The organism is Streptomyces sp. NPDC004539, assembly GCF_040610055.1.
Classification (GTDB): Bacteria; Actinomycetota; Actinomycetes; order Streptomycetales; family Streptomycetaceae; genus Streptomyces.
Window position 1 is genome coordinate 399,496 of record NZ_JBEXLS010000004.1, and the last position, 115,343, is coordinate 514,838.

Genomic DNA, 115,343 nt, shown 5'->3' on the forward strand with positions numbered 1-115,343 from the left:
CGGGGGCGGAGGCGGTGCGGAGGGGGTGGCTGTGAGGGGCGGCGGGGCCGGTGGCGCGTGGCGCCGAGGCCGGTGGTGCGTGGCGGAGAGGCCGGTTGTGAGTGAAGGATCAACTTCCTGGCCGCTCCCTGCCATGACCGGGGGCTGACACCTTGGCGCCGCCGATATATGCACAGCCCGTGCCTAAGGTCGGCCCGTGTACGCAGTCAAGGTCGTTCTCCTCCCCTCGGCGCCCGTCGCGATGCCCAGCGACCGGCGGCTGGACGCTGTCGCCGAACGGACGAGGGCGGACCCCCGGCCGGGCATCGCGCACGTCTCGATGGCGCGCTGGGGCAGACGGCTGGTCGGCATGACGTTCGTGGAGGCGGGCAGCCTGGACGAGGCCCTGGACCGGGCACGGGACGGCTGGGCGGACTGGCTGAGCGTGCCGGGGCTGCTGCCGGACTGGGAGCTGGGCGACTGCCGTCCGGACCGTTATCTGTACGGGGAACCGCGGGGCGGCCGGGTCGCGTGATCACGCATGACGTGTTTGGCATGTGACTGCCATGGCCTGCTGAGGCCAGTGAACGCACATGACAGGGGCACGGTCGTCCCACGATGATCGTGTCAGGCACACGCTCGCCGCCCGGGGGCGCCGGCACTCGCCGCCCCACCCGGAACGAAGAATTGCAGAGGCAGAGAATGAGACGAATCACCGGCCGAGCCGTCCGCACCGCCCTGGCCGCCCTGGCCGTCACCGCGACCCTCGCGCTCCCGCTGGCCGTCGCCCAGCAGAGCGCGCCCGAGCAGAGCCGGCAGGCCGTCGCGGCCGACCCCCTCGACGCTCTCCGCAAGCCGACGGACCCCAACGGCGACGACAAGGGCAGCTGGGTCTGGGACGACCAGGAGTAGGCGGTACCGACGAGACGAGGGCGGGCACCTGGGGAAGGGTGCCCGCCCTTTCGCGTGCGTCAGTCCGGGCAGGTGAGGGCGCGGGAGTCCGCCAACGCGCGGGTGAGGGCGGGGCGTTGGGCGGTGATGTCGGGGGTGCCCACGAACAGGTCGTCCGGGGAGGCGGTGTCCGGGCGCAGGGCGACGAGGACGGGGGTGCCCCGGACGATCGTGACCTTGAGGCCGAAGGTGAAGGTGACGTCCGCCGGTCCGGGCGTCGGCTTGTAGGCGTGCGTCACCTTCAGGGTCACCGCCGTCTCCCCGCTCGCCAGGGGGCGTACGGCGCTGACGGTGCCCTCGACGACCGTCGCGGCGCAGGCCAGGTACTCGGGGTCGGTGAGGGGGCTTTGCGGGGCCGGGGTCATCGTGCCGTCCTCCGCCGCCGAGGAGACCGCCTTGTCCGAGGCGCTGCTCGCGTCGCCGGCGGTGTTCGGGAGGAGCGCCAGCCCGCCGCCGAGCAGCCCGAGGACACCGGCCGCCGCGACGCCGACGAGGACGAGCCGGCCGTTCAACGGGCGTCGGCGCAGTGGGACGACGACCGGTGGGTCGTCCAACTCATCGGCGATGAGCGCGAGTTGGGCGCGCAGTACGGCGATGTCGTCGCGTGCCGCGCGGAGTTCGGGGGTGTCGTCGGGCGCCGGCTCCCCGGTGATCGCGTACATGAGCGCGTCGTCGTCCGTCATCTCACACCACCTCGTCCTCGTGCAGCCGGGTGCGCAGCGCCCTGACCGCCGTGTGCAGCCGGCTCTTCACCGTGCCCTCGGGAACGCCGAGTTCGTCCGCGATGGACGCGACGGGGAGGTCGGCGTAGAAGCGGAGGATCACCACCTGGCGCTGGGCGTCGGGGAGTTGGTCGAGCCCTTGGGCGACGGCCAGGGACAGCACGCTCGTCTCCTCGCCGGACGGCTGGGCGGACTGGCGGAGGGCGGCGAGGCGTTCACCGAGGCGTTCCTGGCGGCGCTTCGCCCGGTGCCAGTCCATCGCGAGGTTGGAGGCGACGACCGCCGCCCACGCGGAGACGTCACGCGGTGCGTCGTACCCCTTCGCCGCGCGTTCCAGGAGCCGTAGGCGGACCTGCTGCACCCCGTCCGGCAGGTCCGCCTGCGGTACTCCGCCGAGCGCGAGGACCGCTCTGACCCGGCGTTCTTGAGCCGCGTCCAGCGGGTCGTCCTGACCCCGCTGCGCGCGGCGCGTCGATCTGCGCAGCACAGACACCCCTCCCCTTGCCGCGTTTCCTCTACGACGCGGGAGGGCGCGGAAACGTTCGGAATCGCCGGGTGGGGCGTACGTCACATCCGCGGGCGGGACGCGACGGCTTGCGGCATGAAGGGGCCGTGGGGGCAATATCTCCAGCTCAGTGGGGGTACGGCCGGAGTTCTGGAGCCGTGTCCGCGGGCGTCGGGTGATGTCGGGTGATGTCGGGGGCAAAGAATTGGACAGGCGGACCGGGGTGGGCCGCATGATGGAAACGCCGCAGACACATCAGTACAGCTACAGGGAGTCGCCGTGAGGGTCGGAATCGTCGGAGCAACCGGGCAGGTCGGGACGGTCATGCGCAGGATTCTCAAGGAGCGCGCGTTCCCCGTGACCGAGCTGCGGCTGTTCGCGTCGGCGCGGTCGGCGGGGTCCGAGCTGGACGGGGTGACCGTGGAGGACGCGGCGACCGCCGACTACTCCGGGTTGGACATCGTGCTGTTCTCCGCCGGGGGCGCGACGTCCAAGGCGCTGGCCGAGAAGGTCGCCTCGCAGGGGGCCGTCGTCATCGACAACTCGTCCGCGTGGCGGATGGACCCGGACGTCCCGCTCGTGGTCTCCGAGGTGAACCCGCACGCGATCGCCTCGCGGCCGAAGGGGATCATCGCGAACCCGAACTGCACGACCATGGCCGCGATGCCGGTGCTGAAGGTGCTGCACGCCGAGGCGGGCCTGGAAGCCCTCGTCGCCACGACCTACCAGGCGGTCTCCGGGTCCGGGCTCTCCGGGGTCGCGGAGCTGGCCGGGCAGGTGCGGAAGGTCGTCGACGACGCCGAGAAGCTGACGCACGCCGGTGACGCCGTGGACTTCCCCGAGCCCGGGGTCTACAAGCGGCCCATCGCCTTCAACGTCCTGCCCCTCGCCGGGAACCTCGTCGACGACGGGCTCGGTGAGACGGACGAGGAGAAGAAGCTGCGCAACGAGTCGCGGAAGATCCTGGAGATCCCCGACCTGAAGGTCTCCGGCACCTGCGTCCGCGTCCCCGTCTTCACCGGCCACTCCCTCCAGCTCAACGCCCGCTTCGCGCGTCCGCTGAGCCCCGAGCGGGCGGTCGAGCTGCTGTCGACGGCGCCGGGGGTGGTTGTGACGGACATCCCCACGCCTCTCCAGGCGGCTGGGCAGGACCCGTCGTTCGTGGGCCGGGTGCGGCGGGACGAGACCGTCGACAACGGGCTCGCGCTGTTCGTCTCCAACGACAACCTCCGTAAGGGGGCGGCGTTGAACGCGGTGCAGATCGCGGAGCTGGTGGCGGAGGAGCTGAAGGGCTAAGCCCTTTCCACCGCGTACAGAAAGCAGCCGTACACCACCGACCGGACGTGGACCTGTGCCACGTCCGGGTCGGTGAAGGCTCGTCGCAGGGCCCCGTCGAAGTCCTCCCCCACCAGTTCGCCGCCGATGATGTGTCCGGCCGCCGAATAGCGGCGCAGGACACGGTGGTTGCCGGTGAAGGCGGGGGACGGGTCGGCGGGGCCCTCGCATGTCGTCGCGTGGATGAAGACGGGGCCCTGTTCGTCGTACGCGCCGGGGTCGCGGGCCCAGCGGCGCAGGGGCGCGTAGGTGATCAGGGCGATCCGCTCGCCCTTCCCGCTGTCGCGGAGGCAGCAGCGGAGGGGGGCGTCGCCCTCGGGGTCGGGGTAGGGGTGTACGGGGCGGCCGGCGTCGTCCGTGGTGCGGAGAGACTCCAGGACGGCCGGAGGGATCGGACTGACGGTGTACGGGGTGTACGGGGTCTCTGCGGGGTTCATGGCTTCAGGTTCGTGCCCGGTGTCGGGGGATGCTGGCGGGTTCGCGACATGGGGTTTTCCCGATGGTCTTGCGGGGAGGCCCTGTGGTCTGGACGAACGTCGCCCACGGCACCTTCCCCGTGGAAAGATGACCACAACCCACGCATAACGAGGAGATGACCGCGTGCCTGGCACAAACCTGACTCGCGAAGAGGCGCAGCAGCGGGCGAAGCTGCTCACCGTTGACTCGTACGAGATCGATCTGGACCTCTCCGGAGCGCAGGAGGGCGGCACCTACAGGTCCGTGACCACGGTGCGCTTCGATGTCACCGAGGGCGGCGCCGAGTCGTTCATCGACCTGGTCGCCCCGGCCGTCTCGGAGGTGACGCTGAACGGGGACGCCCTGGACCCCGCCGAGGTGTTCGCGGACTCCCGGATCGCGCTGCCGGGACTGCTCGCGGGCCCGAACGTCCTGCGGGTCGTCGCGGACTGCGCCTACACCAACACCGGCGAGGGCCTGCACCGCTTCGTCGACCCGGTCGACCAGCAGGCGTACCTGTACACGCAGTTCGAGGTCCCGGACGCCCGCCGCGTCTTCGCCTCCTTCGAGCAGCCGGACCTGAAGGCGACGTTCAGGTTCACGGTGAAGGCGCCGACCGGCTGGACGGTGATCTCCAACTCCCCGACGCCCGAACCCAAGGACGACGTCTGGGAGTTCGCGCCGACCCCGCGCATCTCGACGTACATCACGGCGTTGATCGTCGGCCCGTACCACTCCGTGCACAGCGTGTACGAGAAGGACGGCCAGTCGGTGCCGCTCGGCATCTACTGCCGCCCCTCGCTCGCCGAGTTCCTCGACTCCGACGCCATCTTCGAGGTCACCCGGCAGGGCTTCGACTGGTTCCAGGAGAAGTTCGACTACGCGTACCCGTTCGAGAAGTACGACCAGCTCTTCGTCCCCGAGTTCAACGCGGGCGCGATGGAGAACGCGGGCGCGGTGACGATCCGCGACCAGTACGTGTTCCGCTCGAAGGTGACGGACGCCGCGTACGAGACGCGCGCGGAGACGATCCTCCACGAACTGGCGCACATGTGGTTCGGCGACCTCGTCACCATGGAGTGGTGGAACGACCTCTGGCTGAACGAGTCGTTCGCGACGTACACGTCGATCGCCTGCCAGGCGTACGCGCCGAACTCCCGCTGGCCGCACTCCTGGACGACGTTCGCCAACTCGATGAAGACGTGGGCCTACCGCCAGGACCAGCTCCCGTCGACGCACCCGATCATGGCGGAGATCAACGACCTCGACGACGTCCTCGTCAACTTCGACGGGATCACGTACGCGAAGGGCGCGTCCGTCCTCAAGCAGCTCGTCGCGTACGTCGGCATGGACGCGTTCTTCCAGGGCGTCCAGGCGTATTTCAAGGCGCACGCGTTCGGCAACACGCGCCTGTCGGACCTGCTCGGCGCGCTGGAGGAGACCTCCGGGCGTGACCTCAAGTCCTGGTCGAAGGCGTGGCTGGAGACGGCCGGGATCAACATCCTGCGGCCGGAGATCTCCGTCGACTCGGACGGGGTCGTCACGTCGTTCGCGGTCCGCCAGGAGGCGCCCGCCCTGCCGGCCGGCGCGAAGGGTTCACCGACCCTGCGTCCGCACCGCATCGCCGTCGGCCTGTACGAACTCGACGACGAGACCGGCAAGTTGGTGCGTGACGAGCGCATCGAGCTGGACATCGACGGCGAGTCGACGGCCGTCCCGGCGCTCGTCGGCAAGCGCCGCCCCTCGGTGATCCTGCTGAACGACGACGACCTCTCGTACGCGAAGGTCCGGCTCGACGCGGAGTCCCTGGCGTTCGTCACCGAGCACCTCGGCGACTTCGAGTCCTCCCTGCCGCGCGCCCTGTGCTGGGCCTCCGCCTGGGACATGACCCGTGACGCCGAACTCGCCACGAGCGACTACCTCTCGCTGGTCCTCTCCGGGATCGGCAAGGAGTCGGACATCGGCGTCGTCCAGTCCCTCCAGCGGCAGGTGAAGCTGGCGCTGGAGCTGTACGCGGCACCGGCCAAGCGGCCCTCCCTGCTGACGCGTTGGACCGAGGCGACGCTAGAGCACCTGCGTGCGGCTGCCCCCGGCAGCGACCACCAGCTCGCGTGGGCACGGGCGTTCGCGGCGACGGCCCGGACGGAGTCGGAACTGGCCCTGCTTGAGGGCCTGTTGGACGGTTCGGCCACCGTGGACGGGCTCGCCGTCGACACCGAGCTGCGCTGGGCGTTCGTCCAACGGCTCGCCGCTGTCGGGCGGTTCGACGAGGCGGAGATCGACGCGGAGTACGCGCGCGACAAGACGGCGGCGGGAGAGCGGCACGCCCTCACGGCGCGCGCCTCCCGGCCCACTCCCGCGGCCAAGGCCGCCGCCTGGTCCTCGGTCATCGAGTCCTCGGACCTGCCCAACGCGCTCCAGGAAGCGGTGATCGGCGGGTTCGTCCAGACCGACCAGCGTGAGCTGCTGGCGCCCTACTCGGAGAAGTACTTCTCCGTGGTCAAGGGCATCTGGGAGTCCCGCTCCCACGAGATCGCCCAGCAGGTCGCGGTCGGCCTCTACCCGTCCATCCAGGTCTCCCAGGCCACCCTGGACGCCACGGACACCTGGCTCTCCACCGCCGACCCGAACGCCGCGCTGCGGCGGTTGGTCTCGGAGTCCCGGTCGGGGGTGGAGCGGGCGCTCCGGGCACAGGCGGCTGACGCGTAGCACGTGCGGTGCGAGGCGCCCGGCGATCTCTTCGATCTCTTCGCCGGGCGCCTTTCGCTGTCAGCGGGGGTTGCGGGCTGTCGGGCAGGTGTTCCACAACTCCAGTCCGGCGGAGAGGAGTTGACGTACGGCGTCGTGTTCTTCGGGGGTCCAGGGGGTTCGGGGGGTGGCGTCGAAGAGTTTGTCGTAGGCGCTGTTGTGCAAGGGGCCTTGCCGGGGCAGGAGTTGGGGCTGATGGCGGGGCTCGTGCGGGGGCTCGCGCAGGGGGCCGCGCCGGGGCTCATGCGGGGGCTCGTGCCGGGGCTCATGCGGGGCGTGGCCTTGGGGCTTGCCGAGTCCTCGGGACAGGTCCTCGAAGAAGTTCCACGCGTCCAGTACCACTCCCTCGGGGACGCGCCGCCTCACCGGTTCGTCCAACCAGCGCCGCAGACGGTCCAGTTCGAGCGTGGCGGTCTCGGACGCCGCCAGTCTCCACCCCCGCCGGCCCGCGAACACCCGCGCCCGCCGCACCGTCCCGAACACCGGCACCACATCAGCCGCCGCCACGACCCGATCGGGCCCGTCGTCCCGGCCACCGGCCCACAACACCACACCACTTCGGCCGACCCCGCGTATGCGGTACGTGTACATCTCCACGCGCCCACCCTGGCACGGCCCCTGGGAGGGCGTCGCGGGATTTCCCGCCGTGGGGTTCACGCCGTGCGGCGGACCGTCTCGATCATCGTCCGCACGTGCAGTCCCGTCTGGGCGGCTAACGGGAGCCACCTCACCTCGAAGGACTTCTCCAGTTCCTGGAGCCAGTCGTGGAGGAGGGCGTCGAGGACGTCCGCGGTCTCCGTGTCCGCGAGGGCCCTGCGGAGCATCGCCGCCGCGCGGATCGGGACCCGGCGGGCCGAGATACCGAGGGCGACGGAGTGGCCCCGGTGGCCGGGGGGTTCCTCGGTGGCCCAGGTCTCGACGATGGACGGGGCGACGTCGAGGAGTTCGAGGGCGGCCGTACGGAGGGGGATCAGGGCGTCGGAGACCTTGGCGAGGGCCGCTTCGGGTACGGCGGCGGCGAGTTGACGCGTGCGGTCCAGGAGGAGTTCGTTGACGCGGGCCGTCTCGCCGTACGGGTCGAGGGCGGGGGCGGGGTCGTCCACACCGGTCACCGCCCGCGCGGGCGACTCGATGACGGTCGTCAGCGTGCCGTACCTGCGCGGGTGCAACCAGGTGCTCTCCGCGACATAACCGCTCTGGTCACGCTCGTCCACACCCGCACCGTCGGGAAGGACGAGGACACCGGGCGGCTGCGGGCGCCAGTCGATGCCATCGAGGGGGTGGTGGGTGAGGGGGACGCCCAGCCGGGCGGCGATCCGGCGGAAGGCGGCGGCGACACCGGGGGTCTCGCGTGTCAGCATGACGAACGCGCCGCCGAACTCGATGCCGTGCAGGGAGAATTGGACGTCGGGACGGAGTTCGTCGAGCAGTCTCACGAGCGCGGCGGACTCGGGAAGCAGTCCACCACCCACCGGCATCGACTCCGGCTGCCACCCGAACTGCGGCCGATAGAACCACCGGTAGGCGTCCGCCAGCGAGGGTTCGGCCCCCTCCGGCCGCCACCCCTCGGCGAGCGCCGCCCCGTCCGGGTCCAGGCAGAGCAGGAAGTGCCAGGTGCAGTCGAGGACTTCGAACCGCTTCGGCCGGCGCGCCAGCACCCTCGCGAGCCTCAGCACCGACGCTCCGCCCACCGGTTCATCCGCGTGCGCCCCGGCGACAGCGAGGATCTGCCGGGTCCCGTGCCCGGCGGAGAGCAGCCACAGCGGTCGTCCGGCGCGGCTCTCGCCGACCTCCCTCAGGCGGAGTTCGCGCGGCGCCGAGGCGACCAGCGCGCGGGCCCGTCGCTCAAGATCGCCGACGCTCGGGCAGGGCGACGAAAGGGACGGTGTCCGCACGCCGATCCCCCGGCTCAGGAGCCCTGGGAGTTACTGGGCGCCGTGGTTTCCTTCTTCTCCAGCGGGCGGATCACGATCTTCGTCGCCATGCCAACTCCCGTTCTCTGTAAGGATGTTCAGGTGTTCCATGGGATCTCCGCGGGTACTTGCTGTCAAGTGCGCCCCCACGGGGCCACGTGATGTCCCAGCGACGGAGGCATGGTGGACGTGGTCGAGATGCTCGCCCTTCCGCGCGTCAAACCCGAGCACCGCCCGTACCGAACCGTGGACGGCAACATCCGGACTTGACTCCCGAAGACGTCTCCCAAGCCCTGGCGGATCTCTACGGCGCCGGTTTCGTCGAGGACATCGGCGCACCCAACCCCCTTCCACCCCATGAGCGCGAACGCCACAGCCGAGGCGTCCCGCTCCTGCGCTGGATGGACCGCGGTCCCCGCCTCACCCCCTGGGATGCCCAACTGCGCCTGCGCGAGGCCCGAGTTCTCCTGGTGGGTCTCGGGGGCACGGGAGGTCACGCCGCGCAGAATCTGGTGGCCTCCGGTGTCGGTCACCTGCACTGCGTGGAGCCGGACACCGTCGAGCTGTCCAACCTCAACCGCCAGCCCCTGTACCGGGAATCAGACATCGGCCGCCCCAAACTGGATGCCGCGCTGGCCACCCTGCGCGCCCTCAACTCCGATGTGGAGATCAGCGGCGAACGCCGCGAGATCCAAGGCCCCGAAGATCTCGCCGACCTGATCGGCAGGGGCTCGTACGACCTTCTCGTCGTCGCCGCCGACCGCCCCGTCGACATCTGGCGCTGGGCCAACCGCGTCTGCATAGCCGCCGGACTCCCGTGGGTGGACGCCGGCTACCGCGGCCCTCTGGCGACGGCGGGCGTCTACGTCCCCGGCACCGGCGCCTGCTGGGAGTGCCTGCGCGAGGGCGAGTTCGCGCGCCGGGACCTGCGGATCGCCGATGGGCAGGACGAGGAGATCGCCTCACCGAGAATGGCGTGGAACCCGGCGACCTCGGTGACCGCCGCTCTGTCGGGGGCACTTCTGGCGCACGCGGCGACAGCCCTCCTCACCGGTGTCCCCGTGCTGGCTCCCGGTTTCCGGTTCGGCGTGAACCTCATGGTGCCGGGTGACCCGGTCCTGGAACGGTTCCCCAGGCTCGACGACTGTCCGGCCTGCGGCCATCTCACCCCGCGATGACCCGAATTCGTCTGCATTCCGACGTCCGCTCACGTCCTGACGGTGAGGAGTGGATCGTCGGCCGCCTCTCCACGGGCCGGACGGTCGCACTCCCGGAGACGGGGAAACGGGCTCTGGACCTCCTCGCCGAGGGCCTCACCGCGTCGCAGGTGGCGGCTCGGCTGCGGGCCGAGACCGGCGAGGACATCGACGTACCGGACTTCGTGGAAGCGCTGGTCGCTCTGGGTTTCGTGGCGGAGCTGAACGGCGAGAAGGCCGCTGAACCGCGCCGCCGGCCACCTCCGTTGGCCAAGATCCGTCCTCGGCACGTCCGTTGGCTGCTGAACCCGGTACTTCCGTTCCTCGTGGCGGCGTTGGCGGCGGCAGCCGTCCTGAGTCGTCCACCGGTCCCCTTGACCCATCGCACCCTCCTCTGGAGCGACCACGGCAGCGCCGTCCTCGCGTCCGGCGCCTGCTTCGGCTGGGCCCTGATCATGCTGCACGAGTACGCGCACCTCCTGACAGCGCGGGCGACCGGCGTGAACGGCCGTATCCGACTGGGCACCCGTCTCCAGTTCCTGGTCGTGCAGACCGATATCAGCGGCATCGAACTGGCCCCCCGCCGCCACCGCCTCACCGCCTACCTCTCCGGTATCGCGGTCAACCTCACCGCCGCTTCCGTACTCGCTCTGGCCACACACGCGGTCGACGGCACCCCCCGCCGCGTCCTCGCCGCTCTTGCCCTGCTCTCCCTGCTCCCGGTCCCGTTCCAGCTGATGGTCTTCACCCGTACCGACCTCTACTTCGTCCTCCAGGACCTGCTGCGCTGCCGGGACTTGTACGGCGACGGCCTGGCGTACGCCCGCCATCTCCCCCGCCGCCTGCTGGCCCGCGCCACCCCCGAGGACGACCCCAGCCGTGCGCTGCCGGCTCGCGAGCGCCGCTCGGTACGGCTCTACAGCGCCGTACTCGTCATCGGTACGGCGCTGTGTCTGAGCGCTCTCGCCTTCGTCACTCTCCCCGCCGACGCGGCCCTCTTCGCCGGCGCGCTCACGGATCTGACGTCCGGCTCCTCCGTGGGTGAGCGGCTGGACGCGGTGGCCGTCGTCGTCACACTCGGTGGAGTTCACGCTCTCTGGGCACGGACGTGGTGGCGCGAGCGGCGGGCCTCAGCTGACCGATGACGGTGGCTCCCAACGCCACCCCCATCCCGACGAGTTGGAGCGCGGTGAGGGACTGCCCCAGCGCCGCCCAGCCGACGATCGCCGCGGTGAGGGGCGAGAGGGAGCCGAGGAGGGAGACCTGGGTGACGGAGAGGCGGGTGATGCCGCGGAACCAGAGCCAGTAGGCGAGGGCGGTGTTGGCGAGGGCGAGGTAGAGGTAGCCGGCGACGGCGTGGGTGTCGAGGGCGGGGGGTGCGCCCTCGGCCAGGAGGGCGATCGGGGCTATCAGCAGGCCGCCGGCGGTGAGCTGCCAGCCCGCGAGGGCGAGGGGGCCGGCGCCTTCGGGGCGGCCCCACCGCTTCGTGAGGACGGTCCCGGCGGACATGGAGGCCGTGGAGGCGACCGCGGCCGTCATACCCAGGAGGTCCAGGGCGCCTGCGGCCTTGAGTACTACGAGGGTGACGCCGAGGGCCGCCGCGATGGCGGTGAGGAGGGAGCGGAGCGTCGCCCGTTCGCGGAGCAGCAGCGCTGAGAGGCCCAGGACGAAGAGGGGGCCCGCCGAGGAGACGGCCGCCGCGAGACCGCCGGGGAGGCGGTAGGCGGCGAGGAAGAGGAGGGGGAAGAAGACGCCGATGTTGAGCGCGCCCAGGACACCCGCCTTCCACCACCAGGCACCGCGCGGGAGCGTGCGCGTGAGGGCGAGGAGGAGCAGTCCGGCGGGGAGTGCGCGCATCAGGCCGGTGAAGAGGGGGCGGTCCGGCGGGAGGAACTCCGAGGTCACGGCGTAGGTGGTGCCCCAGGAGACGGGGGCGAGGGCGGTGAGGAGGACGGTCGTGGACTTCATGGCACACCCCGGCTAGACAGCTTGATAGTGATTAGCTTAGCGCTAAGCAAATTAGAGTCAAGCTACTTAGCTGCGAGTAAGCGGCTGACCGGGGATACTCACCCCATGAGCACGCCCCCCAAGGACCCCGTGGACGCGATCGTCGACCAGTGGGCCGCCGCCCGCCCCGACCTCGACACCGCCGCGATGGAGGTGTTCGGCCGTATCTCCCGCATCGCCCGCGCGATGGGCGACCGCGCCGAGCGCGCCTACGCCCCCTTCGGCATCTCACGCGGCGAGTTCGACGTCCTCGCGACCCTCCGCCGCTCCGGCGACCCCTACTCCCTCTCGCCCCGCGAACTCTCCTCGACCCTGATGCTGACCACCGGAGGTATGACAGGGCGCCTCGACAAACTCGAACGCGCCGGCCTGCTGCGCCGCTCCCCCGACCCCACCGACCGCCGGGCCCTGAAAGTCACCCTTACGGAGGACGGCCTCCGGGTCGTCGACCAGGCGGTGACCGCCGGACTCGCCGTCCAGCAGGGCGTCGTCTCCGCCCTGGACAAGGAAAAGGTCGGCCAGTTGGCCGACCTCTTGCGGGAGCTGATGCCGGGGGCGACCCAGGAGTAGCCCCGGACCTGAGAGGTACCTCTCAGGGGGTAGCCCGCCGGAAAACACGACGGACGCCGCCTTCACCACCGTACGAATGACTCTCCGTACGACGGTGAAGGCGGCGTCCGTGCGATTCGGGCGGACGTCAGGCTTTGGACGGCTTGGGCTCGCGGTCCTTGGACTTGTCGAGGACCCAGACGAGGCCCGCGATCGCCAGGAAGATGGCGAGGGGGGCGACGACGAACAGACCCAGCGTGTCGACGACACTCAGGCCCGGACCCGGGTCGTCACCGTCGTCGCGCGTGAGCGCGAGCGCGGGGGACGACATCAGCAGCAGCATCAGCGTCGTACCGGCCGCCAGGGTGCCGGCGCGCAAGGCGTTCTTCTTGTCCACGGTGCAAAAGTAGCGAACGCCGGGGACGACCGCTCGTCCGGGGTCCCTTATCAGGGCCCTACCCGACCCCTAGGGGATCGGGACTCCCTCCCCGGATCGCGCCGGGACTGGCCGATCACCGCGCGAGCCGAACGCGACCAGCCACCCGCCTGCGCTCCGCCCCCTCGCCCCTCCCCACCCCTCCCCACCCCGCCCTCAGCGAACGGACCGCAGCACCTCCACCAACGCGTGCAGCCGAGGCGAAGCCGCCAGTTCCTCCAGGCTCACCGCCCTCCCCTCCCCGTCCGCGATCGGCAGCCGCCAGTTCGGATACTGGTCCCACGTCCCCGGCAGATTCTGTGGCCGCCGGTCACCGATCGCGTCCGGCAGCCAGAGCCCCACCAGCGAAGCCGGCGTCCGAGTCAAGTACCGGTAGACGGCCTGCACTTGAGCCTCCTCGTCCCCGCCCCCCGCGCCGAGCACCCCCAGCCACTCACGCACATCGGCAGCGGCGGCGGCCCGCTCCCGATCCAACGGTTCCGTCAACAACCCCAAGCGCTCGCGGAGTTCGACGTGCTCACCGCTCAACCGGGCCGCGGTGGACGGCAGATCGTGCGTGGTCGCCGTGGCGAGGCAGTCCGCCCGCCACCGCTCCGCCGCGACCGGCCGCCCGTCCCCCTCCCAGTCCCGCTCGAACCACAGGACGGACGTCCCGAGCACCCCCCGCTCCCGCAACGCCTCCCGCACCCCGGGCTCGACGGTCCCGAGGTCCTCCCCGATCACCACGGCCCCCGCCCGGGCCGCCTCCAGCACGAGCACCGCGAGCATCGCCTCCGCGTCGTACCGCACGTACGCCCCGTCGACGGGCGCCTCCCCCTCAGGGACCCACCACAGCCGGAACAGCCCCATGACGTGGTCGATGCGCAGCGCGCCCGCGTACCGGAACAGCCCCCGCAGCAGCTCCCGGAACGGCGCGTACCCCGCCGCCGCGAGCCGGTCCGGCCGCCAGGGCGGCAACCCCCAGTCCTGGCCGAGGGAGTTGAAGGCGTCGGGCGGCGCCCCCACGGACATCCCCGAGGCGAAGAAGTCCTGTTGGGCCCAGGCGTCGGCCCCACCGGGATGCACGCCCACGGCCAGATCGTGGACGACCCCGAGGCTCATCCCCGACTCCCGCTGCACGGCACGGAGTTGGGCGTCGGTGTACCAGGCGAGCCGGCAGTGGAAGTCGACCCGGTCCAGCAACTCCCGCCGTGCACGCGCGGTTTCCTCCGACCGGGGATCTCGCAGCCCCTCCGGCCACCGCGTCCACTCCGTCCCGTGTACCTCCGCCAGCGCGCACCACGTCGCGTGGTCCTCCAACGCCTCCCCCTGCTCCGCGAGGAAGTCGCAGTACGCGGCCCGCCGCCCCGGCCCCAGCGGAACGGCGACGACCGCCTCCAACGCGGCCCGCTTGGCGGCCCACACGGCGTCCCGGTCGATCAACTCCCCTTTTTCCAGCACGTCTTGCCGCAACCGCGCACCCGACTCGCGATAGCCCGAAGCCCCTTCGGCATAGGCGAACTCGGGAATCTCCTCGATCCGGAGATACACCGGATCGGGAAACCTCCTGGAGGACGGCCGGTACGGCGAAGGGTCGACCGGCGGCCCCGGCACCCCCGCGTGCAACGGATTCACCTGCACGAACCCCGCCCCGAGCCCCCGCCCCGCCCACTCCGCCAACTCCCGCAGATCCCCGAGGTCCCCCATCCCCCAGGACCGCCGGGACAGCAGCGAGTAGAGCTGCACGAGAATCCCGTACGACCGAGAGGCAGGCGTGGGCAACCGGTCCGGCGCGACGACGAGATGACCGCCCCCGGTCCGCCCGTCGGCCAGAGTGACACTCAACTCATGCACCCCGAGGGGAAGTCCCTCGACCCCCTGCCGCACCTCCCCCTCCTCGGTGACCACCCGCACCACACTCCCCACGGGAAACACCGGCGCCGCCCCGCCCTCCCACTGCACGAGCGTCGGCGCCACCACCCGCTCCCCCAACACCCTCCGCCGCTCCCCCAGCGCCTCCCGCACCGCCTCCGGACTCCCCGCCGCCACCCCCAACGCCGCGAGCACCCGCACCAGCGCGGTCTCCGACGCCTCCACCGTCCGCCCCGCCCCTGGACTGAACGCCGGCACGACCCCGTACGACTCGGCGAGCTCCACCAACTCCTCATCGGCCACGGCAACCTCCTCGGAAGGGCGGGACGGGGGTCACCCCAGCAGTACCCCAGCGCTACCTCAGCACTACCCCATGCGTACTTCACAGACGCCCCCACAACTCCACACATCGCCCACTACAGTCTCTAGTTGTGCCGTACGTCACACCTGGGGGGTTACATGCGGGAGATGACCAAGGGCTCGAACGTGGCGCTGGCGGCGTTGAGCGAGAACGCCGGTTCGGTGATCGTGAGCCTGAGTTGGGTGAGTCCGACGGGCGAGGGGGACGCGGATGTGTCGGTACTGCTGCTCGACGGGAACGGAAAGGTGCGCGGTGACGGGGACTTCTACTTCTACAACAACCCCGTCGCGGCCGACGGCAGCGTGCAGATGCTCGGGAAGACTCCGACCGAGAGCGGCGACGAGGACCGGATCAGCTTCGATCTGACCGTGGTCCCCGAGAGGATCGACCGCATCGTCGTGGCCGCGAGCCGCTACGGGGGCGCCGGGTTCGGGGAGTTGGAGGATCTGAAGGTGACGCTGGCCGACGGGAGCGGGGAGGCTCTCGTCGGGTTCGCCATCGAGGACGCGGGCGCGGTCAGCGCGATCATCTTCGGGGAGCTGTACCGCCGGGGCGAGGAGTGGAAGTTCCGGGCGGTCGGCCAGGGGTACGACACCGGACTCGCCGGACTGGCAACGGACTTCGGCGTGGACATCGAGGACGACGCGGCAACCGACGACGCCGGGACGGACGACGCGGACGCGAACGGCACGAACGCCGACGACACCGTCGTACCCGTGGAGCGTCCCGTACCGGGGCTGGTCCCCACCCCCCGGCCACCCGCCGACGAAGCGACGCCCGTCGGCGAAACGGTGCCTGTCGGCGAGACGGTGCCGAAGAAACCCCTGCGCCCCCGGACCGCGAAGAAGAAGGTCACCGTCCCCAAGGCGCCGAAGAAATCCCTCGCGGAGAACGACAGTTGGCGGCAGGCGAGGCTCTTCCCCGCATCGGCCCTGAAGAGCGACCGGGACCGGGAGACGCGCGCGACCTCGGTCCTGCTGTCGGTGATGGCACAGGTCCCGGAGTTCGGCCGCAGGCTCACCGCCGCGTTCGGCGCCCCGGCCGGCCGGATGGAGACGTTCACCGAGGTGTCGTTGCCGCAGGGCGACACCCCGAGGCGCCCGGACGGAGTCATCCGCGTCGAACGGGCGGGCAAGCTGTGGACCGCGCTGGTCGAGACGAAGACCAACGGCAACGCCCTCAAGTCCGAACAGGTGCAGGCGTACATGGACATCGCCGCGCGACGCGGGTACGAGGCTGTCATCACCCTGTCGAACGACGTGGCCCTCGACGGCAGCCCCCTGGTGGACGTCAAGGTCGACGGACGCCGTAAGCACAAGGTCGCCCTCTGGCACCTCTCCTGGGCCGAAGTCGCCCACCAGGCACAGATGTTGATCCGTCACGAGGGCGTCGGCGACAAGGCGCACGCCTGGCTGCTCCTGGAGCTCCTGCACTACCTCCGGCACGACAACTCCGGCTGCCACGGCTTCCAGAACATGGGCGCGGCCTGGGTCCCCGTGCGCAACGGCATCGACGACGAGACCCTGTGCGCGGGCGATCCAAGGGCGTTGGACGTCGTGGAGAGCTGGGAGCGGCTGGTCCGGCAGATCTGCCTGAGCCTCGGCGGCGAACTGGGCCAGAAGGTCCTGCCCGTCCAGCGCGCGAAGCGCGGCGCCGACCCCAAGGAGCGCCGCAGCCGCCTCGCCGACCAACTCTGCCTGGACGGGCGCCTGTCGGCGGAACTCCGGATCGAGGGGGCGCCCGGTGTCCTGGCGGTGAACGCGGATCTCCGCACGGCGAAGCTGCGGACGTCGATCGACATCCCGGCGCCCGCGCAGGGCTACCCCCTCACCTGGGCCAAACGCCTGGTCCGCCGCCTCGCGGACGCCCCCGCCGACCTCCACGTCGAAACGCTCGTCGAGGGGGAGCCCGGCGGCCCGCGTGGCACCCTCGAACGTCTCCGCCCCGAACCGGCGGACCTCCTCCCGAAGAACCCCGACACCCGCATCACCGGCTTCCGCCTCTCCCTGTTCAAGGGGATGGGCAGCAGCCGGGGAAACGCGGAGTCGGGGTTCATCCGCAGCGTGGACGACGCGGTCAACCGCTTCCACGAGGGCGTCGTCGTCCGCCTGGAGACAAGCCTGGAGACAAGCAGGGCCTAGAAGTCGTCGGCCCCGTTGCGCAGTTCGTACGTCCAGTACCCGGTGAGCGCCTTCGCCGGGTCGACGGCGATGCCGTCCGTGCCGGGGGCGGAGACGGTGATGACGGTGGAGTCGCCCTCCAGGACGACCTGGAACGCCGAGACGGGTTCGTTGTCCTCGTCGACGCCGCCGTCCGAGAGCTTCACGAGGGCGTAGGCGGGGGCGCCGGCGGCCAGGACGACCGGGGTGGCGGGCTTGCTCTTGGCGACGGCCGGGACGTCCTGCTTGTGGCTCTCCAGGAACTGGATACGCGGGAAGCCGGTCAGCCGGCAGGAGTGCCGGGTGGTGTTCTTCACGGTGAGGACGAGGTGGGTGTAGGGCGGGCCGTCCTGGAGGGCGGCGGTGATACGTACGTCGCCGGCGGCGCAGACCGGAGTGGAGGCGGACGCCTTGGCGCCGGCCGTACCCGTAGTACCCGTAGTACCCGTAGTACCCGCAGCACCCCCCGTAGTACCCGTAGTACCGGACGTCCCCGTGCCGTCAGCCGCCGTCTTGTCGGCCGCCGACGTAGCCGCCACCGGAGCCGAAGCCACCGTCGCCTCGGGCGACGCCGCCCCCGAGGTCTGCGTACCCGTCCCGCTCTGGCAGGCGGTGAGGGACAGAGCGAGGGCGGTCCCCGCGAGGGCGAGCAGAGCGGAGCGGTGCGATGCGGTGTTCATGGTGAGGTTCCCCGTAGGTGAGAGAGCGGTAGAAGTGGTCAACGGTGGTACGGCGAGGGCTACTTGAAGCGCCCGGGCCGGTAGTCGGAGGGCAGCGTGTGGACGAACTCGCGCGGATCGGCGTGCGCGGCCTCCAGCTTCTCCGGCACGCTGTGGTAGCCGAGGGCGTACAGATTCCGGCCCGGGTCCCAGGTGTTGTACGCGTACATCGCGTTGCGCTTGAGCTTCATGTGCGCGCTGGGAATGTTCAGGACGAGGGCGGCGCCGTCCGCGCGGTCGCCCTCGGGACGGTCGTACGCGTAGACGTGGTTGAAGCGGACGTCGCTGATCGTGCCGTCGTTGAGCAGGCGGTAGGCGACGTCGCTGCCCGCCTTGTGCGCCTCCGTGCGCTCCAGCCAGCCCGCGGTGAACTTGTGGGAGGCGCCGGGGTATTGCTCGGCGAGGGCCCTGACCTTCGCCTCGATCCGGTCGACCATCTTGTTGTAGGCGGAGTCGCTGCTGCCGTCGTCCGGCACCTTGAAGTTGATGACCTTGTCCACGCCGAGGGCCTTCGCGGAGGCCATGAACTCGGCGGTCCGGGCGGCAACGACCTTGCTGACGCCGTCAGTTGGCCAGTCGAGACCGTGCCGGCCGCCCGCCGCGCACGGATGCGGGGTGGGCCACTGCGTGATGGCGCAGGGGTCCATGTTCATGCGGACGGCCAGATCGGGGTTACGGCCGTCGGTCACGAGGACGAGGTAGACGGGCCGGCCCGCCGCCTTGTGCTCCAGGATCGACCCGGCGAGGCCGAGCGCGTCGTCGTCCTGGTGCGGGGCGTAGAAGATGGCCGGCTTGGCGGCGGCCGACGCCGCGTGCGCCGGGAAGGCGACGGCGGCGGCGGTCAGCACACCGGCCGTGAGGACGCCGCGCCGGGAGAGCCCGGGGGCGTTGCTGTCGTCGTTCATGTGGGGGGCCTCGTTCGCACGGGGTGGAAACGGCAGGGGACGGCGGTGCTTGCGCGTCCGCCTTCAGTCGACCACCCGGCACCCCCTCCGACCAGGCAGTTCTCCCGGCAGAAGTACGTCCGTCATACTTCTGCCGGTGGCTCTCGTCCGGACGAGCCGGATGATCGGAGACATCGACGGTGCGGGTCGGCACCCCTTCCGCGGGGGATTTCGGGCAGCGGTTGCGGGGGCTCAGGGCCCAAGCCGGCCTGAGCCAGGAGGCGTTGGCGCACGCGGCCGGGGTGAGCGTGCGGGCGCTGGCCGACATGGAGCGCGGCCGGACACGCGGCCCGCAGCGGCTGACCGTGCGGGCGCTGGCCGAGGCGCTGAATCTGGACGACGCCGGCGAGGCGAGCCTGGAGGAGGCAGCCGCCGCCGGTCGCCCACGCCCCAGAGCGACGGCCCCGACGGGCACCCTGTCGCTCCCCCGGGACATCCAGGACTTCACCGCGCGCGGTCCCGCCCTGACCCAACTCCTGGACGCCCGCCCCTCGGTGACCGTCGTCTCGGGCCAACCCGGCCTCGGCAAAACGGCGTTCGCGGTGCACGCCGCCCATCTCCTCGCCCCGCACTTCGCGGACGGTCAACTCGCCCTGGATCTGCACGGGATGGACCCCGAGCCGACGACCCCGAGGGACGCGCTGGCCCGGCTGCTGGGCGCGGTGGGTGTCGCGGACGCGGCGATCCCGGCCGCCACCGAGGACCGTGCGGGCCTGTGGCGGTCCATCTCCGGCGAGCGGCGCCTGCTCCTGCTGCTGGACAACGCCGCCGACGACGCACAGGTCGTCCCGCTGCTGCCGGGCACCGGCCCGTCGATGACGATCGTCACCAGCCGCCACAGTCTGGCGGGCCTGGAGGCGGTGCACCGTACGGACTTGGCCCTCCTGCGCCGCGAGGAGGCGGTGGAGCTGCTGACCCGCATCATCGGCCCGGACCGGGTACGCGCCGAGGCCCAGGCCGCCCGCGACCTCGCGGACCTGTGCGGGTGTCTGCCGCTGGCGGTGCGGATCGCGGGGCAGCGGCTGCTGAGCCGGCCGGGCGAACGCCTCGCCAAGCTCGTCGCCCGACTCGCCGCCGAGGGACGCCGGTTGGACGGGCTCCAGGCCGGAAGCCTGCGCGTACGGGCCGCGTTCGCGCTCTCGTACCGCCAACTCCCGTCCGACTCAAGGACGTTGCTGCGGCGTGCGGCGCTGGCCGCCGGTGGGGACTTCAGCCCCGAGACCGGCGCGCTGCTGGCGGGGCTGCCGTACGACGATGTCGTCGACCGCGCGGAGGAGTTGACCGACGCCGGGCTCCTCCAGAGCGACCCCGTCGCCGAGCGGTACCGCTTCCACGACCTTCTCCGTTTGTACGCCGCCGAGTTGACCGAGGCCGAGGACGAACCCGGGGTCCGGGCCGAGGCGTTGGACCGGACGGCGGACTGGATGCTGCGCCGGGCGACCGCAGCCGCGCTGCACTTCGACGTCGACCACGAGCCGACCTCGCGGGACGACCCCGATCCGGACGGCGCCCCCAACGGCCGTGAGGAGGCGCGGGCCTGGCTGGAGGCGGAGCGGGCGCAGTGGCTCGCGGCGCTGCACCGGGCGCATGCGGCGGGCCGGTACCGGCAGGTTCTGGACACGGCGCGGGCCATGCACTGGTTCTCCGACGTGAACCAGCACTGGGAGCAGTGGGTGGACGTCTTCCGGCTCTCCGCCGACTCCGCCCGGCTGCTGGGCAGCAGACAGGAAGAGGCCGTCCACCTCAACTACCTCGCCTGGGCCTACAACTTGTGCGTGCACGACCCGCGCGCGGCCCTCACCACCGCCGACGCCGCACGGACGGCGGCCCGCGAGTGCGGGGACGGGCTCCAGGAGGGCTGGTCCCTCGGGTACGCGGCGGGCGCGCTGCAACGGCTGGGCCGGGGCGGCGAGGCGGAGGAGCGCCTGCGGGAGGCTACCCGCCGCCTCGCCGCGCTGGACTCCCCGCAGGCCCGGCTGGCCGAGCTGACCGTCCTCAACACCCTCGGCACACTCCTGCGCCAGACCGGCCGCGCGGCCGAAGCACTCGGCATCCACCGCCGCTGCGAGCGGATCTGTCTCGCCGGTGTGCCCGGTCGTACGGCCGATCTCATGGCGATGTACCACGCCGTCGCCCGCCAGCACATCGGCAACGACCTCGCGGCGCTGGGCCGTTGGTCCGAGGCGGAGGCTCCGCTACGGCAGGCGCTGGCCCTGTTCGACACGGCCCAGATGCCGTCCTGGTCCGAACCGGCCCGCCTCGACCTGGGCCGGGTCCTGGGCGCGACGGGGCATCCCGAGGCACGGGAGGCCCTGTTGACGGCGCATGACGCGTTGGCGGCGATGCGGAGCCCTAGGCAGGCGGAGGCGGCGGAGGCGTTGGCTGCGCTGGACGGGGGGTAGGGGTCAGCGGAGGGAGGTGGTGAAGGTGTGCCAGGTGGTGGGAGTGAGGAGGAGTACCGGGCCGCTGGAGATCTTGGAGTCGCGAACGGCAACGGTGCGGGGGACGTTCCGGGCGACCTCGACGCAGTTGGCACCGGGGTTGCTGTAACTGGACTTCGCGAACTGGAACTGAGGAGGCACGGGGCTAACTTTCCTTGCGGAGGCTGTCGATGAGCGCGATCGAGTCTCGTGGAGCGAGACTAAGCCGAACGACCCGATCGAACACCTCGTTAAAGTAGCCGCTCTCCTCCGCGTCCTCCATCCATGTCATGCCGGTGTGGGTATCGCTCTGGACGACGTCGAGCGCCCCGTCCTCCGCGAAGGAGAGGATGCTGAACGAGGCGGTGTTCGCGGGATGCGCCCCGGTCCAGAACGGGAGCACCTGGAGTCGGACGTTGGTCAGCGCCGAGAGGTCGAGCAGCCGCTCCAACTGCCCCCGCATGACACCGGGTCCGCCGATCTGCTGCCGCAGCGCCGCTTCCCAGATCACGGCGTAGTAGTGGACGGGGTTGTCCCCCAGGAGGCGCCCCTGGCGCTTCTGCTTGACCTCGACTTCGGCCTCGATCTCGTCGGGGTCCTCCCACGCGGGATGGGCCACGCACAGCGCACGCGTGTACCCGGCGGTCTGGAGCAGACCCGGAATGAGCGCCAGTTCCCAGCTGCGGATGCGGCTGGCGACGTCCTCCATGGAGATGAACTCGGCCATCGCCCCGTCCCCCACAGAACCGCGCCACCACCCCCTCGCCTTGCGCCGCTCACGGTCCAGCTTCGCCAGGTCGAGCAGCCGGGCCAGCACCTCGTGATCCTCAAGTCCGTACGCCTCGCAGAGAATCCGGATGTCCGGGTCCCGCATCGGCACCCAGCCCTGCTCCATCTTCACGATCTTCGAGTTGGTGGCGTTGATCGCCTCGGCGGCCTGGCGCTGGGTCTTGCCGGCGGCGTCACGCAGGCGCAGCAGCTCCCCACCCAGCTTGCGCGCCAGGACAGTTGAGGTCCGGTTGCCCAGTGGTGTCGTACGAGTCACCGACCCAGTGTGTCTCATGAACCACACTCCGTCACCCGTTGGAGACAATAATCTCCGATCCGCTTGCGCCCAAGAATCGAACCCCCCTACCGTCGGGCCAACCCACCGCACAAGGGAGGCCGGAACAATGCCCACCCACCACGAAGACGAACGCACCTACACCCCCACCGCCCACAACGTCACCCGCGCCCGAACCCGCGCCGCCGAACTCACCACCACCTGGGGCCACCCCACCCTCGCGGGCGACGTCGCTCTCGTCACCAGCGAACTCACCACCAACGCGATCCTCCACGGCAGCCTCCGCGACCGCCTCATCCACATCCGCCTCGCCACCACCGACACCACGCTCCGCCTGGAAGTCAGCGACCCCCGAGCCGAACGCGTCCCCCACCCCCGCGAAGCGACCCCCACCGAACAGTTCGGCCGCGGCCTCACCCTCGTCAGCGCGCTGTGCCACGACTGGGGCTACGGCCCGCGCGACGGCATCGGCAAGACCGTGTGGGCGGAGTGGAAACTTCCCGGCTGAAAGAGCCGTACCTAGACCGGGAGCCGCCAGTTCGGCCCGTCAGGGGAACCGATCCATACGACTTGCTCCCACGGCGTCGCCGTCATCCCGAACCCCGCGAGATCCGGACCCCCTTCACGCTGCCAGGCGTGCAACCCCTCCTCCACCTGGTCCCACAGACGAAGCGGCCCGTGCTGGTGGACGACCCGGCCCTCGGTCCATGCCTGAGAACCGGTGGCCACGTCCCGAAGGACGACACCGGTACCTGTCTCCATCAACTCGGCGGAGGGAGCGGAGAGTTGCGCGACGAACCGGCCCGCCCAGCTCTCCAGAAGACCGGGGTCCAGGTGAAACGGCCGAGTGTCGCCGTCCTGACGGAAGTAGACCGCCGACGGGGGACGTTCGTGAGGGCGGGCCAGCATGTAGCTGATGGCGTCGGCGGTGAAACGGCCCTGGGCGACGCCCTCGTCGTCGAGAGTGAGGCGGATCAGCCCGGCTGCGAGCGCCCATCCGCTGATCGTCGTGGTGATCGTCCCGCCCTCGTTCAACTGCCAGAACCAGGAGGGCGGCACCGTCCGCACGGAGCACGTGGCGACGATCGCGTCGTAATCGGCGTGTTCCTTGCACCCGTTGAGCCCGTCCCCGACGGCGAGGGAGGGTTCGTACCCCGCGTCACGCAGATGCCCGGCGGCGCGGGCGGCGATCTGTGCGTCGTACTCGATGCTGACGACGTTCTCCGCGCCCAGACGATGGCAGAGCAGGGCCGTGGAGTAGCCGGTCCCCGTACCGATCTCCAGGACCTTCTGCCCCGGCCGCAGCCCGGCGACCTGTGCGGTGCGCACGACGAGGGAGGGGAGGGTGGCCGAGGAGGTGGGGCTCCCGGTGATCGGACCGCGCGCATCGCCGGCCTCGACGCCGTCGACCTGGGTGACCCAGGTCCGGTCGGCGTGGACCATCCGCAGCCACTCGTCCTCGGCGGTCTCCACCCGCCGCACCGGCACCCACCCGCCGCCCGTGGCGCTGAAGACGGCGTCTCCGAGGAACCGCTCCCGCGGCACAGCCGCGACCGCCGCCCTCCACTCCGGCTCGGCGGGGATGCTCGCGGCGAGTGCGGCCCTCAGGGCGGCCGGATCAGTGGTCAAGGCGACCTCCTCCGTGCTGGAGCCGGTCTGCGACGGCACGGACCATCCTGCCGGTAATCGGCTCCGGGAACCACGCGAACTGTCCGTTCGGGTTGCATTCGTACCACCACACGCGGCCGTCGCGGTCGACGCCGAAGTCGAAGGCGCCGAAGACCAGGCCGAAGGCGTCCAGATACCGGCGAACACATGTGGCCAGGTGGGCAGGGGTGTCGACGAGCGAGTAGGACAGGGCGTCGTAGTGCCGCCGCCAATCCGTTCCGGGGGACCCGCTGATCCGGACGGTGAAGATCTCCTCCCCCACGGCCGTCACCCGAAGGTCCGCCACCGACGGCACGCGCTTCTGAAAGAGGTGTGCGGTGTGTCCGACTCCGGAATCCAGACCGGCGGGGTCGACCTCCTCGACCCATACGGTCAGGGCCCGGCCGGCTGCGTCCTGGTAGTCCGTACCGCGCAGCGGCTTGTAGACCACCGGCCCGTGCTCGCTCGCGAACTCCCGTGCGGCGGACTGCTCGTTGGTGAGCAGGGTGGGCGGGACATCGAAGCCACAGCGAGCCGCGACGGCGAGTTGTGCGGGCTTGTACTCGGCGTCGCGGTTGCGCCAGGGGTGGTTGACGTAGTGCGCGCCGGGGAGTGACGCGAGGACGCCGCCGAGACCGTACCGGGCCTCCTCACGGCACCAGTGGGCGTCCTGCTCGGACATTCCCGGTGACGCCGTGTACGGACGAGGACGCCGCCAGTACACGGAGCGCACCTCGTCGAGGAACGCCGTCCGCGTCGGCGTCCGTAGACTCCCACGCAGTCCGGGGACTCCCAGGCGGGCGACGACGGAGACGTCCACGGGGAAGTCCCCCGGGTCCAGACGGACCACCGGGACCTGCCGCCGGTTCAGCTCCTCAATCACCACGTCGGCGGTCGCGTCGTCGACCCGCGAGACCACCAGAACGGGGTCGGGCGAGGTCAATCCGTATCGCCCTCTTGGTCGCTGCCCTGATCCGGCGCGCCGTCCAGACTGGTCTTCGTCTGGGTCTCCTTGCTGGTCTCCGACTTCTTGTGCTTGTTCACGAGAAGCCTGTCGACGCCATCCGGATCGATCCATCGACCGGTCTGCGTCACAGGGTCGAGGACGACCTCTGCCGCAGGGAGAACCACCGTCTCGGGGTAGGGCCTCATCCGGGTCACGCCCCAGGGCACCGCCGTCTCGCTCACTCCCACCTCCTGTACGCACATTATGTTGCGCATCGATCACCTGCGGTAGTGGACATCCGGCCCACGCCTGGACGCAATCACCTTTCCCCACACGGCACTTCTTGCGCGACTTTGCCACTCCTTTACAACCCGCCCCACCTCCCCCTCGTCTCCCCCACGAACCGCACCCCGCGGCCCACGCGAGAGACAGAGGCCCCTTGATGAGTTCCCGTATGCGCCGGCTCGCCGGAGTGACCATCGCCGCGCTCGCGACGACCCTCGCGACCGCGTTGCCCGCTCACGCGATCAACCGGGTGGACTGTGGCGACCGGAGCGACTTCCTGTACTTCGAGGTGGACGGCGCGAACCCGTGCTTCGCGAACGCCGGGACGATCGACGTCGCGATCTACGGCATCGGCTGGATGAGCACCGGCAACAACGAGGTCAGCATCAAGTACCGGACGGTTCTGGGTGGGCCGTTGTGGGACTCGGGGCGCCTCGCGAAGTGGACGGCGTTCGATCTGGGGCTGGCGTCGGGGGCGCCCAGCAAGAAGGTGCACAAGATCGAGCAGATCACCATCTACTGAGCGACGCCGGACGCCAACAGGGGCCCCGTACCGCTGAGTTACGCCTCCCTTTCGGTACGGGGCCCCAGCCACGTACGTGTACGAGGCCCCCCACCCCGTCCGTACATGTGCGAGGCCCCTCCCCTACCCCGCCACCTCCAGCACCGCCTTCCCCGAAACCCGCCGCCCCCGCAGCGCCTCGGCCGCCTCCCCGAACCGTTCCCAGGACCCCCGCCACCCCACCTCGACGCCCAACTCCCCCTCGGCCGCGAGCCCGGCGAGAACGGCGAGATCTTGACCGGCCGGACTGTCGATGACGAACGAGGACAGGGACTTCGCGGGCCCGACGGTCGCGTAGGGCGGAAAGACGGCGGGCTCGCCAGAGGTCCACCCGACGCTCTGCACACTCCCACCAGGCGCCAACAAACCCCAGACGGCGACGAGTTGGGACCCGCCGACACTGTCGACGACGACATCGACGGCCCCTTCGATCCCCTCCACCCCGACGACCACCTCATCGGCCCCGACCAACCCCTCCCCCCGAGCCACCGACCCCACGGAAGCGATCACATACGCCCCACTCCGCGCGGCAAGCTGCACAGCGAACCGCCCGACTCCCCCGGACGCCCCGGTCACCAGCACCCGCTTCCCCGGCCCCGCCCCACCAGCCCGCAACGACCGCAGCGCCGCCACCCCGGCGACCGGCAACCCCACGGCCCGCCCCGACTCCAACTCCCCCGGCACAACAGCCAGTTCCCCCACCCCCACAGCAACCCGCTCGGCAAACGCCCCCGACGTCAACGCCACCACCCGCTCCCCCACCCCAGGCCCACCCCCACCCTCGGCACCCCGCACCACCACCCCCACAAGATCCGACCCGAGCACACCCCCCACCGGCACCCGCCCCGACCGGGCATCGTTCAAGTCCCCATAGTTCAACGACACATGAGACACCTGAACCACCACCTCCCCCTCCCCCACCCGCGGTTCCCCCACCTCCCCGAGCCGAACCGCACCCGGCACAGCCGGATCAACAACCAGCGCACGAACACCCACGACACGCTCCCCCTTGGCTCACGATCTGTAACTGCCCCCATCATCGGTAGCCACCCCCACCCCCGGAAGAGGGCACTTTCCTGTGACACAGGCACACCCGTGTGACAGAAGACCGGCCCTCATTTCATGGCTCACCCGTCCGGCGGAACGTCCACTCGGATTCTCCTGACCTCCGGATACGGCGCTTCCATGCCTCTCAGTCACCGCTTTCTCACCAAAACCGTCCGGACGACCCCCTTCCCTTTCGGCGAGAAGATCTTATGATTCACCTACTTATTTTCAGCCATCCAATCACCCGGTGGCCTGGTCGCACCCCCGCACGGCCTCCGCGAGAGAACGACGGTCGCCCATGCCCGACACGCGCTCCTCCGACTACACCAGCCGCCTCACCCGCCTGGAGACATCCGGCATCAAGCGTTTCCTGCCCACCCAGGCCCCGTACCGCTGGAATCTCCGCCGCCTCCGTCTCGGGAGGGTACTGGACGTCGGCTGCGGCCTCGGCCGGAACCTCCTGAACTGTTCCCCGGAGAGCGTCGGGGTCGATCACAACCCGCACTCGGTGGCCACCTGCCGCGAGCGAGGACTGACCGCGTACGTCCCCGACGAGCTGGCGAAGGCCCCCGACTGCGGCCCCGGCTCGTTCGACAGCCTGCTGTGCGCGCACGTCCTGGAGCACATGGACGAGGACCTCGGCGTCAAGATCCTCGACCAGTACCTCCCCCTGGTGAAGCCGGGCGGATCGGTGGTCCTCATCACGCCGCAGGAGGCGGGCTACAAGACCGACGCCACCCACGTCCGCTTCGTCGACTTCGCCGGCCAGCGCGCGCACGCGGAGAAGGCGGGCGTGGCCATAGCCCGCACGTACTCGTTCCCCTTCCCCCGCCCGGTCGGCAAGGTCTTCCCGTACAACGAGTTCATCCTCGTCGGCACCACCCCCGCCTGACCGGCCCAGCCCCCCTCTCGGGGGGGGCTGATCCACGCCCGACTATTCACTCAGTACATATATGTGGTGCATACTGGCCGACATGAGCACCCGCCACATCCTCCTCGGCCTGCTCGCCACCGGTCCCAGCCACGGCTACGACCTCAAACGGCGGCATGACGAACGGTTCCCGCAGGCCCGGCCGCTGGCGTACGGGCAGGTGTACACGACGTTGCAGCGGCTCGTGCGGGACGGGCTCGCGGAGGTGGAGGGGACCGATTCGGACGGGGGGCCGGAGCGGACGACGTACCGGTCGACCGAGGAGGGCACCCGCGAACTCACCACGTGGGCAAGGGAGATCGCCCCACCGGCCCCCTTCGTGACGAACGAGATCTTCGCCAAGGTCGTCGTCTCGATCCTCAGCGGCGGCGACGCGGCGGGCTACCTCGCGGCCCAACGGACCGCCCACATGGCCCGGATGCGCGAACTCACCGCCGTGAAGACGGGCCCAGGCGCGGACCTCGCGACCGTCCTGTCCGCGGACTACGCCCTCAACCACCTTGACGCCGACCTCCGTTGGATGACCACCACGGGGTCCCGGCTGACCACACTCACCTCGGAGGTAGACGCCAGATGAAGGACACCGCGCTCCTGTCGGGGCTCGGACTGCACAAGACGTACGGTCCGACACCCGCCCTGCGGGACGCCTCGCTGGAGCTGGCCGCGGGAGAGATCCTCGCGGTCACGGGGGCCAGCGGAAGCGGCAAGTCGACGCTTCTGCACTGCCTTTCGGGCATCGTGCGGCCGGAGAAGGGGACGGTCCGGTACGCCGGGACCGCGCTCGACGGCGTCTCCGAGAAGCGGCTCAGCGAACTGCGGCGCAGCGACTTCGGCGTCGTCTTCCAATTCGGCCAGCTGATACCGGAGTTGACCGCGCTGGACAACGTCGCGCTGCCCCTGCTGCTGGCCGGGCGGCGCCGGGAGGACGCCTGGGACGAGGCCCGGCGGTGGCTGGAGCGGTTCGGCGTCCTCGCCCAAGAGCCCCTGCGGCCCGGCGAGATGAGCGGCGGCCAGAGCCAACGCGTCGCCCTCGCCCGCGCGTTGATCACCTCACCGCGCGTCCTGTTCGCCGACGAACCCACCGGCGCGCTCGACTCCCTCACCACCGAACAGGTCATGACCACCCTCACCCACACCGCCCGCGACACCGGCACGGCGGTCCTCCTCGTCACTCACGACGCCCAGGTCGCCGCGTACGCCGACCGCGAGGTCCGGATGGCGGACGGGGCGACCGAGCCGACGGGGGTGGCGGCGTGAGCGGTACTCACGACAACTCCGTTGCCCGCGGGGCCGGTTACGCCGGCGCCCTCGCCGTCGATCTCCGGCTCGCCTGGACCCTCCTGCGCGGTTCCGACCGCCGCGAGTGGTGGCGGATCGGGCTCACCGCGCTCGGCGCCGGTGTCGCCACTGCGCTCGGGCAGCTCGCCGCCGCGCTGTACTCGCTCCGAGGGCACCACCAAGTTCCGTACGCGGCAGGGCTGTTCGACAACCCCGGGGAACGGCGGGGCGCCGTCTTCGTCCTGGGGCTGCTCCTGATCCCCGTCCTCGCGTTCCTCGCACAGTGCGCGCGGATCGGCGCCGTGCACCGGGACCGGCGGCTCGCGGGGCTGCGGCTCGCGGGGGCCGGTACGGCGCAGGTGCGCAGGATCGCCGCGTTGGAGACGGGACCGGCGTGCCTGCTCGGGGCCGGTGTCGCCGGCGTCGTATGCGTATCCGTGCTGGCGAGTCTGTGGTCGGGGGCGACGGGGTTCACCTGGGCCGGGATGGCGCTGGTCGCCGTCGCCGTGCCGGTGCTCGGTACCGGTGCGGGGGTGTTCGCGCTGCGGCATGTCGTGGCCTCGCCGCTGGGGTGGGTGCGGCGGGTGCGGCCCGCGGGCGGGATCAGGGCGTGGGCCGTGCCGCTGGGCGCGGTGTGCGTGGTCGTCTTCATGGCCTTCACCCTCCTGACCAGGGACATCCGCGGCAGTCTGCTCCCGGTGTTCGTGGTCCTGTTCGTCGCGGCCGTCGGGCTCGGCGCCGTGGGGCTGGCCGGAACGCTGGCCCGGTTCGCGGGACGGACGCTCGCGCGCCGCGCCCGCACCGCCGCCGTCCTCATCGCGGCGGAACGCCTGCGGGACGATCCGTGGGCGGCGGCGCGTACGCATGCGGCGGTGCTGCTGACGACCGTGATCGGGACGGGGTACGTCGGGGTGCGCGCCGTCCTCGTGGACGACCTCGACGGCAGGCAGTTCGCCGAGAGCCCTGACTTCTACCTCGCGGGCCTCGACCTCACCGCCGCCGCGATCGGGCTCGGCCTCCTCATCGCCCTCTCCGGGCTGGCCGTCGGCGCCGCCGAGTCCCTCGCGAACCGGCGCCGGAGCCTCGCCGCGCAGGTCGCGGCGGGGGTGCCGCGTACGGTGCTGGCGCGGGCGCTGCTACTGGAGACGGCCCTGCCGCTGGCCCCGGCGGTGCTGTTCGCGGGCGGGGGCGGGGTGGTGATCGGCGCCTGGTACGGGGCTCTCACGAACGTCTCCGTCCCCTACGCCTCGCTGCTCGTACCTCTCGGGGTGTACGGGGCGTGTCTGCTGGCCGCGGCGACGTCGTTGCCGTTGCTGGGGCGGGCGGTACGGCCGGGGGAGCTGCGGCATACCTGAGGGGGACGTACCTGAGGGGTAGGGGTCGCACACCAGCCCCCTGCCCCGGGAGCGCGAGGGGATTCCCGGGGCAGGTATGCGAAAGCCCGGATCTCAGGCCGATATGCCGTCGATCCGGGCGAGTGCGTCGTCCGCGCCGTATGGCCGCAGGTAGGGCAGCCAGCGCGGGTCCCTATGGCCGGTCCCGATGATGCGCCAGGCCAGGCCGGTGGGTGGTGCGGGTTTGTGGCGCAGGCGCCAGCCGATCTCGGTGAGGTGCCGATCGGCCTTCGTATGGTTGCAGCGCCGGCAGGACGCCACGACGTTGTCCCACGCGTGCTGCCCCCCGCGGCTGCGCGGGATGACGTGGTCGACGCTGGTTGCGACGCCACCGCAGTACATGCACCGGCCTCCGTCACGCGCGAACAGCGCACGGCGGGTGAGGGGGACGGGACCCCGGTAAGGGACTCTGACGAATCGCTTGAGCCGGACCACGCTGGGCGCGGAGACCGTGACGGTCGCGCTGTGCAGAAAGGCGCCCGAATCCTCCAGGGAGACTGCCTTGTTCTCCAGGACGAGGACGAGCGCGCGGCGGAGCGGTACGACGCCGAGGGGCTCGTACGACGCGTTGAGGACCAGGACATGCGGCACGGATGCCTCCTTGGGCGTCGGCGGCGCGTGGCTCGCGCCGGGACGATCTGCTAGCAGTCTCTCCTCTTGCCTGGTGAACGCGCCACCATGTCCCGGTAACGGGCTGGGAGTGTTTTCGACCACATCCGATGTCTGTCCCCCGCCGGAGCCCTTCAAGCGCGGGTGAGACAGGTCTCTGTCGGCTCGTTCGGACAGAGCTCCACACAATGCCCCGTTAGTGTGGTGTGTCTGCCCGGACGGTGACCTTTTCGTGACCTCGGGCCGCCGTACTTGGAGGTATCCGCTGTGTCCCTGTCCGCCGCCCTACTGGCCGACGCGTCCCCTTCCCCGTCCCCGTCGGAGTCACCCACAGTGACCGTCCCGACGCTCCAGGACGCACAGGAGAGCGCGACCAACGCCGCGAGCTGGGTCGAGCAGAACTGGTCGACGTGGCTCGCGATCGGGCTGCGGGTGCTGCTGATCGTCGTCATCGCGGTGGTGTTGCGGAAGGTGGTCCTCCGCGCGATCACCAAACTCATAGACCGGATGAACCGCACGGTCGAATCAGTGGACGGAACGGCCCTCGGCGGCCTCCTGGCCAACGCGGAACGCCGTCACCAGCGCTCGCAGGCCATCGGTTCGGTCCTGCGCTCCGTCGCCTCCTTCATGATCCTCGGCACGGCCGCCCTGATGGTCCTCTCCACCTTCCAGATCAACCTCGCCCCCCTCCTCGCCTCCGCCGGTGTCGCGGGCGTCGCCATCGGTTTCGGCGCGCGCAACCTCGTCACCGACTTCCTCTCCGGCGTCTTCATGATCCTTGAGGACCAGTACGGCGTCGGCGACCAGATCGACGCGGGCGTCGCCACCGGCGAGGTCATCGAGGTCGGCCTCCGCGTCACCAAGCTCCGCGGCGCCGACGGCGAGATCTGGTACGTCCGCAACGGCGAGGTCAAGCGCATCGGCAACCTCTCGCAGGGCTGGGCCACGGCGGGCGTCGACGTCACGGTCAAGCCCACAGAGGATCTCGACCGCGTCAAGACGACCCTCACCGAGGTCGCCGAGCGCATGTCCAAGGAAGAGCCCTGGAACGAACTCCTCTGGAGCTCGATCGACGTAGTCGGCCTGGACTCCGTCCTCCTGGATTCCATGGTCATCCACCTCACCGCCCGCACGATGCCCGGCAAGAAGATCGCCGTCGAACGGGAGTTGCGCTGGCGCATCAAGCGCGCCTTCGACGCCGCGAACATCCAGATGGTCGGCGGGGCGGCGATCCCCCCCGAAGACCTCCCGGCCGACTCCTCCGCCACCGTCGCGGCCCCGTCCGTCTTCTCCAACTCCGACTCGCCTCAGTCGGTGGCTACTACGCCGATCGCGGGGCAGGGGCGGGCTGCGGGGAAGTAGGGAGTGGGGCTCGGTATTCCCGGAAGGACAGCGGGAGGCTTCGGAGAGCCGGAACGACTCAGCCAGCATGCCCCTCCGGGTGAGGCTCGAATGTACAGTCGATCGACATCTCGCGTACATCTCGGGGGATAAATTCAATCCACCCAGCACAGATTCCAAGGCCGCTCTGATGTCACGGCCGGGCCGGTTACGGTCCGGCCGGTCCGCACACCAAAACAGCGTGCGGACCCGTCAGCATCAGTCAGCGCCACTCGGGCGGGATGTGAGACAACTGCTCCTGAAGATCCCACCCCTCCGGTTTGCGTTCCGGGCAGTCCCATTTGGCGCCGGCCGCAACCCAGTACCCACGGGTCTGGCGAACCTTCGACAGATGGTCGTCGCCCAGTCCGGACTCAATCCCGCAGCATTCGCAGATGATGTACTCCGGCTGGCCGCGTTGGTTCCACAGTACGGTCCCATCGTCCAGACCACAGACCCGGCAAGCGGTTTCGCAGAGGCCCTCTCCATTAGTTTCCATTTAATTTACCTCGACTCCTCGCCCTCTTTCACTGAGCCAATCCTCCAGCGTAGTCCGATAGCCAATCGGATTGTTAACCGGATCGTACGGGCCCGGCTTGTACATGGTTTGAGGAACGCCGTCCTCGTTGATCCCTGTCCACGTATTTGTATTCTTGTCGTAGATGCCGACCCTTCCGGACCCTTGATCGTAGATCCGATATCCGGAAACTGGTTGCCCCTTCTTGACGACATCTCGACCGAGCGCACTGTACCGGTGGGCAAGCTCCACATATTCTGACATCGAGGTCAGCTCAGGGAATTCTGCCCTGTGTTTGTTCCAGTGGTGCGCGGCGTTCTGGACGTAATTCCGGCCCTGTCTGGGGTTCTGCGACCAAACATGCGGAACCTTCCCATCAGCCCGCATCGACTTGCCGAACGCCTCGATCGCCGAGAAGCCGTTCTTGCCCCACTTCCCGCCCGTCGCGCCCCACCCGATGACGGGAATCGCGGCGGCGCAGGAGAGGCCGGAGTTGAAGGCGTCGCCCTCGGCTCCGTACCAGAGGAGGTGGCCGCCGGTCGAGACGTAGTCCCACCAGCTGCTCTCGTCCCCGGCCGCCAGATCGGCCAACGCGTCCTCGAAGGCTTGGGCTTCCGCGACGTCCCGCCGGTACTCGGCGTTCCGCAGAGCTTCCTGGGCCTCCTGGAGGAGCTTGGTCGTGACGGCCAGGATCGCGTCGTCCGCGGCCTTGCCCGCCTCCTCGGACGACTTGTCCGCGGCGTTCGCCGAGGCGCGTGCCTCGTTCGAGGCTTGCCAGGCCGCTCCGGCGGAGCCCTGGGCGGCGGTGGCCGAAGCCGTGGCCCGGGCGGCGGAGTTGGCCGCCTGGCGGGCCGCCGCGTGGGCGTTCGCCTCGGCCGTACGGGCGGTGCGGGCGGAGGTCGCCGCCTGTGCGGCCGACTTCTCGGCGGCGGTCGCCGACGCCCGGGCCTGGGCCGCGTACTCGTCCGCCTGCTTGGCCGACGCGGACGCCTGCTGGGCGTACCCGGCCGCTTCCGAAGCCGCCTTGCGGGCCTCGGCGGCGACCTTCTGGGCGAGGGCCGCGTTCTGCTGGGCCGTCGCCGCGACCCGGGCCGCGCCGGAGATCAGCCGCTGGACGCGGGCCACATGGGTGGCCGTCAGGGAGTCGGCGCGCTGGGCGGCGTACTGGCCGACGGCGATGAACGAGTGCAGCACGTCCGGCGGCCCGGCCAGGGCGACCTTGGCGGCGGCCGACAGTTCGGCACCGCCGCTCTCCATCAACTGCACGGCTCGCACCCGCTCGTCGTCGGTGCGAGCGGTGAAGTAGCCGGTGGTGAGGAACTGGCGCATGCGGTCGGTGGAGTTGGAGTCGAGCACGGCGCGCCCGGCCTCGGTCACTCCCGGACCGGCACCGTCGACGAGCCTGGTGATCTCGATGCGGTACTCGTGGGCGGCCACCGTGTGCTGGCCCGTGGCCAGGAAGGCCCGGATCGCGGCGGCGTCGCCGTCCAGCGCGGTCTCTGCCGCGGTACGGACGGCGGCGGACTCCGCGTCGGAGGCCAACTGGAGTACCCTGCCGCGCTCGTCCTGTCCCTCGGCCCGCTTCAGGCCCGTCCGCAGATACTCGACGACCTGGCCGTCCGGGGACGCCGGCGCGACCTTGAAACCAGCCGAAGGGCCGGCGGCGAAGCAGTTGCTCACGGTGAGAATCCACTACGCGTTGACCAGGGTGCCGGTGCACGAGCGGAAGGTGTCGCCGATGACGAGCTTCGCGGTGAACGCGTACGACGACGCTGTCAGCGAGTCCCCGTCGAGTGCTGTGGCCTGGGTGCTGGTGCCGAGGGAAACCTTCTGTGATGTCCGCCGGGAAGGCGCTGGATCGACAGGACGGTCGGCGTACCGCCGACTCCCTCGCCGACACCCTTGAACTCGCCCTTGGCGACGTCGACGGTCCGGCTCTTGCCCTCGGCAGCCAACTCGGCGCGGACGGCGTGAGCCGGCCGGTGGATGAGGTGCTGAGCAGTCCCAGGGGTCGGGAAATCACGAAGAATCCCTCCGTGCAGGAAGCAATAAAGACCACGGAGGGAATGAAGGGGCTGCAAAGCGGAAGGCTCGTCGCGCATTTCGCCCTGAAGCGGGTGTACGTGATCTACCCAACGAAGAGGGTGCAAATTATTGAGCTATGTCCCATAATGTCGAAGGTATGCTTGGAGTGAGTCATGCGGTGGCTTTGATTTTGCTTTGTGTTTTGCTAGGGTCCTTCTCTCTGTAAGGGGGAGCAGCCGAGTCGGCTGCTGGTGAGGGCGGGGACCCAGGGGGAGCATTCTTTTCGTCACGCGCGGTTGCGCGTGCTTTTCCCTGCCCGCTCTCCGGTCCCGCTCCGTTGTGTGTAGTCCGCGACCCGTGGGGAACTCTTCGTGATATCCGGAACCGACCTGCCAGACATATCCACCCGTCAGGTCCAGGTCGGGACCCGTACATTCACATTCACACCACGCTGGTCGCACGGCACTGTCGCCGAACTGCTCAGGGGGCGTAACAACAGCCTGGGGCTGCTCAGGCTGGTGCTGGCCACCGCGGTGGTGGCATCCCATGCCCGGGTTCTCGGATACGGCGGGAAGGAATTCGGGCACACCTTCACGGGCGGCCAGACCGACCTGGGTAAAATGTCCGTGTACGGCTTCTTCGTCCTCTCCGGAATCCTGGTCGCGCGCAGTGGCGCCCGGCTTCCGGTCGGCCGGTTCCTGTGGCACCGCGCCCTGCGGATTCTGCCGGGATTCTGGGTGTGCCTGGCGGTGACGGTGCTCGTCGTGGCGCCGTTGCTGTACTGGAAGGTCCACTCCACCTTCGCCGGGCTGAACGGCCCCGGCGGCCTGGTCGCGCACGTGAAGGCCAACTGGCTGATCGCCACCCGGCAGTACGACATCGCGGGGCTGATGCAGCATCAGCGTGTCGCCGGTGTCACCCACAACGCCGCCTTCAACGGCTCCCTGTGGACGCTGCGTCACGAGGCCCTGTGCTACGTCGTCGTGGCCGTCCTCGCGGTCACCGGCGTCCTCACGCGCGCCCGGCGCGCCGTACTCCTGCTCACGGCCTTCCTCGGCTGGCTCGTCATCCGGCAGGCGGTCGACGAGCGGTTCTGGGCCGGCGCCTACGACGCCCGCTACTTCCACGCCGTCGACCTGCCCGGCATCGGCTTCGTCACGCCGGTCTGGATGATCTACCTGGGCTTCGCCTTCTCCCTCGGGATGCTGATCGAGCTGTACAAGGAGCGCATCCCGGTCAGTGACGTGCTCGGCGTCGTCGCCCTCGTCGTCATGCTCGGCAGCCTGCACTACGGCTACTTCTTCGTCGTCGGCGTCCCGGCGTTCGCCTACGCCCTCCTCTGGCTCGCCATCCGCCTGCCCGCGCCCTTCCGCCGCATCGGCGCCCGCAACGACTACTCCTACGGCATCTACATCTACGGCTTCCTCGTCCAGCAGACCCTCGCCGTCCTCGACGTCCCACGCTTCGGACTGCCCGTCTACTTCGCGCTGACCATGGCGCTCACCGTCGCCCTGGCCGCCGCCTCCTGGCACTTCGTCGAACAGCCCGCGCTCCGTCTGAAGGACATCGGCAGGCCGACGCCCGTCGCCCCCACCCCAGTTGCTCCCGCCCCGGCCAAGGAGAACGTCGGCGTGGGGTGACTTCGGAAGGATGCCGCCGCGTCGGGCCCAGGGGGGTACGTACGACCACCGTGGAAGGAAGGGGACAGCAATGACGTCCGCCGCTGGAAGCCGCTCCGAGACCGACTCCGAGCGGGAGACCGCCGACTCCGATGACGGTGAGTACGCCTTCGGAGAGCCCAGTCGGTCCGACGAAGACACGCTCTGCCCGTGCTGCGGCGACGAACCGAGTGGGTACTGACCCGGAGGCGTTCCGGAGGCCGGTATCGGCCTGCCTGCAATCGACGGCTCGGTACGACTCGGTACGGACAACTCGCCGTATGACGCTCCACCGGCAGACCACGTGGTCCCCGGTTTCGAGACGACGTCCGGCCGACTCCGCGGAACCGCTCAGGATCTGGTCGTCGCCGCTCTGCACCCCGGTGGTGACGAACAGCACCGCGGCACGTCAGCCCATCCCCCGCCCCGTCGAAAACGCGGCGCGGTACGCATCGCACAGCTCCCCGAACTCCCGCCTCCGCGCCTCCCCCAGCGCACGCGCCCCCTCGTCCCGGGTGTCCAGGAGATACCCGAGGGGCGCGGGGCGGAGACGGAAGCCCACCGTTTCCCAGCGGGACGTCGTGGCGGCGACCGCGCTGCACCCGTCCGCCAGTGTCCGGATCGCCTCGGTGACGAGGATCGCGCCGAGGCCGAACCCCCGCCAGGCGGGGTCGAGTCGGACGGAGTGGAGGACAAGGAGGTCGCCGTCGGTGGTGGTGATGTGGTCCTGGAACGGGGCGCGGTAGCCGCCGTGGCCCATGTCGAAGATCCCGAGGAGCGCGTCGCGGACACCGGGTTCCGTGAAGTCCTCGGGATGCCGGTCGGAGGAGTCCGCCCTCCGCGCCCGGAGCAGCTTCAGCTCCCCGATCTCCCCACCCCCCGTCCGCCCCCGGTACCGCCCGACCCGCACGGTCACCGTCCACTCGTCCACCCCACCCCGCTCCCGGCCCACCCCCCGCACCTGCCGGTACTCCAAGGTGAGCCCGCGAGGATCGGCGGGCAGGTCGGTGGCGGGGCGTCGGGTCATGACCAGGGAGCCTAGGAGCCCGCATAAGGAACCGAACACACGCTCCCCGCGTATTCATGGGCAGAAGGTTCAGACGCAGGTGGTGACACGAACCGATCAAGATCCAGTGAAGCCCGGTGCGCGGGGGGTGCCGGGGCGGTGATACTTGCGGCGCGGACGGGAGTACGGGGGAGGTCGGCAGTGGGGAATCGGCCGAAGGCGGGCGGCGTCGGCGTCAGCAGCATCGGCGGCAGCGGCAGCGTCAGCAGCAACGGCGTCAGCGGCATCGGCGGCGATGACAACAGCGTCGGCCGAAGAACGGCCTGGGCGGAGAACAGCGAACGCCTGAAGCGCGCGGCGACGACCGAGCCGGGCCGGCTGCGGATCATCGGCGCCCTCCTCGCGCTGCTCGTCGTCGCGTTCGGCGCCGTCACCGCCTGGCAGATGACGGACCGCTCGGACGCCGCCGAGGACGTTCTCCACAAGAGCCAGCCGCTGACCTCGGACGCCGCGGACATCTACCGCGCGCTCGCGGAGGCGAACACGGCCGCGTCGAGCGCGTTCCTGTCCGGCGGGCAGGAGACCCCGGAGTCGAGGAAGCGGTACGAGGAGAACATCACGGTCGCCGCCGAGAAACTCGTCACCGCGGCCAACAGCGCGGAACCGGGCTCCCCTTCGGCGAAGGCGCTCACCACCCTCAACACGGCCCTGCCCGTCTACAAGGGTCTCGTGGAGCGCGCCCGCACCTACAACCGTATGGGCTTCCCCGTCGGCGGCGCCTACCTCCGCTACGCCAACCAGAAGATGCAGGACGAGATGCTGGTGGCGGCGCAGAACCTCTACACGCAGGAGAACAACCGCCTCGACGCCGACTACGACGCCGCGAAACCCTTCCCGTGGGCGGCGATCGCCCTCGGGGCCCTCGCCCTCGCCGCCCTCGCGGCGGCGCAGGTGCGTGAATACCGGCGCACGAACCGCGTGTTGAACCACGGCCTGGTCGCGGCGGCCGGCGCCACCGCCGTCGTCCTCCTCTGGCTGGTCGTCGGACACGGCGTCGCCCGCGCGGAGTTGAACAAGTCGTACGACCACGGCGTGCGTTCGCTGAAGGTCCTGCACAACGCGCGGATCGCCGCCCTGAAGGCACGCGGCAACGAGAACCTCACGCTGGTCTCCCGGGGCGCGGAGACGGTCGACGGCAAGGACAAGTACAACGAGGCGTATCTGAAGGAGATGACGAACCTCGGTACGGGCCTGACGCTGGCGGACCGCTACGCCGACGACAGCACCGGCGAGACCCCGGTCCGCTCCGCGCGCAAGAGCATGGACGAGTGGCAGAGCCGCCACTCCGCCGCCCGCTCCCAGGACGAGAACGGCAACTACGAGCAGGCGCTGAACCTCGTCGTCGGCCCCACGAACACCACGGGCCAGTCCTTCGACGCCGTCGACAAGAGCCTCCAGACCGCCCTCGCCCATGAACAGAGCGAGTTCAAACTGGCCGCGACCGACGGGCGGGACGCCTTCACCGGGCTCCCCCTCGGCGCCGGCACCCTCGCCGTCCTCGGTGCCGCCGGTGCCGTGCTCGGCATAGGCCGCAGACTGTCGGAGTTCCGATGAGCAGGGGAGGAGCCATGCGGGTCCGGGGCAAGAGCGTCAAGGGCTGGGGCGGTGTCGGCGCGATGGCGGCCCTCGTCGGCGTCCTGGCGCTGGCCGTGGCACTGCTGCTGCCGCTGGCCAGGCAGCACCGGGACGGCACGGTCGCCCCCGGAGGCCAGGCCGCGCGGGTGACGCAGGCCGCTGCCGACGACTGCCCGTCCCCGGAGGCCCAGACGCTGCGACCCGCGACGGCCGACGGCGCCACGATCACGGCGATCAAGGCGCGCACCGGCGAGAAGCGCAAGCTGATCGTCGGCGTCGACCAGAACAGCTACCGCTGGGGCTACCGCAACCCGAACAACAAGGGCGCGGCGCTGGAGGGTTTCGACATCGACCTGGTGCACCGGATCGCCAAGGACATCCTCGGTGACGAGAACGCCGTGCAGTTCAGGGCGATCCCGACGAACGAGCGCATCCCGGCGATCCAGCGGGGCGAGGTCGACATGGTCGTCCGGACGATGACGATCACCTGCGACCGGATCGAGCAAGTCGCGTTCTCCGCGCCCTACTTCAAGACCGGCCAGCAGGTCCTGGCCCCCAAGGAGGCCCTGGAGATCACCGGGTTCGACAAGAGCCTCGCGGGCAAGAAGGTCTGCGTGGCGGCGGGTTCGACCGCCAAGACGAAGCTGGACGAGAACAACCAGGGCGCGAAACTCCTCGTCGTCCCGAACCAACTCGACTGCCTGGTACGGCTCCAGCTCGGCGAGGCGGACGCGGTGATCACGGACGGCGCCCTCGCGGCGAGCCAGGCCGCCCAGGACCCGACGGTCGAGCTGAAGGGCAAGGCGTTCACGACCGAGTTCTACGGCGTGGCGATGAAGAAGGACGCGAACGATCTGGTGAGCCGCGTCAACCAGGTGCTCTCGCAGTACCGTTCGGACGGCTGGCAGGCGGCGTACGACAAGTGGCTCTCCCCGACGATGGGTTCGAACTCGGCGCCGTACCTGCCGCCGACGCCCCGCTACCTCCGCACCAGTTAGACCACCCCGCAGACAGGGAAGATCGACCGCACGGGCATCCACAGACACGGCAAGACGCGAGCAACGACAAGAGGTGATCGATGGGCGTCGCGGGACCCCCTGGTCCGGTGATGGACCGGGACGAGGTGGACCGTGCGCTGGCGCGGCTCGGCCAGGAGCACGAGGCGATCGAGACCTCCCTGCTCGCGCTCCAGGACCACGCGGGCCGGCGCCTCCTGGAGGGCGCCGAGCTGACCGGGGTGACCCGCGAGCGCTGGGCCACGGCGGACACGGCGATATCCCTGCTGTGGACGTACTTCGACGCGTACACGGACGCCCTGCGCGCGGCCCGCGAGATCCGCTCCCGGCGCCGCTGGTCCTCCCGGGAGGACCTGGTCGAGCTGACGGAACTGCTGCGCGGCGAGCCGATCGCCGCCGCCGGCAAGGGAGTTCTGGCGGAACACTTCTCGCTGGCCGCCCTGGTGGACCGGATGAACGAGCTGTACGCCTCCTCCCTGGACATGGTCGTCGCGGCCGACGCGGTCTGGTCCGCCCTCCCCGCCCGGATCGATTTACTCGCCGCGGAGTTGCAGCGCACCCGGCGCCTCGCCCACTCGGTGGGTGTCCGCCCCGGCGAGCACCCCTCGGGCGACGACCTGGAGCGGATCACCCGCACGCTGACGGACCTGCGCGCCCAGGTCGTCTCGGACCCGCTGGCCCACTGGGTGCCCACGAAGGGCAGCTCGGCCCCGGGCGGCGGCCGTCCGGACACCACGGTGTACGACCGTGAGGCACGCGCCCTGGAGGACGTACGCCGGGAGATCGACGCGGTGCTGACGGTCCGTCAGGACGCCGAACAGCGGCTGGTGCGGCTGCGGGACGTCCTCTCGCGGGCCGACCGCACGCTCTCCGAGGCCCGGTCCGCGCGCGGCGAGGTGCTGGCGAAGATAGCGGCGACGGAGGTACCGGTGGTGAACGGCCCGCCGACGGTCCTCCAGGAGCAGCTGGCGGCGGCGGCCGAGTACCGCAGACAGGGCCTGTGGCACCGCCTCTCCCCGCTGCTGGAGTCGCTGGAGCAGAAGGCGGACGACGAACTGGAGCGCGCCCGCGAGCAGTTGGGCGCGGTGACGGCCCCGCTCGCGATCCGGGCGGAGCTGCGCGGCCGGCTCGACGCGTACAAGGCGAAGGTGGCCCGGCTCGGGCTCGCCGAGGACCCGTTCCTCGTCGAGCGGTACGACGCCGCGCGCCGCATGCTGTGGAGCGCGCCCTGTGATCTGCGGGTCGCGGAACAGGCCGTCCTGCGTTATCAGCGGATGGCCGCGGAACTGCTCGCCGGTCCCCGTGACCGGCAGCCGGGGCAGACTGGGGGGACGGCATGAGTCAGGCGGGGCAGAGCTGCCAGCGGCCGGGGTGCGAGGGTTCGTACGAGGACGTCGGCGGCGGTGAACTGTACTGCGACACCTGTGGGTTGGCGCCCGTGGTGTCGGCGACGGGGATGGTCGGCTCGCCCGCGACGAGCGGCATCTCGCCCGCGCCGTCGACGAGTTCGGGTTCCCAGAGCTCGCAGTCCTCCCGGTCCCGGCGCTCCGTGTCGGGCCGGCTGTCGCGCTCGCTGTCCGGGCGGACCGCCAACCGGTCGGTGTCGGTGCGCAGTTCGGGCGCGTCGGCGGGGTCGTCGGGCCGGTCGCGGCTCGGGGCCGGGCTGGTGGCGGTGCCGCAGGTGCCGAAGCCCGATCCGCGCGCGATGGTGCTGGACAACCCCGAGGTGCCGGAGCGCAAGAGGTTCTGCTCGCGCTCCGACTGCGGTGCCCCGGTGGGGCGTTCGCGCGGCGAGCGGACGGGGCGGACCGAGGGGTTCTGCACGAAGTGCGGGCACCCCTATTCCTTCGTGCCGAAGCTCAAGTCCGGTGACGTGGTGCACGGTCAGTACGAGGTGGCCGGCTGCCTGGCGCACGGCGGGCTGGGCTGGATCTACCTCGCGGTGGACCGGGCGGTGGCCGACCGGTGGGTCGTCCTGAAGGGTCTCCTCGACACCGGGGACCAGGACGCGATGGAGGCGGCGATCTCCGAGCGGCGGTTCCTCGCGGAGATCGAGCACGCCAACATCGTCCGTATCTACAACTTCGTCGAGCACCTCGACCAGCGCACCGGCTCCCTCGACGGGTACATCGTCATGGAGTACGTCGGCGGCAAGTCCCTGAAGGAGATAGCGAATTCGCGGCGGGCCTCGGACGGGCGGCGCGATCCGCTGCCGGTGGAGCAGGCGTGCGCGTACGGCATCGAGGCGCTGGAGGCGCTCGGGCACCTGCACAGCCGCAACCTCCTGTACTGCGATTTCAAGGTCGACAACGCGATCCAGACCGAGGACCAGCTCAAGCTGATCGACATGGGCGCGGTCCGCCGGATGGACGACGACGAGTCGGCGATCTACGGCACGGTCGGCTACCAGGCGCCGGAGGTGCCGGAGGTCGGCCCGTCGGTGGCCAGCGACCTGTACACGGTGGGCCGTACGCTCGCCGTCCTCAGCTTCGACTTCCAGGGCTACACGACCGTCTTCGCGGACTCCCTGCCCGACCCCGACCACATCGAGGTCTTCCGGACGTACGAGTCCTTCTACCGTCTCCTGGTGCGCGCCACCGACCCCGACCCGGCCCGCCGCTTCGCCTCCGCGCAGGAGATGGCCGAGCAGCTGACGGGCGTCCTGCGCGAGGTCGTCTCCCTCCAGACGGGCCGCGCCCGCCCCGCCCTCTCCACCCTCTTCGGCCCCGAGATCCGCGTCACCGACACCGAACTCTTCCCCCAACTGGACGGCGAGGTCTCGCGGTCGGGGGCGCGTACGGTGAAGGCGGGCCGTTTCACACGGCTGCTGACGCCGAAGTCGGTGGCCGTGACGGCGAGTTCGGCATCCGTCGCGGCCAAGTCGCCGTCGACTGTCGGCCTGTTGGCGCCCGGCATCGGGCACGCGACGGCCCCGGTCGCCCCCGCCCTCCCCAGCACCCCCCTCCACGCCCCCGCGCCCCTCTCCAGCGACCCCACCCGCGCGGTCGGCAGCCGAGCGGCGAGCACCGCCAACTCCCCGGCCCCGCCCGCCCCTTACCCGAGCGCCGTCTCCGCCCCCATCCCCCTCACCTCCCCCCACCCCTACTCCACCCCCCTGGTCAAACCGGCCGACGCCCCCGTCGCCTCCCTCGCCCTGCCCACCCCGCTGGTCGACCCCGCCGACCCCAACGCCGGTTTCCTCGCGGGGCTTTCCGCGACGGCGTCCGGCGAGCTGCTGGTCGCGCTGGAGGCCGTACCGAGCCCCTCGGTGGAGACGCAACTGCGGCAGGTGCGCGCCCGGTTGGAGACCGGCGACCGGGAACTGGCGTCGACCTCCCTGCGGGAGCTGGAGGGTGAGCGGGGGGACGACTGGCGGGTCGTCTGGTACCGGGGCCTCGTCTCCCTCGTCACCGGTGACCACGAGAGCGCGGCGCTGGCCTTCGACGCGATCTACGACGCCTTCCCCGGCGAACCCGCGCCGAAGCTCGCGCTCGGCCTGTGCGCGGAGGTGCTGGGCCAGCTGGACAACGCGGCCGAGTACTACCGGCTGGTGTGGACGACGGACCCGAGCTATGTGAGCGCGGCGTTCGGCCTGGCCCGCGTCCAGCTCGCGACGGGCGACCGGGCCGGCGCCGTCCGCACCCTGGAGTCCGTGCCGGAGTCCTCGATCCACTACACGGCGGCGCGGGTCGCGGCCGTGCGGGCGAGGCTGAGACAGCGGACGGCCGGTGCGGCGGACGTACCCTTCCAGGAGGACCTCACCGCCGCGGCGGCGCAGGTCGAGGCGCTGGACGCGTACGGTCTGGACCCGAAGCGGCGGGAGCGGCTGTCGGCCGAAGTCCTCGGCAGCGCCCTCGACTGGGTACTCTCCGGGGGCCGGGGCAGCGACCCGGCGCCCGCGCGGACGCTGCTCGGCAGCGACCTCGACGAGCGGGGCCTGCGCTTCGGCCTGGAGCGCTCGTACCGCGCGCTGGCCCGGCTGGCCACCGCCGGTGAGGAGAGGATCGACCTGGTGGAACGTGCCAACCGTTACCGCCCCCGGACATGGGTGTAGTTGATGTCGCAAATGCCCCCGTCGCACGTGCCCCCGCCGCAAGTGCCTCCGTCGCAAGTGCCCCCGCCGCACACGCCCCCGCAGGCCGCACCGCCGACATGCCCGAGCTGCGCGGAGCCCCTGGAGCCGGGCGACCGCTACTGCGGCGCCTGCGGGTACGACCTGTCGGCCGTGCCCCCGCGCCCGGACGACCAGCCGACGCTGACCCTCAACGGGTCGGCGCAGGCGGGCGTGCGCTTCGACCGCCCCGCCTCCCCCGAGCCCGAGGAGTACCCGCTCCAGGCCCCGGACCCGAGAGCGGCGGCCGAGGCCGCGGCCCAGCCGGTCTGTGTCGCCTGCCGGGCCGGCCGGGTGGACCGCGACGGCTACTGCGAGCACTGCGGGCACGCCCAGCCGCGTGAACGCGACCACATGGAACGGGAGTTCGGCCCGCTGGCGGCCGTCAGCGACCGGGGTCTGCGCCACCACCGCAACGAGGACTCGTTCGCGGTCGGTACGGCGGCCCTGCCGGACGGCGCCCGCGCGAGCGTCGCGATCGTGTGCGACGGCGTCTCCTCGGCGACCCGTCCGGACGAAGCCTCCGAGGCCGCCGCCCGCGCCGCGCACGACGCGGTCCTCGCCGCGCTCCCGCAGGGCACGCACCCGCAGCAGGCGCTGCACGACGGGATCGTCGCCGCCGCGCGCGCCGTGAACGCGCTGGCCGACGAGCCGGGCGGGGCCCGCGAGCACTCCCCGCACCAGAACGCCCCGGCCTGCACGATCGTCGGGACGGTCGTGACGAGCGGGCTGCTGGTGGTCGGCTGGGTCGGCGACAGCCGCGCCTACTGGGTCCCGGCCGACCGCTCGACACCGGCCGCCCGGCTCACCGAGGACGACTCGTGGGCCGCGCAGATGGTCTCCGCCGGCCTGATGAACGAGGCCGAGGCGTACGCCGACGAGCGGGCCCACGCGATCACCGGCTGGCTCGGCGCCGACGCGTACGAACTGGAGCCGCACACCGCGTCGTTCAAGCCGGACCGGCCGGGTGTGGTCATCGTGTGCACGGACGGGCTGTGGAACTACGCGGAGGCCGCCGAGGAGTTGGCGCGGGTGCTGCCGCCCGACGCGGCGCTGCGTCCGCTGCACAGCGCCCGGGTGCTGGTGGGGCACGCGCTGGACGGCGGGGGCCACGACAACGTAACAGTGGCCGTCGTACCGTTCCCCGCACCGGCGGCGGGGGCAGGATCGCTCTGAGGCGGGTACCCGGTGGGGGCCGGGTCCGTCTCGGTCATGTGCTGGGCTCACAGGGGGAATTGACCGAAATGGCTAACTTCTTCAAGTCGAACGTGCCGCAGTTCGCGGTGGACGTCTACCAGAACGAGTACCTGCCCGAGGGCGGGCGCGAGGTGAACGCGATCGTCACGGTCACCTCGACCGGCGGCGGCACCGTCGGCAGCGCGGTCACCTCGCCGCACCAGTACTCGGCGGCGAACGGGCCGTCCGCCGCCGTCGCGATCATGGTCGACTGCTCGGGGTCGATGGACTACCCGCCGGCGAAGATGCGCGGCGCCCGGGAGGCGACGGGCGCGGCGATCGACGCCGTGCGCGACGGCGTGCACTTCGCGGTGATCGCCGGAACGCACGTCGCGAAAGAGGTGTACCCCGGCGCCGGACGGCTCGCCGTCGCCGACGCGACCACCCGGGAGCAGGCGAAGCAGGCGCTGCGGGGGCTCAGCGCCGGGGGCGGGACGGCGATCGGGACCTGGCTGCGGCTCGCGGAGCGGCTGCTGTCCTCGGCGGACGTCGCGATCCGGCACGGCATCGTGCTGACCGACGGGCGCAACGAGCACGAGGAGCCCGAGGCGCTGAAGGCGACGCTGGAGCACTGCGCGGGCCGGTTCACGTGTGACGCCCGGGGCGTCGGCACCGACTGGGAAGTGAAAGAAGTCACAGGGATCGCCTCCGCGCTGCTCGGCAGCGTCGACATCGTCGCCGATCCGGCCGGGCTCGCCGCCGACTTCACCGGGATGATGGAGAAGGCGATGGGCAAGGAGGTCGCGGACGTCGCGCTGCGGCTGTGGACGCCGGTCGGCACGACCGTGAAGTTCGTCAAGCAAGTCGCGCCGACCGTCGCGGAGTTGACCTTGCGTCGGACCGAGTCCGGTCCCCGGTCCGGGGATTACCCGACCGGGTCGTGGGGGGACGAGTCCCGCGACTACCACGTCTGCGTCGAGGTGCCGAGTGCCGGACTCGGGCAGGAGATGCTCGCGGCGCGGGTCTCCCTCGTCGTCCCGCAGCCGGACGGCTCGGCCCAAAGCCTCGGCGCGCAGGGGCTGGTGAGGGCGGTGTGGACCGACGACATGGCGGCCTCCACCTCCATCAACCCCCAGGTCGCCCACTACACCGGACAGGCCGAACTGGCTCAAGTCATCCAACAAGGGCTGGACTTGCGCAAAGCGGGCGATATGGATGGAGCAACGGCCAAACTGGGCCGGGCCGTCCAGCTCGCGAGTGTCTCGGGGAACGCGGATACTGCGAAACTGCTTGCGAAGGTGGTGGACGTGGTCGATGCCACGACAGGTACTGTGCGGTTGAAGGCGAAGGTCGCGGAGGCGGACGAGATGACTCTCGAAACGCGGTCCACAAAGACTGTTCGTGTAAAGAAGTGACGTAGAGCGACTTACCGGGACACGTAAGGAAAGGGGGACGCGCCGACATGCCGACCTGCCCGAACGGACACCAGTCGGGTTCCGACGACTGGTGCGAGGTCTGCGGTCACCGCATGGCCGGTGCCGTACCTCCTCCCCCGCCCCCGCCCCCTCCGACCAGCGGTTACGGCTTCCCGCCGCCCCCCGGTCGCCCCGGCGGCGAACCCGAGCTCTGCCCGCAGTGCCGCACGCCCCGCGAAGGCGGCGCGCCGTTCTGCGAGGAGTGCCGGTGGAACTTCCTGACGAACACGGCCACGTCGTACACCCCCACCGCCCCCCGACCGTCGAACCAGACGGGCGGAGGGTTCGGCGGGGGCTTCGGCGGACCCGGAGGATCTAGCGGCCCCGGCGGCCCCGGCGGCCCCGATGCGCCTGGCGGTCCCGGAGGCCCCGGGGGCTTCGGCGGGTCCGGCGCTCCGGGGGGCTTCGGTGCTCCCGGTGGGGCCGGCGGCTTCGGCGAGCAGGGCGGACGCGGGGGTTCCGGCGGTCCCGGTGGCTTCGGTGACCAGGGCGGACGCGGAGGCTTCGGCGGACCCGGCGGTTCAGGTGGCCCCGGCGGTCCCGGTGCGCCCGGTGGTCCGGGCGGTCCTGGCGGCCAAGGCGCAGGCGGTGCGGCCGGCGCGTTCGGGGACTCCGGACGACGGGGTGGTGCCGGTGACTTCGGCGGTCCCGGCGGCTCCGGCGGGCCGGGCGGCCCCGGTGCGGGGCGCGGCTTCGGCGGGTCCGAGGGGCCCGGCGGACAGGGCGGCGGCTACAGCGGCCCCCCGACGACCGGCGGACCGGGGAACTTCGGCGGCCAGGGTGGTCCCGGCGGCCCGGGCGGACCCGGCACGTCCGGCGGCCCCGAAGGCCCCGGCGGTGCCCGCTACCCCTCCCCGCCCTCCTTCGGCAACAGCGACCCCTTCGACTACCAGGGCTCCAGCCCGTCCCGCGTGAACCGTCCCGCCGAACCGATTCCCTTCGGCGGCGAGCCCTCGGGCACCCCCGGCGCACCGCCCTTCGGCGGCCGTCCGGGCGGTCCCCCGCCGACGTCGGGCGGCGGCTTCGGCCGCGACGCCGGTACGCCGCCGGCGAGCCCGGCGCCGGGCGGTCCCGGTGGGTTCGGCGGTCGTGAGGGTTCCGGCCCTGGTGCGGTCGGCTTCGGCGGGCCCGAGGGTGCCGGTGGGTTCGGCGGGCGTGAGGCGTCCGGCCCGGGCGGGCCCGGTGGGCCGTTCGGCGGCCGTGAGGGTGCCGGCGGTGACTTCGGCGGGCGCGGCGGCGGTTCCGGCGCCCCGGCCGGCCTCTTCGGCGGACGGGACACGACGAGCCCGGGGGCGGGCGGGTTCGGCGGACGTGAAGGGGGTCCGGGGGCGACCTCGGGCGGACCCTTCGGCGGACCCGGCGGCCCTGGCGGACAGGGCGGCCCCAATGGTCCCGGTGGTCCGGGTGGACCCGGCGGGCAGGGCGGTCCCGGCTTCGGCGACCCCTCCCGCCCCGGTGCCCCCGGCGCACCCAACTCCCCCCAGGGCTTCCAGCAGGCCGGCGCCACCGCCCCGCCCCGCTTCCCTCAGGGCAACCAGCCCGGCACCCCGCCGGGCAGCGCCCCCGCGTTCGGCGGCGCCGAGGACGACTGGGTGATCTCCCCGCCCACCTCCGGCGCACCCGCCGGCGGCTACGGCTATCCCCAGCAGTCCGGCGGCACCTGGACGGCGACGGTCGGCCCCGACCGCGAGTACTTCATGGCGATGATGCAGCGCTCGGGCCCCGAGGCGACCGGCCTCAACCTCCCGGCCTACTCCCCCGAGCAGCAGCGCACCCTCACCGGCAACCAGGTCACCATCGGCCGCCGCCGCCACTCCACCGGCGAGACCCCCGACATCGACCTCTCGGTCCCCCCTGAGGACCCCGGCGTCTCCCACCAGCACGCCGTCCTCGTCCAGCAACCCGACGGCACCTGGGCCGTCGTCGACCAGAACTCCACCAACGGCACCACGGTCAACAACGGCGAGGAACCCATCCAGCCCTTCGTCCCGATCCCCTTGCAGAACGGCGACAAGGTCCACGTGGGCGCCTGGACGACGATCACGATCAGACGCGGCTGAGACTCCGCACGACCAACACACAGCAACAAGAACGGGGCAGGCGGCTGAGACCAGGCGCCGGCCCCGTTCGTCTTTCCAGGGGCGCGGGGAACTGCGCATCAGGGGCGCGCGGAACTGCGCATCCTTTCGGGGGCGCGGGGAACTGCGCATTGGGGGCGCGGGGAACGGCGCATCTTTCAGGGGCGCGGGGAACTGCGCGAACGGCCACAACGGAGCCGCACCCGCCACACAACCACCCCCGGCAGACGATCAGGCGCTCACCGCAACCCCCACACATACGCCCCCTCCGGCGAATCCAGCCAGGCCCACACCCTCCCCTCCCCCACACTCACCCCGAACCTCTCCCTCCCCGGCCTCCCTTCCCGCTCCCACACCTCCCCCGCCTCCTCGACCCCCAGCACCCCCTGACTCAACGAGACCAGAAACCGCACCCCGTCCTCCTCCCCGCGTCCCTCCCCCCGCCCCTCCCACGGAGTGTTCCGCCCCCGCAACGGCACGAAATAGGCCGGCGTACGCAGAAACCTCCCCTCGGCCCACCCCTCCCCCACCACCCGCAACAACACCAGCCCCGTGGCGACCGGCACCAACACCCTCCCCCCGACCCGGCACTGCCGCACCCAGGCCTCAGGCACGCTCCCCACCCCACACGTCGCGACGACACGATCGTAAGGAGCCCCCTCCGGCACCCCCCGAGCCCCGTCCCCCACCACCACCCGCGGCCGAAACCCCGCCCCCGCGAGATGCCGCCGCGCGGACTCGACGATCTCCGGTTCGAGATCGACGCTCACGACCCCCCGATCCCCCAGCCGATACGCGAGCAGCCCCGCGTTGTACCCGCTCCCGGCCCCGATCTCCAGCACCCGCTCCCCCTCCCGCACCCCCAGCGCCCCCAGCATGAGCGCCATCAGGGACGGCTGACTGCTGGACGAGACCAGTTCCCCGTCCCGCACCCGAATCGCGAGCGGCACATCCTCGTACACCCCCCGAGCCCACCGCTCCCGCACCGCGGGATCAGGATCTTCCGCCCACAACCGCCGATACCCACCCGCCCCGGCGACGTAGTAGTACGGCACGAACAGATGCCGAGGCACAGCCAGAAACGCCTCCCGCCAGCCCGCCGCCCCCGCGAACCCCCCACGCTCCTCAATGACCCGCACCAGCTCCCGGACACCCATGCCCCCACTGTGCCCCCGAAGCGGCCCCCCGGCGAGCAGGACAGGTCCTAAGCCCCAAGTCCTCGTCCCCCCGATCTGAGACCATGGGGAGGTGAATGAGATTCGGCGCGGCACACTCCAGCAGCAGACCTTCTACGAGCAGGTCGGCGGTGAGGAGACGTTCCGCCGGCTCGTCCGCCGTTTCTACGAGGGCGTCGCCGAGGACCCCCTGCTGAGGCCGATGTACCCGGAGGAGGACCTCGGCCCGGCGGAGGAGCGCTTCGCGCTGTTCCTGATGCAGTACTGGGGCGGCCCGACGACGTACAGCGACAACCGCGGCCACCCCCGCCTCCGCATGCGCCACGCCCCCTTCGCCGTCGACCGCGCGGCCCACGACGCCTGGCTGAAGCACATGCGGGACGCGGTCGACTCCCTGGACCTCCCCGAGGAACACGACGCGACCCTGTGGAAGTACCTGACGTACGCGGCGGCGTCGATGATCAACACCCCGGACTAGTCAACGCCCCTGACCGGTACGGCACTTCACTTCACGCTGAGCCCGAAGTCCCCAAGTCCCGCCCGCCGTACGGCGATCGACCCGTACGCGGTCCGCAGCCGCAGCCACGCCCCGGAGGAGAACAGGCTCACCTCCCGGGTGGAGGGCCGCAGGAACCCGAGCGCCTGAGCGGCGTGAACGGCCCGCACGGGAAGCCCCGTCGACCCCACGGCCCGGGACCACACCTCCCGCCCGATCCGGTCCAGCTCCGCCCGCGTACGCCGCTCGGTCGCCAACTCCTCGGTACGGCGCCGGAATTCACCGACGACCCCGGCGACCAGCGCCCGCAGCTCCTCGGCGGACGGCAACCCGCCCTCGGCCCGCCAGCCCCCCTTGGGAGGCAGAACTCCGGCCCAGGGAGGGCCGGTTACTGCGCCCGGCACGCCGACGGTCCCGGCGGCCTCGTCGACCGCCTCCAGCAACTCCCCGGCGGAGACGGTGACATCGAGGCTCGCCGCCAGCCCGTCCTCGTACGGTTTCGCGAGCCGTACCGCGCGCACCGCGAGCACCTCGAAGGACGGTGGCCGCCCGAAGACGGCCAGCGCGGTGCCGGCCGCCTGGAGACGGACGGCGGCGCCGCGGTCGTAATGCAGCAGCCGGGAGAGGAAGGCGGCGAGGTCGGCCGCCTCCCCCTCGTCGGCGAGATGGAGCACCGTCATGCGGCGACGGCCCCCTGCGGGTCGTCCCGGTACTCCTCCAGGAACTCCCGTTCCTCCGCGGTGAGCCGGCGGGGCCGCTCCACGGAGAAGTCGAACGGGACGATGACGGTGGCCGCCTTGACGTACACGACGTCCTCGTCCTTCACCTCGTAGGTGACGGTGAAGGACGCGGCCCGTATCTCGGTGACCCACAGCTCGATGGTGACCGGCGCGTGCCGGTGGACCAACTGCCGTTTGTACTCGATCTCGTGGCGCGACACCACCGACCCCTGCTTGAAGTCCTTGTCCGGACGGAACAGGAAATCGATACGCGCCTCCTCCAGGTAGCGGAGGAAGACCACGTTGTTGACGTGGCCGTACGCGTCCATGTCCGCCCAGCGCAGGGGGCAGTGGTAGATGTGCCGCAAGGTCAGCCCCGGGTCAGCTTCTTGTAGGTGGCGCGGTGCGGGCGGGCCGCGTCGGCGCCGAGCCGCTCGATCTTGTTCTTCTCGTAGGACTCGAAGTTGCCCTCGAACCAGAACCACTTGGACTCACCCTCGTAGGCGAGGATGTGCGTCGCGACCCGGTCGAGGAACCAGCGGTCGTGGGAGACGACCACGGCCGCGCCCGGGAACTCCAGGAGGGCGTTCTCCAGCGAGGAGAGCGTCTCGACGTCCAGGTCGTTCGTCGGCTCGTCGAGCAGGAGCAGGTTGCCGCCCTGCTTGAGGGTGAGCGCGAGGTTGAGGCGGTTGCGCTCACCGCCGGACAGGACGCCGGCGGCCTTCTGCTGGTCGGGGCCCTTGAAGCCGAAGGCGCTGACGTACGCGCGGCTCGGCATCTCGACCTGGCCGACGTTGATGTAGTCCAGCTCGTCGGAGACGACCGCCCACAGCGACTTCTTGGGGTCGATGTTCTCGCGGCTCTGGTCGACGTACGAGATCTTGACGGTCTCGCCGACCTTGATCGTGCCGGAGTCGGGGGTCTCCAGGCCCTGGATCATCTTGAACAGGGTCGTCTTGCCGGCGCCGTTCGGGCCGATGATGCCGACGATGCCGTTGCGCGGGAGGGTGAAGCTGAGGTCGTCGACGAGGACCTTGTCACCGAACGACTTGGAGAGGTTGGTGACCTCGACGACGATGGAGCCCAGGCGCGGGCCCGGCGGGATCTGGATCTCCTCGAAGTCCAGCTTCCGCATCTTGTCGGCCTCGGCCGCCATCTCCTCGTAGCGGGCGAGCCGCGCCTTGGACTTGGCCTGGCGGCCCTTGGCGTTGGAGCGGACCCACTCCAGCTCTTCCTTGAGCCGCTTCTGCCGCTTGGCGTCCTTCTGGCCCTCGACCTTGAGGCGGGTGGTCTTGGTCTCCAGGTACTTGGAGTAGTTGCCCTCGTAGCCGTGCAGCCGGCCGCGGTCGACCTCGCAGATCCAGCCCGCGACGTTGTCGAGGAAGTACCGGTCGTGGGTGACGGCCACGATGGTGCCGTCGTACTTCGCGAGGTGCTGCTCCAGCCAGTTCACCGACTCGGCGTCGAGGTGGTTGGTGGGCTCGTCGAGAAGCAGCAGGTCGGGGGCCTCAAGGAGGAGCTTGCAGAGCGCGACGCGGCGCCGCTCGCCACCGGACAGGTTCGTGACCTGCCAGTCGCCGGGGGGGCAGCCCAGCGCGTCCATGGCCTGCTCCAGCTGGGCGTCGAGGTCCCAGGCGTTCGCGTGGTCCAGCTCCTCCTGGAGCTTGCCCATCTCGTCGAGCAGGGCGTCGGAGTAGTCCGTCGCCATCAGCTCGGCGATCTCGTTGAACCGGTCGAGCTTGCCCTTGATCTCGGAGACGCCCTCCTGGACGTTCTCCAGGACCGTCTTGTCCTCGCTCAGCGGCGGCTCCTGCAACAGGATGCCGACGGTGTACCCCGGAGACAGGAACGCGTCCCCGTTCGACGGCTGGTCCAGCCCCGCCATGATCTTCAGGATCGTCGACTTGCCCGCCCCGTTCGGCCCGACCACACCGATCTTCGCGCCGGGCAGGAAGTTCAGCGACACGTCATCAAGGATGACCTTGTCGCCGATGGCCTTGCGCGTCTTGCGCATGGTGTAGATGTACTCAGCCAAGAGAAACCGTCCGGCAGCGTGAATTTGGCAGTGGGCAGATACACCCCATCTTGCCGTACGTCCATCCCCGGGCGGAAACCCGTTCGGCCGGGGAGCTCTGACCTGGGAGTTCGGGGTTGACGGCTGCGGCTCATCTGTCGTTGTCGGTCACTGTCGAGTGGCCTCGGGGAACGTTGGACGGCCCAGGGACGGCCTAGCATTGATCATCGCGGACAAGCCGCCTGGCTAACGGCGGACCTTCGATGTGGGCCGCCTGAAACCTCAGCCGACGAAAGTTAGCCACGAGGGCGGGTGCGCCGACCGACCACGCACGCGTGTGCCTCGCCGCACCCCCCACCAGCCTCCGCCAGGCCATCGGCTTGTGTCGTCGATCGGAGCAAGCCGCCATAACCGGCCCGTGAGGACTCGTTCTTAGCCCTCAACTGGGAATCTAGAGGGTTCAACGCGTGGTGGGCTCCACTCAGGGTAGTAACTGATCGTGTAACGATCGGATCACTTCACTGATCGAAGCAGGAGTACTTTGGAGCCAAGGTACGTAGCGTCATCTTCTGGCACTTGGAGCACGAGCCCTCTGTCACACCTCGGTGCGACGATGGCACCAGGAGCTCGAGAGGGGTGCAGCCGTGACCATCACTACTGTCCGCGACGATAGTGCGCTTGAGGTACGCATCGCCCCAACTACTTCCCGTCTGGATCTGAAAACGTATACACAGATCCTAGGCGAAGTCCGACTTTCTCTCGAAGAAGTTGATCGCACAGCCTTGCCCGTGCGTAGCCCACGACTACGGTGGGCTATCCAAGATATGGCGATGGACCGGGAAGTCCGGATCATCCTCGTCCCGGCTTTGGTGCCAGCCAAACGCTCACCAGAGTCCATCACGGCACCTTTGCATGGCTTTGTCGACGGCGTTGAGTTGCTTGCCGAGACGCCAAAGATCCCGCCTTATTTTAGCGAGAAGACGGTTGCTCGCGTAGGTCACATCGGGAAGCATATCGGGCCAGGCGGAATCGAGAAAGTCGCGGTCACGGCTCTAAACGGAGATCACCGCACCGCCGTAGTTGATGAGGGAACTGTCAGCAATGCCACGCGCGCCGTACTTCCTGCTAGAAGCGCATTCTCTAGCATCACTGGAACCCTAGATGTCCTCAGCCATAGCCGGGGAAGTGCACCGCGGGCATTGATTCGGGATCCGAGGACTCGACACGCTGTACGCGTGGCGGCCTTGGCCGACCATAGCGAAGTCTTGCGGAATGCATGGGGGCGACGAGTTATAGCTTCAGGCTCACTGCAACGGAACTCCGAAGGTCAGGCCGTCTCACTACAGATGACGGACCTAGAAATCCTGCCCGATTACCGCAGCCCTATGGATCCTAGCGAGATCCTCGGAATCAATCCGAACATAACAGGCGACCTAAGCACAGCCGAGTATTTGAAGCAGGTGAGAAGTGCCTGAGCCCTTGGTGTACGTTGATGCAGATATTTTCTTCAACGTCATAAAGAAGGAAAATGGCTTGTGGCCTAACTCCTACAAGATCCTGCGAGCTGCACATAGGGGCGATATACAGCTCGTTGCTTCTACACTCTTACTGGTTGAGCTAAATGGTCGAAAGGGAGACGTCGACGCGGATGAACGTGACCGCATCGTAGACGAATACTTGGAACGGCTAGAGATACAGTGGGTTGAGGTTGATCTACTAATTGCGCGTGAAGTGCGCCAATTGGCGGATCAATATGGACTACGCGGCCCTGACGCAACTCATCTTGCAACTGCCGTTCGAATGAAGGCTGACTACTTCGTATCCCGAGATCGAGCGTTCCCGTACGGGGAGACTGTCGGGATAACTCATGTCACGGCGCCACGGGAGCTCTGGAACCCGACCACCGACGATGCCGAAATCGACGTGGCTGCCGCCGCTGAAGTCGGCAATTAGACTCATGCTGCCTGCATGGGCATGCCCATTCCTCGCGCCTAACATCCATTTTGATGAAAGTGGAGGGAAAAGGCCGAGGCAGCCGCTAGGATGACTACCCATGAGGCACATCGAAGAAGAATTTTCAGGGACGCCGTATCTGATCGCTACGGACCCTGACTCAATCGCACGTTTCTCGGCCGTTCAGGCAAAATCGACACGCTCGCGGGAAAGATCCATTACCGTTCAAGCAAGAATCGCAACTGAAGGCCAGGAACTATTTGAGCCTTATGTTCGAGCGATTAGAAGTCGACTCGTGGCCGAGAGTAACAGAATTGAGGGTTACGAGTGGTCATACAGTCAAGTTACTGAAGTAGCTCTGATGTACAAAGAGCTTCTGCAAGCCCCTGTTGGTTCTCTAATGCAAGCAGTGCGACAGGACCCGCGGGTGTATCAGGCCTTGGGTCTATATAAGGCGCATGAAGTTGCAGATGAATGGGCACGGGCATCGGCCCGCCCTCGCGAATATGAAATCCGATCGCTGCACTCTTTGATCGCCAGTGGCGAGTCTTACGCTGGAAGATACAAGACGAAAGAAAACGAAATTGGCGGGACAGAGCTTCTGACAGCTGGCCCGTGGGACGTAGCATTGAAAATGAGTGAGCTTTCTGATTGGTGGCAGGAGTGCTCGGTGGATCCCGCACTTGAAGCCACGATTATTCATGCTTGGCTCACTCATATTCATCCATTCGAAGATGGCAACGGCAGGATGGCGAGACTCCTGGCCAATCTGGCTTTGGCTCGCAATGGATTCCCACCCTTGCTGATCCAGTCCAGGGTCGATCGAGGTCAATACTATGACGCCCTAGCGGAAAGTGACGAGGGTGACCTTCTTCCACTGTATGACCTCTTCGTGAGCGTTCTGAATAGAACCGTGCGGATTATGTCCAAGCCGGACTATGTGCGGGACATTATCAAAGATAGGCTTCTTACTACATCTCAGAACAGATACGGATTATGGAAAGCGCAACCGGAGAGATACTTTAATGCACTTTCTAATGAGCTAAAAAGTCGAGGCTGGTCCCTGCTGCTCCAGGGATATCCAGATCTAGGTTCGTTTGCACTCTTGGAAGATAGGGATTCGGAAGGAAATTCTTGGTTTGCGAAGGTTATCGACGAGGATCGAGTCCCGCGCTGGCTTCTTTGGTACGGGTTCGCAAGCCAAAGAATGCTGGATCTTAGCGGCGAGGAGATCCATTACCCGTCCATCTTTACTTCCATCCGCGACGATGATCCAAGCAGTATCCATCCTTACAAGCCATTTCAACCGGGGGGAACCTTTCCGGACGAGATCGTCCTTCGCCCATTGGAGAGAAAGCCGGTCCTATTTAGGTCTGGCTATGAGGTCGACGAACTCGATCTTCCGACCGCAGTGCGATACATGGCGGAATCTCTAACAATGTAGGCTCGCGGAATCGCCCCAGATGCAAGCAAGGTTCCTGCGCTGCTTATTGGCCTGATCCTGGCGCGGGCGCCGACCGGGCTGGAGCGGGATGAAGGCAGGAGCGCAGGCCCGGCCGGGCGCAGGGCCGCGAGCGAGCCGCACTTGAAACCCGTAAAGAAGGTTGTAACGCAGTTGATCATCGCCCTGGGTGTACGGGCCTGAAGTCGAATGCACACAGCGGGAGTTCGATGCCCTGGCGGTGCACGAGTGGCAGGAAGAGCACTGGTCGGACTGTCCATGTGATGCACGTAATGATGTGGGTGATGGACACGGTCCAGGGCTCGCGTCGTAAGAGCGCTCACCGGGTGTCGATGCGGTGGTCTTAGAGCCTCTCCCACGCCTCCGCGCAGGCTGCCGTATCCAGTGCCGGTGAGATGGTGCGCAGGATCGTGGCCACCTAGTTGTTCGTCTCCACCACGTCGTACGCGTCCTAGGACCCGAAGAGCGTCGGCGCCTACTGCCCGTCCAGGATCTGTGTCCAGCACTCGCATCAGAAGCCGGGGTTGATCGTCATCCTCAGCACAGGTGCCCTCCGCGTCGTACGTCCGTGAAGAGTTCCGCGGTGACCGTATGGCCGGCCTCGCTGTCGTGGACAACGACCCGGTGGGCGATGCTGACCATGCCGAGTCCGCGGCCGCCTTCGGCGTCCTGGTCCTGGTGCTCGATCTTCGGGGCCGTGCCCGTGCCTCCGCCGTCCGTCACCGAGACGGCAACTACCTGGGCGGACACCGCGACGGGCAGGTGAGAGCTGCCCTGGTCCCGGCCGCTGGCGGTGTGGAGGATCGCGCTCGCGCCCAATCTTCGCCCACCCCACCCCACCCCACCCCCACTCTCCGAACTCAGCAAGCTCGCCTCAGACGGCACCCTGCCCGGTATCCTCCGCCAACTCTCAAGCTTCGGCGGCTGCACCCACCCGATCCGCCTCGACGGCCACCGCACCGAGTACGACATCGACACTGCCACCGGCGAGATCGGCCGCATCTTCCAGCACCTCGACTCCACCACCCTCCCGGCCGACCAACTCCTCGTCCGATGCAACAACCGCCGCGACACCTTCCAACTGATCACCGCCGGACTGCGCGGCGGCAAGGGCACCCCCGCACACGTCGCCGCCCACCCCCGCGTCTTCGCCACCTTCACCGCCCCCGGCTTCGGCCTCGTCCACAACCGCCGCGCCGACGGGCGCCCCTGTCCCTGCGGCATGCACCACGACCAAGAGGACGAGACCGTCGGGACCCCGCTGGACCCGGACACCTACGACTATTCCGCACCATCCGCTCCGCCGACTTCAACGACGGCCAGGAGCTGACCGAGCGGGCTGTAGCCGCGTACATCGCCAAGTACGCCACCAAGGGCGCCGAAACCGCGCCGGGAGCTCTCGACCGCCCCCGGAACCGAAGGAGAATCCACCCGTGGCTAACCGGCGCCTCGTCCTGGCCGACGTGGCCACCGAACCCCGGCCGCTGCCCGCCCGCTACCTCACCCCCGAAGACCTGGTGGAGCTGTTCGAGTTGCCCAGTGTCGAGACGGTCTACCAGTGGCGCCGTAAGCGCACCGGCCCTCGTGGCTTCCGCGTCGGCCGACATCTGCGCTTCGACCCCTCGGCCCGGACGGCACAGAGAAGAGCAAGAGTTTCCCCGACAAGCAGAAGCGCTTGGCCGACACCTGGTTGATCAACATCGAGGCTGACATGGCCCGCGGCCAGTACATCGACCCGCGAGCGGCCCGGACGACGTTCCGGGAGTACGCGGAACACTGGCTCGCCGCACTCACGACGGACCTCACCAGTCGGGCCGCCGTGGAGGGACGGTTGCGGTTCCACGCCCTTCCCTACCTCGGCACCCGCCCTATCGGCTCCTTCCAACCTGAGCACATCCGGGAGTGGAACCGCCAGCTCGAAGAAGCCGTGTCCTCGGCCCAATATCGGCGTCTCACCTTCGATGCGGTCTCCTCCGTCCTCAACGCGGCCGTAAATGACCGTCTGCTGGCCTCGAATCCCTGCCGGGTGCGATCCCGGTCAAGGCGCCTCGTCCTACGCCGACACGTGTGCGTCCGTGGTCCGCAGACCAGGTCTTCGGCGTCCGGGCCGGACTACCTGGGCGCTATCGGGCCATGGTCGACATCGGCGCTGGCGGCCTAGGACAGGGTGAGATCTTCGGCTTGGCCGTCGACAACATCGGGGATCTCGGCTGGATCTACGTCCGGCAGCAGGTGAAGAAGGTACGCGGCACGCTCGTCTTCGCCCCGCCCAAGCGCGACAGGCTCCATGACGTCCCCCTCGACCCCGAGGTGTCGGCCGCGCTCCGCGACCACATGGAACGCTTTCCGCCCGTCGACGTGACCCTGCCCTGGCTGACTCCGACCGGGCCCAAGATCACGCATCGCCTCGTCTTCGCGAGCGGCATCGGTGCTGCCATCTGGAGCCAGGCCTTCAACGATCAGGCCTGGAAGCCCGCATTGGCCTCCACCGGCATCATCCCGTTCCCCAAGCAGGGCAGCGGTACGCGGCCACCCGCGAACACGGAATGCACGCCCTACGTCACTTCTCCGCCTCCGTGCTGCTGGACTCTGAGGAGAACATCAAGGCCCTGAGCCTCTACCTCGGGCACAGCGATCCGGGGTTCACCCTCCGCGTGTACACGCATCTGATGCCGTCCAGCGAGACCCAGACCCGGAACGCCATCTCGGGCATGCACCGAGCCGCCGGACACGCTCGCGACGGCCCTTGGTACGGCTGACGGCCCAGAGACGGCCCACGCCGCCTGACACGGCCCCTCATCGGCGATGAAACCGCCAGTGAGGGGCTTTCATGCCCTTTCGCGGTAAGTAACACCCCATCTTGCCGTACGTCCATCCCCGGGCGGAAACCTGTTGTCCAGCACCCCGGTGACCTGCGCTTTCCACAGCGGCGCCGCTCTCACTCGTCCGGGGCGGACGGGGGTGAGCCCGGCTCCGCGGCCTCTGTCAGCGTCTGGCCGGCCCGGGTGCGCGCGTACAGGACCTGCCTGCCCGCGCGGTGGGCGCCGACCAGGCCGGCGTTCCGCAGGGCGGTGAGGTGCTGGGAGACGCCGCCGGGGGTCAGGCCGGTACGGCGGGCGAGTTCGGTGGTGGACGCGGGGGCGGTCAGCTCGGTGAGGATCATCGCGCGGGAGCGGCCCAGCACCCCCGCCAGGGCGTCGGGGACGGGCGTGGGCCGGGTGTGCCAGAGCGTGCCGACGGCGCGGGGCGGATAGCGCAGCGAGGGCTGCCACGGTTCGTCGAGCACGGAGAAGACGCGTGGCCAGACGAAGACGGAGGGCACCAGCAGCAGGCCCCGGCCGTCGAGCCGGCGTGCTCCGCGCGCGGTGCGATGATCGAGGTGCAGGGTGCCTCGGGCCCAGGTGACCTGCGGGTCGAGGTCGGCGAACAGGTGCTGCGCGCCGCCGTCGACGAGGCGGCCGGCGCGGTAGCGGATGTCGCCTTCCAGCAGGGTGAGGATGCCGGCCCAGTACGGGGCCAGGGCCAGCTCCCAGTACGCCTCGATCGTGTCCGCCAGCCGTGCGAGCTCGGTGGCCGGATCGCCGCGCAGCGCCGCCATCCGCGCTTCCGGCACCTCGGCCGTGGTGTGCAGAAGCGCCGGCGGCATGGCCCGCACCGTGGCGAGTTCCACCTCCAGCGACGGCAGCGGCGTCGTGGGCGCCGGACAGATGAAACCCGGGACGCGGCCGGCCCAGGGCGAACGCGCGGGCATCGGGACGAGGTCGAACAGCGGGCTCAGGTCGAGGCCGGCCGCCGCCAGCCGGGGGCGTACCCGGTCCGTCCAGGTGCGGTGCAGGCCGTGTTCGTCCGCGCCCTTGAGCACGCGGACGCTTGCCACCACTTCCCACAGCGGGGAGATCGCGAAGCGGGTGCGGGCCACGTCCGCCATGGTGAACTCGATCTCGATCATTTAGCTCAGCGTAAATCTCTGGGGGGAGCCGCGCGGCGTCCCGCACCGTACGCCGTATGACCGAAGCCCCGGATTCCCCGTGGCGCGTGGGCGCCTTCCGCACGCTCTTCGCCGCGAGCGCCCTCAGCCATCTCGGCAGCAACGTCGGCTATGTGGCGATACCGCTGCTCGCCGTCACCACGCTCGACGCCGGCCCCGGCCAGGCCGGTGCGCTGGCCGCGCTGTCCACCGCCGCCTTCCTGCTCATCGGGCTGCCCGCGGGCGCGTGGGTGGACCGGCTGTCCGGACGCCGCCTGCTGGTCGCCGCCGACGCCGCTCGCGCGGCGCTGCTCGCCTCGGTTCCGCTCGCCTGGTGGCTGGGCGTGCTCTCGCTGCCGCAGCTGTACGCGGTGGTGCTGCTGACCGGCTGTGCCACGGTGTTCTTCGACGTCGGCTCGCAGAGCGTCCTGCCCGAACTGGTCGGCCGCGAGCACCTGGTACGGGCGAACGCGGCCGTCGTCAGCCTGATGGCCGGCGCCAACATCGCGGGCCGCGGCGCGGGCGGCTTCATGGTTCAGCTCCTCACGGCGCCCCTGGCGATTCTCGGCGGGGCCCTCGCCTACCTCGCCTCCGCCTGCGGCCTCACCGGTCTGGCCGGCCGGCGCACCCGTACGACGCCCTCGGCCGCCGGGCGACGGCTGCGGACCGAGATCGCGGACGGGCTGCGCCACGTCCTCGGCACCCGCGAGCTGCGGGCCCTGGCGCTCACCGCGACCCTCACCAACCTCGGCGCGCAGATGATCAACGCCATGCTGCCGGTGCTGTTCACCCGCGAACTGCGCCTGTCCGCCGGGGCGCTCGGCCTGTACTGGGCGGCCGGCGGCCTGGGCATCCTCCTCGGCGCCCGCCTCGCCCGCCCCCTCGCCGCCCGCTTCGGCCACGGCCGCACCCTGGCCCTGGCCGGGCTGTGGTCCGCACCCGCCGCACTCACCGTCGCACTGATCGACTCCGGCCCATGGCTGTGGTTGGCCGCCACCGGCTGGCTCGCCGCCATGACCAAGACGGGCATCGACAACGTCCTCGGCGTCACCCTCCGCCAGCACCTGACCCCGGACCCGCTCCTCGGCCGCATGAACGCCACCTTCCGCTTCCTTCTCACCGGCGCCCTCGCCATCGGCTCCGCCCTGGGCGGCCTCATCGGCGAGCTCACGAACGTCCGCACGGCCCTGTGGACAGGCGCGGCCTGCCTGACCGGCGCCTTCCTCCCGGTCTTCCACTCCCCCATCCGCCCACTCCGAGAACTGCCCCCCGCCGCCGACCCCACCCACACGCCCATCGCATGAACACGACCGGCCGAGCTAGCTGCCACCTGCCGTGTCCGGGCTGAGCGCAGTGCCGGATCGCGCGCCCACATCCCGCCGCATCCCGACCCGCAGCGCGGCGATCACCAAAGCCGCCCAAGGCGTCCGGGTCCGCTTCTCCGGCGCGTGGGGCCCTCGTCCGGGCTCCTCTACTCCCCCGCCCCCTGGTTCTTCCTGGCCGTCAGGACCAGCGCCGTCCCCCCGATGAGGACGAGGCCGATGGCGGTGCCGGCGATGAGGGGGGTTGTGCTGTCGGTGCCGGTGGCGGCGAGGTTGGTGGGGGTGGTGGGGAGGACGGTGGCGGGGCTGGGGTCGCTCTAGGTCTGGGTGGTGAGGTTGGAGACGGTGCGGGACTGGGTCTTGCAGTCGAGGACGCCGGTGAAACGGGGGGACGTGCCCTGCGGCGTCGTCAGTGCGAAGTCGTACGGCTGGTCCTCCTGGAGGGGAACCGTGACCGTACGTGTCTCGCCCGCCCCGATCGTGTACTCGGCGGTGAGCAGGGAGAACGTGTACGGCTGGTCGCCCTTGTTCGCCGCGGTGATGTCCAGGCCGCTCTTGAGGCAGTCCCGCTCGGCGGAGAGCGCCGGAACGGCCCCGGTCGCCGCCCAGCTCGCGACGGCCGTCGCGGACACCGTGGACTCGCTGGACCCGGCGAGGATCTGCGTCTGACTACGCCCCTCGGAGACGAACGCCCGCCCCACGGGCACCGTCGTCGACGCCTGGAGCGTCACCTGCGCCGACCCCGCCGGCGCCCCCACCGGCACCTGGAAGTACAGCCGGCTCCCGTCGACAGCGCCGGTCACCTCCGCCCCGTCCTCGTCGACCACCTTGACCCCGGTGATCGCGGCGTCCGGCGGCGGCGCCACGGACACCGCGCCCGCGTCGGTGTGCACGGTCACCGGCCCGAGCAGTCCCCCCGGCTTCCCGGAGACCGCCGGACTGTCGACGGTCAGGGAGGCGGGCGGCTCCACGGCCTCACCGGCCGCCTTCTCCAGATAGTCCGCGAGCTGCCGGGCCTGCGGATCGACCGCGTCGACGTCCGCCCCGTCCGAGTACCGCCAGATCGCGACCTGCGTCCCCGCCGCCGCGTCCTGCTCGGTGAGCCCGCCCGTGATCCCGGCCTTCTTCGCGAGCGACGCCAGGTCGTTCACCTGCGGATAGGAGTGCTGGAGAATCCAGCCGATCCGCCCGGCCTGCTTGTTGGCGGCCAGCGAGGTCCCGCTCCACGACGTCTCGTGGTACTTCGCGTCCTTCTGCGTCGGGTTGTAGACGTCGACGCAGTACGTCTGGAGCGTGCCCCCGCCGTCGACGGACATCTCGAACAGTCCCGCCGGGATCTCCTGGTCGCCGCTCTCCTCGTGGAGCACCGCGCTGCCGAAGACCTTCAGTCCGCCTATGGTCGCGGTCGCCCCGCCCTGGCCCTGCGTGGCCGTGTCGGCGGCGGCCTGGCCGGCGCCGGCCAGGATCGTGGCGGCGGCCAGGCCGGACACCAGGGTCGCGGCGGCGGCACGGACGGCTCCGCGCCCTCGGGCGAACGGCACGGTGATCGAAGAAAGCACGCAATTCCCCTTCGAGCGGGACCCGTTGACGTGGGGGACGGGGTCCCGCCAGCAGAATCGGAAGCCACGAGGGCTATGTCGCGCATCCTAGAGAGGCGGCGCGGCCCCTTTCCCAGTCAGATCGTCGGGCAACCGATCCGAATCGGAATCGTTATCCCAAGATCACTCCGGTCGGCGCGAGAGCCGGGCTTATCGACAAATCCACCACCCTTTAAGGCAGTTGATCCATCCCGTAGGCGATGCGACCCGCCGATAAGCCTCAACCCGGCTTTTTCAGGCGCCTCCTGACATCACGCCACGCTCGCCGGCTCCCGGTCCCCCTGCGTCTCCCACTCCGGCTCCGGCTCGGACCTCCCGCCCGCCGGCTCCGCCCTGGCCACGCGGACGAACGCCGAGGTGCCCCGCGCCAGATCGTGTCCGATCGCCACCGCGTCGATGTCGGCCGACATCCAGTTCTGCCCGTCGCGCAGGTCCGCCCGCACTTTCAGCCTCCCCTGCACGATCACCGGGTCCCCGACCGACAGCGACGCCGCCACGTTCACGGCGAGCTGCCGGTTGGCCCAGACCGTGAAGAAGTTGGTGTGACCGTCGACCCACTCGTTCTTCTCGCGGTCCCAGTACCTCGCGGTCGCCGCCAGCCTGAACCGCGCCGAGCCCCCGGCCGCGAGCTCCCGGTAGACGGGCTGCGTCGCGACGTTCCCCACCGCGCACATCGTGACCTCGTTCATCGTGTCTCCCCTCCGAGGCGACCACGCCCTTCGCGATCGCCGCGGAACCAGACTGCGCCGGCCACGAGACCCCCGTCCGGCCCTGTGGACGACCCACAGCCTGTGGAAAACCCCGTCACCCCATCGAGTGAACCCCCGTCAGGCCGCCTGTGGATCACCTGGCCGGATCACACTCCGTGAGCGGCCATCGAGGCAGGAGCATGACAACACCCCTCCCCCCGACCCCCTCCCGGCCCCCTCCCGACAGAACGCGGCGGCGCCGACACCGTCCCCCTCCGGCCTCGACACCGCCGCGCACCCCTGCCCCACGAACCCACCGACCTACCGCCCCACCGACCTACCGACCCCCCACCCCCACAACCCTCCCGTACTGCTCCCGCACCTCCCGGTACCGCAACAACTCCGCGGCCACCGGATCGAGCACACGCGCCCGCCCACACCCGGCCGCGGCCTCCCGCAACCGGCGCTCCGCGTCCTGCCCGTACCTCCGGGCCGGCCCCCGCGCGGCCATCCGGCAGCTCCACTCGACGAGCGGCCCCCCGACGATCCCGACGACCATCAGCAGCACCGGAACCCCGAGATTGGGCGCCATGACACCCGCGATCTGCGCGACCAGCCAGAGCCCCCCGACGATCTGAAGAACCGTCATGGACGCCTGGGCGAACACCGCGACGGGCCACCACCCGGGCCGGGGCGGACGTCCCGGCGGCAGCCCCGCGCGCGCGGCGAGGTCGTCGAGCGCCTCCGGAAGCCCCTGCGCGCCCCGTACGGCGGCCTCCCGCACCGCGAGGGCCCACGGCGCGGGCAGCCCCGAGGACGCCCGGTCGGCGACCGTACGGACGGCTTGCTCGACGCGCTGGCGCGCGGTGGCCTCCTCGTCCATCTGCGCGCGCACCGGGAGCCGCCCGGTCGGGGGGTCGCGCCGGTCCTGGTACCAGCGCCACAGCCGCAGCCACGGCGTCCCGCACGCGCGGTTCGCGTTGCGCAGCCACGCGCGCTCGGCGGCGTCCCCGGCGGCGACCGCGCCGACGGCGTCCGCGAGCCGGGCGGCGAACTCGTCGCGCGCCTCCTCGGTGAGCCCCGAGCGGCGCGCGGGCGCGTAGACGGACCGCAGCCGGGCGGCTGCCGCGTCGACGTCGGCGGCGACCCGGCGGGCCGGTGCCTGCCGCTCGGCGACGAACTGTCCGAGCAGTTCGCGCAGTTCCGGAACGCCGTCCCCGGTGAGCGCGGACAGCCCGAGGACGGTCGCGCCGGGTTCGCCGTACTCGCCGAGGGCGATGCCGTCCTCGTCGAGGAGCCTGCGCAGGTCGTCGAGGACGAGTTCGGCGGCCTCCCCGGGCAGCCGGTCGGTCTGGTTGAGGACGACGAACATGACCTCGGCGTGGCCCGCCATGGGGCGCAGATAGCGCTCGTGGATGACGGCGTCGGCGTACTTCTCGGGGTCGACGACCCAGATGACGGCGTCCACCAGGGCGAGGACGCGGTCGACGTGCTCCCGGTGCGGCAGGGCGGCCGAGTCGTGGTCGGGGAGGTCGACGAGGACGAGTCCGCGCAGCTGCGCCTCGGCCTCGGGGCTCTGTACGGGGCGTCTGCGCAGGCGTCCCGGGATGCCGAGGCGGTCGATGAGGCCGGCGGCGCCGTCGCTCCAGCTGCACGCGATGGGCGCGGCGGTGGTGGGGCGGCGGACGCCGGTCTCGGAGATCGTGACGCCGGCCAGGGCGTTGAAGAGCTGGGACTTCCCGCTGCCGGTGGCGCCGGCGATGGCGACGACGGTGTGCCGGCCGGAGAGTCTGCGGCGGGCGGCGGCCTCGTCGAGGACCCGGCCCGCCTCGGCGAGGGTCCGGTTGTCGAGGCGGGTACGGGAGAGGCCGACGAGTTCCCGGAGGGCGTCCAGGCGGGACCTCAGGGGGCCGTCGTAGGCGAGGGGGGCGTGGGGGGAGCTGGGTTCCGGGGCGGGTGTTTCGGTGCCGGGTGCGGTGACGCGGCGGGCGATGAGGCCGTCGCCCCAGGGGGTGGGGTCCGGGTCGGCGGCGTCGTCCGAAGCGATATCCTCGGCGTTCTCCGTGACGCTTTTCGCCCTTGTCTCGCTCTGCGCGTTCTGCGCGTGATCGGAATTGGCGTTTTCGTCGTCCCCGGGGAGGCCGTGCTCGCGGGCGTCCTCCTCAGGAGGCTCGTCCGTGGGTCCCTGCTCGTGTTCCTGATGGTCCGTGACGGCGGTCACCTGTCACCTCTCCTTCTGAAGTACGGACAGCGCGGCGATCAGTTCGGCCTGTGGTTCGGCGTGGACGTCGAGTCCGTCGAGGGGGGCGAGGCGGCGCTCGCGTTCGGTGCCGACGACCTTGTCGAGGTACGCGGTGAGGAGCCGTCCGCCGCGGTCGCGCAGGCGCAGCGCGCCGTGGGCGCCGAGGCGTTCGGCGAGGCCCTCACCGGCGGAGCGGGCCCGCCGGCCGCCGAGGAGGGCGGTGGCGACGAGCGCGGCGACCGACTCGGGGTCGGGCGCGGAGCCCCGGTCGAGGTCGCGGACCTCGTCCTCCGCGTACTCCTCCAGTTCGCGCCGCCAGCGTCGTACGGCGAGGCCGATGCGGTGTTCGGCGCTCTCCAGGTCGGGGTCGCGGTCGTCGAGGTGTCCGGCTGCGGGTTCGCGGCGCCAGGTGTCGTCGACGCGTTCGTCGGCGGCGGTGACGGCGCACAGCAGGAGGGCCGCCAGGGACTCCACAAGGGCGTCCAGGAGCTCTCCGGCGGTGCAGTCGAGGGGGAAGGCCCGCCAGCGCTTCAGGGCGTCTCCAGCGAGCACGGCGCCGCTCTGGAGGCGACCGCGTACGCGCGCGTACTCGCTGTCGTACGCGGTGTCGACGGCTGCGGTGAGGCGCAGGGCGGCGGCGTACTGGGCGGCGGCTGCGCCGGCGAGTTCCGGCATGCGGGACTTGAGGGAGTCGAGGACGCCGTGGGCGGTGCGGGCCATCGCGCGGTGGCGGGCGCCGGGGTCCTGGGCGTGGTGGACGAGCCAGGTGCGCAGGGGGGCGACGGCGGTGGCGGGGAGCAGTCCGCCGCCCCAGGCCGACTCGGGGAGTTCGGGGACGGTGAAGCGGGGCACCTCGCCGAGGCCGGCTTTGGCGAGGAGGGCGCCGTACTGGCGGGAGACCTCGGAGACGACCTGGTGGGGGACGCGGTCGAGGACGGTCACCAGGGTCGCGTCGTACTCCTTGGCGGTGCGCAGCAGGTGCCAGGGGACGGCGTCGGCGTAGCGGGCCGCGGTGGTGACCATGATCCAGACGTCGGCGGCGCAGATGAGCTGCGCGGCGAGGGTGCGGTTGTCGGCGACGAGGGAGTCGATGTCCGGGGCGTCGAGGAGGGCGAGGCCCGCCGGGAGGGTGTCGGCGGTCTCGACGCGCAGGACGTGCCGGCCGTCCTCGCCGGGGACGAGGTCGTCGGCGGGGTCCTGATGGGGCACCCACGCGCGCGTGAGGCCCGGCAGGACGCGCATGCCGCTGAACCAGTGATGGTCCTCCGGGTGGCAGACGAGTACCGGGGTGCGCGTGGTCGGGCGCAGCACCCCCGCCTCGCTGACGCGGTGCCCGACGAGGGAGTTGACGAGGGTGGACTTGCCGGCGCCGGTGGAGCCGCCGACGACCGCGAGGAGCGGCGCTTCGGGGGCTCTCAGCCGGGGCACCAGATAGTCGTCGAGCTGGGCGAGCAGTTCGTCGCGGTTGGCACGCGCGCGTGGCGCCCCCGCCAGGGGCAGCGGGAAGCGTGCGGCGGCGACACGGTCGCGCAGGGCGGAGAGTGCGTCGAGCAGTTGAGGCCGTACGTCCAAGGTCACCACATGCGAAGAATGCCCAATTTAAGGCGATTTCTGAAGCACATAGGGATGTCTGCGCGCCGACTGGACACAAGGGACGGAAGGTGCGACCGGGACAAGAGCACACCCCAGGCATAACGAGTGCACAACACCCGGGGCTCCGACCGCCAAAAGCGGTGCACGATTCGCACCTGCCTGCGATTATCAGGACCGCTTCACCGAACCTCCACATCGAGCCACGGAGGGGAAGCAACCAGGACAAGGAGCCCTGAGCCCTATCCTTGTCCCCGGCACCGTCCCGACGGCCCCACCCGGTCCCGGCACACCGCCGACCACCCGGCCCCCGTAGCTCAGTGGATAGAGCAGGCGCCTTCTAAGCGCTTGGCCGCAGGTTCGAGTCCTGCCGGGGGCGCCACAGATGCTCTGACCTGGGACTACAGGGAAGAACGATCACTGAAGACCGCGTGACTTACCTACCAGACTCGGTTGGGTAAGGCGCCTAGCGGACTCCACCTTGCCCAGCCCAGACACCAGGGAGCATCCCGTGTCGGCACAGGCCAGGAAGTCACCTCTCCGCAGCGCCAGCAGGACCACCGCCAGGCCAGCACTCCGAGCCATCCCCACCGAGCCAGACCAGTCAGAGGTCAGGGCAGCGTTCCTCTCCGACTACGCCACGCATCTCAGGGCCAGCAACAACAAGCACGGTCGGCCCTACCAGGAGAAGACAGTCACCGCGTACACCAAGGCAGTCAGGGCCCTGGATTCCTGGATGACCGAGCAGGGCATGGACGAGGATTTCCTGTCGGTCGGCACAGCCACGCTGAATCTGTTCTTCAGGGCGTACCACCAGGAGCACGAGCAGGGCGGGACCAACACCGTTCAAAGGAACCTGCGTACGTTCTTCACGTGGCTGGAGGACGAGTACGACACGGCCAATCCCTACCGAGACAAGAAGCTCCAGAGGTACGCAGCACCGACCGGAGTGAAGCCCAAGACCCTGAGTGCTGAGTTCGTGGTGGATCTGCTGAAGGTGACAGGCAACGGCCATCCCAGGGTCAGGGAGTTCGAGAAGGTTCGGGACCACGCAATCATCAGGGTCCTGACCGAGGGTGTACGAGCAGAGGAGTTGCTGTCTCTCCGCCTGGATTCCCTCGACCTGGAACAGGGGTTGGCCCAGGTGGTTCCACTGAAGGACGCAAGGGCCAGTGGTGAAGGCAGGGTGATTCCCCTTCAGCCCAAGACAGTCATTGCCCTGACTCGGTACATCAGGGCCAGGGAGAGCCACAAGCTGAGTGGGTCTGAGTGGCTGTGGCTCGGGACCAGGAACAGGAGCAAGCTGACTTACTCGGGTCTGTATCGGATGCTGAATCGCAGGGCCAAGGATGCTGGGTACGACGCCGCGTCTCCCCATCAGTTCCGGCACACGTGGACAGACGACATGCTGAGTGCAGGAGTAGCCGGAGAGGACGTCATGACTCTGGCTGGATGGAAGGACTCCACCATGCTTCGTAGGTACGCGGCAGACATGGCCACCAGTAGGGCTGTGAAGGCTGCCAAGAAGATGGGTGACAGGTACTAGCACCGCCTGACCGAGAGACCGAGAGAGGGCCCCTGGCAACGCTGCCAGTGGGCCCTTTCCCATTGATGCTAGATAACGAATTGGTAACGTTCAATGATCTTGCTTGCCTGGAGGCCCTTGAGGGAGGTCACTCAATAGATAGAGGGTTCTCCCGAGGGTGCCAGGCAGTCAGATCACAGGATGGTAACGATCCATGATCCTGCTTGTCTAGGAAGCCTTGTGGGGGTCCTCTCTATAGATGGAGGGTGAAACGCAGACCCTGTGACCGAGAGGGCTCATCGCTAGTCGGTGGGCTCCCTGGGGTACAGGGCTCACGGTTTCTTATCTCAAGACGGTTGGTCTCCGTCGGTGTGTGGTGAAAGCCCCCGGCTAGCTTCGGTTGGTCGGGGGCTTCTTTATGCCCTCATGGCGCCACGACATTCCCGACTGACCACCCACGCCAAGGAGTCATCCATACTCCGATCCCGGCAGGCATGCACGGCTCATTGTCAGTCGATGCCGGTAGACATGAATGCAGCCCCCCATCCTCGCTAGGCCACGTGGCACACCCATACCTGATGGCGCCACGACATTCCCCCCGCATCAAGGCCGAGAGGCCGTAACCACACATCACAGAAGGAGCACCACCATGCATCGTCACTACATCCGAACCCTTACCGGCTTTAAGTGCTGCTCGTGCCGTGAGGAGTTCTCGTCCAGCCAGGAGTTCGCCAAGCACTGCGGTCGGAACGGTGTCTGCCGGAAGCCCCTAACTCTGGGGATGCACATAGACCTGGACGTCTCCCCGCGCCACTGGACCAGCACCAAACCTGAGTGCTACCAGCAGACCGCCTGAGAGTCATTCTCAGAGCCTCCGATATCGAGTACGACCAATCCATCAGGGCTATAGAGGCGGGCCAGCACAGAGCCACATGGACACTATGCAGCCCTGGCTATGGGCCACGCATAGTGGCCCCCACACACCACACAGGAGACCAACACCATGACCATCTGCGTAATCGATAACTGCAATGAGACCGGCAAGACCGTGACCCTGAAGGAGATACCCGGCAAGCCGTCATTCACCCTGTGCACTGAGCATTACTGGGACTTCTTCTGGGACCGGAAGCGAGAAGCACGAGAGATGGCTACCGCTATCCATGAAGCCGACCCAGACATGACTCACACCTCGGGCTATGTCTACGTCATCAGGCTGACTGACGGGAGCGTGAAGATCGGGACCACCGCCAACCCGAGCATGAAGCGGATGAAGGACATCACCTCTCGGGATAACCAGGGGGTGCCGGTTCACGTGCTGGCAGTCATCAAGGGTGGTGAATCTCTTGAGGCTCTGATTCACGGGCAATGGAGTCACCTTCGAGTAGAGGGACGGATGGAGCAGTTCCATGCTGACCCTTCCCTTCTCCAATGGGCCGAACAGCAGGGCATTACTCCGGAAGTGGATGACCTCGAAGACTGGCTAGTGGCTAAGCACAACCGAGGCGCAGTCACCAGTGAAGAAGCCAGGGAGATTCAGGCACTCATCAAGCAGGGCATAGCAGATTCCTGGTGACCAGCAGTAGGGGCCCTCGCGACGGCTCGGCCCCATCCAATCGAGACAACGAAAGAGGAGAGGACACAGCAATGCGAGTAGCCAGTAACGACGCACGACACATCATCCCCGACCTAATCCGTAGGGCAGAGGGGGGAGAGACCATCACACTCACCCGATATCACAAGCCGGTAGCAGTACTGATCTCGGCAGAGCGGTACGAACGACTGACACGAAACCTATTCGAAGACAACTGAGAGGCGGGGAGAAGTGAGACGACGTAAGTACAACCTGTTCCCGGGAATCCTGACCGTACTGGAATCCCTGGGCGTCCGGGCGTGGGTTACTCCCGACAGGCTCATAGCCCATGACGGAGACGAGGAGCTGCGAGAAGAGATACGGCAGAACATCGAGCGAGTGCGGCCTATAGGTCTACGTAAGACAGCACTGTTCTTCGGTGCGGTGCTCATGGTGGCTATGGACCGTGGCACCTTCACCCCCGCCGATATCGCGACGCTGGACCACATGGGGCAAGGCAATGCCCTGTACCTGCTGGAGAAGCTGGAGGGGAACGAGAATGCGTGACCAGATCCAAGAACTGTGGAGTGACTACCTGGAGAGTGGTGGTGAAGCACTCCCCCTGCTGAAGCTGCTGATTGATGAGACGTGGGAGCAGCTAACGGGAGATGACATAGCCGAGCTTCAACGGTTCCTCAGCTACTGAGAGGAGAGGGTATGTACTCCGAGGGAATCAAGAGAGGGGAACACAAGCTCATCTGTTCCGACTGCGGTGAGGGGTTCAGCTTCCGGATTGAGATGCATAAACACCACGACCCCAAGCTGAAGCAGTGTCCGGGGCCGTTCTGGTCGAGGAACTAAACCGTTATCACAGGGATTGTCAGATGAAAATAGGAAGCCCGAGTCGGCTGCCCCTTTCAGAATGACCGACTGATTATTCTCGGTGAGGGGCCGGAGATTACCGGCCCTCTGTCATGGATGCTCAGGCATTCAGAACCAAGCCTCCCAATAACACTGACACGGATTGGATGAAGGCTATGGATCATGCGACCGAAACACGCCACCACAACAGATGGAGATACGAGCATGAGCTACCGCTACGAAGACCTCTATAGGGGAGATCTCAGCAAGATTTCCCAACAGTTCACGCAGGGCACATGGGCCGGTACGGTTCAGGCTACGAAGGAGTGGCCGAAGGGAATTCCTGGCCAGGCATCCATTATTGCGCTGATACCTGGCGGAGTCCCGTTCAAAGTGAAGAGCACAGGCTTCCTCGCTCGATACGCCGGCCGTATCAAGGAACACAGTCGACTGCTGGCCAAGCGAGGACAGCCCCTCGCCGCAGAGAACATGCCCCCGACCGGACAGGCTTACCTCTGGTATCGGGACGTGATTCAGTACGTGCCACTCAGCGGAATGCTGGCAGCTAAGCAGATAGCCCGGCTGTGCGGGGACAACTCCCAGGTGACTATCCCTTGGCGCTCTCTAGCTGACGCGGTCGGCAGGAAGAACCGGGCAGGGAATCTCCGGTCCTACACGGAGCGAGGAGTACAGGCCCTAGTCGAAAGTGGCTGGCTGACAGTCGAGACCATCGGAAGCAAGCGAGGAGCCAAAACCACGTTCAGTCTTCAAGTGGGTGACTTCACCGACCGGACATGGATGCGTGACGAAGACTTCTACGACGGCGAACCCACTCTCTGACTTATGGCCCTAAGAGTAGAGCAACCGTCAGCCCAGACACCCGAACTTATGGCCCTAAGGATAGGAACCTGTAGCCCGATTGGTATCTCACGACTTATGGCCCTAAGTAAGAGCTATGCCTTATCCGCTAGTGCGGCACGGAGCATACCGAGACGACGGCCCTAGCCGGGAGTCTCGAACCTGATGCCTGCTGCCGAAGTAGGCGGACCTAGATAGAGAAAGTTAACCAGTTAGCTCCGCTTGCCCTCCTAGGGTCGGGACAGCGCTGCGCTAGAGGCGGGGAGAAGAAGACTGGCGGGGAACGAAGGGTGAGGCCCTAGCCGAGCCCCTTCCTCCTTCCCACTTGTGCTTAAAGGGTTCCCGGAGTAGGGCGCCTACGGGCAAAGACCCTTCGGCACCCAATCAGCGGGGGAAACAAGGTAGAGGCGTAGGCCATAGCCGAAGCCTCGTACTCCTGTAGATACGAGTGGCTACAGGATAGGCAGGCCGGAGGATAACCCCGGTCCTGCCATACTGGTTGAGATTCATTAAGGCGTGTTGTTTCTCAACGCCTCCGCTCTCTCCCCGCTGAAGGGCTGAGCGTCTAGCGAATGCCCTCACACTGAGGCACCCATAGACGGCAGCTCAATGCCTTCCCCTTGGCGGGGCCCCTGGCATTGCATCCGAAGAGTGTGCATCTCTTCTTCCCCGCTCCAGGACTCTCCCCGCTTATGGCGCCTCATTCGAATGTGGACAGGTGGAGCCCCGATCAGGGGCGCCTGTCCCTCCTATCGACCATGGCGCTAATGGTTAGACCCCGAAAACCTGAACCCCTGAAGTGAACCAGCACCGGGAACCATCTCAGATTCTCGTGAACTGAACTAAGGAGACCTGAACCATGAACTTCGACATTGCAAGTGAACTGAACTCAGTGAAGAGAACCCGGAAGGTTGTGAACCTCATGCTCTGGTTCATTGTTGCTGGAGCAGTTTTCTACTCCCTTATGACTTCCACCCCGCTAGTCTCTGCCCACTCTGAATGGCAGTGGTCAGGATGGGCTCTAGGTTTACTCACGGATGCTGCATTCATCCTGTCCATATCTGCTGACGCTGTCCTGTCTAGACATGGCCTCATTGGAGGGAGGTGGCCAGCGGTATTTCGCTGGGCCACGGGGATAGCTTCTCTGTTCCTGAACACCTGGAGTTCCGTGGCTCACGGGGATTGGGTAGGAGTAGCCATCCACTCCATTGCACCCGTCATCCTGATCTGTGCTGCCGAGGTCTCCCCTATCTACCGGAGAAAGTTTCGAGAGGTTGAGCTGAACCTCACTGAACAAGTGAAAGAGTTCACTGTGACCAAGACTGTGAGCCGGAAGAGTTCAGTTCAGAGCATGGTTCAGGTTCAGAGTTCATTTCAGAATTCAGGGTCCGAGCCTGATCGGGGTTCAGATATTCCTGAAGAGGTTCAGCTCACCGACAACCAGAAGGCAATCAGGGATGGATTTCTGACAGAGAGGAAGGCAGCAGAGGTAGCCAGAGAGATTGGAGTCAGTGGCTCATACGTATCTGGTCAGTACCGGAAGATTAAGGCTGAGCTAGAGATGGCTGCATGAGAAAGGGCGGGGAATGAACCCCGCCCGTTCCCAATCCACTTCAAGAGGAAGACTCCTCCTTCGGCGCTAGCGCTAGCCACTTCTCACGATCCCCATCGGTAGGGGTGATGGAGATCCCGAGAAGAGACACTGTGGGCGTGAACTGAATCATCAACGTGCCCGCAGGTGTTTCTTCATCCTCCACTAGATCCACGTTTTTAATGAACCTTCGGTCAATCGTATGGCAACGCCCTGAAGGAGTAAGAATGAACTTCAGAGGACCACCATCAGGTTCCAGTCTCGCTACACCACGACCAGCCATACCTGAAGAATTAACCATCATCGAGTGAGCTTCACCAGCGGCAATCAATGCGCCCCTCTCGATTTCCCTTCCTATCTCATCAAACGATGCTCTAAGCTTCCGGTTCTTTGGATCTTTGAGCCAATCCCGTTCCTTCTTCCGCTCCCACACGACGGCAGACAGGGCCGCAAGGCCCCACCCACCGAGTGCCTGAACACCAAATCCAATGTCCAGCATGGGGTACCCCTTGATCGGGGAAATGATGAGCGCAAGAGCTGAGCCAGCAGCGAAGCCCATTGCCCACATACCGGTGAATCGGGGAGCGAACAGCATGACGATTCCCAAGATCACCAGAAACCCGAACGCCATCACCAGACCATCAGTCCAAGACTCTGGCCTAACCTCACCGTCGACAGCCATACCGAATGGGACAACCACACCCCATAGAAATATCAACCACTTCCCCACCAAATACCACCTCTCTCATCCGTCATGAACTCGGGGAGTATGGCAACACTTCTTGCCTCATCACAAGGGAAAGGGCCGGGTTCGTTCCCGGCCCGTTTCCTCTGGATCTTCTACTTGCTTCGCTTCTCTCTGCATCGGTAGCAGGAGCAGGGCGGGTACTCAGCCGTAACGAGCACCTCACCCGCTTCGATCACTCGGGCGGGCTTGATCACCGTTCTCTTCCCCGTCTCGACGTTCACCCGGTACACCTCGATGCTCAAGGACCCCGGGGGCGGTGCTGTCTCTTCTGCCATGCCTCGCATCGTGGCCACCCGCAAGGGGCGTATTGGGCCATGGGCAGGGACAGTTGGGCAGTTTCGGCGGTAGCTTGGAAGAACGCCCAAACGTCCCTAGGGGGAGCCTTGAACACTGCCCTACGATCAGCTATGGAGTCCGCTGGTCTGTCACCCCGGCAACTGGCTCTGAGGGTGGGTGTCTCAGGGAAGACGGTGGAGCGGTGGGTCAGCGACTCCGAACTGATCCCTCACGCCAGGAACCGCGAAGACGCCTGTAAGGCATTGGGAGTTGACGAAGAGATGATCTGGCCCAAGGTGGTTAAGGAGCGGATCAAGATGGGCGGAGATAGGGAGATCCTTCACAGCTACCCATATCGGTCCGCCTGCCCCTCGACAGTTTGGGCAGAACTCACAGAGAAAGCCACAGGAGAAATGTTCTTCGCTGGCTACACGAATTACTTCCTGTGGACTCAGATTCCCGACTTCCTCGGAACCATTCGCAGGAAAGCTCAGGAGGGGTGCCGAGTCAGGTTCCTACTCGGCGACCCAAACGGAGAGGTAACCAGGCAAAGGGAAACCATCGAGAACGTAGCCCTTACCGTCTCCACGCGAATCAGAATCACCCTGGAGAACGCGGAGAAGCTGAGAGAAGTAGAGGGTATTGAGACGCGTTTTTCCTCTGCTCCCGATGCAGTGAATCACGTCTCTCTGTCGGTATTCCGGTTCGACAATGAGGCATTGGTTACCCCACACCTGGCCAGGCTTGTCGGTCACGACTCACCCCTACTTCACCTGCGACGCATCGGGGATGGAGGAATGTTCTCTCGGTTCTCTGAGCATGCGGAGGAACTGTGGTCCAGGGGTGTTCCTGTAGGACGGTAGAACCATGGATAGGGTCCGGGAATGCCCCGGCCCTTCTCTGCGTAGCGGGGAAAGTAGAGCGTAGTGCAGAGCATCGCAAGGCTAGACGCGGACAGTTCCCGCTTACCCTGCAAAGTTTTATGGTACGGAGCGTTAGGGACTACAGCCTGCACCCAGTCAGGGGTGGGCTCTAACCATCCCCAGGTACCCACAGATGGGACCCTGTAAGTCAAGTTTTATGTCACATTTTTCTTGGGTCTCACACACACAGCGTCGGCCCGTTTTAAACACCCCCGGGTGCCTTGTGCCGATATAGCCTGCCCCGTTGAGCGACTTGAGATAACTGGGCCGCATTCGGCATTGAATTCACCAGGAATGCGGCGGGGAGGGGAGAGGAAAGCCAGGCCAATCACTTCTCCATTCTCAATGAATGCCTGCCTGCATTGATATATGGGCAGGGCAATATTGCCCGCCTCCCTGGACTCATCCCCCGCTCAGCCCTTGCCCCCACTTGATGCCCCTGTACGCCTCTCTACCGGCCTCACACCCCTCCCGGGCCCATGCAGGACGTCCGGGATAGGCCGTCAGGCAGGCGTACAGAGCCTCATTCTGTGATCGGTGGTGATCCGTACGGCTGGCCACGGTGCCAGCCGACACCGGGTAGGCAGGGAGGCAACTTCACTAGGGAGTCCTACGCAAGGTGCCTGAACTCCCGTAGGGGGCTGGCTCGGTGACGTTTCCGCAGGCTAGAGTCTTGGCTAGTCACGTTGCCTTCTAAGCGCTTGGCCGCAGGTTCGAGTCCTGCCGGGGGCGCCTCACAGAAGGTTGGCGGCCACACCGTCTCCGCCGCCATCATCTTCTCCTTGTTTCTCCGAGGCGTCGCCTCGGACTGTCCGCCGGGGAGGCTCCCCGCCAAATCAGTGATATCTCCCATGCTGCCACCGGTCAGCGTCACCCGACAGAGGGCCAGTTCAGTCCTGTGGTCGTAGCGGATCTCCAGCCGCAGCAGCTCGAACAGGCGGCGTGACAGGTCATCCGGCAGGGTGGTGAGGTCGAGCGCGGTGACCGGAAGCGTGGTCAGGAGGTCCGGGTTCGGAGCCTCCTGCACTTCGGCCTCAAGGTCCGCGAGTTGCCGTTCCAGGTCCAGTTGCTCGCCGTGGAGTTCGGCTCGGCGCTCGTTGAGGTCCTGGAGGAAGGAGCGGTCCGGGGCGTCGACGAGTTCCAGGCTGCGCAGGAGCCTCTTGCCCTTGGTCTGCGCCTCGGCGATGGCCCGGCGGAGCGAGGACATGCGCGCCTCCCGTGCTCGCTCGGCCTCGACGTCCACCTGCCCTTGGTTCTCGGCCAGCAGCTCTTCCCGGTAGGCGCCGAACACCCGGTCGGACAAGAAGGTTCCGAGCCCTTCCAGGACGCCCGTCTCCGGGACCCAGATGCTCGGCGGATGGTCGACGGCCCGGTACGACTTCTTCGGGGCGCCGACGTAGTAGTTGACCCCCTTGCTGGGTTTCCCGTAGAAGCGACGGCCGCACTGCTCGCACAGGATGAAACTACGCAGCCGGTAGACCCGGTGCGCCTGCGGGTGAGAACTGACGCCGTGCGCGCTGCGGGAACGTTCGCGGTGTCTGGCGATGCCCTGGGCCTGGACGAACGTCTCCAGGTCGACCAGAGCCTCGTGATCGCAGTCCCGGGCCAGACGGCGGGAGTTCATCAGCCACGCGAACGTGCGCTCTGCCACCCACCGCCTCGGCAGCACCACGAACCCCTGCATGTCGTCCGTGCGCTTGACGATCTCCAAGGTCAGGGCGAGTTTGTCCCGGCACCAGCCGACAAGGCCGCCGGTGTAGCCGCCGTCGGCCCAGACCAGGGTGATGTCGCGGTGCAGGCGGCGCAGCCGCCTCAGCAGGCCCGCCGCTGCGTCCCGGTCGCCGATGCTCGCCGCGGTGACGCAGACGGCCAGAAACAGACCGAGGGTGTCGGCCACGATGTGCCTTTCGCGGCCCGGCACCTTCTTCCCGCCGTCGTAGCCGCGTGAAGCGGCAGGCACCGTCGCGGCGGCCCGCACCGACTGCGCGTCGATGATCCCCGCCGTGGGCTCGGCCTCACGGCCCTCGCGTTCACGCACCTTCCCGCGCAGCCGGTCGTGGAACTCGGCGATCAGCCCCTGCTCACGCCAGCGGCGGAAGAAAGCGTAGACCCAGCCCCATGCAGGGAAGTCCGCGGGCATGGCCCGCCACAAGATGCCGCCCACGACCAGATAGCGGATCGCGTCCAGCATCTGGCGATGGCAATAGCCCTCGGGCCGGCCGCCCCGCCTCTGAAGCCAGGCCGGCACTGGCAGCAACGGCCGCACGGCCGCACGGCCGCCCACTCAACGTTCGTCATGTCCGACGGATACCGGGCCACCCGATCAGGATGATCGGCCGCATTGCCGTACACGTGCGCGAGGCAATCACACGATGGAGCAGCCGAGTTGAACTGAACGGGTTCGGACGCGTACAACAACGACACTAGGGCCTCCCGGCGCTGCTCGGTCAGATTCGCATCCCCGAGCTACCGAGAGGCCCTGTCTTCATGCGCGCACAACGGGAAGATCACCTCGGCGGGAAACCTGTCCGCCCCGCACGTTCCATGATCGGTTGAGATACGGCTTCTCATGCACGATGCGCAAGCCGCTCCCCTGCTCGGACAGAACCGGGTACAGCACCTCGACGCCCCCCCCGGAACGCGGCAGTGCCGTGGGTCCACGACTCGGGACGGGACGTGTCAGCAGTACGGTCCCGGCAGGCAACGCCGTCGTTGGATGAACTGACGGACAGCGGGCTCGGGTTGTTCCCCATCGAGGAGCTGACCGCCGGTTGGCTGGTCCGGTCGACCGCGATCGGCAAGGAGGTCGTCGTGGTTCTTCCTCTGGACGCGGGTGGGTTACCCGAGGGGGAGGTTCTTCCGTACCTCCCGGCGGTACGCCCGTCCCTCTCGACGGAGTTCGACCAACTGGACGGCGGGTACGGCGAGTTCTACGGCCGGGAGCGCGCGAAGCCGTGACACCGACGGGATGACGGGGGCGGCGGGGCGGCGGCGGTTGTTGTAGGCGAGGCTCAGATGGGAGCGGAAAGCGGACGTCGGCTTCTCGAAGGCCAGGCCGGCGGCTCTCTCCGTTTCGACGAGCGCGTGGTGGAGCCGGAGCAGGGGTTCCCAGGGTCCGAGGGACAGGCGTACGGCGCCTCGGGAGCCGGTCAGCGGCATGGCACGTACGGAGAACGCGGCAAGCAGGAGCGCTTCGCGGGCAAGGGTGATGTGCAGTCCGTCAAGGGGGACGGGGTCGAGACCGAGCAGCGCCAGTTCTTCCTGGCAGCGCTCGGCGAGAGCCGCGAGGAGCCGGTCGTCCGGGAAAGCGAGCATCCAGTAGTACGCGCGGGCCGCCGTCCGTCCAGCCAGGGCGTGACCAGTGGTCGTTCAGCTCGCCGAGCGTGCTGAACGGTGCCCAGTTGTGGGCCGCGATGGCAGCCGGATCGTGTGGGTCGGCGGGGAAGGCGGCGGGATCAGTACACAGCAGGGCTCGATGCTGTGTATCAAATTCTACCGGTAGTTCGTTAAACCCGGCAGTAGAGAGGGCTGACGCTTGGTCAGGGCGGTCGCAAGGCGGAGAGACGGACAAGGATCCGCCTGCCGAGATCCAGGCCCTGATCGACGCGGTCACCACAGGCAGACCCCTTGATGTCTACCGCCAGGCTTAACGAACTACCAGTACTCAGCGCCTGTAGTCACTTCCGTCCGGCATGAGGAAGGTCGAAAACGTGGTGGGCTGGACCGTGTGGCCGTCTGCTCCACGGACTCCGACTGAGTCGCAACCGGAGTCCGTGAGCGTTGGCAACGGAAGGGCTCACACCGTGGCGAACCACAGATCGTTTGCTGAGAAGGTTTCCATTTCCAGCTCTCGGAACTTGTCCTCCCCACCAAACGCCCGCCCGAGCACGGCGATATCACAGCGCATGACTGGGGCGTCAAACGACGGAACAAGAATCACCGTACTGTCGTGGGCGAGGACCTGTGAATCTCCTGAAGTGCGTTCCTCGGCAATGATCAGTCGAAGCGTTGTGGAGACCATCGCTACGCGAGCGTCCCGAACCAGGACGCTCAGCCATTCCTCGTCGGCTTCTTTGTCCCAGTCAATAACCCCGCCAGCCGATCGAGCCAGGTAGTCGGCTACCTCAATGGCAACCTCTTCACGCCAGGTGACCGGCGGATCACCCAAACGTGCAAACACATCTGAGACATCGATCACGGTGCACCCCCGGGACTCCCATGAATGGCACCCCGAGCGTTCCGGTAGACATTTATGTAGTGAGTCAACTCCCCAGTCCTCCCGATGACCCCAACAGGCCCGTTCTCGACGTACACCTTGGCTTTGTTCCCGACCCACAGCCCATAGGCGTCGGCATAGGCAGCAGCGTCCAGAGTGGCCTTTTCCGCATCCACGCCTTTGAGAAAGACACTCTTTGTCGGACCTGCCGAACCCGGAAGATGTTTCAGCATTGCCGGGTAGCTGACAGTGTACGTGCCGTTCGTCAGCTCCCCATGACGATTCACATAGCTCTCAGGCGCCCTGAAGCAGCTTGAGTTGTGAACAAGTATCGGGGTCTCACCTGCGAGCACATAGTACGCGTGCAGGTCAGCAACGGTCAGGTTGTACACATTGGCCAGAGCTGTCCACTTGCGGATCTCGGCGATCTTCACCTTGCCGCGAGTGGCGGTAGTGAGGAGCTCACCCTTGAGCAGGTCAGCGGCGTCTATCCAACGGTTCAACTCCGGCACCCAGAAGGGGTGTCCTGCTGTTGCGGTGACCGAGACGGCCTGTCGCCCTTCGCTCGTCTCTATTGCCAGGGTGACGGTGACGAGTTGCTTCAGGCCGCTGCCCAGTATTTCCGCAGTGACTGTCTTGGCCTCTGTGCGGCCGGTCTTCGGATCGGTGGCGAGGACCTTGTCCCCCGTCTTCACGTCTTCGATCGGCTTGGTGGTGCCGTCGGCCATGAGGACTTCGGTACCGGGTACGAAGCTGTTGCAGGAGCGGGCCAGGGGGTTCTCCGCGCCGGCTACTCCGCCGAGATAGGCCAGGGCCGCTGTGTCGACGAACTCCTTGATTATTTTTCCGCGGGCGACTTCTTTGGCTATATCGTTGCATTCGTCCGCGTTGTAGACGCAGTAGGTTGCTGCGATCACCTTGGAGATGGCAGCGGCGTCGGCGTCGTCTCCGTGATGCAGGAGGTACAGGTTTGCCTGACGGCATCCTTCCCGGCCGAAGCAGGCGCTTCCCTTTTCTTTGCTCTCATAGACCGGGTTGTCCCAGAAATCGTCCGAGAACTCTCCGTTCGAACTTCGGGAGTAGTAGTCGGACAGTTTCCCCGTGTCGTTGGTGACTGGAGTATTCTGCTTTACCACATTTGCCTGTCTCGCATACCCTGCATCGGTTTGCTGCTGGCTGTTGGTGTCCTTCTTGTTGTTGCACAGCGAGGGGTCGACGTCGCACTTGCTGCGGCCTGTCGGGTCGCTGTAGGTGACCGGGTTGTTCTCGGCGTAGGCGTAGCCGTGCATCTGCTGCGGGTCGTCGGCGGCGAAGAGCGGGTCGACCGAGAGGAAGCGGCCTGTGGCCGGGTCGTACTCGCGGGCGCCGAGGTGGGTCAGGCCGGTGGCGGTGTCCGTGGTGCCGCCGACGAAGCCTTTGGTGCCGGGCCAGTTGGCGGGTTCGGTGCCTCGTGATGCGCCGAAGGGTTTGGTGCGGCGTTGGGTGAGGGACTGGGTGGTGGAGTCGACGGCGAGTTGGGCGGTTCCGTGGTGGTCGGCCAGGGTGAAGGAGATCGTCCCGTTGTCCTTCTGGACGGCGCGGTGGCCGCCGCCGATGTCGAAGTAGCGGGTGCCCTGGGTGGTGGTGGCGCCCTTGGGCAGGGTGATCTCGGTGGCGCCGAGGTAGAGCGTGGTCTCGGTGGGGGTGCGGCCGATGAGTCGGTTGCCGTCGGCGTCGTACAGGTACTCGGTGACCTTGTCGGCGCCGCCTTCCACGGGTTGGGTCACCTTCGCCAGGTGGCCTTCGGCGTCCCAGTCCAGGGTCTGGGAGGTGCCGTTGCCGAGCAGTCGGGTGCGGGTGTCTCCGAGGGCGTTGTAGGTGAAGCTGTCCGTGGATTTGACCGTGCCGGTGGTGGTGTCCACCGTGGCCAGCTGGTGGGAGCCCGGCTTCGGGTAGTGGTAGACGCGTGACGTGTCCGAGGCTCCGGACGTGGTGCCGTGCTGGGTTTCGGTGAGCCGGTTGCCGACGACGTCGTAGGTGTAGGAGTCCCAGTAGGGGGCCGGGCCGCCGAGCACTTCAGTGGTGGGGGCGCTTGCGCAGGCTATGGTGGACTGTGTCCATGCCTCGGTCGTTCGGCCCAGGTGGTCGTAGGTGAAGCACTGGTTGTCGGTGCCGGCGCGGGAGGTGTCGGAGACGGACAGGACATTGCCTGCCTCGTCGTACTTGTAGGTGTTCTGCTGGTCGACGCCCGCGATGTCCTGGCGGTCCACCCGGGAGGTGGACAGCCGCTGGGTGCCCCACTCGTAGGTGTTGGTCTCGTACGTCGCTTTGCCGCTGTTCGCGGCGAAGGAGTACTGGAGCGGCTTGCCCGTGTAGCTGTAGCTGGTCGAACCGGTCAGGCTCTTCGGGCCGGTGATCCCGGTGAGCCGCAGGGTGCCGTCCTCGTAGGTGTGGGCCACGGTTGTGGCCGCCAGGGAGCCGGCTGCGGGGTAGCCGACGCCCTGCACTGCGCCCGAGGCGTTGTAGGTGGTCGCAGACAGGTAGGTGCCCTGGAGCTTGCCCTCGTTCGAGGGGATCGTCACCTGGGTGCGCAGAGGGCGGTATAGACGGTCGTAGGCGAGCACCTTGGTGCTGTATGCCTGGCCGCCGCTGTAGCGGATGGATTCGGCGACATGTCCCTTGGCGCCGCTGACGGTGTCGTAGATCCACTTGGCGCGCAGGGTGCCGGTGACCGACTTCTCGCGCAGTTCGGTCGGGCGGCTCTGGCCGTCGTAGACGTGCGCGAGGACACCACGCGCGTCTTCGGTGGTGATCGCCAGACCCCGGTCGTCGTAGTCGGTGTGGGTGGCGCCCCGGTCGGGGTCGGTGGTGTCAGTGGTGCGGCCGAGGAGGTCGAACTTCCACGTCCAGGCGTTGCCCGCCGAATCGGTGACCTTGGTCAGGTCACCACGCGGCGAGTACTCGTACGACGTGGTGTCGTAGGCGGCCTCGGCGGCCCGTGCACGGAGCTGACGGACCTCGGTGGTTCGGTCGCGTACATCCTTGAGGGTAGCGGTGGCGGTGCCGCCGACCGGTGGGATGACGGTGGTGCGGTCGCCGCCGTAGAGAGTCTTCGTGACTCCGAGGACTGCTCCGCCATCACCGTTGCCGGCGACCTGCTTCAGCTCCGTCTGCCGGCCGAGACCGTCGTAGGCGTACCAGTTCTGGCTCTCCACACTCAACGCGTTGTCGAGTGTGAACAGTTTCGCGGAAGGGGCGACTTTGTCGGTGTAGTAGGAGGCGAACTCCTTGGAGGTCAGGCCGCGTTCGTCGTAGAACGTGTCGGTGAGGAGCGTGCCGCCCTTCGGTCCGGGGGCCTGGGTCTGGCGGGGACGCAGGAAGCCGTCGTAGAGGACGTACGAGGTGTCCTGAGCACCGTTGTTGCCGATGGTCTTGGTGCCGACCGCGACGGGTTTGCCGTCGGTGATGGTGTAGGTGAACTCGTAGCTCGGGGTCTGGCTCGTGGTGCGGTCGGGGAGCCAGACCTTCGTGTTGCGGCCGAGTGCGTCGTACGCGTACGTGGTGACCTTGCCGTTGGTGTCGGTCTCGGTCAGTTTCTGGCCGCGGATCGGGTCGAAGGTCTGTGAGGTGGTTGTCGCGGTGGCGTTGTCGCCAAGAGTGACAGGTGGAGCGGTGAGAGTGGAGCCGATGGGGAAGCCCGTGGCAGGGGTGTGGGCCGTGGTGCTTGTGCGGCCGTCCGCGCGAGCGGTGCGGGTGAGGGTTCCGCCGGAGGTGACAGTGACGTCGGCGCTCAGGTCGGTGGCGGTGAGCTGGCGGCCGTAGGTGTCGTAGGTGGAGCCCGACTCCAGGTAGACGGCGGTGGTGCCGTCGTACTTCTTCAGCTTGGCGAACCGGGTGGGGTCACCCTTGGTGGCCGCAACGCCGTAGGCGCCGCCGTCATAGGCGGTGCGGACGTCGGAGATGACATCTGCGGGACGGCTGGGAGTGGTGGCGCATCCCTTGGCCACGGTCTCGACGCGTGCCGGAGCGTTGAGGACGACGCTGTTGGCCATGTAAGTAGTGCGCACGCACTGGTCGTCGGTGGTGACGGCGGTGTCCCCGGCGTTGTCGGCCTGGGTGATCAGGCCGGTCGCGGGGTCGAATGTGTTGGTCGCGGAGGTGGTGCGCCACTTGGCGCCCGCTCCGTCGTCCAGCGAGGTCCAGGTCCTGGTGTTCTCGGTGCCGCTGAAGTCGGCCGTGACGGTGCCCCAGTCGCGGACCTTCTTCGCCGTCTCCTTGTGCCAGGGCCTGCTCACGGTTTTGGTGAGGATCTTGCCGCCGGGACCCGAGTAGCCGACGGTCTTGTAGGCGAAGCCTGCCGCCGAGGCGTGGTCGACGAGCGGGTCACCCTCACCCGAGCCCAGGGTGACGCTGACGTCCTTCGTTCCGCCGGAGGTGTTCTTGCGGTCGCCGTCCATGCCGCGCAGGAAGTAGGTGTCGGTCTGCGACTTCATGGCCGGTGCGCCGCCCTGACCACCGGTGCGGACACGGACGTGACCGTATCCGCGCCAGTCGGACCAGGTCTTGAACTTGTCCTTGGTCATGCCGTCGGTGTCGTCGTAGTGCCAGGCGGCGCCGTCCAGGTAGTCGTACATGGTGACCTGGTCGGGGGAGCCGCCGGTGCGGTCTGTCGAGGTGACCGTGTCGACGACGTACTTGTTGAACCACTGCCGCTCGGGGTCGGTGGTGGAGGTGCCGCCGATGTACTGCGGGAAGCAGCGGGTGGTGTTGGTCTCCGGGGTGGGCAACGCGCCGAAGTCACAGACCGGAGCCGAGTAGCCGACGTCGATCTGGCCGCCGGACTCGTCGGCGACGGTGGACAGACGGGCCTTGATGAAGGGGGCCCAACCGTCGTTGGTCTTGTCGAGCCGGTTGGCGAGCTGGCTGTAGGCGAAGGTGGTCTTGGGCAGAGCGATGGTACTGGTGGCGTCGTGTCCGGTGCGCTGGACCGAGTCGAGGAGGAGCTGGTAGTCGGTGTCGGCCTTCTCCCAGCGGTGGGCGAGCTTCCAGTCGTCGACCTTGTTGTAGGCGCCGGAGACGAGGACCTCGGTGGTGACGCCGGTCAGCCGCTTGCGGGTGAAGAACACCGGCGAGACCCGGCCCTTGTCACAGTCGGTGCCCGCCTCGCAGTTCAGGTCCCACGGTGTGTCGTACCAGTAGAAAGCGTCCTTGGTGATCGACGAGCAGTCGGTGGCGCTGTCCGCGATGCAGCGTTCGGAGCCGGTGAAGTCGACCTTGGCGAGCGGCTTCGCCGAGTACACGGCCGTGGACCTCAGGCCGTACTCGATGCGGTCCAGGGTGCCGCCGCGGACGTAGGGGGTGTCGTCGGCGGGCTTGAGGTTGCGGCCGTAGGAGTTGGCTTCCTTGTCGTAGTAGTACGCGACGGCGTTGCCGTGCGTGTCCACGACGTAGTCCAGGTTCCATCGCCATCCCTGCTGGCACCAGGAATCCGCGAAGGCAGCCGCGTGGCAGGGCTCATCGGTGTCGTCCCCATAGACAGGGACGGTCCAGGCAGAGTCGGTGGTCTCGCTCCCGCTCGCCCAGCCGGGCAGTCGGTTGTAGCCGAAGTAGTACTGGATACCTTCCGGAGTGGTGACTTTCCAGTACTCGTCCTTGAGGGCGCCGTTGGAGCGGACGTCGGTGGAGGAACCGTAGATCCGGTCGATCTTGGTGCCGTCGTCGTCCTTCAGCTTCCAGGAGTTGGTGCCGCTCTGGACCAGCTCACCGCCGGCGCCGTTGAGTTGCAGTACGGCGTTGTCGTAGCCCCAGCACAGGTCTCCGGGTTCGTTGCCGTCGGCGTTCTTGACGTCGTCGTCGGAGCAGCCCTTGTAGCGGCGTTCGATGTAGCCAGGGGAGAGGTCGAAGCCGTCGCCGACCCACGAGGACTGGTTGTTGGTGTTGCCCGTACGTCCGTCGATCGCGCCGGAGGAATACGACAGGGAGAGTTCGGGGACGAGCCCGCCGGGCACCTGGGGCACCGCCATGGGGTACGACCAGGCGAACGAGCCGCTGTTCAGGTCGGTGTTCCAGGTGGCGGACGCGGACAGGGAGGTGGCCTTGTAGTCACCGAGGCCACTGCCGGAATCTGCGACGGCGGCGAGCACGGTGGATGTGGTGGCGCTGAGGGTGACCGCGTTCGCGGTGAGGGTCTTCTTCTCCGGGTCGTTGACCGCGGACACCGGTTCGGTGGTGCGGCACCGGGCCTCTTGCGGAGTGGTCAGTGCGCAGGAGGGCAGTTCGACGAGCCGGAGCCGGTCGGCGTAACCGCCGCCGTAGGCATCCGCGAAGGAGGAGTAGTCGAGGCCGGCACGGACCTGGCCGGCATCTGCGGGGCGGTCGGCACGCAGGGTGAAGACGGGCCCGTCGAGGCCGGCCTTCGCTGAGAAGGAACGGTCGAGCATGCGGGCCTCGACGGTACCGGTGGCTGGGCGCGCCGACCGGGCAGTCGGCTTGGCCAGGGTGAGCGGGAGTCCGTCGGCTCTACTGGTCCGCTGGCCCAGGGCCACTTTCGCCGAGCCGGCCTTCGGCCAGGCGGCGGCCGGTTTCGCGGCGGGGGTACGCGGTCCCTTCGCGAGGGTGCGTGCCCGTGCGGGGCCCGCGGGGCCGCCGTCGACCGGCGATTCCGCCTTGGGCAGCGCGGGCGGCTTCCAGCCTTGGGCGAGCGCCGGGACGGTAGCCCCCTGGAGCAGGGTGGCGGTCAGCACCGTGGCGGTGGTCAGAGCGATGGTGCGTGACGGTGAACGGAGTTTGCGCAGAAGCCTGCGTGCTACAGGTCTCATGGTCATCCCTTGTGATCCCCTGTGCGCTCCACCGGGTGCCGCGAACGGGGCGGCACCCGGTGGAGCGGGTGGAAAGAGCTGAGTCGGCCGGGCCGGGTCAGTCGATGCTGGGTACGACCGTCTCCAGGCCGGGCATGCCGACGGCGAGGAGGCTGATCTGGGCGTCGGTGAGCGCGCCCTGGAAGGTCCAGAGGTCCGACACCGTGCCGGGGAAGTACTCGCTCCCGGTGTTCGTACCGGTCTGAGTCCGGCCGAGTTGGAGGTTCTGCGTGGCCTTGAAGGTCACGACGTTCTCGCCGGAGGAGTTGATGTCCGCGCAGCCCGCGACGTCCGGCTCACCGTTCTCGTCGGCGTCGACGCAGGCGACGTCCTGGAGTTCGCCATTGACGTAGAGCTTCAGGTCGCGGGCGAAGCCGTCGTAGACGACCGCGAGGTGGGTCCAGTCCCGGACGCTGAAGAACTGACCGTTCTCCACCTGGGTCGTGCCGGCGGTCGTGGCGTCCGCCTCGGCGGTCTCGATACGCCAGCGTCCAGGGTCGGCGTCCGTGGTGCCGGGCAGATACCGGACCGCGAAGGAACTCTTGTTGGTGCCGGGCGCACTGAGAAGGGTGACGTTTCCCTTGGGTTGGGCCGCGGCCTGTGCCCAAGCGGTGGCGGTGAAGCTGGCGCTGGTGTCGATCGTCGGTACGCCGTTCGTGGTGGCCGCGTAGTCGTCGACACCGTCCAGGATGAGGCCGCCGTCGACCCATCCGGAGCCGGTCTCGGCACCGTTGTGGAGGGTGAGGCCGGCGCCGGTCGTGGAAGCGTCCGGGGTGACGGGTGGGGTGCCGGTCGCGTTCTGGAACTTCCAGCGGGCGCCTACCAGAGGGCGTTGCTTGAAGAGTTGCCGGACCTCGTCGTCGGAGACGGCGCGGTCGTACAGCCGGACGTCATCCATGTCTCCCTTGAGCGGGAAACTGACCGCCTCAGGCGGTACGAGGCCGCTGCCGATGGTCACCGGCCCCTCGGAGGCCCAACGGAAGGTGTAGGCCGTGCTGGCTTGAAGGGTTCCGTTGACGTAGAGCAGCAAGCGGCCCGCGTCGGCGTCGTAGACACCGACCACGTGGTTCCACTCACCGAACCGGCCCGCCGCGCAATTGGTGTTCTCGGGACAGACGCTCTGCGCGGCACGGACCAGGGGTGCGCTCGCGGTATCGGCCTCGGGACGGGTGAAGACCCAGCCGCCGAGCGCGGAGGAGTGGTAGATCTCGAAGCTGCGGCGCGTAGACCCGAGTTGGGACACCGCGATCATGGCCCTGGCCTCTTTGTTCTTGGGCAGTCGCACCCATGTCGAGACCGCGAAGCTCTGGAAGGTGTCCAGAGTGGGCCGGCCGGTGGTGGCGTAGTCGTCGACACCGTCGAAGGAGACGGCTCGGCCGCTGACTCCCGGAGTGCCGGCCGTGGCACCGCCCTTGAGTACGGCGTCAGCACGCTGGCCCCGGCCGGTCACCGCAGTGGCGCCGGCGGCTTCGTCCAGTGGCCACACCAGTTTGGCCGGGCGCCCCGTGTCCACCGGCTTGCTGGTGGAGAGCTTCGTCACCTGGGCGTCGGTGAGTTGGTAGTCGAAGAGCTGGATCTCGTCGAGTGACCCGGGGAAGTAGTTGCTGAGTGCTCCGTAGAGGCGGTCCGCGCCGAGGATGGTGCCGCCCCGGGCATCCCATGGGGTGGTGAAGGGGGCGGAGCCGACGAGTTTGCCGCCGACGTACAGCTTGATCACCTGGTTCGGGCTGTCGAAGACTCCGACCAGATGGGTCCAGTCGCTCAGCCGGGCGGTGACGCAGGCGGTGTCACCGGCGGCACAGGCGGGCTGCGCAGCACGCGAGGCATCCGCGGCTGCGGGGGCGTCGTTCGTGTGCCGCAGGAACACCCAGCCGCCGAGCGCCGTGGAGTAGTAGATCTCGAAGCCGCTGTGGTTCTGGCCGGCCTGGGCGAGGGCGACAGGTGAACGGCCTGCGGTGCCGGGAAGCTTGGCCCACAGGGACACCGAGAAGCTCTTGCTGGTGTTCAGGACGGGTGAGTCGGTGGTGGCGTAGTCGTCGGTTCCGTCGAAGGTCAGGCTCTTGCCGGAGACTCCGTCCGTCCCGGGTGTGGCTCCGTACAGCGTGGCCGGCCAGTCGCTGCCCTCGCCCGCCACGCTGGTCGCACCGGACTTCTCGTCCAGTTGCCAGGAGAGACGGTCGGGCTGGCCGGACCTCACCCGGAAGGTGTAGGTGGTCGGCTCGGAGCCGTTGCCCGCGGCGTCAAAAGCCTGCGAGGTGATGAAGTTGATGCCTGGTCTGGTCGGCATGAACTTGATCGTCTTGGCGCCACCGCCCGACGTGGTCAGAGTATTGGCGCTGGTGGGAGCTGAGTTGACACCGAACCAGTACTTGGTGACGTCCGATGAGGCCGAATCGATCGAGAAAGTACCGTACCGTCCGACGCCGTCCCACCAGGGGTCGTCCGGGTTCTCGGCGTCCGAGGCGCCGTACTGGGCGGAGCTGATCACCGGCCCGGCCGGGACGCTCGTGTCATAGATGAAGTAGCAGCCGTGAGCACCGGTATAGCTCCAGGCCGACCACTGCGCACCGTCATAGGAACGGACGTGCCAGGCGACGTTCCGGTTCTTGGGGATGGAACTGGGCAGGACGAGGGAGAAGTCGGAACCGCTCTTCTTGCTGGTGGTCCTGGCCGAGGACCAACGGGCCTTCCACCCGCCGCCGTCGCCCGCGTCCCAGGACGCCTGGAACTGCACGGAGACCGCATCACCGTCCGGGTCGGTGACACCGTTGGCACGGATCGTGGCGGTGGAACGGATACGCACCATCTTGGCCGACGGCACACAAGGGCCGCCCGGACTCATGCTGAGCTGAGACACCGCAATCTTGTTCGGCGGACGGTTGTAACGCACCCGCAGATAGGCGTCGTCGGAGAACCGCTTCCACGTGTACCGGTCGTCCTCGTCGCTGGCCTTCATCCCGAAGGTGATGGACGACCACTTGTTGGCGGCTGCGGTGGCGATGACGTTCTTCACGTCGAACTCCGCATCAGCGGCGGCGCAGCCGTCGAAGCCGTAGGCGAAGCTGAGCGTCTTGAGCCGCTCGATCCAGAAACCTGAAATGTTCTGGCTGTTCCACGTAGTGGCGGAGGAGATGCCCTTCGTCCGCCAGAGCTGGACCTCGCGCTTCTGGCAGGAGGCCGCGTGGGTCTCCCGGACGACGAACTCCGCGGACAGGATGGTCCGGCCGGCGAACTTCGTGGTCGGGATCTGGTAGAAGAGCCGTTTCACGTCTTGGGGAGCGCAGTAGTCCCAGCCGCAGTAGCCGAGACCGGCGTCCGAGGCCCCGTTGAACTTCCATTGCGGGGAACTCGCCCAGTAGCGGGACGCCATGGTCCAGGAAGTGGCCTTGGGTGAGTACCACTGCGGGTCGATGTAGACGGGGTAGACGGTGTCGGAGCCGGTGAGCAACTCCTTGTCCGGGGTGAGAACAAGGGCGTCCCCGCCGTCGGCCACGTCCACGCCGACCCGTTCCACACGTGCGGCTTCCGCAGCGGTGGGCTCAGCAGCGGCAACGGTGGGGGCGTCGGCCGCGACCGCCGCCGTCCGCACGCCGGTCGTCCGCGTGCTCGCGGGATCGGCCTTACTCGTGCTGGTTCCGGAGCCTGTACCCGAAGTGGCGGTGCTGGAGTCCCACATGACGGGCGTGGGCGCCTCGAAGACGACGCCGCCCGCCCCCTTGTCCACGGCCTGGAGACCGCCCCCGGCCGTTTCGCCGACCGCCATACCAACGGCGTTCAGCTTCAGCCGCAGCTCCGAGAGTTCCTCGCTCTTCGCGGCCTCGGCCGACTTCACCACCAAGAGCTGGGTGAAGCCGTCAGGACGCGCACCGAGGCGCAGATCGACGTCCGGCAGGATGTCGGGGTAGACAGCGGTCTCCCCGTCGAGGCGCGGCGCGGGAACGCTACCGGGCCAGGACAGTTCCAGGGTCCGGCCCGCACGCTCCAGGCGGACCAGTGGCCGATCCTCGCCTCCGCCGGAGAACTCCAGCCCTACGGTGGCGGCCTTGGGTACGACCATCCCGTCGTCGGCCTTGGACAATGCCGTGTCGATGGGTTGCCAAGTCCCGTTGATCCGGGTGCGTACCGGGCGCAGGTACTCGCGCGCCTCCAAGTGGCCGTCGGGCGTGGCGAAAACGTCACTGCTCTCGCCCCGGAGCGAGGCCACTTCAACGCTCTGGCCGGATCGCTCCGCTGCTGCGAGCGCCTCTTCCTCGGTGGCCGCAGGTGCTGCGGCGTTCTCCGTACCGGCGGCACGGTCGCTCACCTGGGCCGATGAGGACTCGACCTCAGCGGCAGCTGCCGCTGGAAACGCGCCCCATTGCAGTAGCCCTGCCGTCAGGGCTACGCCCAGGCCGAGCACCACCCCCCGCTGTCTGCCCTTGCGCACCACTCGCCGACCCCCCAGTCGTTGACATGATCAAAACACAGCGGGGGCAAAGGTAGAGGTAAAAAGCATCGGAATAGCAAATTCCACTTATGGACGAGACAAGTCACCCTTGAACCTCGCCCTCGAAAGAAAAATTGCCTTCAAAATCCATACTGGGCAGACGAACTGCCTCCAACGTTCGCCTCTAGAGCACGGCTCCACGCCTACCCCTAACGTTTCCTCCCTCCCTTTCCTGCGGTCCCTTGAAGCGTCTTCTTGCGGCCAAGAACCCGCTCCTATGAACCCACTCGCTGATCCACCGGTGCTTCGTAGAAGGCATCTACAAGAGCCCCGATGATCGAGTTGACAGCCGGCCCGTCGGTGATGAAGTAGTCAGCCATCGTGTTGTGGGCGTCCTGGTTGTCTGCGACCGCCTCTGTAACGGCTGCTTGGAAGTCCGGTGACTCCAGGAACTGCTTCTTGGAGTTCACCTCGGTCTGTCTGACCAGATCCGTGCCGACGAGCAACTGCTGGACAATGCCTTGAACGGACCCTCGAATCTGGGACTCGGCAAACGATTCGGCGCCGAAGGGGTCGTTCATCTTGTCTATGACGACCTGGAGCGCGACGTACTTCGGTTCCTTCTTCGCGCCCGCGCCGGCGGCGCTGATGCCCTTCAGTTGCCCGTCACCCACGAGTGAGATGTCGACCGGGATCGCCTTGTTGTGCTTGACCTCGATCAGCACCACGTCGGAGAGGTCGACGTCGGCCGCCCAAGCGGACTCGACGATGACCTTCTCCAGCAGGCGTAGGAAGATCGAGAGCGTCTCCACGAAAGGGTCGCCATAGTCGACGGTCTGGGACATGAAGTCGTAGAGGCGTACGTAGGTGGAGGCGTCCTTGCGGAAGAGGTCGAGCGCGTTGAGCGTGGCCTTGTCCTCTTCCTCGATCGCCCGCGCGTAGCGGCGCCGGAAATCGCGTTGCGCCGGGCTGATCGCTGCCGAGAGCGCGTTGTTGCCCTTCCGGGGCACCCACAGTTCGGCGACCTTGCGGACAACGTCCTCGGCATGGATTCCGGCCTGAGCAAGCTTGTTGGCCAGGTGGACGACCACGTACGGATCGCTCTCGGTCTCCAGGGTCGCGTTCTTGAAGTACGGCTCAAAGGCCGCCTTGATGTCCTCGGGCTTGTTGGCGAAGTCGATGACGAACGTCTTGCGCTTCTGCTCACCACCGGCGGTGCGGTGGGTGCGGTTGAGCCGCGAGAGAGTCTGCATCGCAGTGACCCCCGGCAGCTTCTTGTCGACGTACATCGCCGAAAGCAGGGGCTGGTCGAAGCCGGTCTGGAACTTGTTGGCGACCAGCATGATCTTGTACGCCTCACCCTTGAAAGCGGCTGCAAGATCAGCCCCAGAGCCGGGGTTCATGTTGGCCTCGGTGAACTCGTCGTCCTTCGACGGCCTCGGGCCCCAGTCACTGTGCCAGGTCTCGTTCTCCGGCATCGTCACCCCGGCGGAGAAGGCGACCAGGGTGCGGTAGTTGTACGAGGAATCCTGGGCGCGCCGTCTGGCGATGTAGGCGTCGATAGCCAGTTTGTACTTCACTGCGGACCTGCGCGAGTCGGTCACCATCATTGCCTTCGCCTTGCCTTCGAGGAGGTAGACAACGTTGGTGTGGAAATACTCGACGATGATCTGTACCTTCTGGCTGATGTTCGTCGGGTGGAGCTGCACCCACCGCATCAGCCCTTTACGGGCAGCGGCTTCCTCGGCCTCTCCCCTGTCGCCGCTCGCAGCCCTGCCGGCGATCCTCAAAGCAGTGTCGTAGTGCTGGTAGCCCTTGAGCACGTCGAGGATGCAGCCCTCCTCGATCGCCTGCTTCATCGAGTAGAGGTGGAACTCGCGCGGCTTGCCATCGGCCCCCTTCCGACCGAACAGTTCGAGGCTCTTGTTCTCCGGCGTCGTAGTGAAAGCGAAGTAGAAGGTGTTCTCCGACTCGGCCCGCTCGGTCATCTCCGAGGCCGGCACCGACTCCACATCGACCTCTCCGCCCTCCTCCTCGATCTCTTTGACCTCCTCGGCTGTCAGCACCTGCTTCAGCTTCGAGGAGACCTGACCCGCCTGGGAGGAGTGCGCCTCATCGGCGATCACGGCGAACCGCCTGCCTCTCAGACCAACGTCGGTACGTATCTCCTCCAGCGCATACGGAAACGTCTGCACCGTCACCGCGATGATCAGCTCGCCGTTCTTCAACGCTCGCGCCAGCAGACCCGACTTCGACTTCACTCCGGCCTTGCGGACGTCCTCAGGGTTGATCGTCGCGACGATCTTGCCGGTGCCCGTCGATCTGCCGAATCGCATCCTGCAGCTGGGAGTCAAGGACAGTGCGGTCCACAACCACGATGACCGAGTCGAAGACCTTCCGGTCATCGACATGCAGCCGCGCCAGCCTATGGACCGTCCAGGAGATGGTGTTCGTCTTCCCCGACCCTGCCGAGTGCTCGATCAAGTACCGCTGCCCGACACCCTCCTCCTTCACCGCCTCGACAATGCCCGTGACAGCCTCCCGCTGGTGGGACCGCGGGAAGAGCATGCTCGTACGCCGCACCGCGGTGCCTGTAGCGACGTCCCCCACTCTTCCTTGGTCTGCACGATCATCAGCCTCCCGACGATGTTCAGCCAGGTGTGTTTCTCCCAGACGCGTTCCCACAGGTACACGATCGCGGACCGTCCGTCCGCGCCGGGTGGGTTGCCGGCACCGCTGTCGAAGCCAATGTCGACCCGAGAGGAACCACACCCGCCGCCCATCAACCGACCCGCGTCTTCGGAAGCTGCCCGGCCGCAGTCACGACCAGCGAATCCCCGCAGATCACACCCGCCGCACCACAACCAGCCCTTCCCTGCGCCTCCCGACGGGGGCACACAGACCGTCCGAACTGCGAAGAGCCGCCGAGAATCCCGGTGCCGCGCCATCGAGACGCCGCCGGGCCCAGCGCTCGGCGCACTGGAACTCACCCGGCAACCGCGTCCGCACCCCGCCGCAGAAGACGAGCACGCTCCGCGCCTCACAGGAGGACACGGCACGGCTCCAGCCTCCCCGAACCCCTTCCAGCCGCGCTACGCGAAAGCCGAGCGGCACCCCGCCGGAGAAGCTCGGTCGAATCGGCCCCGACCGGTGGAGCACTACCACCCTCGCCGCAGAAGAAATCCAGCCAACACATGCGCGCGCAGCAGCGGCCCCCGCCCCGCCCCATCGCCCACACCGATCCCCCCATCGATTTCCTCCCCCAGCAGCCCATGGCCCCCACCCCCACCCCGCTCGTAGCTTCGACGCATGAACCCCACCAGCACATCGCCGGAACGACACCCGGCACAGGTCGCCGCCCAGGCCGTGAGCCCCCGTCAGGAGAGGCGTGGTGTCCTCCAGCTCACCGCCGCCATGCTGCTGTCCGGGACGATCGGGGTGTTCGTCGTCGAGTCGGGGGCCTCGCCGTTCACGGTCGTCTTCTACCGGTGCGTGTTCGGCGCGCTGTTCCTCGCGCTGTACTGCCTGGCCCGCGGCTACTTCAGGCAACACGGCTTCACGGCGAGGAAGTTGGGGCTGACGGCACTCGGCGGCGTGTTCATCGTCTTCAACTGGGCGTTCCTCTTCGAGTCGTACCGGCGGACGTCGATCTCGGTGGCGACGGTCGTGTACCACACGCAGCCGTTCATCGTCGTCCTGCTCGGAGCGGCGCTGTTCAAGGAGCGGCTGACGGCACGCAAGGCCGGCTGGCTCGGGATCGCCTTCCTCGGCCTGGTCCTGGTCGCCGGCGCCGGAGGAGGCGTCGCCGGAGCCGGCGGAGCGACCGGAGCGGGCCTGGCCGGCATGGGGTACGCCCTGCTGGCGGCCCTCTTCTACGGCCTCTCGACGGTCGTCACGAAACGCGTGACCGGCATCCGCCCCCACCTCGTCGCCCTGGTCCAAGTCACCCTCGGCATCCCCCTATTGCTGCCGTTCACCCGCCTCTCGGAGAGCACGGAACTGGGCGGCGCCGGCTGGGGCTGGCTGATCGGCCTCGGGGTGCTGCACACCGGCGTGATGTACGTCCTGATGTACGCGGCGTACCAGAAACTCCCGACGTCGAAGATCGCGGTACTGGCGTTCGTCTACCCGGCGGCGGCGCTGCTGTGCGACTGGGCGGTGTACGGCCACCACATCACCTGGCTCCAGGCGCTCGGCGTCCCGCTGATCGTGGCGGCGACCCTCGGCGTCAACCTCCGCCGCGCATCAACCGCACCGACTCGTCGATGAGCAGCCGCAGTTCCGCCGGGAGCAACCGCCCGCTGCGCCAGGCGAGTTGGGTGTGGACGGTGAACGAGGGACGCCACGGCAGCACGACCAGCTCACCGCGTTCCAGCTCCTCGGCGACGGTCACCTCGGGCAGCAGCGCGATCCCGAGCCCGGTGGAGACACCCCGTTTGATCGCCTCGATCGTCCCGAACTCCAGGAAGACATCGCCGAGTTCCTCCTCGAAGAGGTCCCGGTACGCGCACCCCGCCTCCGCCGCGAGAACGGACACCGTCCTCAAGTCGTCGACAGTCAGCGGCCGTTCACCCGAGAGAGCGTGGCCGGGCGCGGCGACGAGGACCAGCGGCTCCTCGGTGAGGACGACGGTCTCCAGCCCCGGATGCTCGGTCTCCCGTTCCATGAGGAACCCGATGTCGTACGTCCCCTGCCGCAGCGCCTGCCGCGTCTCGGCGCACACGCCGGGCCGCAGGGCGAGCCGCAGCCCGGGGTGGCGGTGGTGCAGGAACTCCAGGAGCGGGGGCATGCGGTACGACGTGATGCTCTCCATCGTGCCCACGACGACGGTGCCGGCCGGGCCGCCCGTCACCTCGGCCCGCGCGACCTCGACCGACTCCAGTATCCGCTCGGCGTGTTCGACGAGCCGCAGCCCCGCGGGCGTCAGCCTGATCCGCCCGCCGAGCCGGTCGAACAGCTCCACCCCGAGCGAGTTCTCCAGCGCCCGGATCTGCGAAGTCACGCTGGACTGCGCGTAGTTCAGCTCCTCGGCGGCCCGGGTGAAACTGAGCAGCGCGGCGACCTTGCGGAACGTCACCAGCTGACGGAACTCCATCGGGGAACGTCAGTTCACGGCCCGCAGCATCCGCGTCACATTGATCCGCGTGGGCGCGAGCCCCAGCTCCACGCTCTCCATCATCCGCTCGCCGTTCAGCCGCCCGTACGCCAGCAGATCGACGTTGGCGAGGTTGAACTCCGGCCAGGTGTGGATGCTGAGATGAGAGGCCGAAAGGAGAAGAATGGCGGTCACCGCGCCGTTCGGAAATACATGGGACGCCTCACCGAGCACCTTGGCGTTTCCCTTTTCGGCGGCGGTACGGAGCACCTGGAGAAGGCGTTCCTCGTCCGTCAGAATACTGTTGTCGCTCACCCATACGTCGACCGCGTACGAGCACAGGTCGTCGACGTTTATACCCTCGGTGGCAAGGCTTACGGCGTTCGTCATGGGGAACCGGGGAACGTGACCGAGATCACTTCCCCGTCTCCTTTCGCTTGGTTTCTGCGCTGGTCCGCGCGGCCGAACAGGAAGGTCGCGAGGCCAGTCACTGGCGCTCGTTGACGCCAGCGTAGCATCAGACGCCCCCTACGGCGCTGTCGTGCAGTTCGTCAAGAATCCGGCCGACCTTGATCCGTTCCGGCTTATGGAATTCCACCCCAATAAAGGATCAAGAGAATCCCGGGCGATGTGCAGAGAATTCCCGGCTTAAATACGCCCGCTATTACCCCGCATACCTCGAACTCCCGTCCCTTACACTGGATGCCGCACTGTCCGAAACCCTCCCCCGCTCAGGAGCCCCCTGGTGAGTACGGCCGCCGATCGAGTGCTCAGCGAAGTCGCCGCCGCGGTCCGGCTCCAAGAAGGCCCGCCCGGAGTGCGCGCGGTCCTGCGGGCCCTGCGCCGCCTCGAACCGGCGTCGACGAAGGAGCTGAGCCGGGCCACCAGCCTCCCGGTCCCGATCGTCGCCGCCGTCGGCAACGAACTCCGCCGCCGCGACCTGGTCACGACGGACCGCCCCTCCCGCCTCACCCCGGCCGGCCGCGACCTCCTCGCCGAACTCGGCATGGACCTCGCGATGAACGCCACGTGCACCACGTGCGACGGCCGCGAACTGGTGATCCCCGACGTCCTCGACGAGGCCGTACGACGCCTGCGCGCGCTGATGGCCGACGGGCCCGCCGCCGATCTCGCGATCGACCAGTCGCACTGCACGCCGGAGACGAAGGTCCGCCGCGTCCTCGCGCTGCTCACCGCCGGCGTCCTGCCGGGCGGCTCGCTGCTGCTCATCGGGGACGACGACCTGATCTCCCTGGCGATCGCGGTCGTCGGGGACGTCCTGGGCGGGCCGATCGTCGAGCGGGTGACCGTCGTCGACATCTCCCCCGAGATCCTGGGGTACGTCCAGAAGGTCGCGGCCACGCTCGGCACCCGCGTCGACACCGTCGAGCACGACCTGCGCGAGCCGCTGCCCGCCGGGCTGCACGGCCGGTTCGACGCGGCCATGACCGACCCGCCGTACACCCCCGAGGGCGCCCGCCTCTTCCTCTCCCGCGCGGTCGAGGGGCTGCGGCCCGGCGCCGCGCACAGCATCTTCTTCTCCTTCGGCGGCAAGAGCCCGGACGACATGCTCGCCGTCCAGCGCGAGATCATCGAACTGGGCCTGGTCACCCACGGCCACATCCGTAACTTCAACGAGTACGAGGGCAGCGGCATCCTCGGCGGCGTCGGCTTCTTCCAGCACCTCCTGACGACCAGCTCGACGACCCCCTCCCACCCCGGCGACTTCTCGGGCCCCCTCTACACCGGCGACAAGCGCACCCGCGCCCGCCGCTACGAGTGCATGTCCTGCGCCGCCCGCATCGAGGTCGGCCCCGGCGCGGCCTGGTCCTCGGTAGGCGCCCTCCGCGCAGCCGGCTGCCCCCACTGCGGCAAGGGCCCTTTCCGCCCGGGCCAGTTGGTCCCCGAAACAACCCCGGCACCGGCGCCCACACCCACAACACCTACGACGCCGTCGACACCGCCCGCCCCCCAGCAGCAGGTGCCCCCGCGAACCCCGGAGCCGAAGACCGCACCCCCAACTCCCGCCACCCCCGCCAACTCCCCCACGACCACCCCCGGTTGGCACCCCCCCACCCCCGACTCCCGCACCGCCCTCACCCACCGAGCCGCCCCCTACCTCACCCGCCAGGCCACCGAACCCGACCTCCCGGCGATCGGTGAGTTCGAGGCGGAGATCGCCCGCGTCTCCTTCGGCGAGGACGCGATCGACGACCCTGCGGTCTGGTCGGCCCGGCTCGGCAAGGCGATGGAGAAGAACCGGCAGGGCATGATCGTCGCGGCGGCCCCGGACGGCGCCCCCGTCGGCTGGTGCTGGATCAGCATCAACACCAACGCGATGACCGGCGACCGCTACGCCAACTTCCGTTCCCTGGCGGTCTCCCCGCTCGACAACCGCGCGGACGTCGCCGAACTCCTCCTCACCGCCGGCCTGGAGTTCTGCCTGGCCAACGGCATCAAGGAGGTCACCGGCCGGGTGCACGTCGGCAACGTCCCGATGCGCACGGTCTACCGCCAGTTCGGCTTCGACCCGACGAGCCTGACCATGAAACTCAAGCTGCCGACGGCCGAACCCGAGGCCACCCGATGACCACCTACGGCCACGTCAAGTGCGTCGTCTGGGACCTCGACGGCACCCTGTGGGACGACGTCGCCGTGGAGACCGCGACCGACGAACTCCCCACCCCCCGCCCGGAGATGCTCACCGCGATCGACACCCTCGCGGAACACGGCGTCCTCAGCAGCGTCGCGAGCCGCAGCGCCCCCACGGTCCTGGACCGCATGGCGAGCAGCCTCCCGGCGCTGCACGACCGCTTCCTGTCGCCCCAAGTCTCCTGGCAGGACAAGAGCGAGGCCCTGCGCCGCATCTCCGAGGAGCTCGGCATCGCGACGGACTCCCTCCTCCTCGTCGACGACTCCCCGTACGAACGCGCCGAGGTCGAGGCCCTGTTGCCCGGCGTGAGCACCCTCACCCCCGAGGAAGTCCCTCTCCTGCTCGCGGAGTTCGAGGGCCGGGAGGTCACCCCGGAGTCCCGTGCCCGCGTCGACCGCTACCGCACGGAAGCGGTCCGCCGTGCCGAGGGCGACCGCTTCGAGGGCTCCCGCGAGGAGTTCCTCACCTGGTGCGACATGCGCCTCACGATCGGCCCCGCGACCCCGGACGACATCCCCCGGGCCCTCGAACTCGCCGCTCGCACGCACCGGTTGAACTCCTCCGGCCTCACCCCGGACACCCTCCGCGAACTGCTCGCCGACGAGAAGGCCCACACCCTCCACACCGCCCGCATGTCCGACCGCTTCGGCGACTACGGCGTCATCGGCACCGCCCTCGTCGACCGCTCCGCGCCGGACACCTGGTCGGTCCCCCTCCTCGCCCTCTCCTGCCGGGTCGCCGGACGCGGCGCGGCGGCGGCGTTCCTGTTCCGCCTCATGGCGCGGGCCCGCGCCGACGGCGTACAGCGCTTCTCCGTCACCCTGCGTCCCACGGACGCCAACCTGGAGATGCGCGTCCTGCTGCGGCAGGCGGGGCTGCGCCGGACGGGCGACACCGATCCGCCCGTACTGGGCCGCTCCCTCACCGGCGACCTCCCCCAGCCCCCCGCCTACCTCCACGTCAGAGAGACCCCGGACGCATGACCGACCCCCGTACAGACGTCGAGCGCGAGATCCGAGCCATGGTCGCCGAGGCCACCCGCCTCGACCCGGAGTACCTCGCCGCGCTCCCCGCCGAAACCGAACTCTTCGGCCCCCGCATCGCGTTGACCTCCCTCGCCGGTGTCGCCCTGCTCGCCGCGGTCAAGAAGCGGTACGGCGTGGACGTCGCCGATCTCGATCTCAGCCTGGACAGCCTGGAGTCGATCGCGACCCTGGCGGAGTTCGTCACTCGGGTGATCCACCCCGACGCGCCGTGACCCGTTCGCTCCGCTGACGTTAACGGGGAGTGCGGTCGGCGAAACCTGCCGTCGTACGTACCGAGTCAGTGAGGAGAACGTGATGTCTCGCATCGCGAAGACCGCGGCCGTCGTGCTCAGCACGTCCGCCGTCGTCATCGGCGGCGCCGGTCTGGCCATGGCGGACGCGGGCGCGCAGGGCGCGGCTGTCGGCTCGCCCGGTGTGGCTTCCGGCAACGTCGTCCAGGTCCCGGTCAACATCCCGGTGAACCTGTGCGGCAACACCGTGAACGTGATCGGTCTGCTGAACCCGGCCTTCGGCAACACCTGCGTCAACAAGGGCGGCGACCACGGCCCGAAGCACGGCGGCGGCTACGGCGGCGGTTACGGCGGCTGACGTTCCGTCACCTCCCGTACCTGCACGGGAAAGCCCCGGCTCCTCCGAGCGCCGGGGCTTTCCCGTGTGCACGAAAAGTTCGCCGACTCCCTTACGCGTACCGGTAGATACGGCTCGCGTCCTCAAGCTGGTCCGGTGTCACGTCCCACGGCGGCAGCTTCTCCCCGCGTGCGACGACCCGTCCGCGCTGCCGGTTGCCCAACGGGGGCTGCTGCGCCGGGAGATAGCGGTGCTCGGCGTGCCGTTTCTGCCAGCGGTACCAGACCAGGTCGATGAAGGCGTGGTGCAGCCAGAACACCGGGTCGTTGACGGACGCGCCGCCCAGCATCACCCCGCCGACCCACCGGTGGACGCGGTTGTGGTTGCGCCAGGAGACGGTGCCCCGCCCGGTCCCCCACCCCTCCAGCTTGTTGCGGAAGCCCTTCGTGACCGTCGAGTCCCAGGGCGCGGAGTCGTAGACGGGGTCGGACATCGCCCACTCCAGCTCGTCCTTCGTGGGCAGTTCGATGGGTTCGCGGGCCCGTCCGAGGTCGCGGGTGAGGAAGTCCTCGTCGGTGATGTTCTCGCGCAGCGTCCAGTTCCCGGACCCGTACGCGAACGGCCCCGTCGTCACCTGCCGGTCGCCCGGCCGGCCGTTGCCGCCGAGCAGATCCGCCGTCCAGGGCGCCGATTTGGCGGTGCGGTCGCGCGTCCAGTCCCAGTACGGCACCGTCACCGAGTCGTCGACCTTGCGCAGCGCCCCCTCCAGCTCCAGCAGGAAGCGCCGGTGCCAGGGCAGGAAGGACGGCGCCATGTGGGCCGTCCGCAGGCCGTCCTCGCCGTCGGAGACGTAGTAGTCGATGTGCATGCGGACGAACTCGTCGTACTCTCCCCGGCGTTTGACCTCCAGGAGCGCCTTCACGAAGCGTTTTCGTTCGGCGGCGGTGAGGGTGCTGACGTCTTTACGCGTGTAGGCCATGGTGTCCCCCCGTGCGCTCCTTGAGCTGTTCCCCCGGGCTGAGTTCGTCGACGGCGGCGCGGGCGGCGGCGAGCGGGGTGTCGTACGAGCGGTAGTGGTCGACCATGCTCAGCCAGGTGCCGTCGGCGCGGCGCATGAGGTGCAGCGGGCGGCCGTCGACGGTGACCTGCCAGGACGGCTCGCCGGAGCGGCCGGTCTGCATGGGCATGCCCTGGAGGTGGCGGCCCCGGTACATCTCGTCGAACCCCGGCCCGGGGTCCACGTTCCGAAACCCCCGCGAGGCGACGAGCAGCGGGGTCACGGCGGCGATCGCCCCCACCCCGAGCAGCCCCCGCAGCAGCGCCCGCCGCCCGGGTCTCGCCACCGCCACCGAACCCCCGCCCACACCGACGACCGTCATCCTCGACTCCTCCTCCGGTTCCGCTGTCACCCCGGTAACCGCGAAGAGGCCCGGAGGGTCACCGCCGGAACCGGAAAAGAGTACGGACGACGGCCCGGGGCACCCATCGCCCCGGGCCGTCGTCGGAAAAGTCGAGAAAACTGAAAGGCGGCTGCCGGTTACAGCCCCTGGCCCAGCCCCAGGTCCGCGGCCGGGACGGCCTGGAGGACGGGGGTGACGATGCCGGCCGCGGGGAGCTTCGGGTCCGGGAGGCCGAAGTTGTCGGGGTTCGGCGGGGTGAGCGGGAGGTCGAGGGTGGCGCCGGGGCCGAGCGCGCGGACGTCGTTGGCGGGAGCGTCGACGCCGACGTGGTCGAAGTCGTCGCCGAGGACGCGCGGGAGCGGCGTACGCATGCCGAGGCCCGGGAGGGCCGCGCCGACCGGGAGCTGCGGGAGCGCGCGGTCGGGCAGGAGCCGGCCCTCGACGTAGCGCGGGCCGTCGGGCGCGCCCGGCATCGGGAGCGGGATCTCGCCGCCGAGCTTGGGCAGTTCCATGCCGAGCGCGGTCTCGGCGCCGTCGAGCGGGACGGGGACGGGGACCGTCTCGGCCGCGGCGGCGGGGGTCGCGGCGGCGGCGCCGGCAGCGGCGGCCAGCAGCACGGCGGCGAGGGTTCCTCGGGTGGTCGACTTCATCTCGGGTACGAGCCCTTTCGGATTGCGGGGGACGCGCTCTGCGTACCGAGTAACGAGCGGGGCGCGCACCCTGGAAACGAGGGCGGTTCACAATTCCCCCGGACGCGGGAATCGAACGACTAAAGCGGCGCGGCGGTCACTCGAAAGGGTGACCGCCGCGCCGTACGTATCGAGGTGTTATCGGAGGCTGCGCGCGGGCAGCACGATGTGCGCCGCCGCGTTCAGGGTCTCGTCGGCTCCGGCGAACGCGGCCAGCGCCTCCAGTTCGACCGGCTTGCCCGGCTCGGCCTCGGGCCACGGGCGGGTGGTGAAGACGAGGTAGGCGTACCCGCGGTTCTCGACGGCGGCCAGCCACTCCGGCGGCGGCACGCACTGCGCGTTGAGGCTCGGCATGTTCAGCACCGCCTGGCCCGACTCGACCAGCAGGCTGACCGGCAGGCTCGGCCGCTCGGTGCCGTCGACGAGGTCGCCGCCGACCGGCAGGCCGTTGTCGGCCAGGAGCCGCTCGATGGCGCTCGCGGTCACCTCGGGCCCGTCGGCCGCGTCACCGAGGGAGTAGGCGAGCAGGTAGGGCATGTCACTGCCGTCGGGGGCCTCGCCGCTCCACGGCATCACGACCAGGGTGCCGAGGTCGGCGACACGGAAGGGGCGGGTTTCGCTAGTTGAGGTCACCGCGCGACCATAGCGGCGGCCGACGCCCCGTCAGGTCGTGTCCTCACCCGAGCGGAGGACTCCGGATGGGTGTGCCACCCGTACGAGGGACGGGCGGTGTCCCGGGTCGACGCCCGGCCTCCCGCGGTCGTACAAGAGGACCGGCCCCGGTGTGCGCGGGGCCGGTCCTCGGGGCCGGCGGTCAGCTCTGGAGCGGCAGCCCGCCCAGCAGGGGGTTGTGCGTGTTGAGCGCGCCGGCCGCGCCCTTGACGGTGGACAGCGGGGACTCGGCGTTCTCGGTGTCCAGCGCGTTGGACTGGTGCTGGAGCGGCATCACGTCCTGCGCGGTGAGGCCCCCCGAGGTGAGCGTGTTCACCGCGCCGGTGAGGCTCGTGGGCGTGAGGTCGGCGGGGGTGTGCGCGAACGCGGGCGCGGCGGCACCGGCGAGGGCGACGGTTCCGGCAACGACAGCGGCGACCTTGAGGGACTTCATCGGGTTCCTTTCATCGGCGGCTGAGAGGGAGTCGGCAATCACGACGCCGTGCCTAACGATTCCCTCGCGCGCCGGAAACGCGCGGGAAAGCCCGTACGCAGAAATTTCTGCACCCCGGTCGGAGAACCGGGGTGCAGAAATCAGAGGTGCCCGATTACCGGATTACGGCAATTGCGGGGCCGCCACCGGGAGTTGCGGCGCCGCCGGGAGGGCTGGAGCCGCTGGGAGGGCCGGGGCGGCCGGTGCCGCCGGGAGGGCGGGGGTCGCGGGGGTCGCGGGGAGGGCGGGGGTCGCGGGGAGCGCCGGGGCCGCCGGGAGGGCCGCGGGGTCGACCGGGAGGGCCGGCAGTCCGGGCAGGTTCGGCACGGGCAGGCCCCCGCCGAGCAGGGTCGCCGCGACGAGGTTGACCAGGCCGAGGACCGTGTTCACGGCCCCCGCCGCGACACCGGGCACGTCGAGCGAGGTCGCCGCCGCGAGCAGCTTGGCGACGGCGGCCTGCAACGCGGCGAGCGCGTCGTCCTTGACGTCGGCGAGCGCGGCCTTGGTCTCCTCGTGGCCGCCCGGCTTTCCGTCGTCGTCCGCCTGTTCGCCGTTCTCGGCACCGGACTTGGCGGCCGGGAGCGGGAGGGCGGGCGCCGCCGGGAGGGCGGGCGCGGCGGGCAGGGCCGGGGTCGCGGGGAGGGCGGGGGTGGCCGGGAGTGCCGGAGCCGCCGGGAGGGCGGGGGTCGCGGGCAGCGCCGGGGTCGCGGGGAGGGCCGGGGTCGCGGGGAGGGCCGCCGTCGGGGTGGCCGGGGCCGCCGCGTTGATCTTCGCGACGGCCTCCTTGATCGCGTCGGACAGGGCCGCGGCCTTGTCGGGCGTCAACTGGCCGTCGGGCGCCTTGAGTACGGCGGTGACGAGGTCGGTGATCGGGGTGAGCAGGGAACCGAGGTCACCGAGGCTCTTGGTCTGGGCGAGCAGCGCGCCGGCGTCGGGGAGAGGCGCCTTCGACGCCGCGGCGCCGCGTTCGTGGGCGAGGCCGTCCGCCGCGAACGCGGTGGGGGCGGCGACGCCGAGGACGAGGGAGGCGCAGAGAGCGGTGGACGCGATACGCCGTACGGGCAGACCACGCATGAGTGTTCCTTTCGATTGCGTCAGGTCTTGAACCCACCGTGCGAGTGACACACACTCACCGCAACAGATCAATGACGCTCAGCAACCACCCGTACGACCGTATCTCCCCAGGTCGGACGCCCCGTCAGGCCCCGCCTTCCGCGCCGTCCGCGCCACCCCCCATTCGGGGGAGCACACCCCGGCGAGACCCCCGGAAACACGGAACGGCCGCCCCCCTGGCTGGGGAGCGGCCGTCCTGCGAGGCGATGCGTCAGTCGTTGACGCAGGTGTTGCCGAAGGCCGGGTTCAGCAGGCCGATGACGTCGACGGAGTTGCCGCAGACGTTGACCGGCACGTGGATCGGAGCCTGGACGACGTTGCCCGACAGCACACCCGGGGAGTGCTCGGCGACACCCTGCGCGCCACTGTCGGCGGCGGCGATGCCGGAAGCGCCGGCGACGGCCGCCGCGGCAACGGTGGTGAGGGCCAGGCCCTTCGCGATACGCGACATGGAGAGGTGCTCCTTGGGGTTTCGACACGAACATGCGGGCGGGGATGCCCGGCGCTGTGTCAACGCGTGACGCCCCGAGTGGTTGTGCGGCCAATGGGGTGATCTCCCGACGGGGCCGCTTTCACCATTCCGACACACTTGTCCGCTATCAACGGATTAGTCCGAATACGGTTTAGAGTTGCGGCCCATCCGACGCACTCCTATAAGCCAGCAAATCGCACTGCGGACTCGCCCCCGCAGGTTCCTCGAAAGGGCCACGCCGGTCATGCGCACTTCCCTGGCTCCGCTGCTGCGCCGCGCGACGGTGGGCGTCCTCGCCCTCGCCACCCTCTGGACCCCGAACCCGGCGAGCGCCGCGCCCCCGGTGCCGGTCGCACCCGCCGCACCCGCCACCCCAGCCGCCCCAGCCGCCGAGGCGCCCTCCCTCCCCTTCGCCGAGCGCTACAAGGCCACCCAGCACGGCGGCATCGTCCGCGCCGCGAACACCTCGATCAGCTGCCGCGCCGAGACCGCCGGCTGCGCCGAGGCCAGGGCCGGCCGCCGGACCGCAGAACTCCCGCCCGCCAACGGGGACTTCGACATGTTCTACGTCGACGTCGACGACGACCCCAACACCTACAACTCCTCCCGCGCCGAGGTCCGCCTCCCGGAGGGCTCGCGCGTCACGTACGCCCGCCTCTACTGGGGCGGCAACCTGCGCGTCGGCGAGCAGAAGCCCCCGAAGGACAACGGCCGCGTCCTGATCGCCGAACCCGGCGGCTCCTACAAGGCGCTCCTCGCCGACACCGTCACCGGTCACCGCGTCGCGGGCGGCGCCGACGCCTTCCAGGCGTCCGCGGACGTCACGAAGCTGGTCCGGGAGAGCGGTTCGGGGCTGTACACGGTCGCACAAGTCAACGTGGCGATGGGCAAGTCGGCGGCCGGCGCCTGGGGCGGGTGGACGCTCGTGGTCGCGTACGACAATCGGAACGAACCCCTCCGTCACCTCTCCCTCTGGGACGGCTTCGACACCCTGAACGCCAAGCGGGGGCACGAAGTGACACTCAAGGGGCGCGCACTGAAGGCGCACGCGGGCGGGTACGCCGGGCTCGTGGCCTACAACGGCGACCCCGGCCGAACGGGTGACTCGCTCATGTTTTCGACGGGCGTCGGCCGCGAAACCGCGCTCTCGGACGCCGCGAATCCGGGCGACGACGTACTGAACTCCACGATCAGCGAGCCGGGGGAGGCTCCGGCGGCGCGTGAACCGGCGTACGCGAGGACCCTCGGCTACGACTCCGACGTGTTCGATCTGAGCGAGGGATTGCGGCGCGGTGGTGACCAGGCGGGCTTCCGCCTCGTTTCCTCCCGGGACGCGGCGTGGGCCGGCGCGCTCTTCGTCGCCGTCGACGCCCGGCAGTAGTCGGGCGCGTTCCCGCCCGTCCCGAGCGTCGTCCGTGAGCGAGGAAACCGCGCAATGCACCAGTCAGTGCCCGAAGCCGGCCCCCGGGTCCTGCATCTCACCCAGCCCGTGGACGGCGGAGTCGCCCGCGTCGTCCGGGATCTGACGACGGCTCAGCTCGCCGCGGGGTACCGCGTCACGGTCGCCCTCCCCGACAGCCCCCTCGCCGCCGATCTGGCCGCGCTGGGGGCCGTCGTACGCCGCTGGGAGGCGGCGCGGGCGCCGGGGCCCTCGCTGGTCCCCGAGGTACGGCGGCTCACGCGCCTCCTGCGGGACGTGCGGCCGGAGTTGGTGCACGCGCACTCCGCGAAGGCGGGTCTCGCCGGGCGGCTCGCGGTGCGGGGGCGGGTGCCGACGGTGTTCCAGCCGCACGCCTGGTCCTTCGAGGCGGTCGACGGGGCGATGGCCTCGCTCGCCCTCAACTGGGAGCGGTACGGGGCGCGTTGGGCGCACCGGCTGGTGTGCGTGAGCGAGGGGGAGCGGGCCGCCGGGGAGCGGGCCGGGATCACCGGGCGGTACCAGGTGATCCCCAACGGCATCGACGCCGGACGCTTCCACCCGGCGCCCGTGGACACCGTCCGCGCCGCCCTCCTCCCGGACGTCGCCCCCGCCGCACCGCTCGTGGTGTGCGTGGGGCGGCTGTGCCGGCAGAAGGGCCAGGACCTGCTGCTGACCGCCTGGAAGTCGGTCGTCCGCGAGGTGCCCGGAGCCCGGCTGGTGCTCGTCGGGGACGGTCCGGACCGGGCCGAACTCACCGCGCGCGCACCGGAGTCGGTGACGTTCGCCGGGGCCGTCGAGGACACCGCCCCCTGGTACCAGGCCGCCGATCTGGTCGTCCTGCCGTCCCGCTGGGAGGGCATGGCGCTCGCCCCGCTGGAGGCGATGGCGTGCGGCCGGCCCGTGGTGCTGGCCGAGGTGGCCGGCGCCCGCGAGAGCCTGCCGCCCGACCTCGCCGACCGCTGTCTGGTGCCGCCCGGGGAGCCCGCCGCGCTGGCGGGTGCGGTCACCGGTCTGCTGCTCGACCCACTGCTGCGCGAATCCCTCGGCTCCCGGGGCCGCCGGCACGTCCTGTCCACCCACGACGTGCGGCGCAGCGCCGGGGCGGTCGCGGAGCTCTACCGCGAACTCCTCGGCGGACAGCGGCCGTCGCCGCGCGTCGAGTCCACCGAGTGCAGGGAGTCCATCCACTCGTGACCGCCGAAAGCACCGTCCCCTCCCCCGGATCGCCCGTCTCCGTCATCCCGCGCCGCGAGAGCGGTACGGGGTTCCGGTTCCCGGTCCGCAGGCCCTCGGCCCGGCCGCCCTCGCCGCTGCCGCTGCTGCTGGCCGACTTCACGGCCGTCGCCGCGGGCGTCCCCGCGCTGGCCGAGGCGCAGCGCAGACCGCTGCTCGTCGGGGTCCTGGTCGCCGCGACCATACTCCTGCGGCCCCAGCGGAACCGGCCCGTCGCGGGGGTGCTGGACGAACTCCCCACGGTCTGCGGGCGGATCGCGGTCGCCTGGCTCGCGCTGGCCGCCCTGGTCGCCGCCAACTCGCCGGTGGACGCGCTGACTTGGGGGACCCTCGGGTTCGGGTTCGCCGCGCAGGCGGGCGCCGCGTGCGCCGGGCGGTCGCTGGTGCACTACCGGCGCCGGCGGCGGGTCGCCCGAATGCCGCGGGCCGCGCTCGTCGTGGGTCCGGCGGCCACCGCCCAGCGGGTCGCCGCCGCCGTGCTGCGGGACGCGCGCTGCGGGGTGGAGCCGGTCGGGATCGTCTCCGAACAGGGCGGCGTGAGCGGCGGGTTGCCGGTTCTGACGACGGGTCAGGACGTCCAGATGGCGGTCGTGCAGAACGGGGTGCGGGACGTCCTGTGCGTCGACCCGGCCGTCCGGACCCGGCAAGCGCCACTGCTGCGGGCGCTCGCGGAGTCCGGGTGCGCGGTGTGGGAGGTGGACGCCGAGTCGCCGTCGTACAGCTCGCGCGACCAGCTCGCCGGGTACGCGCGCCGGCCGCTGGACCTCGGGCTGCGGCGGCGGGGCAGCGCCGGGAAGCGGCTGCTGGACGTCGCCGTGTCCGGGACGCTGCTGCTGCTGATCAGCCCGCTGCTGCTGATGTGCGCGGTCGTGCTGCGGCTCACCGACGGGCCGGGGGTCGTCTTCCGGCAGGAGCGGATCGGGAAGGACGGGCGGCCGTTCACGCTGCTGAAGTTCCGCACCTACCGCCCGGCCGACGACCACGAGGCGGCGACGCGGTGGAGCGTCGCCGGGGAGCGGGAGATGAGCCGGTTCTGCCGGTTCCTGCGGCAGACCTCGCTGGACGAGCTGCTCCAGCTGTGGAACGTGCTGCGCGGGGACATGAGCCTCGTCGGGCCGCGTCCCGAACGGCCTTATTTCGTCGGGCAGTTCAGCCAGACCTACCCCGGTTACGCGGCCCGGCACCGGATGCGGGTCGGGATCACCGGGCTGGCCCAGATCAACGGGCTGCGCGGGGACACCTCGATCGAGGACCGGGCCCGCCACGACAACGCCTACATCGACAACTGGTCGCTGTGGCAGGACGTCTGCATCCTGCTGCGCACCGCCGCCGCCTTCGTCCGTCCGACCGGGAGCTGACGCCGATGGCCCTCGCCCTGCCCCTGACCCCGCCCCGGTCCTGGTCGCCGGTCCTGCCGGTGGTCGCCGTGATCGCCCTCATCGCCCTGCCCGTCACGCCGGGCGGCGAGGGCGGCGCGGGACCCGCCGACGCGCTCTCCGCGCTGGTCGTCCTCTTCTGTGCCGTACGGCTGCTGCGGCGGCGGGCCCGGCCGCTGTCCCGGCGGGCGGCCGTGCTGCTCGGGATGCCGGTCGCGGGGCTGACGCTCGCGGCGCTCGGCGCGTCCTCGGCGGGCGCCGGCACGACCGGCCTCGGCCGTTATCTCCAGATCTTCGTGCTGGTCCCCGCGGCCGTGCTGCTGCTCGTCCGGGACGCCCGTGACTTCCGGCTCCTCGCCTGGGCGTTCGTCGCGCTCGCCGGGTGGCAGGGGGCCGTCGGCGTCCATCAGTTCGTCACCGGCACCGGGGCGTCCTACCAGGGCGAGGAGATCCGGGCGGTGGGGACGTTCGGGCCGCAGGACGTGATGGGGATGGCGACCGTCGTGTCCTTCGGGCTGATCTGCTCGGTCGGGCTCGCGCTCGGCCGGTCCGTCGCGCGCGAGCGGCTGATCGCGGCGGTCTGCGCGGGGGCGCTGCTGGTGCCGCTCGCGCTCTCCTTCAGCCGGGGCGCCTGGATCGCCACGGCCCTCACCTGCACGGTCCAGCTGGTCCTCGCCGGACTGCGAAGGGCCTTGAAGGTGGGGGCGGTTGTCGCCGCCCTCGGGATCATCCTGGTCGGCGGGTTCGGGGTCGGCTCGGCGATGCTCCAGGAGCGGGTCAGCAGCATCACGCAGGTCACCGACGCGCCGGACCAGTCCGTCACCGACCGGTACACGATGTGGGCCGCGGCGATCGGGATGTGGCGCGAACAGCCGCTGACGGGCGTCGGGTTGAAGGGCTTCCCCGAACACCGGGACACGCACGCGTCGTTGGCGCTGTCCTCCGGGAGCGACACGGAGGGCGCGGGGTCGGCGTACGTCAAGCAGCCCCTGCTCTCCCCGCACAACATGTACCTGCTGATCCTCAGCGAGCAGGGCCTCATCGGTCTGCTCGCCCTCGCGGGCGGCTGGCTGGCTCTCCTGACCTGCGCCCTGCGCAACCTGATCCGCGTCCGGGGCACTCAACGAGGCGGCCTGGACTGCGCGTTGGTCGCCTGCGGCCTGTCGGTCTGGCAGCTGACGGACTTCATGTACGCCGACATCGGCGGCCCCTCCACCGTCCTCACGGCCGTCTGCCTCGGCCTGATCGCCTGGTGGGCGCTGGTCGGCCCGTCGGCTCCCGAGGGGGCCGCCGCCCGATGACAGTGCCCTCTTCCCGGTCACCTCGTACGGACGGCACGGCGCGGGAGACCGAGCCGGTGCCGTCCGTGCGGTGGGGCGGAGCAGCGGATACGGAGGCCGAGGCTCAGGGCGCGCTCGTCGCCGAGGCGGGTGTCGAATCCGTCGGCCTCGGGGGCGACGCCTCGGGCGGCGGGCCTCGCCCGTCGGGGGCGCGCGCCCGATCCGGGGGGCCCGGCATCCCGCATCCGCCGACCGCCCCTTCTCCCGGGCCCTCCGCTTCTCCCGAACCCTCCGCCGAGCCCTCCGCCGCCCGTGAACCCTCCCACCCCACCGGCAAGTTCCTCGCCAAGGCCGCCGTCCTCACCGCGGCCCTCTCCATCGCGGGGTCGCTGCTCGGGCTGGTGCGGGACCAGGCGCTCGCGCGGCTCTTCGGGGCCGGGCAGGAGACGGACGCGTTCCTGGTGGCGTGGACGATCCCGGAGTTCGCGGCGACGCTGCTGATCGAGGACGGGATGGCGTTCGCGCTGATCCCGGCGTTCAGCATGGCGCTCGCGCGCAGGGCGCAGGGCGGTGCGGGCGACCCGGTGCGGGCGCTCGTCGCGGGGACCCTGCCCAAGCTCTCGCTCGCGTTCGTCGCGGTCGGGGCGCTGATCGTCGGACTGGCCCCGCAGGTCGTCGAGGTGCTCGCGCCGGGCCTGCCGAACCCTGAACTCGCCGTGGACTGCACCCGGTTGACGGCGACCTGTGTCGTCAGCTTCGGGCTCGCCGGCTATTGCAGCGCCGCGCTCAGGGCGCACCGGACGTTCGGGCCGCCCGCCGCGATCTACGTCGCGTACAACATCGGGATCATCGCCGGGATGTTCGTGCTGGGCGGGCAGTGGGGGGTGCGGTCGGCGGCCGTCGGGGTGGCGGTCGGCGGGGCACTCATGGTCGTCGTCCAACTGCCGTCGCTGCTCAAGCGGTTGACGGCGCGGACCGCCGCGGAGGGGAAGGGCGGGGAGCGGGAGCCGCAGGCGCTGGACGTGGCGCTGCTGGCGACGGTCCTGCTGTTCGCGCTGTGCCGGCAGTCGCAGGTGCTGATCGAGCGGTTCCTCGCCTCGCGGCTCCCGGAGGGGGCCATCTCGCATCTCAACTACGCCCAGAAAGTGGCGCAGATGCCGATGCTGCTGTCGATGATGCTGATCACCGTGACGTTCCCGGTGGTCGCGCGGGCGCTCGCGGAGGGGGACACCGAGCGGGCCCGCAAGCGGGTGGAGAGCGATCTCGCGCTGGCGACCTGTGTGGTGCTCCTCGGTACGGCGACGGTGGTGGCCTGCGCTCCGCAGATCATCCAACTCCTGTTCCAGAAGGGCGCGTTCACCCCGGAGGACACGGCGGCGACGGCCCAGGTGATGCGCGTGTACGCGCTGGGCCTGCTCGGGCAGACCCTCACCGGTGTGCTGGTGCGCTCCTACTTCTCGGCGGGGCGCCCGAGTTGGTACCCGGTGGGGGCGATGGCCGCCGGGATCGTGGTGACGTCGTGGATCGGGGCGCTGACCGTGGGGTCGCTCGGCGTCACCGGGATCGCCGTCGCGAACGCGGCCGGCATCACCGTCACCGCGCTGGTGCTGCTCGCCGGGATGGGGCCGCGCAGTGTGCCGGTCCATGTCCGGGGCGTGCTGCACGAGTTGAGCCGGCCGGTGCGGGCCGCGCTGGTCGCGACGGTCCTCGGGACGTACGCGGCCGGCCATGTCAGCGGGGGGCCTCTCACGGGGGCGGTGGCCGGGGGGCTGACCGCGATCGTCGTCTTCCTCCTCCTCGGCTGGGCGCTGGACGCCCAAGGCGTCGAGCCCGTCCTGCGATCCACCCGTTCCGCGACCAGAAGGCTGGCAGCCCATGTCCGTTCCCGTTGAGGCCCCGAGACGGCCCTCCCTCAACTCCCTTCCCTGGGTGGCGATGTACCACTCGGTGGGCGACTGCACCGACGACCCCTACCGGATCACGGTCACCCCCGAGCGGCTCGACGCGCAGCTCGCCTGGTTCGCGCGCGGCGGCCTCAGGGGCGTCTCCATGGCCGAGCTGCTCGCGGCACCCGACCGCAAGGGCCTGATCGGCCTCACCTTCGACGACGGTTACGCCGACTTCGTCGACAGCGCGCTCCCTGTCCTGCGCGCCCACGGCATGACCGCGACCCTCTTCGTCCTCCCCGGCCGGCTCGGCGGCGACAACGCCTGGGACCCGCTGGGCCCCCGCAAACCGCTCCTCACGGCGGACGGCATCCGCGAGGCCGCCGCGCAGGGCGTGGAGATCGGCTCCCACGGCCTCACGCACGTCGACCTCACGCAGGCCGACGACGAGACCCTCTCCGCGGAGACCGCCCAGAGCCGCGAACGCCTCCAGGAGCTCCTGAAGAGCGAGGTCACCGGCTTCTGCTACCCCTACGGGACGATCGACGAGCGGGCCGTGGCCGCCGTCCGCGCCGCCGGGTACGGGTACGCGTGCGCGATCGACCCCGGCGCCCTGAACGGCGTCCACGCCCTGCCGCGCGTGCACATCGGGCAGAACGACACCGCCGCCCGGCTGTTCCTCAAGCACCGGCTGCACCGGCTGCGCCGCCGTCCGGTGGAGGGCCTGCGGTGAGGGCGCTGCACATCATCACGGGCCTGGGGACCGGCGGTGCCGAGCAGCAACTGCGGCTGCTGATCCGGCACTTGCCGGTCGACTGCGAGGTCGTCACGCTCACCAACCCGGGTGCGGTCGCCGACGGCCTGATCGCGGACGGCGTCCCCGTCACGCACCTCGGGATGGCCGGCAACCGCGACCTCGGCGCCCTGCCCCGGCTGGTGCGGCACATCAGGGCGGGCGGCTACGACCTCGTCCACACCCACCTCTACCGCGCCTGCGTGTACGGGCGGCTCGCGGCCCGGCTCGCTGGGGTGCGGGCGATCGTCGCGACCGAACACTCCCTGGGCGACGCGCAGATGGAGGGCCGCAGCCTCACCAAGGGGGTGCGCGCGCTGTATCTCGCGAGCGAGCGGCTGGGCCGTTCGACGGTCGCCGTCTCCCCCACGGTCGCCGACCGGCTGCGCCGCTGGGGGGTGCCCGGACCCCGTATCGAGGTGGTCCCCAACGGCATCGACCTGGCCCGTTTCCGCTTCGACCCGGTGGCCCGCCACCGCACCCGCCGCCGCCTGGGGCTGCCGGAGGACGCGTACGTCGTCGGCGGCATCGGCCGCCTCAGCGCCGGGAAACGTTTCGACGTCCTCATCGAGGCCCTCGGTCGACTCCCGGACGATCACTGGTTGTTGCTGGTCGGCGGCGGTCCCGAGGAGAGCGTGCTGCGGCGTACCGCGCACGAAGTCGGCGTCTCCGACCGGGTGTTGTTCACCGGCGAGCGCCCGTACGTCCCGGACGGCACCCCGGGCCCCGACCTGCCGTCGCTGACGTCCGCGATGGACGTCCTCGCGTCGCCCTCGCCGGACGAGGCGTTCGGGCTGGCGGTGATCGAGGCGCTCGCCTCGGGGCTGCCGGTGCGGTACGCGTCGTGCCCGGCGGTCGAGGACCTGCCGACCCGGGCGCCGGACGCCCGCCAAGTGCCGTGCAGCGCCGAGGCGTTCGCCGAGTCCCTGCGCAGACCCACGACTTCCGGCCCGCGCACCCCGCCCGAGGCCGCCCGCCACTACGACATCGCCCGCAGCGCCGCGCGGCTCATGGACGTCTACACGACCA

General features: G+C 69.2%; 98 protein-coding genes, 1 tRNA gene and 3 pseudogenes (2 of these 102 only partly in view). 56 read left to right on the plus strand and 46 right to left on the minus strand.

Features of this window, described 5'->3' with window-relative positions; translation table 11 throughout:
* The 3 genes from ABZX85_RS11225 to ABZX85_RS11235 all read left to right on the plus strand — a co-directional run.
* On the plus strand, window positions 1-35 hold the end of the coding sequence (locus ABZX85_RS11225) for a helix-turn-helix domain-containing protein (RefSeq protein WP_355865047.1). The gene continues 946 nt to the left of window position 1, outside the view; only the last 35 of its 981 coding nucleotides appear in the window; its start codon lies beyond the left edge, outside the window; its stop codon occupies window positions 33-35.
* 161 nt (window positions 36-196) lie between these two features.
* A complete protein-coding gene (locus tag ABZX85_RS11230) occupies window positions 197-514 on the plus strand; it encodes a hypothetical protein (protein WP_355865050.1) in 318 nt (105 codons plus the stop codon).
* 167 nt (window positions 515-681) lie between these two features.
* Window positions 682-891: a hypothetical protein gene (locus tag ABZX85_RS11235; protein ID WP_355865053.1), complete on the plus strand. Its 210-nt coding sequence runs from the start codon at window positions 682-684 to the stop codon at window positions 889-891.
* 59 nt (window positions 892-950) lie between these two features.
* Here ABZX85_RS11235 and ABZX85_RS11240 read toward each other — a convergent pair whose 3' ends face one another.
* On the minus strand, window positions 951-1,613 hold the full coding sequence (locus ABZX85_RS11240; protein WP_355865056.1) for a hypothetical protein: 663 nt from the start codon (window positions 1,611-1,613) through the stop codon (window positions 951-953).
* A 1-nt stretch (window position 1,614) separates the two neighbouring features.
* Window positions 1,615-2,139: a sigma-70 family RNA polymerase sigma factor gene (locus ABZX85_RS11245; RefSeq protein WP_355865058.1), complete on the minus strand. Its 525-nt coding sequence runs from the start codon at window positions 2,137-2,139 to the stop codon at window positions 1,615-1,617.
* Between the two features lie 297 nt (window positions 2,140-2,436).
* Here ABZX85_RS11245 and ABZX85_RS11250 point away from each other — a divergent pair, with 297 nt between their 5' ends.
* Entirely contained in the window at window positions 2,437-3,453 is a 1,017-nt protein-coding gene (locus ABZX85_RS11250; RefSeq protein ID WP_355865061.1) for an aspartate-semialdehyde dehydrogenase, read from the plus strand.
* On the opposite strand, the gene ABZX85_RS11255 is transcribed toward ABZX85_RS11250, so the two are convergent.
* On the minus strand, window positions 3,450-3,929 hold the full coding sequence (locus ABZX85_RS11255) for a DUF1203 domain-containing protein (protein ID WP_355865064.1): 480 nt from the start codon (window positions 3,927-3,929) through the stop codon (window positions 3,450-3,452). The two genes, ABZX85_RS11250 and ABZX85_RS11255, sit on opposite strands and share 4 nt — an antisense overlap.
* A gap of 163 nt (window positions 3,930-4,092) precedes the next feature.
* Between ABZX85_RS11255 and pepN the strand changes: the two genes are divergently transcribed.
* Complete coding sequence (gene pepN, locus ABZX85_RS11260) at window positions 4,093-6,657, plus strand: aminopeptidase N (RefSeq protein ID WP_355865067.1); 2,565 nt, start codon at window positions 4,093-4,095, stop codon at window positions 6,655-6,657.
* A 60-nt stretch (window positions 6,658-6,717) separates the two neighbouring features.
* On the opposite strand, the gene ABZX85_RS11265 is transcribed toward pepN, so the two are convergent.
* Both ABZX85_RS11265 and ABZX85_RS11270 read right to left on the minus strand, forming a co-directional pair.
* Complete coding sequence (locus ABZX85_RS11265) at window positions 6,718-7,293, minus strand: hypothetical protein (RefSeq protein ID WP_355865070.1); 576 nt, start codon at window positions 7,291-7,293, stop codon at window positions 6,718-6,720.
* 56 nt (window positions 7,294-7,349) lie between these two features.
* On the minus strand, window positions 7,350-8,591 hold the full coding sequence (locus ABZX85_RS11270; protein ID WP_355865073.1) for a M14 family zinc carboxypeptidase: 1,242 nt from the start codon (window positions 8,589-8,591) through the stop codon (window positions 7,350-7,352).
* A gap of 284 nt (window positions 8,592-8,875) precedes the next feature.
* On the opposite strand from ABZX85_RS11270, the gene ABZX85_RS11275 reads away from it, so the two are divergent.
* Window positions 8,876-9,787, plus strand: a complete 912-nt coding sequence (locus ABZX85_RS11275; RefSeq protein WP_355865076.1) for a ThiF family adenylyltransferase — start codon at window positions 8,876-8,878, stop codon at window positions 9,785-9,787.
* Window positions 9,784-10,950 carry a hypothetical protein gene (locus tag ABZX85_RS11280; RefSeq protein WP_355865078.1) on the plus strand — a complete coding sequence of 389 codons (1,167 nt, stop codon included), beginning with the start codon at window positions 9,784-9,786 and terminating at the stop codon, window positions 10,948-10,950. The genes ABZX85_RS11275 and ABZX85_RS11280 overlap by 4 nt, the downstream gene beginning before the upstream one ends.
* Here ABZX85_RS11280 and ABZX85_RS11285 read toward each other — a convergent pair.
* Entirely contained in the window at window positions 10,877-11,773 is an 897-nt protein-coding gene (locus ABZX85_RS11285; protein ID WP_355865081.1) for an EamA family transporter, read from the minus strand. The genes ABZX85_RS11280 and ABZX85_RS11285 overlap by 74 nt on opposite strands.
* A 105-nt stretch (window positions 11,774-11,878) precedes the next feature.
* Between ABZX85_RS11285 and ABZX85_RS11290 the strand changes: the two genes are divergently transcribed.
* On the plus strand, window positions 11,879-12,382 hold the full coding sequence (locus ABZX85_RS11290) for a MarR family transcriptional regulator (protein WP_355865084.1): 504 nt from the start codon (window positions 11,879-11,881) through the stop codon (window positions 12,380-12,382).
* A gap of 127 nt (window positions 12,383-12,509) precedes the next feature.
* Here ABZX85_RS11290 and ABZX85_RS11295 read toward each other — a convergent pair whose 3' ends face one another.
* Both ABZX85_RS11295 and malQ read right to left on the minus strand, forming a co-directional pair.
* Window positions 12,510-12,758 (minus strand): hypothetical protein, encoded by a 249-nt coding sequence (locus ABZX85_RS11295; RefSeq protein WP_355865087.1) that lies wholly within the window; start codon window positions 12,756-12,758, stop codon window positions 12,510-12,512.
* Window positions 12,759-12,953: 195 nt separating this feature from the next.
* Window positions 12,954-14,951: a 4-alpha-glucanotransferase gene (malQ, locus tag ABZX85_RS11300; protein ID WP_355865090.1), complete on the minus strand. Its 1,998-nt coding sequence runs from the start codon at window positions 14,949-14,951 to the stop codon at window positions 12,954-12,956.
* Between the two features lie 156 nt (window positions 14,952-15,107).
* Between malQ and ABZX85_RS11305 the strand changes: the two genes are divergently transcribed.
* A complete protein-coding gene (locus ABZX85_RS11305) occupies window positions 15,108-17,150 on the plus strand; it encodes a TerD family protein (RefSeq protein ID WP_355865093.1) in 2,043 nt (680 codons plus the stop codon).
* Here ABZX85_RS11305 and ABZX85_RS11310 read toward each other — a convergent pair.
* Entirely contained in the window at window positions 17,147-17,848 is a 702-nt protein-coding gene (locus ABZX85_RS11310; RefSeq protein WP_355865096.1) for a DUF4232 domain-containing protein, read from the minus strand. The genes ABZX85_RS11305 and ABZX85_RS11310 overlap by 4 nt on opposite strands.
* Before the next feature lie 59 nt (window positions 17,849-17,907).
* The gene (locus ABZX85_RS11315) at window positions 17,908-18,792 is read right to left on the minus strand and encodes a PIG-L family deacetylase (protein WP_355865098.1); all 885 of its coding nucleotides are present in this window, start codon (window positions 18,790-18,792) and stop codon (window positions 17,908-17,910) included.
* A gap of 179 nt (window positions 18,793-18,971) precedes the next feature.
* On the opposite strand from ABZX85_RS11315, the gene ABZX85_RS11320 reads away from it, so the two are divergent.
* Window positions 18,972-21,233, plus strand: a complete 2,262-nt coding sequence (locus tag ABZX85_RS11320; RefSeq protein ID WP_355865101.1) for a helix-turn-helix transcriptional regulator — start codon at window positions 18,972-18,974, stop codon at window positions 21,231-21,233.
* Between the two features lie 3 nt (window positions 21,234-21,236).
* On the opposite strand, the gene ABZX85_RS11325 is transcribed toward ABZX85_RS11320, so the two are convergent.
* On the minus strand, window positions 21,237-21,413 hold the full coding sequence (locus ABZX85_RS11325; protein WP_355865104.1) for a DUF397 domain-containing protein: 177 nt from the start codon (window positions 21,411-21,413) through the stop codon (window positions 21,237-21,239).
* 4 nt (window positions 21,414-21,417) lie between these two features.
* Window positions 21,418-22,314 (minus strand): helix-turn-helix transcriptional regulator, encoded by an 897-nt coding sequence (locus ABZX85_RS11330; RefSeq protein WP_355865107.1) that lies wholly within the window; start codon window positions 22,312-22,314, stop codon window positions 21,418-21,420.
* A gap of 109 nt (window positions 22,315-22,423) precedes the next feature.
* Between ABZX85_RS11330 and ABZX85_RS11335 the strand changes: the two genes are divergently transcribed.
* Window positions 22,424-22,822: an ATP-binding protein gene (locus ABZX85_RS11335; RefSeq protein ID WP_355865110.1), complete on the plus strand. Its 399-nt coding sequence runs from the start codon at window positions 22,424-22,426 to the stop codon at window positions 22,820-22,822.
* Window positions 22,823-22,833: 11 nt separating this feature from the next.
* On the opposite strand, the gene tgmC is transcribed toward ABZX85_RS11335, so the two are convergent.
* Genes tgmC through tgmA form a run of 3 tightly spaced genes read right to left on the minus strand, consistent with a single transcriptional unit; the run spans window position 22,834 to window position 25,149 of the window.
* Window positions 22,834-23,943 carry an ATP-grasp peptide maturase system methyltransferase gene (gene tgmC, locus ABZX85_RS11340; protein WP_355865112.1) on the minus strand — a complete coding sequence of 370 codons (1,110 nt, stop codon included), beginning with the start codon at window positions 23,941-23,943 and terminating at the stop codon, window positions 22,834-22,836.
* Entirely contained in the window at window positions 23,933-24,904 is a 972-nt protein-coding gene (tgmB, locus tag ABZX85_RS11345; protein WP_355865115.1) for an ATP-grasp ribosomal peptide maturase, read from the minus strand. Before tgmB ends, tgmC begins: the two co-directional genes overlap by 11 nt.
* On the minus strand, window positions 24,901-25,149 hold the full coding sequence (gene tgmA / locus ABZX85_RS11350) for a putative ATP-grasp-modified RiPP (RefSeq protein WP_355865117.1): 249 nt from the start codon (window positions 25,147-25,149) through the stop codon (window positions 24,901-24,903). Before tgmA ends, tgmB begins: the two co-directional genes overlap by 4 nt.
* A gap of 200 nt (window positions 25,150-25,349) precedes the next feature.
* On the opposite strand from tgmA, the gene ABZX85_RS11355 reads away from it, so the two are divergent.
* Window positions 25,350-25,715, plus strand: coding sequence for a beta/gamma crystallin domain-containing protein (locus tag ABZX85_RS11355; protein ID WP_355865120.1), 366 nt, complete (start codon window positions 25,350-25,352; stop codon window positions 25,713-25,715).
* Between the two features lie 123 nt (window positions 25,716-25,838).
* Here ABZX85_RS11355 and ABZX85_RS11360 read toward each other — a convergent pair whose 3' ends face one another.
* Window positions 25,839-26,618 (minus strand): zinc-binding dehydrogenase, encoded by a 780-nt coding sequence (locus ABZX85_RS11360; protein ID WP_355865123.1) that lies wholly within the window; start codon window positions 26,616-26,618, stop codon window positions 25,839-25,841.
* Between the two features lie 481 nt (window positions 26,619-27,099).
* Here ABZX85_RS11360 and ABZX85_RS11365 point away from each other — a divergent pair, with 481 nt between their 5' ends.
* The 4 genes from ABZX85_RS11365 to ABZX85_RS11380 all read left to right on the plus strand — a co-directional run bounded on the left by ABZX85_RS11365 (window position 27,100) and on the right by ABZX85_RS11380 (window position 30,365).
* Window positions 27,100-27,693 carry a class I SAM-dependent methyltransferase gene (locus tag ABZX85_RS11365; RefSeq protein ID WP_355865126.1) on the plus strand — a complete coding sequence of 198 codons (594 nt, stop codon included), beginning with the start codon at window positions 27,100-27,102 and terminating at the stop codon, window positions 27,691-27,693.
* Window positions 27,694-27,775: 82 nt separating this feature from the next.
* Window positions 27,776-28,309 carry a PadR family transcriptional regulator gene (locus ABZX85_RS11370; protein WP_355865129.1) on the plus strand — a complete coding sequence of 178 codons (534 nt, stop codon included), beginning with the start codon at window positions 27,776-27,778 and terminating at the stop codon, window positions 28,307-28,309.
* On the plus strand, window positions 28,306-28,989 hold the full coding sequence (locus ABZX85_RS11375; RefSeq protein ID WP_355865132.1) for an ABC transporter ATP-binding protein: 684 nt from the start codon (window positions 28,306-28,308) through the stop codon (window positions 28,987-28,989). The genes ABZX85_RS11370 and ABZX85_RS11375 overlap by 4 nt, the downstream gene beginning before the upstream one ends.
* Window positions 28,986-30,365, plus strand: coding sequence for an ABC transporter permease (locus ABZX85_RS11380; RefSeq protein WP_355865135.1), 1,380 nt, complete (start codon window positions 28,986-28,988; stop codon window positions 30,363-30,365). Before ABZX85_RS11375 ends, ABZX85_RS11380 begins: the two co-directional genes overlap by 4 nt.
* 93 nt (window positions 30,366-30,458) lie before the next feature.
* Here the strand turns inward: ABZX85_RS11380 and ABZX85_RS11385 are convergent, their stop codons facing one another.
* Window positions 30,459-30,995, minus strand: a complete 537-nt coding sequence (locus ABZX85_RS11385) for an HNH endonuclease (protein ID WP_355865138.1) — start codon at window positions 30,993-30,995, stop codon at window positions 30,459-30,461.
* Between the two features lie 285 nt (window positions 30,996-31,280).
* Here ABZX85_RS11385 and ABZX85_RS11390 point away from each other — a divergent pair, with 285 nt between their 5' ends.
* Complete coding sequence (locus ABZX85_RS11390; protein ID WP_355865141.1) at window positions 31,281-32,375, plus strand: mechanosensitive ion channel family protein; 1,095 nt, start codon at window positions 31,281-31,283, stop codon at window positions 32,373-32,375.
* Window positions 32,376-32,892: 517 nt separating this feature from the next.
* Here the strand turns inward: ABZX85_RS11390 and ABZX85_RS11395 are convergent.
* Entirely contained in the window at window positions 32,893-34,590 is a 1,698-nt protein-coding gene (locus tag ABZX85_RS11395) for a hypothetical protein (protein ID WP_355865143.1), read from the minus strand.
* Window positions 34,591-34,745: 155 nt separating this feature from the next.
* Here ABZX85_RS11395 and ABZX85_RS11400 point away from each other — a divergent pair, with 155 nt between their 5' ends.
* Together ABZX85_RS11400 and ABZX85_RS11405 are read left to right on the plus strand one after the other, a co-directional pair.
* Window positions 34,746-35,105 carry a hypothetical protein gene (locus ABZX85_RS11400; RefSeq protein WP_355865146.1) on the plus strand — a complete coding sequence of 120 codons (360 nt, stop codon included), beginning with the start codon at window positions 34,746-34,748 and terminating at the stop codon, window positions 35,103-35,105.
* A gap of 201 nt (window positions 35,106-35,306) precedes the next feature.
* Window positions 35,307-36,575, plus strand: a complete 1,269-nt coding sequence (locus ABZX85_RS11405; RefSeq protein ID WP_355865149.1) for an acyltransferase — start codon at window positions 35,307-35,309, stop codon at window positions 36,573-36,575.
* Window positions 36,576-37,002: 427 nt separating this feature from the next.
* On the opposite strand, the gene ABZX85_RS11410 is transcribed toward ABZX85_RS11405, so the two are convergent.
* Window positions 37,003-37,620: a hypothetical protein gene (locus tag ABZX85_RS11410; protein ID WP_355865152.1), complete on the minus strand. Its 618-nt coding sequence runs from the start codon at window positions 37,618-37,620 to the stop codon at window positions 37,003-37,005.
* 264 nt (window positions 37,621-37,884) lie between these two features.
* On the opposite strand from ABZX85_RS11410, the gene ABZX85_RS11415 reads away from it, so the two are divergent.
* From ABZX85_RS11415 to ABZX85_RS11445, 7 genes are all read left to right on the plus strand, one after another.
* A complete protein-coding gene (locus ABZX85_RS11415) occupies window positions 37,885-39,213 on the plus strand; it encodes a hypothetical protein (protein ID WP_355865445.1) in 1,329 nt (442 codons plus the stop codon).
* Window positions 39,210-40,232: a glutamate ABC transporter substrate-binding protein gene (locus ABZX85_RS11420; protein WP_355865155.1), complete on the plus strand. Its 1,023-nt coding sequence runs from the start codon at window positions 39,210-39,212 to the stop codon at window positions 40,230-40,232. Before ABZX85_RS11415 ends, ABZX85_RS11420 begins: the two co-directional genes overlap by 4 nt.
* Window positions 40,233-40,312: 80 nt before the next feature.
* Window positions 40,313-41,590 (plus strand): hypothetical protein, encoded by a 1,278-nt coding sequence (locus ABZX85_RS11425; protein ID WP_355865158.1) that lies wholly within the window; start codon window positions 40,313-40,315, stop codon window positions 41,588-41,590.
* A complete protein-coding gene (locus ABZX85_RS11430) occupies window positions 41,587-44,304 on the plus strand; it encodes a tetratricopeptide repeat protein (protein ID WP_355865161.1) in 2,718 nt (905 codons plus the stop codon). Before ABZX85_RS11425 ends, ABZX85_RS11430 begins: the two co-directional genes overlap by 4 nt.
* A gap of 57 nt (window positions 44,305-44,361) precedes the next feature.
* Window positions 44,362-45,537 carry a PP2C family serine/threonine-protein phosphatase gene (locus tag ABZX85_RS11435; protein WP_355865164.1) on the plus strand — a complete coding sequence of 392 codons (1,176 nt, stop codon included), beginning with the start codon at window positions 44,362-44,364 and terminating at the stop codon, window positions 45,535-45,537.
* A 68-nt stretch (window positions 45,538-45,605) separates the two neighbouring features.
* On the plus strand, window positions 45,606-46,952 hold the full coding sequence (locus ABZX85_RS11440) for a VWA domain-containing protein (RefSeq protein ID WP_355865167.1): 1,347 nt from the start codon (window positions 45,606-45,608) through the stop codon (window positions 46,950-46,952).
* Between the two features lie 47 nt (window positions 46,953-46,999).
* Window positions 47,000-49,072: an FHA domain-containing protein gene (locus ABZX85_RS11445; RefSeq protein WP_355865170.1), complete on the plus strand. Its 2,073-nt coding sequence runs from the start codon at window positions 47,000-47,002 to the stop codon at window positions 49,070-49,072.
* A 257-nt stretch (window positions 49,073-49,329) separates the two neighbouring features.
* Here the strand turns inward: ABZX85_RS11445 and ABZX85_RS11450 are convergent, their stop codons facing one another.
* Complete coding sequence (locus ABZX85_RS11450; protein WP_355865173.1) at window positions 49,330-50,247, minus strand: methyltransferase domain-containing protein; 918 nt, start codon at window positions 50,245-50,247, stop codon at window positions 49,330-49,332.
* Between the two features lie 91 nt (window positions 50,248-50,338).
* On the opposite strand from ABZX85_RS11450, the gene ABZX85_RS11455 reads away from it, so the two are divergent.
* A complete protein-coding gene (locus tag ABZX85_RS11455; RefSeq protein ID WP_355865176.1) occupies window positions 50,339-50,743 on the plus strand; it encodes a globin in 405 nt (134 codons plus the stop codon).
* 26 nt (window positions 50,744-50,769) lie between these two features.
* Here the strand turns inward: ABZX85_RS11455 and ABZX85_RS11460 are convergent, their stop codons facing one another.
* Genes ABZX85_RS11460 through ettA form a run of 3 tightly spaced genes read right to left on the minus strand, consistent with a single transcriptional unit; the run spans window position 50,770 to window position 53,515 of the window.
* Entirely contained in the window at window positions 50,770-51,441 is a 672-nt protein-coding gene (locus ABZX85_RS11460; protein WP_355865179.1) for a hypothetical protein, read from the minus strand.
* Window positions 51,438-51,848, minus strand: coding sequence for a thioesterase family protein (locus ABZX85_RS11465; protein WP_355865181.1), 411 nt, complete (start codon window positions 51,846-51,848; stop codon window positions 51,438-51,440). Before ABZX85_RS11465 ends, ABZX85_RS11460 begins: the two co-directional genes overlap by 4 nt.
* A 2-nt stretch (window positions 51,849-51,850) precedes the next feature.
* The gene (ettA, locus tag ABZX85_RS11470) at window positions 51,851-53,515 is read right to left on the minus strand and encodes an energy-dependent translational throttle protein EttA (protein WP_355865184.1); all 1,665 of its coding nucleotides are present in this window, start codon (window positions 53,513-53,515) and stop codon (window positions 51,851-51,853) included.
* Window positions 53,516-54,961: 1,446 nt separating this feature from the next.
* Between ettA and ABZX85_RS11475 the strand changes: the two genes are divergently transcribed.
* Window positions 54,962-55,447, plus strand: a complete 486-nt coding sequence (locus ABZX85_RS11475; RefSeq protein WP_355865187.1) for a type II toxin-antitoxin system VapC family toxin — start codon at window positions 54,962-54,964, stop codon at window positions 55,445-55,447.
* 100 nt (window positions 55,448-55,547) lie between these two features.
* A complete protein-coding gene (locus tag ABZX85_RS11480; protein ID WP_355865190.1) occupies window positions 55,548-56,891 on the plus strand; it encodes a Fic family protein in 1,344 nt (447 codons plus the stop codon).
* Between the two features lie 555 nt (window positions 56,892-57,446).
* Here the strand turns inward: ABZX85_RS11480 and ABZX85_RS11485 are convergent.
* Window positions 57,447-57,722: pseudogene (locus ABZX85_RS11485) on the minus strand (ATP-binding protein); the annotation flags it as partial.
* 73 nt (window positions 57,723-57,795) lie between these two features.
* Between ABZX85_RS11485 and ABZX85_RS11490 the strand changes: the two are divergent.
* The 5 genes and pseudogenes from ABZX85_RS11490 to ABZX85_RS11510 form a co-directional block, all read left to right on the plus strand.
* Window positions 57,796-58,319: pseudogene (locus tag ABZX85_RS11490) on the plus strand (replication initiator); the annotation flags it as partial.
* A gap of 23 nt (window positions 58,320-58,342) precedes the next feature.
* On the plus strand, window positions 58,343-58,603 hold the full coding sequence (locus ABZX85_RS11495; RefSeq protein WP_355865193.1) for a DNA-binding protein: 261 nt from the start codon (window positions 58,343-58,345) through the stop codon (window positions 58,601-58,603).
* Window positions 58,585-59,070 carry a hypothetical protein gene (locus ABZX85_RS11500; RefSeq protein WP_355865196.1) on the plus strand — a complete coding sequence of 162 codons (486 nt, stop codon included), beginning with the start codon at window positions 58,585-58,587 and terminating at the stop codon, window positions 59,068-59,070. The genes ABZX85_RS11495 and ABZX85_RS11500 overlap by 19 nt, the downstream gene beginning before the upstream one ends.
* Window positions 59,043-59,522: a hypothetical protein gene (locus ABZX85_RS11505; RefSeq protein ID WP_355865198.1), complete on the plus strand. Its 480-nt coding sequence runs from the start codon at window positions 59,043-59,045 to the stop codon at window positions 59,520-59,522. The genes ABZX85_RS11500 and ABZX85_RS11505 overlap by 28 nt, the downstream gene beginning before the upstream one ends.
* Window positions 59,486-59,668: a hypothetical protein gene (locus ABZX85_RS11510; RefSeq protein WP_355865201.1), complete on the plus strand. Its 183-nt coding sequence runs from the start codon at window positions 59,486-59,488 to the stop codon at window positions 59,666-59,668. Before ABZX85_RS11505 ends, ABZX85_RS11510 begins: the two co-directional genes overlap by 37 nt.
* Before the next feature lie 179 nt (window positions 59,669-59,847).
* On the opposite strand, the gene ABZX85_RS11515 is transcribed toward ABZX85_RS11510, so the two are convergent.
* A complete protein-coding gene (locus tag ABZX85_RS11515) occupies window positions 59,848-60,858 on the minus strand; it encodes a DUF5937 family protein (RefSeq protein ID WP_355865204.1) in 1,011 nt (336 codons plus the stop codon).
* Between the two features lie 56 nt (window positions 60,859-60,914).
* On the opposite strand from ABZX85_RS11515, the gene ABZX85_RS11520 reads away from it, so the two are divergent.
* A complete protein-coding gene (locus ABZX85_RS11520) occupies window positions 60,915-62,180 on the plus strand; it encodes an MFS transporter (protein ID WP_355865207.1) in 1,266 nt (421 codons plus the stop codon).
* A 167-nt stretch (window positions 62,181-62,347) separates the two neighbouring features.
* On the opposite strand, the pseudogene ABZX85_RS11525 reads toward ABZX85_RS11520, so the two are convergent.
* The 4 genes and pseudogenes from ABZX85_RS11525 to ABZX85_RS11540 form a co-directional block, all read right to left on the minus strand.
* A pseudogene (locus tag ABZX85_RS11525) lies at window positions 62,348-63,739 on the minus strand (TQXA domain-containing protein).
* Window positions 63,740-64,047: 308 nt separating this feature from the next.
* A complete protein-coding gene (locus tag ABZX85_RS11530; protein WP_355865210.1) occupies window positions 64,048-64,485 on the minus strand; it encodes a single-stranded DNA-binding protein in 438 nt (145 codons plus the stop codon).
* 337 nt (window positions 64,486-64,822) lie between these two features.
* The gene (locus tag ABZX85_RS11535; protein WP_355865213.1) at window positions 64,823-66,706 is read right to left on the minus strand and encodes a YfjP family GTPase; all 1,884 of its coding nucleotides are present in this window, start codon (window positions 66,704-66,706) and stop codon (window positions 64,823-64,825) included.
* Between the two features lie 3 nt (window positions 66,707-66,709).
* On the minus strand, window positions 66,710-68,308 hold the full coding sequence (locus ABZX85_RS11540) for a dynamin family protein (protein ID WP_355865215.1): 1,599 nt from the start codon (window positions 68,306-68,308) through the stop codon (window positions 66,710-66,712).
* Between the two features lie 315 nt (window positions 68,309-68,623).
* On the opposite strand from ABZX85_RS11540, the gene ABZX85_RS11545 reads away from it, so the two are divergent.
* From ABZX85_RS11545 to ABZX85_RS11580, 8 genes are all read left to right on the plus strand, one after another.
* A tRNA-Arg gene (locus ABZX85_RS11545) sits at window positions 68,624-68,699 on the plus strand.
* A 129-nt stretch (window positions 68,700-68,828) separates the two neighbouring features.
* Window positions 68,829-69,863, plus strand: coding sequence for a tyrosine-type recombinase/integrase (locus tag ABZX85_RS11550; protein WP_355865218.1), 1,035 nt, complete (start codon window positions 68,829-68,831; stop codon window positions 69,861-69,863).
* 982 nt (window positions 69,864-70,845) lie between these two features.
* On the plus strand, window positions 70,846-71,415 hold the full coding sequence (locus tag ABZX85_RS11555; protein ID WP_355865221.1) for a GIY-YIG nuclease family protein: 570 nt from the start codon (window positions 70,846-70,848) through the stop codon (window positions 71,413-71,415).
* Window positions 71,416-71,486: 71 nt separating this feature from the next.
* On the plus strand, window positions 71,487-71,651 hold the full coding sequence (locus tag ABZX85_RS11560) for a type II toxin-antitoxin system prevent-host-death family antitoxin (protein WP_355865224.1): 165 nt from the start codon (window positions 71,487-71,489) through the stop codon (window positions 71,649-71,651).
* A 13-nt stretch (window positions 71,652-71,664) separates the two neighbouring features.
* The gene (locus tag ABZX85_RS11565; RefSeq protein ID WP_355865227.1) at window positions 71,665-71,979 is read left to right on the plus strand and encodes a hypothetical protein; all 315 of its coding nucleotides are present in this window, start codon (window positions 71,665-71,667) and stop codon (window positions 71,977-71,979) included.
* Window positions 71,972-72,118 (plus strand): hypothetical protein, encoded by a 147-nt coding sequence (locus ABZX85_RS11570; protein ID WP_355865230.1) that lies wholly within the window; start codon window positions 71,972-71,974, stop codon window positions 72,116-72,118. The genes ABZX85_RS11565 and ABZX85_RS11570 overlap by 8 nt, the downstream gene beginning before the upstream one ends.
* 380 nt (window positions 72,119-72,498) lie before the next feature.
* Window positions 72,499-73,113: a hypothetical protein gene (locus tag ABZX85_RS11575; RefSeq protein ID WP_355865233.1), complete on the plus strand. Its 615-nt coding sequence runs from the start codon at window positions 72,499-72,501 to the stop codon at window positions 73,111-73,113.
* Between the two features lie 877 nt (window positions 73,114-73,990).
* On the plus strand, window positions 73,991-74,704 hold the full coding sequence (locus tag ABZX85_RS11580) for a hypothetical protein (protein WP_355865236.1): 714 nt from the start codon (window positions 73,991-73,993) through the stop codon (window positions 74,702-74,704).
* A gap of 40 nt (window positions 74,705-74,744) precedes the next feature.
* On the opposite strand, the gene ABZX85_RS11585 is transcribed toward ABZX85_RS11580, so the two are convergent.
* Window positions 74,745-75,452 (minus strand): hypothetical protein, encoded by a 708-nt coding sequence (locus ABZX85_RS11585; protein WP_355865239.1) that lies wholly within the window; start codon window positions 75,450-75,452, stop codon window positions 74,745-74,747.
* A 425-nt stretch (window positions 75,453-75,877) separates the two neighbouring features.
* Here ABZX85_RS11585 and ABZX85_RS11590 point away from each other — a divergent pair, with 425 nt between their 5' ends.
* The gene (locus ABZX85_RS11590) at window positions 75,878-76,609 is read left to right on the plus strand and encodes an XRE family transcriptional regulator (protein ID WP_355865242.1); all 732 of its coding nucleotides are present in this window, start codon (window positions 75,878-75,880) and stop codon (window positions 76,607-76,609) included.
* Window positions 76,610-77,279: 670 nt separating this feature from the next.
* Here the strand turns inward: ABZX85_RS11590 and ABZX85_RS11595 are convergent.
* The 7 genes from ABZX85_RS11595 to ABZX85_RS11625 all read right to left on the minus strand — a co-directional run bounded on the left by ABZX85_RS11595 (window position 77,280) and on the right by ABZX85_RS11625 (window position 94,757).
* Entirely contained in the window at window positions 77,280-78,953 is a 1,674-nt protein-coding gene (locus tag ABZX85_RS11595) for an IS5 family transposase (protein WP_355865245.1), read from the minus strand.
* 554 nt (window positions 78,954-79,507) lie between these two features.
* Window positions 79,508-79,984, minus strand: a complete 477-nt coding sequence (locus ABZX85_RS11600; RefSeq protein ID WP_355865248.1) for a 2'-5' RNA ligase family protein — start codon at window positions 79,982-79,984, stop codon at window positions 79,508-79,510.
* Window positions 79,985-80,465: 481 nt separating this feature from the next.
* Window positions 80,466-80,867 carry a hypothetical protein gene (locus tag ABZX85_RS11605; RefSeq protein WP_355865251.1) on the minus strand — a complete coding sequence of 134 codons (402 nt, stop codon included), beginning with the start codon at window positions 80,865-80,867 and terminating at the stop codon, window positions 80,466-80,468.
* The gene (locus ABZX85_RS11610) at window positions 80,864-87,682 is read right to left on the minus strand and encodes a polymorphic toxin-type HINT domain-containing protein (RefSeq protein WP_355865254.1); all 6,819 of its coding nucleotides are present in this window, start codon (window positions 87,680-87,682) and stop codon (window positions 80,864-80,866) included. The genes ABZX85_RS11605 and ABZX85_RS11610 overlap by 4 nt, the downstream gene beginning before the upstream one ends.
* Before the next feature lie 97 nt (window positions 87,683-87,779).
* Window positions 87,780-92,024 carry a LamG domain-containing protein gene (locus tag ABZX85_RS11615; RefSeq protein ID WP_355865257.1) on the minus strand — a complete coding sequence of 1,415 codons (4,245 nt, stop codon included), beginning with the start codon at window positions 92,022-92,024 and terminating at the stop codon, window positions 87,780-87,782.
* A 398-nt stretch (window positions 92,025-92,422) separates the two neighbouring features.
* A complete protein-coding gene (locus tag ABZX85_RS11620; protein WP_355865260.1) occupies window positions 92,423-94,483 on the minus strand; it encodes a hypothetical protein in 2,061 nt (686 codons plus the stop codon).
* Window positions 94,428-94,757, minus strand: a complete 330-nt coding sequence (locus tag ABZX85_RS11625) for a DEAD/DEAH box helicase family protein (protein ID WP_355865263.1) — start codon at window positions 94,755-94,757, stop codon at window positions 94,428-94,430. Before ABZX85_RS11625 ends, ABZX85_RS11620 begins: the two co-directional genes overlap by 56 nt.
* A gap of 699 nt (window positions 94,758-95,456) precedes the next feature.
* Between ABZX85_RS11625 and ABZX85_RS11630 the strand changes: the two genes are divergently transcribed.
* Window positions 95,457-96,416: a DMT family transporter gene (locus ABZX85_RS11630; protein WP_355865266.1), complete on the plus strand. Its 960-nt coding sequence runs from the start codon at window positions 95,457-95,459 to the stop codon at window positions 96,414-96,416.
* Here ABZX85_RS11630 and ABZX85_RS11635 read toward each other — a convergent pair.
* A complete protein-coding gene (locus ABZX85_RS11635; RefSeq protein WP_355865269.1) occupies window positions 96,376-97,242 on the minus strand; it encodes a LysR family transcriptional regulator in 867 nt (288 codons plus the stop codon). The two genes, ABZX85_RS11630 and ABZX85_RS11635, sit on opposite strands and share 41 nt — an antisense overlap.
* Before the next feature lie 9 nt (window positions 97,243-97,251).
* A complete protein-coding gene (locus tag ABZX85_RS11640; protein WP_187749603.1) occupies window positions 97,252-97,632 on the minus strand; it encodes an S-adenosylmethionine decarboxylase in 381 nt (126 codons plus the stop codon).
* 355 nt (window positions 97,633-97,987) lie between these two features.
* Here ABZX85_RS11640 and ABZX85_RS11645 point away from each other — a divergent pair, with 355 nt between their 5' ends.
* The 4 genes from ABZX85_RS11645 (at window position 97,988) to ABZX85_RS11660 (ending at window position 101,529) form a co-directional block, all read left to right on the plus strand.
* Window positions 97,988-99,832: a GNAT family N-acetyltransferase gene (locus tag ABZX85_RS11645; RefSeq protein WP_355865272.1), complete on the plus strand. Its 1,845-nt coding sequence runs from the start codon at window positions 97,988-97,990 to the stop codon at window positions 99,830-99,832.
* Window positions 99,829-100,878, plus strand: a complete 1,050-nt coding sequence (locus ABZX85_RS11650) for an HAD-IIIC family phosphatase (protein WP_355865275.1) — start codon at window positions 99,829-99,831, stop codon at window positions 100,876-100,878. The genes ABZX85_RS11645 and ABZX85_RS11650 overlap by 4 nt, the downstream gene beginning before the upstream one ends.
* Window positions 100,875-101,153 (plus strand): phosphopantetheine-binding protein, encoded by a 279-nt coding sequence (locus ABZX85_RS11655; protein ID WP_355865278.1) that lies wholly within the window; start codon window positions 100,875-100,877, stop codon window positions 101,151-101,153. Before ABZX85_RS11650 ends, ABZX85_RS11655 begins: the two co-directional genes overlap by 4 nt.
* A gap of 82 nt (window positions 101,154-101,235) precedes the next feature.
* Window positions 101,236-101,529: a chaplin gene (locus ABZX85_RS11660; RefSeq protein ID WP_355865280.1), complete on the plus strand. Its 294-nt coding sequence runs from the start codon at window positions 101,236-101,238 to the stop codon at window positions 101,527-101,529.
* 91 nt (window positions 101,530-101,620) lie between these two features.
* On the opposite strand, the gene ABZX85_RS11665 is transcribed toward ABZX85_RS11660, so the two are convergent.
* From ABZX85_RS11665 to ABZX85_RS11695, 7 genes are all read right to left on the minus strand, one after another.
* Window positions 101,621-102,487, minus strand: a complete 867-nt coding sequence (locus tag ABZX85_RS11665) for a tyrosinase family protein (RefSeq protein WP_355865282.1) — start codon at window positions 102,485-102,487, stop codon at window positions 101,621-101,623.
* Complete coding sequence (locus ABZX85_RS11670; RefSeq protein ID WP_355865284.1) at window positions 102,471-102,887, minus strand: tyrosinase cofactor; 417 nt, start codon at window positions 102,885-102,887, stop codon at window positions 102,471-102,473. The genes ABZX85_RS11665 and ABZX85_RS11670 overlap by 17 nt, the downstream gene beginning before the upstream one ends.
* Before the next feature lie 158 nt (window positions 102,888-103,045).
* Window positions 103,046-103,558 (minus strand): hypothetical protein, encoded by a 513-nt coding sequence (locus tag ABZX85_RS11675; protein ID WP_355865286.1) that lies wholly within the window; start codon window positions 103,556-103,558, stop codon window positions 103,046-103,048.
* A gap of 177 nt (window positions 103,559-103,735) precedes the next feature.
* Window positions 103,736-104,230 carry a DUF5949 family protein gene (locus tag ABZX85_RS11680; protein WP_355865289.1) on the minus strand — a complete coding sequence of 165 codons (495 nt, stop codon included), beginning with the start codon at window positions 104,228-104,230 and terminating at the stop codon, window positions 103,736-103,738.
* 181 nt (window positions 104,231-104,411) lie between these two features.
* On the minus strand, window positions 104,412-104,702 hold the full coding sequence (locus tag ABZX85_RS11685; RefSeq protein WP_355865292.1) for a hypothetical protein: 291 nt from the start codon (window positions 104,700-104,702) through the stop codon (window positions 104,412-104,414).
* Between the two features lie 162 nt (window positions 104,703-104,864).
* Window positions 104,865-105,815 (minus strand): hypothetical protein, encoded by a 951-nt coding sequence (locus tag ABZX85_RS11690; protein ID WP_355865294.1) that lies wholly within the window; start codon window positions 105,813-105,815, stop codon window positions 104,865-104,867.
* Window positions 105,816-106,065: 250 nt separating this feature from the next.
* Window positions 106,066-106,305: a chaplin gene (locus ABZX85_RS11695; protein WP_355865297.1), complete on the minus strand. Its 240-nt coding sequence runs from the start codon at window positions 106,303-106,305 to the stop codon at window positions 106,066-106,068.
* Window positions 106,306-106,570: 265 nt separating this feature from the next.
* Between ABZX85_RS11695 and ABZX85_RS11700 the strand changes: the two genes are divergently transcribed.
* The 7 genes in view from ABZX85_RS11700 to ABZX85_RS11730 are tightly spaced (at most 54 nt apart) and all read left to right on the plus strand, a layout consistent with a single transcriptional unit that may run on beyond the window.
* Window positions 106,571-107,707: a DUF3344 domain-containing protein gene (locus tag ABZX85_RS11700; protein WP_355865300.1), complete on the plus strand. Its 1,137-nt coding sequence runs from the start codon at window positions 106,571-106,573 to the stop codon at window positions 107,705-107,707.
* A gap of 54 nt (window positions 107,708-107,761) precedes the next feature.
* Window positions 107,762-108,940, plus strand: coding sequence for a glycosyltransferase family 4 protein (locus ABZX85_RS11705; RefSeq protein WP_355865303.1), 1,179 nt, complete (start codon window positions 107,762-107,764; stop codon window positions 108,938-108,940).
* A complete protein-coding gene (locus ABZX85_RS11710; RefSeq protein ID WP_355865306.1) occupies window positions 108,937-110,337 on the plus strand; it encodes an exopolysaccharide biosynthesis polyprenyl glycosylphosphotransferase in 1,401 nt (466 codons plus the stop codon). Before ABZX85_RS11705 ends, ABZX85_RS11710 begins: the two co-directional genes overlap by 4 nt.
* Window positions 110,338-110,342: 5 nt before the next feature.
* Entirely contained in the window at window positions 110,343-111,656 is a 1,314-nt protein-coding gene (locus tag ABZX85_RS11715) for an O-antigen ligase family protein (RefSeq protein ID WP_355865309.1), read from the plus strand.
* On the plus strand, window positions 111,653-113,527 hold the full coding sequence (locus tag ABZX85_RS11720) for a lipid II flippase MurJ (protein WP_355865312.1): 1,875 nt from the start codon (window positions 111,653-111,655) through the stop codon (window positions 113,525-113,527). Before ABZX85_RS11715 ends, ABZX85_RS11720 begins: the two co-directional genes overlap by 4 nt.
* On the plus strand, window positions 113,511-114,254 hold the full coding sequence (locus ABZX85_RS11725; RefSeq protein ID WP_355865314.1) for a polysaccharide deacetylase family protein: 744 nt from the start codon (window positions 113,511-113,513) through the stop codon (window positions 114,252-114,254). Before ABZX85_RS11720 ends, ABZX85_RS11725 begins: the two co-directional genes overlap by 17 nt.
* On the plus strand, window positions 114,251-115,343 hold the 5' portion of the coding sequence (locus ABZX85_RS11730; RefSeq protein WP_355865317.1) for a glycosyltransferase. 41 nt of this gene lie beyond the right edge of the window; only the first 1,093 of its 1,134 coding nucleotides appear in the window; the start codon lies at window positions 114,251-114,253; its stop codon lies off the right edge, out of view. Before ABZX85_RS11725 ends, ABZX85_RS11730 begins: the two co-directional genes overlap by 4 nt.

What these genes read in the sequence shown, in the direction of transcription:
- ABZX85_RS11235 (WP_355865053.1), top strand. Translation starts at nt 682, where the DNA reads ATGAGACGAATCACCGGCCGAGCCGTCCGCACCGCCCTGGCCGCCCTG.
- ABZX85_RS11240 (WP_355865056.1), bottom strand. Translation starts at nt 1,613, where the DNA reads ATGACGGACGACGACGCGCTCATGTACGCGATCACCGGGGAGCCGGCG.
- ABZX85_RS11255 (WP_355865064.1), bottom strand. Translation starts at nt 3,929, where the DNA reads ATGAACCCCGCAGAGACCCCGTACACCCCGTACACCGTCAGTCCGATC.
- ABZX85_RS11280 (WP_355865078.1), top strand. Translation starts at nt 9,784, where the DNA reads ATGACCCGAATTCGTCTGCATTCCGACGTCCGCTCACGTCCTGACGGT.
- ABZX85_RS11285 (WP_355865081.1), bottom strand. Translation starts at nt 11,773, where the DNA reads ATGAAGTCCACGACCGTCCTCCTCACCGCCCTCGCCCCCGTCTCCTGG.
- ABZX85_RS11290 (WP_355865084.1), top strand. Translation starts at nt 11,879, where the DNA reads ATGAGCACGCCCCCCAAGGACCCCGTGGACGCGATCGTCGACCAGTGG.
- ABZX85_RS11305 (WP_355865093.1), top strand. Translation starts at nt 15,108, where the DNA reads ATGCGGGAGATGACCAAGGGCTCGAACGTGGCGCTGGCGGCGTTGAGC.
- ABZX85_RS11310 (WP_355865096.1), bottom strand. Translation starts at nt 17,848, where the DNA reads ATGAACACCGCATCGCACCGCTCCGCTCTGCTCGCCCTCGCGGGGACC.
- ABZX85_RS11315 (WP_355865098.1), bottom strand. Translation starts at nt 18,792, where the DNA reads ATGAACGACGACAGCAACGCCCCCGGGCTCTCCCGGCGCGGCGTCCTC.
- ABZX85_RS11330 (WP_355865107.1), bottom strand. Translation starts at nt 22,314, where the DNA reads ATGAGACACACTGGGTCGGTGACTCGTACGACACCACTGGGCAACCGG.
- ABZX85_RS11335 (WP_355865110.1), top strand. Translation starts at nt 22,424, where the DNA reads ATGCCCACCCACCACGAAGACGAACGCACCTACACCCCCACCGCCCAC.
- ABZX85_RS11355 (WP_355865120.1), top strand. Translation starts at nt 25,350, where the DNA reads ATGAGTTCCCGTATGCGCCGGCTCGCCGGAGTGACCATCGCCGCGCTC.
- ABZX85_RS11365 (WP_355865126.1), top strand. Translation starts at nt 27,100, where the DNA reads ATGCCCGACACGCGCTCCTCCGACTACACCAGCCGCCTCACCCGCCTG.
- ABZX85_RS11370 (WP_355865129.1), top strand. Translation starts at nt 27,776, where the DNA reads ATGAGCACCCGCCACATCCTCCTCGGCCTGCTCGCCACCGGTCCCAGC.
- ABZX85_RS11375 (WP_355865132.1), top strand. Translation starts at nt 28,306, where the DNA reads ATGAAGGACACCGCGCTCCTGTCGGGGCTCGGACTGCACAAGACGTAC.
- ABZX85_RS11400 (WP_355865146.1), top strand. Translation starts at nt 34,746, where the DNA reads ATGTCCGCCGGGAAGGCGCTGGATCGACAGGACGGTCGGCGTACCGCC.
- ABZX85_RS11410 (WP_355865152.1), bottom strand. Translation starts at nt 37,620, where the DNA reads ATGACCCGACGCCCCGCCACCGACCTGCCCGCCGATCCTCGCGGGCTC.
- ABZX85_RS11420 (WP_355865155.1), top strand. Translation starts at nt 39,210, where the DNA reads ATGAGCAGGGGAGGAGCCATGCGGGTCCGGGGCAAGAGCGTCAAGGGC.
- ABZX85_RS11425 (WP_355865158.1), top strand. Translation starts at nt 40,313, where the DNA reads ATGGGCGTCGCGGGACCCCCTGGTCCGGTGATGGACCGGGACGAGGTG.
- ABZX85_RS11430 (WP_355865161.1), top strand. Translation starts at nt 41,587, where the DNA reads ATGAGTCAGGCGGGGCAGAGCTGCCAGCGGCCGGGGTGCGAGGGTTCG.
- ABZX85_RS11440 (WP_355865167.1), top strand. Translation starts at nt 45,606, where the DNA reads ATGGCTAACTTCTTCAAGTCGAACGTGCCGCAGTTCGCGGTGGACGTC.
- ABZX85_RS11445 (WP_355865170.1), top strand. Translation starts at nt 47,000, where the DNA reads ATGCCGACCTGCCCGAACGGACACCAGTCGGGTTCCGACGACTGGTGC.
- ABZX85_RS11450 (WP_355865173.1), bottom strand. Translation starts at nt 50,247, where the DNA reads ATGGGTGTCCGGGAGCTGGTGCGGGTCATTGAGGAGCGTGGGGGGTTC.
- ABZX85_RS11460 (WP_355865179.1), bottom strand. Translation starts at nt 51,441, where the DNA reads ATGACGGTGCTCCATCTCGCCGACGAGGGGGAGGCGGCCGACCTCGCC.
- ABZX85_RS11480 (WP_355865190.1), top strand. Translation starts at nt 55,548, where the DNA reads ATGAGGCACATCGAAGAAGAATTTTCAGGGACGCCGTATCTGATCGCT.
- ABZX85_RS11505 (WP_355865198.1), top strand. Translation starts at nt 59,043, where the DNA reads ATGGTCGACATCGGCGCTGGCGGCCTAGGACAGGGTGAGATCTTCGGC.
- ABZX85_RS11515 (WP_355865204.1), bottom strand. Translation starts at nt 60,858, where the DNA reads ATGATCGAGATCGAGTTCACCATGGCGGACGTGGCCCGCACCCGCTTC.
- ABZX85_RS11520 (WP_355865207.1), top strand. Translation starts at nt 60,915, where the DNA reads ATGACCGAAGCCCCGGATTCCCCGTGGCGCGTGGGCGCCTTCCGCACG.
- ABZX85_RS11530 (WP_355865210.1), bottom strand. Translation starts at nt 64,485, where the DNA reads ATGAACGAGGTCACGATGTGCGCGGTGGGGAACGTCGCGACGCAGCCC.
- ABZX85_RS11555 (WP_355865221.1), top strand. Translation starts at nt 70,846, where the DNA reads ATGACCATCTGCGTAATCGATAACTGCAATGAGACCGGCAAGACCGTG.
- ABZX85_RS11560 (WP_355865224.1), top strand. Translation starts at nt 71,487, where the DNA reads ATGCGAGTAGCCAGTAACGACGCACGACACATCATCCCCGACCTAATC.
- ABZX85_RS11570 (WP_355865230.1), top strand. Translation starts at nt 71,972, where the DNA reads ATGCGTGACCAGATCCAAGAACTGTGGAGTGACTACCTGGAGAGTGGT.
- ABZX85_RS11575 (WP_355865233.1), top strand. Translation starts at nt 72,499, where the DNA reads ATGAGCTACCGCTACGAAGACCTCTATAGGGGAGATCTCAGCAAGATT.
- ABZX85_RS11580 (WP_355865236.1), top strand. Translation starts at nt 73,991, where the DNA reads ATGAACTTCGACATTGCAAGTGAACTGAACTCAGTGAAGAGAACCCGG.
- ABZX85_RS11590 (WP_355865242.1), top strand. Translation starts at nt 75,878, where the DNA reads ATGGAGTCCGCTGGTCTGTCACCCCGGCAACTGGCTCTGAGGGTGGGT.
- ABZX85_RS11600 (WP_355865248.1), bottom strand. Translation starts at nt 79,984, where the DNA reads ATGCTCGCTTTCCCGGACGACCGGCTCCTCGCGGCTCTCGCCGAGCGC.
- ABZX85_RS11610 (WP_355865254.1), bottom strand. Translation starts at nt 87,682, where the DNA reads ATGAGACCTGTAGCACGCAGGCTTCTGCGCAAACTCCGTTCACCGTCA.
- ABZX85_RS11620 (WP_355865260.1), bottom strand. Translation starts at nt 94,483, where the DNA reads ATGCGATTCGGCAGATCGACGGGCACCGGCAAGATCGTCGCGACGATC.
- ABZX85_RS11630 (WP_355865266.1), top strand. Translation starts at nt 95,457, where the DNA reads ATGAACCCCACCAGCACATCGCCGGAACGACACCCGGCACAGGTCGCC.
- ABZX85_RS11635 (WP_355865269.1), bottom strand. Translation starts at nt 97,242, where the DNA reads ATGGAGTTCCGTCAGCTGGTGACGTTCCGCAAGGTCGCCGCGCTGCTC.
- ABZX85_RS11640 (WP_187749603.1), bottom strand. Translation starts at nt 97,632, where the DNA reads ATGACGAACGCCGTAAGCCTTGCCACCGAGGGTATAAACGTCGACGAC.
- ABZX85_RS11650 (WP_355865275.1), top strand. Translation starts at nt 99,829, where the DNA reads ATGACCACCTACGGCCACGTCAAGTGCGTCGTCTGGGACCTCGACGGC.
- ABZX85_RS11655 (WP_355865278.1), top strand. Translation starts at nt 100,875, where the DNA reads ATGACCGACCCCCGTACAGACGTCGAGCGCGAGATCCGAGCCATGGTC.
- ABZX85_RS11660 (WP_355865280.1), top strand. Translation starts at nt 101,236, where the DNA reads ATGTCTCGCATCGCGAAGACCGCGGCCGTCGTGCTCAGCACGTCCGCC.
- ABZX85_RS11665 (WP_355865282.1), bottom strand. Translation starts at nt 102,487, where the DNA reads ATGGCCTACACGCGTAAAGACGTCAGCACCCTCACCGCCGCCGAACGA.
- ABZX85_RS11670 (WP_355865284.1), bottom strand. Translation starts at nt 102,887, where the DNA reads ATGACGGTCGTCGGTGTGGGCGGGGGTTCGGTGGCGGTGGCGAGACCC.
- ABZX85_RS11675 (WP_355865286.1), bottom strand. Translation starts at nt 103,558, where the DNA reads ATGAAGTCGACCACCCGAGGAACCCTCGCCGCCGTGCTGCTGGCCGCC.
- ABZX85_RS11685 (WP_355865292.1), bottom strand. Translation starts at nt 104,702, where the DNA reads ATGAAGTCCCTCAAGGTCGCCGCTGTCGTTGCCGGAACCGTCGCCCTC.
- ABZX85_RS11690 (WP_355865294.1), bottom strand. Translation starts at nt 105,815, where the DNA reads ATGCGTGGTCTGCCCGTACGGCGTATCGCGTCCACCGCTCTCTGCGCC.
- ABZX85_RS11695 (WP_355865297.1), bottom strand. Translation starts at nt 106,305, where the DNA reads ATGTCGCGTATCGCGAAGGGCCTGGCCCTCACCACCGTTGCCGCGGCG.
- ABZX85_RS11700 (WP_355865300.1), top strand. Translation starts at nt 106,571, where the DNA reads ATGCGCACTTCCCTGGCTCCGCTGCTGCGCCGCGCGACGGTGGGCGTC.
- ABZX85_RS11705 (WP_355865303.1), top strand. Translation starts at nt 107,762, where the DNA reads ATGCACCAGTCAGTGCCCGAAGCCGGCCCCCGGGTCCTGCATCTCACC.
- ABZX85_RS11715 (WP_355865309.1), top strand. Translation starts at nt 110,343, where the DNA reads ATGGCCCTCGCCCTGCCCCTGACCCCGCCCCGGTCCTGGTCGCCGGTC.
- ABZX85_RS11720 (WP_355865312.1), top strand. Translation starts at nt 111,653, where the DNA reads ATGACAGTGCCCTCTTCCCGGTCACCTCGTACGGACGGCACGGCGCGG.
- ABZX85_RS11725 (WP_355865314.1), top strand. Translation starts at nt 113,511, where the DNA reads ATGTCCGTTCCCGTTGAGGCCCCGAGACGGCCCTCCCTCAACTCCCTT.